The following is a 113712-nucleotide window of genomic DNA, read 5'->3' on the forward strand; positions in this document are numbered from 1 at the left end:
AACGGTTTCGACTACACCAATACCGAATTCAGCGCGCTGTCGATCGTGGGTGGATTGGTCACCGCTATCGTCGGCTACATCATCCAAGCCGCATTCCTTCGTGGAGCGTTGAGCGAATTGGATGGAATCAAGCCGGCTTTCGGCACCTTCTTCCAATTCACCAACATCGGCGCAGTTGTTCTCGGCGGTTTCCTGGTAGCAGTGGCAACTTACGTCGGTTTGGCTCTCTGCATCATTCCCGGCATCATCGCGGCGTTCCTGCTCTACTACACGCTGACCTTCATCGTGGACAAGAATCAGGATGCGATTTCGGGCATCAAATCGAGTTACGCGTTGACCTCGTCGAACGTCGGAACGTTGGTCCTGCTGGCGCTCGCTCTGATCGGTATCAACATCGTCGGTGCGCTGCTGTGTGGAATCGGTCTTCTGGTGACGGCGCCCGTCGCGTTGATCGCCAGCACCTACGCATACCGCGTGCTGACCGGCGGCCATGTAGCTGCCTGATCCGTTCGTTTGCATCACCGAAGGCCCTGCGGTTCCACGTGAAACCGCAGGGCCTTCGGTGTGTTCTGCGCAACTGGACGGTCGCCAACTCGCATCCGAGCGCCTTGTGGTGCTTGGATGACGGACGTGACAGCTCAGGATCAGCAAGACGAATCGACCCACGAAACCAAATTTGCGCACGTCAGCCGGGGTTATTACCCGACGATCGTCGCGCTCTTCACCGCAACGCTGCTGATCTCGAACGTGGCGGCGACCAAGGGGGTCGCCTTCTTTGCGGATTCCGACTTCTCGCTCGGTCCCTTGCAGATTCTGCCCATCATCACCGATGGTGGATTCTTCTTGTTCCCGCTCGCCTACGTCCTCGGTGACGTGCTCAGCGAGGTCTACGGCTTCAAAGCGACCCGACGCGCGATCTACCTGGGCTTCGGCGCACTGATTCTTGCCGCTGCGTGCTTCTGGATTGCAGTGCAACTCCCGTCGGCAGAGTTCTACGAGAACCAGGCCGCCCTCGAAACCGTGGTCGGTGTCATTCCCCGGCTGCTGGTCGCAGGCTTGGCCGCCTACCTCGTCGGACAGCTACTGAACTCACTGGTTCTGGTCATGATGAAAAAGCGCATGCAGGAGAAGCATCTGTGGGCGCGACTGATCGGCTCGACCGTCGTCGGCGAATTCGCCGATACCCTCATCTTCTGTTCCATCGCGGCCGGTGTCATCGGCATCAGCACATGGGAAGACTTCATCAACTACGTGCTGGTCGGCTTCCTGTGGAAGACGCTTGTCGAGGTTCTGGTCATGCCGATCACCTACCGCGTCATCGCATATGTGAAGAAGCGCGAACCGACCTACGCCTGAGGTGCAAGCGTCTTCGCCGCGTAGAACTTTCCGAGCATGTCTGCCTTGAAGTCGTGGAAATACCCACCTTCGATGCTGGCTCGGATATCGTCGACCAACTTCACGGTGAATCGCTCGTTGTGGATGGTGCAAAGCGTCGACGCGAGCATTTCCTTCGCCTTGAAGAGGTGATGGATGTACGCGCGGGTGTAATTGGCGCACGTGTAGCAGTCGCACTCGTCGTCGATAGGCGTGAAGTCACGACGGAATCGGCTGGTGTTGATGTTGAACCTGCCGGAGCGGACGTAAATCGCAGCATTGCGAGCAACACGCGACGGGTTGACGCAGTCGAAAGTGTCCGCGCCGTTCTCGATTGCGACGAAGAAGTCGTCCGGTTCACTGATGCCGAGCATATGACGCGGCTTGTTCTCGGGTAGTTCCTCGTTACACCAACGCACGATCGTTCCGAGGTTCTGCTTCTCGAGGGCGCCGCCGATGCCGTAGCCGTCGAAGCCGTATCCGTTCTCGCCTTCGATCGACTCGAGTCCGCGGCAGGCTTGACGTCGCAGATCTTCGTACTGCGCGCCTTGGATCACGCCGAAGAGAGCCTGATAGGGCTTGTCAACGCGTTCGGCGGTGAGCTTCTCGTGTTCATTGATACAGCGGATCGCCCACGCCTGCGTGCGCTCGACCGATCGCTCCTGGTAGCCGCGGGTGTTGAGCAGCGTTGTGAGCTCGTCGAACGCGAACATGATGTCGGCGCCGAGCTGATGCTGGATCTGCATCGACACCTCGGGGGTGAAGCGATGCTTACTGCCGTCGAGGTGCGATTTGAACGTCACGCCCTCGTCGTCGACTGTCGCGAGACGCTCCTTGCCCTTCGCGATGACGTCGTCGGACTGCACACCGACGGCCTCCATCGCGAGCACCTTCTTGAACCCGACACCAAGCGACATGACTTGGAAGCCACCGCTGTCGGTGAAGGTGGGCCCGTCCCAGTTCATGAACTTGCCCAGCCCGCCGGCCTCGTCGACGATGTCGGGTCCCGGCTGCAAGTACAGGTGGTACGCATTGGCGAGCAACGACTGCGCACCGAGTTCCTTCATGGACTCGGGCAGCACGGCCTTGACCGTGGCCTTGGTTCCGACGGCCACGAACGACGGCGTCGCGATATCGCCGTGCGGTGTGTGGATGGTTCCGGTTCGTCCGAGCCGGTCCTCGAGCCTGGTCCCAATGGTGAAAATCGACTCGGGACGCTTGTCGACGGAGGGCGCGGGCGGTGTCGGTACTGCAGAAGTCACGGGCTCAATCCTGTCACAGGAGCAAATATCGCCGTGATCACAGCGAAGAAAGTTCCTACGCGATCAGCATCCGACATTGGTCTACTGACCGAACCCGAGCGGTACCGCCGCGTGAGGGTCCCCACCATACTTCCCACTACACATCCCCCGGCTCGACCGGTTTACCCCGCCAACCCGCTGACAGGAGCTCACTTGACGAGACAGACCGGCCAGACCTACAACTTCGTCACCGTCGACGTCACAGACTCGATTGCCACCGTGACTATCGACAAACCTCCAGCCAACGCATTCAACCCCAGCATGATCGCCGAGCTTCTGGAGATACTGCCGGTACTCGCGTCGGACCAGACCGTCCGCGTCATTGTCGTGACGGGCACTGGACGGTTCTTCGTCGCCGGTGCGGACATCACCGTGATGCGCGAGCTGACGGAAGAAACTCAGCGCGCGATGCGCCCGTGGGTCGACGTACAGCGGATCCTCGAGTCGGCTCCCAAACCTGTCGTCGCGAAGATCAACGGGCACGCACTCGGCGGCGGAGCAGAACTGACGTTGGCCTGCGACTTCCGCATCATGGCGCAGTCGGCGACCATCGGCTTCCCCGAGATCGGACTTGGGCTTTTTCCGGGTGCCGGTGGCAGCCAGCGACTTCCACGCCTCATCGGGGCTCACCGAGCCAAAGTGCTCATGATCGAAGGCAAGCGCCTCAGCGCCGAGCATGCACTCGATATCGGCCTGGTCGACACCGTCGTTGCGGACGCCGACCTCGATGCGCATTGCGCTGACCTCGCACGCGAACTCGCGACGAAACCCACTGCCACCATCGGAATGATCAAACGCATTGTCGACGAGGGCATGTCGTTGCCGCTCGATCAAGCGCTGGATCTCGAATTCGAGGCAGTGCTCGACCTGATCAAGACGGACGACGCTGCTGAGGGACTTCAGTCATTCCTCGACAAGCGGTCCCCCACCTTCACGGGACGCTGACAGCTCCCATTTACCGAGAGGCCATCATGCTCAACAAATTTCAGAAGAAATGGGTGGGCGCAGTCGCTTCTCTCGCCGCCCTGACGATCGCGGTCAGCGGATGCACCCGGCCCGCTACCGACAACTCCGCGGAAAGTGGTGGCCTGGTACGGATCGCGGTGGGTGTAGACCCGTCGTACGCCCCGATTTTCCTGGCCGACCACGAGGGCATGTTCGAGGCCGCCGGCCTCGACGTCCAGGTCATCCAGACGGAAGGCGGGGCGGCGGGCGCCCAGAACGTCGTAGCCGGAACTTCGGAACTCTCCGGCAATGCCGACTCGACGGCACTGTCCGTCATGGCCGCCAATCCGAGCCTGCGGGCGCTGGGCGTATTTCAGGAATCCGACCGATACTTCCAGGTTGTACTGAGGAATGGCGTCGAGCCGAAGTCGATCAAGACCATGGGCGTCTTCCCCGGCATCGGCCTCTACTTCACGAACCAGTACCTGGCCAGTCTCGGCATCGACCCCACGACGGTCACACTCGTGAGCACAAGCCCGCCCGAACAGCCTGCTTTGCTGGCGCGCGGTGACATCGACGGCTTCCTGTCCTTCGACCCCTGGGTGACGCAGAGTGTCAATACCGGCGGGCGCGTTGTTGCCACGACCGGCGACTTCGGCGCCAAGTACGCCCAATGGATCATCGCTTCGGACAACTGGTTGTCCGCGAACGAAGAAACCGCAGGCAAGGTGTTCAAGGTGATCTCGGAAGCGTCGGCAATCGTGAACTCGGATCCGGATCGGGCTGCAACCGCAATTGCCGCGTCTATACAGATGGACCCGGCCGAGGCCGCAGACCGGGTGACCCAAATCGATTTCGGTGGACGCGGATTCACCGAGGACGACGTGGAGCGCGCAAACGAACTTGTTGCATTCTTCCGCGAGCAGGGCAAGATCTCCGCGGACATCGATCCGTCCGCTGTCCTCCTCTCGGGATGGTTCGAGCAGAACGCCGCCTGAGCGGAGAGTGAGAACGGGTCCGGTGGGCAGACCGAAATCATGTCGCCCACCGGGCCGCAGAACTACGTTCGACACCAGTCGGTTCGGCGATATCTTTCGATTGAAACGGAGTAGTTGTGGTGCATCCCCCGGTACGGGTCGTAGAGATTTCCAGTCCGTTTGCGCGATTCGCCGGGCGCATCCTGGTCGGGCTGGGTTTCGAAGTCATTCTGGTAGAACCACCCACCGGTGACCCCAGTCGCACCGAGTCCCAGGGTGATTCGTACTTGCATTGGCATGCGGGCAAGAAGTCCGTTGTCCTCGATATCGACGACAGCAACGATCGCCTCGCTTTCGAAGCACTGCTGCGCAGTGCCGACGTCCTGCTCGACGGCAGCGCGACCGGCGCTCTACGCGACAACCGAGGATCTCTCGTTCACGTACGAGTGACACCCTTCGGCACAACCGGACCGCGAAGTGACTGGAAGGCAACAAATCTGACCGTCGCGGCACTCGGCGGGATGATGGCCCAGGTCGGCGATCCCGAGCACCCTCCACTGCTGCTCCCCGAACTCCAGGCTGAGCAGCTCGCCGGAATCAATGCCGCAATCGGCGTGCTTCTCGGACTGCGTTCGCGATCCAAGGGCCACAACCCGTTGCTGGAGATCAGCGCTCAGGAATGTGTTGCCGCCGCGCTGGAAGCGGGCACTCTTGCCTACATTCACGAGGACCGCGTACCACCGCGTCCGGGCCGGGTACATCCGCTCGTTCCGCACGGACTGTTCCAGGCCGCCGACGGTTATGTCGGTGGCGGCCTCGGCGGTAGCCCCCGCATGTGGGACGGCATGCTGGCCTGGCTGATCGACAACGATGCTCAGGACGATCTCGATCAACCGGAGTGGTCCGACGCGGTCTACCGAAAGACGCATCAGGAACACATTTTCGACGTTCTGTCCGCCTTCATCGCGAAGTGGCCGAAGGAAGAATTCGCGGTCAGCGCGCAGTCACGCAAGTTGCCGTGGGCAGCGGTCGACCGGCCCGAAGAACTGCTGCGTAACCCGCAACTCAACGACCGGGACTTCTTCACCGACGTGACCGGAGATCACGGTACCTACCGCGATCTCGGGTTCGGCTTCGCTTTCCCCGAAGGCCGGCGCATCGGAACGCTCGAGGCTGCCCGGTTGGGCCAGCATCAGGAACTCTTGAAGGCCACCTCGCCTGTGGCAGTGAACGAAACCCACGAGTTCAGCGGTGGCAGCACGCCCAGCCTCGAAGGTGTCCGCGTCCTGGATCTCACGTGGGTGTTGGCGGGCCCGTACGGCACCAGAATCCTTGCCGACCACGGTGCCGATGTCATCAAGGTCGAATCGATCGGACGCCCGGACCCGACTCGCTTTGCACCGTTCATGCATCTCTCGCGAGGACCGCACGACAATCCGAACACCAGCGGGTACTTCAACGACGTCAACCGAAACAAGCGCAGCATCACACTCGATACCCGATCCGCAGAGGGCCTTTCGGTACTGCGCGACCTGATCAGGAACTCCGACGTCGTGGTCGAGAATTTCAGCTCGTCGGTCATGGACAAGATGGGGCTCGGCTACGAACAACTCCGGGAGCTCAACCCGGACATCATCTACGTGTCGATGTCCGGGATGGGTCACACCGGTCCTCGCAAGGACTGGGTGTCGTATGCCGACATCGTTTCGGCAAGTACCGGTTTGACCGCACTGACCGGCTGGAACGCCGATGACGTTGTCGGAGTCATCTACGGCCATGGCGACATCGTCGCCGGACTGCAAGCCGGCGTCGCGATGCTGGCAGCCCTCGACTACCGCGACCGGACCGGCCGGGGACAGCACGTAGACCTGTCACAACTCGAAGCCATGGCAGCGCACATGGGTACCAGCGTTCTCCGAGCCGCCCGGTCACAGTCCCCCGATCCGATCGGCAACAGCCATCACGAACTGGCACCACACGGCGTGTACCCGTGCCTCGGCAGCGACCGGTGGTGCTCGATTGCCGTTCGCGATACCACGGAATGGAATGCATTGTGCCGCATCATCGAAGCAGAGAAATGGATCGGCAATCCTGACTTCGCGAGTGCAGAAAGCCGCCAAGCCGATCACGAACGTATCGACGACGCCATCGCCGACTGGACCAGGACTCTGTCACCCGAAACCGTCATGGAACGCTTGCAATCGGCGGGTATCGCGGCCGGCACCGTCCAGGACGGACGCGACCTGGTCGAGAGCGATCCACATCTTCGGGCACGCAGTTTCTATTCGGCACAGGAACATCCCCTCGCCGGAACATTCCTCCACGAAGGCATCCCCGTTCGCCGGAACTCCGAACCCGGCTCGATCCGACGCGCTGCGCCGGTGCTGGGCGCGGACACCGACGACGTCCTCGAGTCGGTGCTCGGATACAGCGACGAACTGATCGCCGGACTTCGCGACCAGTCGATCCTGTCCTGACCGCACTCATATTCAGTACATCCATTCACAGATCGCTACTAGGAGAGACAATGCGCGCGGCCCGACTCCATCAGTTCGGCACTTCACCGGTCATCGACGACATCGACATTCCCACACGTGAATCCGGTCAGACGCTCGTGCGCATCGACGCTGCCGCGCTCGGCCATCTCGACATCACCGTCGCGAGCGGAAACTTCGGAGTCAAGCCGAACCTGCCACATATCGGTGGAACAGACGGAGCGGCGACGGTAATCGAATCCGACACCTATGAGCCTGGCACCCGCCTTCTGGTCCGAGGCGGCGGAGTCGGCCTGTTCAAGAACGGTTGCTGGGCTGAGTATCTGGTAGCGGCAGACAAGGCGTTCACACCCTTTGATCCCGCACTGTCGCCGGCCGTCGCCGCAACCTTCTTCCTGCCCAGCACAACCGGCTATGTTGCCGTCAACGACATTGCAGCCGTCGCTCCCGGCGAACGAGTTGTTGTCGCCGGAGCATCCGGCGCTGTCGGATCGATGGCAGCACAGTTCGCTCTGCTTGCCGGAGCGTCCGAGGTAATCGGTGTTGTACCGCGCGAAGATCAGGCTGCCTTGCTTCCGGAGGGTGTGCGTCCCGTCGTCGGGCAAGGCGACGAACTTGCCGGAGTGGTGGGATCCGAGCCTTCCGTCGACGCCGTGATCGACACGCTTGGCGGCGACGGCTTGCCGCACCTTCTGGCGAGTGTTGTCCCCGGTGGCCGGGCTGCCCTGATCGGATATACCTTGGGTAAGAGCCTCACCCTGGACTTGCCGAACTGGTTGCTCAGCGATGTCCGGATCCTGCCCGTCAACATGATTCGCAAGACTGCCCGGCAAGCCGAACTGGCACCTGAAATGATCCGGCTGCTCATCGAAGGCAAGATTTCCGTTGCAGTGCAGGAGTTTCCGCTGGATGACATCGCAACGGCACTGCAGTTGATGGGTGAGGGCAAGGTTGCCGGCCGGGCCGTCGTCGTACCCTGAGGGATACAATTACCCATGCCCCACGACGCACATGCCATTCCGCGCTCGCTTCCGGATTTGATCCGGAGGCGAGCTTTGGAGCGTCCGGAGCACCCGGCGCTCGTCGTCGACGGGATCACGGTCACCTACCGCGAATTGCGGGATCGTGCAGCGTCGATGGGGGCGGATCTCCGTAATCACGGTGTCGGCCGTGGGGAGCGCGTGGCGGCACTGTCCGGCAACAGGATCGAACTGGCAGACCTTGTTCTCGGATGCGCGTGGATCGGTGCGGTTGTCGTCCCACTCAATACGGCCCTCCGAGCCGACAGTGTTGCCGGCGCACTCGAACAGGCTGGTGTACAACGGATCCTGGTTTCACCCGAATACTCAGGCGCTGTAGCCGGATTCGACGGCACCGTGTGGGTCATGGGTGAACAGTGCGTCCCCACTGCCGGTTCGCATCCGGGCTGTGAGCCCGAGACCCTCGATCCGCTCGACCTGGCCGCGATACTCTTCACCTCCGGCACCACCGGTCTGCCCCGAGGCGTTCGATGCCCGCACGCGCAGTTCCTGCAGTGGGGCAAAGGCGTCGGCGCCTCACTCGGGCTCACCGGGGACGATGTGCTGTACAACTGCCTGCCGCTGTTTCACACCAATGCTCTCAATGCCTTTGTTCAGTCCCTTTGGGCCGGGTCTACTTTTTTCCTGGGACAACGCTTTTCGGTCCGCAATCATTGGCGCGAAGTTCGCGAGATCGGCGCAACTGTCGACTACCTGCTGGGTGCGATGGTGGCCATGTTGATGAACGCGGACCCATCGCCGCAAGACCGACAGCACAGCGTCCACGTGGCACTTGCCCCCGCAACGCCGGCTCATCTGATCGAACCGTTTGCCCAGAGATTCGGTGTAGAACTCGTGGACGGATTCGGAAGTACCGAAACCAATCTCGTGATCGGCACACTTCCGGGAGATCGGCGGGCCGGGTACATGGGGCGGGTGATGAGTGGCTACGACGCCGCAGTCGTCAACGACGGTACTGCGGCCGCAGACGGGGAGCCCGGCGAACTGGTGGTCCGCAGCACGATCCCCGGCGCCTGTTCACTGGGCTATCTGGGCGAGGAGATTCCGGCGACGGAGAGTTGGATACAGACCGGTGACAGGGTGATTCGGGAAGCAGACGGCTGGTTCCGATTTGTCGATCGCATCAAAGACGTGATTCGGCGCCGCGGTGAAAATATTTCCGGGGCCGAAGTGGAAACCGTTCTGGCGTTGCATCCGTCGGTCGGTCAGGTTGCCGTCTTCCCGGTACCGTCGGATCTGGCCGAGGACGACGTCATGGCAACTGTAATACTGCGCCCCGGAGTATCTTTCGACCCCATTTCGATTCTGGAGTTCTCCCAGCAACAGCTGCCGTACTTTGCACTTCCCCGGTACATCGACGTCGTGGACACGTTGCCACTCACCGAAACCGGCAAGGTACAGAAAGCAGTGCTACGTGAGAGGGGCGTCGGCCCACACACCTGGGACTGCGAGAAGAGCGTGTTCCGCGCCCGGCGATAGACCGCGCCTCGCTACTTGCCGCAACCGTTGAACGAACACATCACCGGACTGCAGATCGTGCGCAGAGCCAGCGGGTCGCTCGGCGAATGTGTGCACTTCATGGCATGAAGTTTTCGGGTGATTCCGGCGCCGGCAGTGCGCAGGGCCCCGGTGATGCGGCTGACGTTGAGGCGAGCCGTCGGCGCTGTCACAGACAACGCGCCGGCCAGAGTGCGCGGGCCGCTGAACACCGGCACTGCGACGCTCATGTACCCGAGCCGTGTCTCCTCGACCTCCACCGCGAGTTGTTCCTTACGCATCCGCTCGGTTTGCTGGCGCAGCACGCTGACGGACATCGTCGTTCGACTGGTCAAGGCGGTGAAACCCTGCTCGACTACCTCGTCGAAGACCGATTGCGGGGAGAAGGCAAGGATGATCTTGCCGGTGGCGGTGCAGTACAGCGGGAGCCGACCGGCCACCCGCGACTGCTGATTGAGCCCGCGGTGTCCGATGATCTTCTCGATGTAGAGGACGTCGATGCCGTCACGAACCGCAAAGTGAACCGTCTCCTGCGTCGCCAGTAGTAGGTCCTCCATGTACGGCAGCGCCGCGTCGCGCAGAATCCGCTGACGCGGCACCAATTGGCCCAGCTCGAACAATCGCAGGCCGAGCCGGTACTTGGTACCCGCGCGCTCGAGCAATCCCCACTCGACCAGCTCGCCGGCCAACCGGTGAACCGTCGCTTTCGCGACCCCACTGCGCCGGGTGAGCTCCGTCAGAGACAGGTCACTGTGGTCGGTGTCGAAAGCGTCCAAGATCATTCGAGCCTTGCCCAGGACCGAGGACAGTTCACCTGCAGGCTGCGATGCAGCGGTCGTTTCCGACGCGATGGGTAGTACGGATCCGAACCCGACGGATTGTTGTGGAGCGGCCATGAGTGTCCTCCTGAACGATCTGTGACAGCCTGCCGAGACCGAGTGCCACAACGACCGAGATCGGTCGGGGTCCTCGTTAGGTGCAGGTGCTTCGAGACTGACACTATGGTGACGACACGATGAGACGCACGCCACACGGTCCGCTCAGTGAACCCGTCCCGCAGAGTTTACACGGGGCGCCTACCTGCGTAATTCTCCAGAAACATGCGGACGGCGGATGCAATCTGCGGAGCGTGCTCCTCGACGAGTGCGACGGTCCCCGATTCGACGATCTCCGTTTCCACCACTGCCGCACCCGTCAGGTGTGCACGCAACGGCGCAATGTTAGGCATCGAGAAGGGATCCTTCTGCGCGCCGATCAGCAAAACCGGCGCAGTCACCGAACCGACTCTCGCCTCCATGACGTAGCGGGCGCAGGCTTTGTGCCCCTCCGCCGGATCTACCCGGTAGGCAAGCGCGTCTCGGATGAACCTGTCGAGCAGTGCGGTGCCTGGTTCGGGGTAGTAGGGGCGACGCATCTCCCACAGCCTGGTGAGATGGCTACCGTCTGCGGCCCGGTCGACGCAGTCGATCCCACCGGGTCCCGAGTGCCCCTCGCGGTAGTTGCGGTCGGTCCACGGGCACGACGAGAGCACGGCAGCGTGCACCCTCTCGGGGCGTGATGCCGCCATCTCGAGCGCCACTGCCGCACCGGTGTGGTGACCGATGACCGTGACTCGATCGACGCCCAGGGTGTCGAGCAATTCCCACGCGCCTCGCGCATAGGTCTCGATGGTCTGCGGGCCGGGCACCGGAGCACTGTTGCCGTACCCCGGCATGTCCATCGCGACAACGCGGAAGTCGTCGGCAAGGAGTGGAATGAACTCGCGGAACTCGTCCCACGACCGGGGCGCCTGATGAAGCAGGAGAATCGCCTCACCCGAACCTTGCTGCGCGTAATGCAATTGCCCGAAAGACGAATCAACGTATCCGAGTTGCAGGCCGCCAGCCATCAGAACGCCGCAACCATCGGGGTATCGACGCCGACGATGTCGATCTTTGCCGAACCACCCGGATTTCCGACGGGCTCGCTACGGGTAGGCAAGACCTCGAGGAAGAAGCGCTTGTTGTCTTCCTTGAAATCCGGGTCTGCTTTCCGGTCGACGGTGATCGCCTCCACCGGGCAGGCCAATTCGCAAGCGCCGCAATCGATGCATTCGTTCGGGTTGATGTAGAGCTTGCGATCACCCTCGTAGATGCAATCCACGGGGCATTCTTCCATGCACGATCGGTCCGTGTAGTCGATGCATGCTTCACCGATGACAAATGCCATTGCCTAGCTCTCCTGTTCGGTGGAGTGTCCAGGGAAGATTTCTGCTTCCGGATCCAGCACTGCCGCAGCGTTGTTCACCGCAGTCGCGGCCTCGCCGAAACCGACGGCGATCAAGCGGACCTTGCCGGGATAGTCCGTGATGTCCCCGGCGGCATACACACGCGGAACATTCGTCTCCATCCGTGTGTTCACCGCGATGTGGCGATTGTCGATCTCGATTCCCCACTCCATCATCGGACCGAGGTCGGCCGTGAATCCCAATGCAGCGATGACGGATTGAGCGGGCAGCGTGGACGTGCTCTTGTCTTGTTTGTGGGTGATGTCGACCTCGCCGATCCACCCGTTTCCACGTACCGCCGAGACATCGGCGTTGACGAGAACCTGGACACTGCTTTCCTGCACCTTGGCGACTGTGGATTTGTGCGCGCGGAAACGATCTCGCCGGTGAACCAGGGTGACGGACTTGGCAATCGGTTCCAGGTGAACGGCCCAGTCGAACGCGCTGTCGCCGCCACCGACGATGACAACGTCTTTCCCGGTGTGCGCCGACAAATCCGGGACGAAGTAACTCAGCCCCCGATCCATGAACTCCGAACCCTTCGCCAACGGACGCGGGGTGAAGGTTCCGATGCCGCCGGTGATGACAACCGCGCCGGCCACCACGACCTGGCCCGTGCTGGTGGTGACCCGCACCCGGCCGTCGTCGTCATGCGACAGCTCACGAGCCTGCATGCCCAGAAGGTACACCGGATCGAACGGGGCAGCCTGCGCCATCAAACCCTCGATGAGGTTGCGTCCCTTGACCGAAGGGAATCCCGCGATGTCGAGGATCGCCTTCTCCGGGTACATCGCACTGACCTGTCCCCCCGGTTCCGCAAGGGCATCGATCACGGCAACCGAGAGGCCGCGGAAGCCTGCGTAGTACGCGCCGTACAGCCCGGCGGGGCCGGCACCAATGATCAGAATATCGACGCCGATCTCGTTGTCGGTCGCCGTGGAAGACGTTTTGTTCACACTCGATACGGTATTGCGCCGACGGACTCACGCAAATGAAACCGGTCCGCTCAACAGACCTCGGTAACAGTTGCGGGACAACACGAAAAGGGCCCGCCGACCTCTCGGTCGACGGGCCCAATGCTCGCAGGAATTCAGTGCGCGAAGAATTCAGTGCGCGAATACCTCGGGTTCGTCTGCTGCGATCTTCTGGATGATGGTCGAGTACGCAAACCACCCCACCTTCTCGGTGCCGACTGCTTCGTAGGTCTGCGCCGCGATCTTCTCGTGCAGGACAACCGGATCACCGGCGGCTCGCGCCGTCAACTCCGCCTGCATCGACCGCTCCATCGACACATACCACCACACTGCGCTCTCCACGGAAGTTCCGACGGTCAGATGACCGTGGTTGGTGAGGATCACGGCCTTGTTCGATCCGAGGGCATCCGCGATGCGAATCCCCTCCTCTTCGTCCAGCGCCACCCCGTGATACTCCTCGTAGATCGAGTGATCCTCGTGAAAGGCGCACGCGTCCTGAGTGATCGGCGTGAGGCGGGTGTGCAGCGAGGAGAACGCCTTACCGTTCAAACCGTGAGCGTGAACAGCTCCGATGACGTCGGGACGAGCCTCGTGAACCTTGCTGTGGATGACAAACGCTGCTCGGTTGAGCGGTCCGTCTCCGGAAATGACCGCGCCGTCCGACGCCACATGCAGCAATTCCTCCGGCTGAACCTGGGAGAAGTGCCGCCCGAACGGCGCAGTCCAGAAAGTCTCCGGATCTTCTGGGTCTCGGGCGGTGATATGTCCCGAGATTCCCTCGTCCAAACCGAATTTCGACAAAATCCGATACCCGCCGATGACAGCGGTCTTGCGACGACGCCGCTCACTCTCGATATCGGTGAACTCGGGCGGTCCCGGAATTCCGGCCTGCTCGGCAATGCTCAGCGGGTGATTCATGCTGCGCTCCTGACTATTTGACGCCGTAACGGGCGAGGTACCGCGAGGACAGAATGCGGAGAATCCGGTCGAAGATGAAGCCCATGATGCCCAGGACGATGATGCCGACGAACGTCCAGTCGATCCGGCCGTAGTTTCGAGCCTGCCAGATCATCGAACCGATACCCTGGTCGGCGGCGACGATCTCCGCCGACACGATGGTGAGGAAGCTGTTGCCCATCGCCAGGCGAGCGCCCGTGACGATGCCGGGGATCGACGACGGCAAGACCACCGTCTTCATGATCTGAAGTTTGTTGGCACCAAGATTTGCCGCTGCCTGCAGTTTGTTCTCGCTGATCGCTACAGTCGCGGCAATCGTGCTGACCGTGACGATGAATACCGAGGTGTAGAAGATCAGAACAACCTTCGACGTCTCACCGATGCCGAACCAGACGACGGCGAGAGTGACAAACGCAATAGGCGGAATGAACCGGAAGAACTCGATGTACGGATCGAGGAGCTGTCGCACGATGGAAATGCGGCCCATCAGAATTCCGACGGGAGCACCGATCACGACACCCAGGAACCAGCCGATGAGAATTCGCTGACCCGATGCGGTGATCGACGACCACAGAACGCCGCTCTCCCACAGTTCCTGTGCCGCCGACCATACTTCGGCCGGTGATGCAATGGTGGTCGGCCCGTACCACCACGCCAGGAACGACCAGATGCCCAAACCGATTGCCGCTGAGGCTGCATACATCAGCGTCGCTTTGACAATCTTGGATCGCCGCGCCGACGAACGCTTTTTTGTCTCCGCCACCTTCGCTGTTCTCACACCGGCTGAACCACCGGTCACTACAGCCGTCACAGCTCGTCCTCCTCAATGCCTTGGTTCCGCAGCGACGCAACCACTTCTGCCCGAATGTCGTCCCGCAGCTTCTCGTAGAGCTCGATCACCTCGGGATCGTTGCGGTCTCGCGGACGAGCCGCATTGACCTCGTAGACGCTCTTGATCCGGGCCCGCGGGCCGGCCGACATCACGATCACACGGTCAGCCAACGTCAGCGCCTCGTCGATATCGTGAGTCACGAATACCACGGTGCAGCGGGTGTGCCGCCAGATACGGTCGAGTTCGGTCTGCAGAACCTGACGAGTCTGAGCGTCCAACGCACCGAACGGCTCGTCCATGAGAACCAACGACGGCTGGTTGGCAAGAACTCGTGCGATCTGAACACGTTGCCGCATACCGCCGGACAGCTGCGAGGGGAACTTCGCACCCGCGTGGGGCAAGCCGACCATCGCGAGGTACTCGGCCGCGATACTCGCCTGCTCGCTGCGGTTCGCTCCACGCATCCTGGGGCCGTAGGCCACGTTCTGGCTCACGGTCATCCATTCGAACAACGCTTCGGAGCTCTGAAACACCATGCCGGCGTGGCGGTTACTGCCGGCGACGACATCTCCGTCGCACACGATCTCGCCGGCGCTGGGTTCCACGAAGCCGGCCATGGACGACAGCAGCGTCGACTTGCCGCAGCCACTCGGACCGAGCAGACAGACGAATTCACCTGGCTGCACGTGCATGTCGATTCCGGCGACGATCTCCGCCGCGCCGAAGCTGATTCCGAGGTCGACCACGTCGATGGCAACACCGGTGTTCTTCTTGCCGGGGCCGGTTGTCCCCGCGCTATTCGTCGAGCTGGTCGTTGAACCACTTGTTGCGATACTCACTGTGCACCATCCTTGTACCAATCCAGAAGCATTGCCGATTCGAGATCCGGCTGGTCGCTGAGAACACCGATCGACTTGTAGAAATCTACGATCGACTGAGCCGACTCGACATCCGCAGCTTCGAGATTCACCACGGCGAAGTCGATCTCGTCCACCGCGGCAATAGTCTGATCCTCGCTGACGTTCACAGCCGCCTTGGTCGCGGACGCTGCCACGCCCGGATCCGACTCGACCTTGCGCGTTGCCTCGTCGAGCACCTTCGCGACGGTTCGCGCTGTCTCTTCGTTGGCCGACAACCACGGAGCCGTCGTGATCGCCCAATGATGATAGAACCAGCCGTAGTCTCCGGTTACTGCCACCACGTGGCCGGTTCCCTGATCCAGGGCGGTGGCCGGCCACGGCTCCCACAGGACAAACCCGTCGATGTCGCCGCGACTGAGCAGTGCGGGCATGTCCGTCGGGGTCGCCGAGATCATCTCGACCGAACCGGGGGCAATGGAATTGGCAGCGAGGTACTTGTCCGTCGAAATCTGGCTGAGACCCGGGACGATGCCCATCTTCTTGATCGCAGCCGGTGAGTCGACACCGTTACGCAGCACGACCTTGATGTAGTCACCCGACGCCTCGTACGAGTACATCGCGCGCAACGACGGATTCTGACGCAACTGGGCGATCGTTGTCGTATCGGAGCTACCGGCGATCTGGACCTGCCCGGTCGAGAGTGCGTCGACGGCCTCGCCACCACGACCGAACTGGACGAGTTCGACGTCCAAACCGGCAGCGTCGAACATGCCTTCCTGATCCGCTACGAAGAACGGAGCGTAGGAAGCATCGATTCCGACTGCGATACGCAGTGGTCCACTTCCGGCAGAATCAGCTGTGCTTTGCGTCGCCGGGCGGCTGCATGCGCCGGTTGCAACGGTCAGCAGCAGCGCAGCCGAAACAAGAGCAGTCCTTCCAAACTTTGACAGCGAGGCCATCTACTCACACCTTTGTTTGTGATCTGTGCCGCAGTTGCGGGTCGTGGAGAGCAAACCTAGCTGTGTGTACCTACACCCGAGAACCAACCGGGTCCACCGTGCGGACCGGGGACAGGAACTTACCTCGGCGAAACACTGCACCTGGAGGAACGTGCGGACCGAAATACTTCGGTAACACGGCCCTCGATCACAATGTCCACCGAATCACAATGTCCACCGAATTGTCTGCGAGCGCAGCGCACTGGCGACATTCTGCGCCGTCATCGAATAGATCGACGCACGCGCTCCGGCGCTGCCGCCGGCGACGTGCGGGCTCAGGAGGGTCGAATCGAATCCACGGAGCGGGCTCGAAATCGGTAGTGGTTCAACGTCGAACACATCGAGGGCAGCGCCGCCGACATGCCTGGAACGCAAGGCACGCGCCAATGCCGCGTCGTCGACGACAGCGCCGCGCGCCACATTGACCACGATCGCTCCGGTGGGCAACTGCGCAACTCGATGGGAATTGATCAGTCCCCGAGTTGATTCCGTAAGCGGGACGGCCAGCACCAGGACATCCGCGAGAGGCAGTAACTCGTCGAGTGACACAAACGTCGCAGCCACAGTGTCACGCGGTCTCGAACGCGCGGTGACATAGACGTCGCAACCGAAGGCGGCAAACAATTCTGCACACCGGCGGCCGATCGAACCAACACCTACGACGCCGACCCGGCGCTGCGCCAGATCGCGGCAATCGCGCGTCAGGATGGATTCCTGTGGCCATCGACCATCGGTAACCTCGTTGTGCGCCCAGAACATGGAGCGGCACAACACACCTGCCGCGAGCACTGCCCACTCCGCAACCGAGTTCGCGTTTGCACCGGGAGTATTCGCCACCGGAACTCCGGCGGCGCGCCAGGCTTCGGCATCGATGAAATTGGTTCCGGCACCAGGCTGTTGGACGAGGAGCACATTCCGGCCGAGCTCTGCTTCCTCCTTGCCCAGTGGCAGATCACCACTCCAGTCCCCCACCACGACGTCGCATGTCGGCAACTCCGCACGGAGCGCCCCCGTGGTGCGCTCAGGTAATCGAACTACCTCCGCCTCACCCCTGACGGCGTCACGGATTGCGGTACCGAGTCCGTTGTCGGCGTCGGCCGTCAGCAGAAGTACTTTCTTCACGAGAACTCCTTCGCTGTAAGACGATGACTGTACCTTCGAAAACGCGGAAGCCGGCCTCCCAATCGAGAGACCGGCTCCATTACGCAGCAGCGTATTTGGCAGGAACTTCTCAGATAGCTGCCTTCGCGCTGGCTGATGCCTTTGCCAAGAACTCGAGGCTCAGCGGGTTGTACTTCGCTGCCTGCTCGTGCTGCGGCCAGTGACCGCACTCCGAGTAGAGTTCGAGCTGAGCGCCCGGAATATCCTCGGCCATCTTCTTCGCTTCCGGAACATCACCGAACGGATTTTCCTGACCCCAGACCACAAGAGTCGGCGCCTTGATGAGTGCCATTCGATCCGGGCGCAGCAGGTTCCGCTGGCGAACCTCCATCTCCTGCAAGGAAAGGAGGTTGTGGATGTTGGCGACAAAGTCAGGCTGATGGTAGATCCGGTGACGAGCCTGAACCAATTCCTCGGTTGCATCGGCGGGATCATGCATGAGCAACTGCATACGTGCGCGGGTCAATTCGATGTCGTCACTCTGGACGGCCTTCGCGGTCGACGTCTTGATGCGCTCCATGACTACCGGGTTCGCGACTGTTCCGCCTGCTGCCAGCAACTGCAGCGACAGAACACGTTCGGGCTGCTCGCTGGCCAGGTAGGCAGCGACCCAACCACCGAGGCTTTCACCCACCAAGTGCACACGGTCCAGTCCGACCGCGTCGAGGTAGTTCACCAAATGCTCGACGTAGCGCGGAATCTCGTACGGGTAGTCAGGCTTGCCGGTGTAACCATGGCCGAGCATGTCGATCGCGTGAACCCGGTAAGACTCGGCGTGCGGTGCAATATTGCGTGCAAACGCCTCGAGGTGTCCGCTGGTGCCGTGCAGGAAGATCACGGCCTCGTCACCGGATCCTGCCTGCAGAGAGCGCGTGGGCACACCGCCGGCGTCGACGGTCGTCAACTCGAAATCGAGCCCGGCAAGTTCGTTCCAGATTGTCATCAGAGAAACTTCCTTTACTGAAGGTGCAGATTATGTTGTTGCGCTGTCTGTTCCAGCTGGATCGAGAATCGTGACACCCATACCGGTGAGCCACTCGGGAATCGCTTCGTAGGCAAGGCGTTCACCCGGAACGTAGTCGAGCATCGCGGCCATCATGAGCCAGGTCCGCAACTCCTGCGCACCGTTGCCCGCCTCGTCTTCGATCTGCTGCGTCGTGAACTCGGCAAGCTCACTTGCCTTGCCGCTGGCAAACAGATCAAGAATTCGGTCATCGAACTCCGGAGTGATCGCGGCATCGGCTGCGCGGATGATCTGGCGTCGCCGGACGTCGTAGTCGGACCAGTTCTCCCGGCCGTCCAGCCAGGCTTGAACCATGAAATCCTCGTCCTCACCGTGCGGATCCCGCCAGTCCGGCCAGGGCAGACGATGAGACAATCCACCGGACGCGATCACCACGACCCGGGTATCCGCCGGATACGACGCAACGGCATCCCGCAGGGCCTTCGCCACTTCCTCACATCGCTTGAACGTCGGGAGGGGCGGCGCGAATACGTTGACCACCAACGGAACTATCGGAACATCGATTCCGTCGAGAAGGTACTGAATCGCGTGAGACTGACCATGATCGATCTGCAATCGCGCCGAGTAGGCAAGATCGAACCGGCCACCTTCGATCAGCTCGTTTGCAAGGTGCCTGGCGAACTCCACGTCGACCCGTTGCGGCCCCTTGGGTGTTCCTGACTCGCCACTGGAAATGCACTCTCCGACGCCGAGAGTGAACGCCGGAATCAGATCCAGCCAGAAACCGCGAAAGTGGTTGGAGCCGAAAATCAAGACAACATCGGGTTTCGACGCCGCGATCTTCTCCCGGCTCAGATACAGCGCGTCCCGGAAGCGTTCGGCCTCCGCCTTGTGCGTCGTCTCTTCCCAATGGGTGTTCATCAAGGTGCTGTGGGAGGCACCGATACCCAGAACTATCTTCGCCATCAGTCGATTCCTACTTCCTCGAGCGAGCGGGTGACGGTGTCGAGGGCCACTCGGATCAGATACTTCGTAAATCTCTCCGCCGCAGCCAGGTCCACAGTGTTCATCCCCATCGCGAAGTCCACCTCGAACGGTGCGTCGACCACCTTGGGCATACCCACCCGAATCGTCGGGATGCCGCGGCTGCGCAGGATGTTTGCGTCGGTGGCTCCACTCGCGTCGAAGAAGTCCTGATGCGGCTCTCCTTCGGCAGCTTCCCACGCGTGGACTGCGGCGCGGCGCAACCACATTCGAGGGTCGGAACCCTCACCGGGGATGGCAAGAACCTGTTCGACGTCGATCTGCAGATCCAGCGATTGTGCGATCTCCGCAACGACGGCTTTGAGTTCGCGCTTGGCCGCGGTGGGCGTCGTCCGCGGGCTGAGCCGTAGATCAACGGTAAGGCGCACCTGCTCGGGGGTGAACGACGCTGTTCGCTCCCACCCGCCGCGGATGTTGGCAACGATCCCCTGAGGCGCAACCAAACCGTCCTGATGCGCCGCCGAGTACTTCGGGAACCATTCCTCCAACTTGGCGACCACCTCGCCGGCTGCGGTAATCGCGTTGCGGTACGGCAACCGGTGGCGCGAGCCGACGTAGGTGTGCAGACCGTGCACCGTGATCTCGAACCAGGCCAGTCCCACTTCTTCCCAGGAGACCGTCCAGCCGGGCTTGGCGATCAACGCGCAGTCCGCCCACACTCCCTGTTCCAGGAGGAACGAGCAGCCGACGCCCTGACCGGTGTTGCGTCGGGGGTTTCCGACACCGGGGCGGGCATTGGTCGGCATACCACCGGCGCCGAATCCGAGCACCAGGTCACCGCGGAGCGGAATACCGGCTGCGGCAATTGCTTCGGCCGCCGCGACAATGCAGACGGCGTGGCCTTTGGGGTTCGACGCACCCAATCCGATCACGTAGTTCTCGTCGAACTGGGCGTGCGGCGTCAGATCCGCTCGCAGCTCATTTCCCACCCACGGCAGGTCTTCCGCCGGATCGCCGGTCGTGACGGTGTCGATCGGCGCATACAGCAACAGGTCCGGTCCGGACCCGTCACCGCGGAGCCTTCCCCACGAGTTCGCTTGCCGATCATCGAGATCCATTGTGTGGGCCTCGATGCCCGACGCTGCCAGGACCGCCGTGATGTGGCGGGCCAGCGGTGCTTCGTCACCCGTCGGACTGGGAATGTTGACCACCGAAGTGGCGAGATCCCGCAATCGCGCACGATCGACATGGGCGTAGGCTCGCTCGACCCATTCCCGGCGCTCGTCGCCTAGGCCTGCGAGAGCATCGGCCCTCGCAGTGGTCATGGATTGACCTGATGTACCTGAGTATTGCTGCGCTCGCCGGCCAGCTGCCACAGCTTGGGAACTGCCACTGCAACAGCGGCACCGATAGCGACAGCCGTCAGAATCTTGAACATGTATCTCTCCTATTCGCTGGTGCCGGTGGGAATCTGAGCGTCGGCGACAGGGGCCGAGCGGGGCGTTGGCGTCCGGCGCTCTCGGGTGGGCCTGACCGGCGCCTTGGGGGTGTGCTTGGCCGCGTCGGCGATCTTCTCGGCGTACTCTTCCTCTGCCAGATTTCGCCACGTCGTCAGCGACACGTCCGGTCGGTACAGCTTCTCCGGCGGTGCGTCGGTGACCTCGACCATCCACGCATCCTGACCCGAGAACTGACCGTGGAACAGCCAGCGGATCGCGCCGAGGTACTTGGCGTAGAAGCCCAATTTTGCTGCGCCGGAGACGAAGTTGACCATGAGGCCGACGTACTTGTGGTTGTCTTCGTCCACCGGGACGTAGAACTCGTAGTGAATGAACTTGGGGTACGCGATGCGCAGGACACCCGGCATGGACAGTGAAGCAAAACCGGGGAAGTTCTGAGCTGCGATCACAGGATTGACGTCCAGACCGGCGCCGACGTTTCCGATCTGCGAAATCTGGGTCTCGTCCGGCTTCTTCTTCCACCACCGCTTGTTCGTCCAGGTTCCCACGCCCGGGAATTCCGCCTCCCAGTACACCTCTTCCTGCACGCGGTAGATCCAGCGTCCCTCCGGAACGATGCTCGTGATGTTCCACGTCGGCATCGGCTTGAACAGACGCCACAATGCGGTGCGGTGCAGGTACTTCGCATGTCCCTCGTCGAAACCGTTCTCACATGCGAAGCGCCAGTTGCCTTCTCGGGGCTGAATCCGACCACCGACGATACCCTTGTTCTCCACCAGCTCACGCGGCAACTGGTCGTCGATGGACGGCGCCGGCTCGTTGGCGATCGGGATGTACACCCACACCAGACCGAGTCGCTCCTCGATCGCATAGGTCTGGACGTTCAGCTTGCCGCAGATCTTGGAATCCGGACCGTCGGTGATGACCGCGGCCAGCTTGCCGTCAGTGAGCCGGTACGTCCAGCCGTGGTACGGGCAGCTGACAGTTCCCGGGAACTGCTGATCGCCCTCGGACAACGGAACGCCGCGGTGCGGGCACCGATCGTGCAGGGCATATGCCTTGCCTGCGTCGCGGATGATCGCCAGCTTTTCACCACAGATGGTGAAGCTCTTGGGGTCTTTGGTGATGTGGTTCGACCACGTGACCGGGTACCAGTAACCGCGGTATCCGCTGCCGGCTGCGTTGTAACCCGGCCATGCCGTCCAATCCTGCCGACCGGCCGCTCGTGGCCGCTCGGGCAGCGCGAACGTGGCTTCCGACGCCTCGACACCAGTCATGTGAAGTCCTCTCGACACTGAACGTTTGAATGAAACAGATCTTGGGTGAGATTGCGGTCTACGCCAATGGATTCGGTTCGCTCAGCAGACCCGGACCACCACAGCGGTTCCGACGGCACACAGCACGCCATTGTCCGAATGCTCCCGCAATGCCAAAGTTAGTTGGTCACTGTCGATTTGGGACACTTCACCCGACACCTCGAGTGTGGTTCCGACGGGCGCGGGCGCACGATTCTGCCAGGAGACGGACACAACTCCTTCGTATCCACCGGCAAAGTGTGACGCGGCACGAAAGAACAGCGTGCCCTGCAACTGGGCCATGACCACCGGTGCGGACAACCCCTCCGTCTGCGCATATGAGGCGTCGTAGTGAATACGGTGCGAATTGTGCGTCGACGCCCCGAATCGAAGGATCCGAACCGGATCGCAGACCAAGGTCACCGATTCGATCGGCGTGCCCACGACTACTGTTTCGGTCATCGGACGATGAACTTCTCGACGACCTCGGCGAATGCGCCGGACTGCGCACCCCGGTAAGTCTTGGTGACCGAGAGCAGCAGAAACTCGTCCGGAGCCCGGCCCTTGGTCGTCACGGTATCGAGTACTCGCCCTACGACGACAGCCTCACCCAGCGGGGCCGGTCGCAAGAAAGTCACACTCTGCCCGCCGGCCATCAAGCGCACGTCGATACCGTCTGTGCCCGGCACTTCGTCACGGAACATGCCGTCTGCTCGGTACTCTCGATCGGAGCCACCTTGCGGTCCTCGCAAAAGCGAAGGCAGATACATCGGATGGACGGCAAATGCCGGGTGCTCCGGGTCGAGAAACCGGGGGTCCGTCTCGGCGGTGGCAACCGCAAACGCAACCGACTCCGCCGGACGCACCGTTCCCAACTCTCGCGTTTCCCGCGTACCGATCATCGCCTCCGCGCGATCACGCGCGTGCTCGAGTTCTGTTCTCATGCCAGCACGCTAGGCATTCGGAAGTCTCACAGCCACGAACCGGGTTCGCCTGCCGGACCGCGATACTTCCCATACCGCTCACCTCGAGGTCAGGTATAGCCATGGCTGATCAACCGAAGAGCTTGTACGCCAAAGCAGATGGCGTCACATTCCATTACTACGACCTCGGCGAGGGCGACCCCACGATTTTCCTGCACGGAGGCGGCCCCGGCTGCACTGCGTGGTCCGACTTCGGGCCAGTGGCACCGCTCTTCGCCTCGGATCGACGAGCGATTCTCGTTGATCTGCTGCAATACGGTCGGTCCGACAAGTGCACCATCGCCGGCCCAATGTGGGACTTCCACGCCGCCAAGGTGGTTGCCCTGCTCGACGAACTCGGAATCGAACGCGCAGACTTCGTCTGCAACTCGTGGGGCGGCACCATAGCGCTCAATCTTGCGGCAAAGTACCCGGAACGCGTTCGCTCCCTGGTGATCACGGGCAGCATGCCCGTCTTCTACGGTCCACTCGCGCCGCTCCCCGAGGATGGCCGTCGTGGCCGCAACGCCCGCGACGTCTACTACGGCGGCACCGGCCCCACCCTCGAAAAACTCCGCACCTTGATCACCAGTCTCGAATGGTTCGACGGATCGAAGTTGCCCGCCGAAACCCTCCAGATGCGATACGAGCAAAGTCTCGACCCCGAAGAAATGGCCCTGGCTGCCTCGGCGGACTCACCTCGTGGCGATTGGCAGGATCTCACAGCTGAACTCGGCCAGATCCAGGCGCCGACGCTCTTCGCCTGGGGCATGCACGACGCATTCCTCACCCCGGACTACCCGCTCATGCTTGCGCGGATGATTCCCCATGGCCATCTCTACATCATGGACAAGGCGTCGCATCATCTTCAGGAAGAACGACCATACGACTACTACAGTGTAGTTTCGGGTTTCCTTGACCAACAGCACAACTGAACGAACGGTGATCGCCCCGAGGGGCGGTGCACGGATCCGATTGGTACTGCTTCTCGGAATTCTCACCGCCCTCGGGCCGTTCACCGTCGACATGTATCTTCCTGCGCTGCCACAGATCACGCAGGAATTCGGTACGTCGGACACGATGGTTCAGCTGACCCTGACGGGCACACTGCTGGGTCTGGCTTTCGGCCAGTTGCTCATCGGCCCACTGTCCGACATCTACGGACGTCGACGTCCCCTGCTCGTGGGCACAGTAATTCACGTCGGCGCGTCGTTGGCCTGCTTCTTTGCTCCGTCCATCGAAGTCCTCACTGCGCTGCGAACCCTTCAAGGTTTCGGCGCCGCCGCGACAGGCGTGATCGCGATGGCAATCGTTCGTGATCTATTCACCGGACACGATGCGGCAGTTGTACTTTCGCGGCTGATGTTGGTCATGGGCGTAGCGCCCATCCTGGCCCCCTCCATCGGCGGGGCACTGATGTCCGTAACACAGTGGCGCGGAGTCTTTCTCGCTCTCTTCATCCTGGGCATCGCGATGATCGCACTCGCGGCAGTATCGCTGCCGGAAACACTTCCACCCGAGAATCGGTCGGGCAAGGGCATCGGCGCCATCGCGCGAAACTACATTGCGCTCGGCAAGGATGCCCACTTCATGGTGTTGGTGCTCGTGTGCGGTCTCGGCCGCGGCGTTTTGTGGTCGTACATCGCCGCGTCGTCCTACGTGATGCAGGAACAGTTCGGACTGAGCGCCACCGCATACGGATTTGCCTTTGCCGGCGGCGCCGTCGTTCTGATCGGTTCGTCCCAGCTCAACGTCGTGCTTCTCGGCCGGTGGTCGCCGAATTCCATCACGATCTGGGCAATGTGGGGCAGTAGTGCCGTCGGCGCTGCATTTGTTGTTGTTGCCGCCACCGACTCGTGGGGATTCGTCGGGTTTGCCGTCCCCATCCTGCCGATGCTCTGCGCAACGGGTTTTGTCATGCCCAACGCACCGGCGGTTGCACTGTCCCGTCACGGAGAAGCCGCAGGCTCAGCAGCCGCGCTGATCGGATTTGCGCAGTTCGGCGCTGCCGCTGTGGTTGCGCCCGTCGTCGGCCTTCTCGGCAACACCAGTCTTGCCGTGGCCATCTCCATGACCGGGGCTTCGGTTCTCGGCGTGATCGCGCTGCTCTGCGTGCGTCGATAAAACGGTTATGCCGAGCGTTCGAGAACCGATACCTTCCGGCTGATCCCTTCGGCCGCCGCGCGCAACGGTTCGGCAAAACGCTCGGTGTCCATTCGATACCGCGGACTCGACACACCGATCGCGGCAACTGCTTCACCAAGTCCACCGAAGATCGGGGCAGCGATACTCGATGTTCCCAGGCGAACCTCCTCGGTCTCGACCGCCAACTGCTGCGAACGAACAGCGTCGAGTTGCCTACGTAACCCGTCTTCCGAGTTCACCGTCCGATCGGTGAACTCGACAAATCCGTTGCCTGTCACCGCTCGAAAAACGGAATCCGGTGAGTACGCGAGTATCGCTTTGCCGGTTGCCGTGGCATACATCGGCAGCCGGCCAGCCACCCGCGACGGCAGGTCCACCCCGTGATGACCGGAGATCTTGTCGATGTACAGAACATCGAGGCCGTCGCGAATCGCGAGGTGAACCGTCTCCCGGGTCGCCGCGTGAAGATCCTGCACATACGTCAAGGACACCTCGCGCAGAATACGTTGACGAGGAACCAACTGCCCCAGTTCGAAGAGCCGTAACCCCAACCTGTACTTGGTTCCGACCCGTTCCAGTAGACCAAGAGACACCAGTTCACCGGCTATTCGATGCACCGTCGCCTTCGCAACACCACTCCGATTCGCAAGTTCGGTCAGCGACAGCGCACCCGAATCCGCATCGAAGGAATCGAGTATCAGGCGCGCTTTCCCCAGCAACGAATGCATCGCCGAGCGCCTCCAGTACACAGAATGTGGTCCACCCAGCGGACCAAGTCTGCTCCAGTCTACTGAGGCATCAGATCTCCGCGCCCACGAATTGGCTGTTGTACAGACGGAAGTACGCGCCGCGGGATTCGAGCAGAGCCTCATGGCTCCCCTGCTCCACGATCCGGCCTTCCTCCATCACCACGATCAGGTTCGCATCACGAATTGTCGAAAGACGGTGCGCGATGACAAAGCTGGTGCGGTCGTTGCGCAGAACCGCGGTGGCGCTCTGGACCAGCAGTTCGGTGCGTGTGTCCACCGAACTGGTCGCCTCGTCGAGGATCAGGATGGACGGCTGCGAGATGAAGGCGCGGGCGATAGTGATGAGCTGCTTCTCGCCCGCACTGACGTTGCTGCCTTCCTCGTCGATGACCGTGTCGTAACCCTCAGGCAGAGAGTGCACGAACTTGTCGACGTAGCTCATCTCGGCCGCACGACGAATCTCCTCGTCGGTGGCACCAGGCTTGCCGTAGGCGATGTTCTCGCGGATGGTTCCACCGAACAGCCATGCGTCCTGCAGAACCATGCCGATCCGTGAGCGCAGATCGTCTCGCGTCATGTCGGCGATGTCGATGCCGTCCAAAGTGATTCGGCCCGAATTGAGTTCGTAGAACCGCAGGATGAGGTTGACGAGGGTGGTCTTGCCTGCGCCGGTGGGTCCGACGATCGCAACCATCTGGCCCGGCTCGGCAGTCAGGGACAGGTCCTCGATCAGCGGCTGTTCCGGCTTGTAACTGAAGGTGACGTTCTCGAACTTGACGCGACCCTTGTCGACAGTGGGCGACTTCGCGCTCTTCGGGTCCTCCGACTGCTCGTCTTGGTCGAGCAGCGCGAAGACCCGCTCGGCCGAAGCGACGCCGGACTGCAGCAGATTGGTCATCGACGCTATCTGCGTGAGCGGCTGGGTGAACTGCCGCGAGTACTGGATGAACGCTTGCACATCGCCGAGCGTCATCGTTCCGGATGCGACGCGCATGCCACCCACCACTGCGATGGCGACGTAGTTGAGGTTGCCCAGGAACATCACGGCCGGCATGACCAGACCGGAAATGAACTGCGCCTTGAAGCTGGACTCGTACAGATCCTCGTTCTGCTTGCGGAAGCGCTCCTCGACCTCCTGCTGGCGACCGAACACCTTGACCAACTCGTGGCCGCTGAATGCTTCCTCGACCTGCGCGTTGATTCCGCCGGTGCTCTTCCACTGCGCCACGAAGTGCTTCTGTGAACGCTTCGCGATAAACGCCGTCACCATGATCGACAGCGGAACAGTTGCCACCGCGATCAAGGCGAGCAGAGGTGAGATCCACAGCATCATCACCAGAATGCCCAGGACGGTCATCACCGACATGACCAACTGGCTGAGCGTCTGCTGCAAGCTCTGCGCGACGTTGTCGATATCATTGGTCACGCGTGAGAGAACATCACCGCGGGCATGGGTATCGAAGTACCGCAAGGGAAGTCGGTGAATCTTCTGCTCGACGTCCTCACGCAGACGACGAACGGTTCGCTGGACCACGATGTTGAGCAGATACGCCTGCAGCCAACTGAACAGCGACGCGCAGACGAACAGCAGCAGCACGATCATCAAGACCTTGCCGACTGCGTCGAAATCGATTCCGGTTCCAGGCACAACTGCCATGCCGGACACCATGTCGGCGAGCTGACCCTGCCCCGAAGCGCGCAATCCTTCGACAGCCTGTTCCTTTGTCGTCCCCGGCTGGAGTTGCTTGCTGACGATTCCGTCGAAGATCAGGTTGGTGGCGTTTCCCAGGATCTTCGGAGCGATCGATGAAAGTACGACGCTTGCGGTCACCAAAGCGAAGATCAGGACGACGATCGGCTTGTCGGGGCTCAAGCGACCGAGGAGACGTTTGAGCGAAGGGCCGAAGTTCATGGCCTTCTTTGTGGGATCGCCGCCGCCGGGCGGGCCGATGGGAGGCGAGGAAGTCGGTCGATTGCTCATGATGCGTCCTGTACGGCTAGCTGAGAGGCGACGATTTCGCCGTAGGTGGGACAACTGACCACGAGTTCGTCGTGCGTGCCGATCCCCACGATGGCGCCGTCGTCGAGCACGATGATCTGATCGGCTTCCACGATGGTGGAAATGCGCTGCGCGACAACGACGATGCAGGCGTCTTGCGTGACCGGCCGCAGCGCCGCACGCAGCCTCGCATCAGTAGTGAGGTCGAGTGCCGAGAAGGAATCGTCGAACAGATAGATCTGTGGCTTACGCACCAACGCTCTGGCGATGGCGAGTCTCTGACGCTGACCGCCCGATACCGTCGTACCGCCTTGTGCCACCGGTGTGTCCAGGCCTTCGGGCATGGCGCGGACGAAGTCGGCAGCTTGGGCGATCTCGAGGCACTCCCACAGCCATTCGTCGGTAGCTTCGGGGTTTCCGTAGCGGAGATTGGTGGCGACAGTGCCGGAGAACAGATACGGCTTCTGCGGGACCAGACCGATCACCGAACAGAGCAGCTCCGTGTCGATGTCGCGGACGTCGACGCCGCCCACCGATACCGATCCGGAGGTGGAGTCGATCAATCGTGGAATCAGGTTGAGCAGAGTGGTCTTTCCCGATCCGGTGCCGCCGATGATCGCCGTCGTCTTGCCGGGTTCGGCACGGAACGTGATGTCGCGCAATACAGGTTCCTCGGCTCCGGGGAACTGGAACTGAGCGCCACGAAGTTCGACGACTCCCGGGTCCTTCAGTTCTCGGACCGGATTCTCGGGCGGAATCACCGACGAATCCGTGTCGAGCACCTCGGAGATACGTTCGGCGCACACCGACGCACGCGGCAGCATCACCGCCATGAAAGTGGCCATCATGACGGCCATCAGGATCTGCATGATGTAGCTGAGCATCGCGGTGAGCGAGCCGATCTGCATCGAGCCCTCGTTGATCTGATGGCCACCGAACCAGATGACCGCGACGCTGGTGACATTGCTGATCAGCATCACGAGCGGGAACATCAGTGCCATGAGGCGGCCGACGCCGAGTGCAGTCTCCGTCAGCTCACGGTTGGCATCGCCGAAACGCTCTACCTCGTACGGTTCCCGTACGAACGCTCGGACGACACGGATGCCCGTGATCTGTTCGCGAAGAACACGGTTGACGGCGTCGAGGCGGCCCTGCATGACCCTGAATCCGGGGACCATCCGGGCAATCAGGAAACCCATCGAGACTACGAGAAGCGGGACGCTGATCCCCAGGATCCAGGACAGATTCAGGTCCTGACGCAGAGCCATGATGATGCCGCCGACGCACATGATCGGCGCCATGACGAGGATGGTGCAACTCATCACAACCATCATCTGCACTTGCTGGACGTCGTTGGTGTTGCGGGTGATCAGCGAAGGCGCACCGAAGTGCCCGACCTCTCGGGCCGAAAACGTCCCGACCTGATGCAGCACCGAAGCCCGGAGATCGCGTCCGACGCCCATGGCGACTCGCGCACCGAAGAAGACGGCACCCACCGAGCACAGGATCTGCGTGAGCGTGACCATCAGCATCATCCCGCCGGTGGAGAGGATGTAGCCGGTGTCGCCTTTCGTCACGCCGTTGTCGATGATGTCGGCGTTGAGACTCGGAAGGTAAAGGGCCGCCATAGTCGAAATAAACTGCAGGACGACAACGCCCGTGAGTTCACCCCGGTACGGCGTCAGATAAGTGCGCAGCAGCCTGATCAGCATAGTGAGCGAAGGTTACCAATCCTGGCCGACATGTGCCGCTGGATATTTCGATACACAAAAACTGCTGTGCGCCTTTATTAACCGCGGGGGGTTAATAAAGGCGCACAGCAGAGATCAAGCAGATGCGGACTGAAGCTCCGCTTCCTTTTCTTCACGGAGGGCCTTGCTGAGCTTCTCGCCCTCGATGTCGACGTTCGGCAGAATCTTGTCCAGCCACTTCGGCAACCACCACGCCTTGTCGCCGAGCAGTGCCATGACGGACGGGATGATCACCATGCGCACGATGAAGGCGTCGAAGAACACCGCCGCGGCAAGCGCGAAGCCGATCGACTTGATGAACGAGTTCGGTTCCGCGATGAAGGCACCGAACACGGAGATCATGATGACCGCGGCCGCACTGACGACCCGGGCGCCATGGTTGAAGCCGATGGTCACGGCCTCCTTCGCGCTCGCGCCGTGGACGTACTCCTCACGCATACGCGTCACGAGGAACACCTGGTAGTCCATCGCGAGTCCGAACACCACACCGATCAGGAAGATCGGCATGAAACTCACGAGTGGTTGCGGGTTCGAGATGATGCCCAACCAACCGTGCTGGAAGATCGCCACCGTCGCACCGAATGTCGCGAGCACGCTGAGCAGGAAGCCGAGCGTCGCCGTCAGCGGAACCAGGATCGAACGGAACACCAAGAGCAACAAGATGAATGCAAGGCCGACGACGACGGCCAGGTAGGGCACCAATGCATCCTTCAGCGTGTCCGAGACGTCGCCTTCGAGTGCGGTCTGACCGGTGATGCCGTAGCTGACGCCGATCGAATCGTTGAGTCCGCCTTCGGCTCCACGAAGGCTGGACACCAGATCCATCGTGGCGGGGTCGGTCGGACCACTCTTCGGAGTGATCAGTACCTGCGCGGTGTCGCCGGCCTCGTTGACCCCGACGACCTGTGCGTTCTGGACGTCATCGAAGCCCGAGATGGTCGAGACGACCTCCGCAAAGGCCTCCCCGGCGGGAACGCTGGCCCCCTTCGCGTCGACAACGGCGATGAGCGGTCCGTTGCGACCGTCACCGAAGCCCTCGTCGATCAGGTCGTATGCCTGACGCGCACTGGTCGCCGGGTCACCGGTGGCCTCCGACGGCAGTGCCAGGCTCAATCCCGTTGCGGGCAGAGCCAATGCGCCCAGAAGCACTACTCCACCGATCAGCGGCACGAGCGGACGACGGACGACGGCACTGATGAAGCGCAGAGCCAACTTCGGCTTGCCCGAATCTTCGTCTTCGGACTCCTCAGCGCGCTTGCTGAGGAAGGGAATCTTGCCGGCAAAAGCCTTGCGTCCGAACATACCCAGGATCGCAGGCAGCAAGGTCAAGGCGATCAGAACCGCGATCAGCACGGTAAAGGCCGCTGCCGCACCCATATCGGAGAGGAACGGGATGCCGACGACGCGCAATGCAACCAGCGCGATGATGACCGTCAAACCAGCGAATACCACTGCGGAACCGGCGGTTCCGACGGCGCGACCTGCTGCTTCGGCACGGTTGTCGGTAAGGGTGAGCTCATGCCTGAACCTGGACATGATGAACAGCGAGTAGTCGATCGCCACAGCCAGACCGATCATGATCGCCAGCGTCGGAGTCATCGAACTGAGATCCATGAATCCGGTGGCAACCGTGATTCCGAGGCTGCCGATAGCGATACCGATGATCGCGGTGAGGAGCGGAAGCCCCGCGGCCACAAGCGAACCGAACGTGATGGCCAGAACGACTGCGGCAACGGCGATACCGATCAGCTCGGTGACACCACCGGGCATCTCCGCTTCCTGAGCAGCAGAACCACTGACCTGGACGTTGAGTCCCTCGGCCCGACCGACATCGGCGGCGGAGTTGATCGAATCACGCAACGCCTGATCGAGATCGGCGAAGTCACCGCTGAACGGAACCTCGACGTACCCGACTGTGCCGTCGGCACTGAGCGGCGACAACGCACGCGCGTCGTCCACGGCCTGTGTCTCGGAAGTTCCAGCCGCAGCAGCCTTTTCCTTGAACATCGCAACCATGGAGTCGTTGCCGGTAACCGGATTGACCAACGCCTTCGCGGCCTGTTCCGGAGTGGCAGTCGCCGGGTCCACCTTGGCAGAGTCGGCGACCTTGTCGATGCCACGAATACTCGCGAGCATGTCGTCCATGGCCTTGACGTTCGCCGGATCGGCCAGCGTCGTGCCTGCCGGAGCTTGCACTACGTATCGCGCGCTCAACGAATCCATAGGATTGGGCGCGTCGGGAAAACGCTCCGCCATCAGGTCTTGCGCCTGCTGCGCCGGGGTTCCCGGAATGGAGAACGAGTCCTTGGTGGGGCCGGACAGAGTCGCTGCCCCGACGCCCATCAGGACCAGGATTATCAGCCAAACGCTGAGGACCGCGCCTTTTCGCCGGTAGGCGAACTTGCCGATCCGATAAAGATAGGTGGCCACGACGGGCTCCTTGCTGTTTCGGTGCGTGTACGTGGACAGGTATTACGTGTGGGGCTCAGAGACGAGACATCTCAGGGACGCGACATCTCAGGGGCAGGCGGCGGCGCGGGCAACCCGGCACGAATCTGCCGAAAAGCGTCGTGAACCAACTCTTCCGGACTGGAAGCCTCCGACTTTCCGCCAGTCCAGACGTCGATCACCGATTTAGCGGCTCCGCCCACCGCTCCCAGGAGGAGCGTCGGGTACAGGTCCTTCTCGGCGTCGGTACCGGTGCGTTCCGCCAATGCCTGAACGACTGCACGGTTGATCCGCTGATGCATGTCTGCGGCATCCCGGTAGAGCGCGGGACTCGAATCCGACAGCAGCCAGATACTTGCCTTCTCACTCCCACTCGGACCTGAGTCGTTCACGATTTCGACCACAAGTTCTTCGAGGACGTCGAGAATTGGTTCGTCCGCGGGCCGTGACGCAAGCGCCTCGATCCACAGGTTCACCGATTCCTCGAAACTGGCGAGCACTGCCTCCTCCTTGCTGGAGAAGTAGTTGTGGAACGTCCTCGTCGACACTCCGGCCTCGGAGGCGATTGCGTCAGCGGTGACGCATTCGATCCCCAGCGCACGAGCGAGCCGTGCTGCCGCGCCGCTGAGTGCGGCACGGGTTGCTGCCTTCTTGCGGTCACGAAGGCCTTGTTCGATGATCACCCCAACACGGTACCGAACTTGCAGAGCTCTGCAACTTTGCAGAGGTCTGCAATATTGTGCGATCGAACACACGGCACGGAAACTCGAGGCGTACCTCACACTCACGCACGGCAAATGCCTGAACAGCGCGACAGAGAGAGTTGCGAGCAACTCCACCGCCTGACGCCCCCTGCCAAGTTGACGCGTGAATCAACATGGCCTGACATACTTTGCGGTGAATTAACCGTAATTTGCTCGGCGAAGGAATCTGATGGACCCGCTCCTGCACACCTGGCCGGTTTCGTCCACGGTGATGCTGTGGGGATCGAAGTCCGGACGAGGCTCCGTACTACGTCTCGTCCGTCTCACCATCGGGTTCTGCTCACTCAATTTCTCGATCGTGGCGTTCCTGTTTCTCCTCAGCGGAGAGGGCCCGGACGGACCGTTTGCGCGCAGTTGGCTCGTCGGCATTGCGGCCGTCAACCTGATCCCTACGATTCTCTGGTTTGTCGGCCGAATCAGAGGTTCACGCATGCTCAAGCTCTACGGACTGTGGGCGGATCTCGGAACTGCCTCGGTTCTCATCACCTTCACCAGCCATAACGCCGCCCTCTTCGGCGCGGCACTCTTTGTCGCCACCGGCGCCTACTTCACCTATTTTCTCGATTACCGCTGGTTGGCCTTCCATCTCGCCTTTGCCACGACATTTGTCATCGCCCTGACGGTGCTCGGCCTGACGAACGGCGACTACTCGACAACCAGCGTGATCGCACGCACGGACGTCGTCCTGTGTGCCGTGATCTTCATTCCGGCCACGATTCAGTTCACTTGGCGGCAATTACTCGCGCGCGCAACGGGATCCAAAGTGGATGCGCTTACCGGCCTGTTGAACCGACGAGGACTGTGGGACATGTCGGAGCGCATCTGGTCGGTCGCGTCGGCAAATCGTGCCGACATTGCTGTTGCCGTCGTCGACATCGACAAGTTCAAGGCGGTGAACGACACGTTCGGCCACGAAGTCGGTGACGCCGTCATCATCCGGACCGGAACGCGCCTGCAGGCGCATGTGAACGGTTTCGGTTACGCCGCGCGCACCGGCGGCGAGGAGTTCACCGTTGTGATGATCGGTACTCCGTACGGACTTCGCAAACGAATCGCGACGCTCCCCAAAGCCGTGGTGAACGCCTCCGACGACCCCCTGGCCACGGTCAGCGTCGGCGCAGCGACGCTACCTTTCATCCCACATCAGGAAGAGTTCGACTACAACGAGTTCTCCCGAGCAATCGTTGCGGCCGATCATCTGATGTACGACGCAAAATCCGCGGGAGGCAACACCGCGAACACTGCTCCTATGGCAGTTCCGCGTCGACGGGCACACTGAAACCGGGCTGTATCAGCGCCGATTCCACGCCTCGGGATCTGCCGTCAGTTCGTGAATGAACTCGGGCAACTCTCCACCTGCAACATCGGTGAGTGTGACATTTTCGAGCACAGCACGGAGGTTGACTCGCACTGCAATCCACACCTCCTTGAGGGGCGTTGCCGGTCCCCCGTAGTCGACGTCTTCCGGTCGCTGACCCCGAATCGAAGCCAGCGGTCCCTCGACAGCTCGTATGACGTCGGCAATCGTGATCTCGTCCGCGGACCGAGCGAGCCAGTATCCCCCGTCCGGGCCTCGACGGCTGTTGACCAAGCCGCCGCGCCGCAGGTCCGAGAGCACCGCTTCCAGGAACTTGTGGGGTATTACCTGGGATTTGGCGAGAAACTCGGCCTTGGCCGGGTCAGGACCAACTGCCGCGAGCTCGACCAGAGTCCGCACGGCGTAGTCCACCTTCGCGGTGATATGCACCGGCAATTCCTACCATCGTTCTATGAATAGTCGCAACAAACCTGCGAGTTCTTCGCCGCAAAGGGTTCCCTGACGTTACATTTTAATGCATGATGTAACGATCAGAGCTAGAGAACAGGACAAATCGCGTGTGGGAAACCCTTCTCGAATCATGGAAGTCACTGCTCGAACCGCTCCATGATCCCGTTACGCTCGCAATCCCCGCGTTTGTCATCTTCCTCGCAATCGAATGGTTCGCGGCCCGTGCGCTCGAAGATCATCCCGACGACGCCGACGGACGCGCACGGCCGACACAGGGCGGCTACCGAAGCGTCGACGCCAGAACCAGCGTTCTACTCGGACTCGTGTCGATCGCAACGAGCACCTTCTGGAAAGTGCTGGCGCTGATCGGCTATTCCGCAATCTGGGTGTATCTCGCTCCGTGGCACCTCTCGCCGACTGCCTGGTACACCTGGGTGATCCTGCTGCTCGGAATCGACGTCCTCTATTACGCGTATCACCGCATCGCACACCGAGTTCGAGTCATCTGGGCCACACACCAGGCTCACCATTCGAGCGAGTACTTCAATTTCAGCACCGCACTGCGGCAGAAGTGGAACAACAGCGGTGAGATCATCATGTGGTTGCCGTTGCCGTTCCTCGGGATCCCGCCGTGGATGGTGTTCGTCGGCTTCTCCGTCAGCCTCGTCTACCAGTTCTTCGTCCACACCGAACGTGTCGGAAAACTCTGGCGGCCCATCGAATTCATCTTCAACACGCCGTCACACCATCGCGTCCACCACGGCTCCGACGCCGAGTACCTCGACCGCAACTACGCCGGAATCCTCATCATCTGGGACCGGATGTTCGGAACCTTCGCAGCCGAAACCCACCGGCCCACCTACGGACTCACGACGCCGGTCGGAACGTACAACATCTGGAAGCTCCAAACGCGCGAATATGCTGCCATTGCTCGTGATTGGAAGGCGTCGACATCGTGGCGGCAGCGAGCCGGCTACGTGTTCGGCCCGCCCGGCTGGGCGCCGAAAGCCGAGGTCACTTCAGCAGAATCCACAGCCCCGTCGCACTGAGCAGGAGCAGAGCGACCGCGAGAGTTGCTCCCATACCCAAAGCGGGCGTTGCCTTTTCGGCCGAAAACTGGGCCAACCGCCTGGGCCGCGACCGACGTTCGTAGACCGTCACCGCGACGACGAGCACGGCAGCGACGGACGGGCCGATCAGGGCCACCGACCCGAACGGCGGCAACCATCTCAGACAGGCGGCAGACAAGCCGAGGATCGACAGACTCGTACGCACGAACGAGAGCGATGTGCGCTCGGACTGCAAGCCCTTGTCCGGAGGCTTGACACCTTCCGACGGTTCCAGCGCGGTCAATCAGTTCACGACCTCGACCACCAGGACGGTTGCGCAGATCACCAGCACGATGCCGACGACCGGCGCCATGAGCGGCACCGGCAACGAGCGCTCAGTTCGCAGTGCACGCTCGGCGCTGATCCAGTGGACAAAGGAAGTGATGGCGATCAGAGCACCGCCGACGAGCAACAACGCGGCCAAGCCGGATCGAACCGTCGGATTGAGAATGTCGCCGCCGAACGCTTCGAGTCCGACGCCCGACGCGACGAAGGCCGTTGCAGTGCGGATCCAAGCCAGATATGTCCGCTCATTGGCGAGCGTGAACCGTGGATCGGGGTCTTCGCCCGTTCGGAACGGTCTCCACCGGGGCATCACCTGTTCATTCCGTCCGGGCAGAGATCGCACACTGCCTTCGGAACGGACAAGAAGAAAGGAAGGTCATGTCCTTAATCTTCCCTGCCCGCCCCGAAGCAGTGCGAATCGGGTGGACGTAATTCAGCTCGCGGCGAGTGAGACCAGGAAGTCCACCGAGCCGCTGCCGTCGACGGTGACGAAACCGAGGGACGGAGGCTCGACTCCGAAATCGGTCCAGGTGACCGGAATCGAGCCCGATGCGATCAGCGAATCACCCGAATGCAGCACGGTCATGTCGACCGACACCGGCTTGGACTGACCCTTGAGCGTCAGCGTTCCTGACACCGTGACCGTCGCCGTTGTTCCGTCCGTCGGTACAGCAGACAAGTCCACCGGCGAGTCGATCGTGAACGTCGCCGTCGGATACGTGCTGGTATCCATCACATTGCCCGTGAACTGGCCGTCCCGCCGATCCGAGTCGGTCTTGATGCTTGCCACCTGCACCGTTACTTCGCCGGAAGTGAGCTTTTCACCCTCGACAACCGCGTTTCCGCTCACCTCGCCGGTGGTTCCGACGACGGTCACACTCGATCCGTTGAGAATCTCGTGCACGGTGTACCCAGCTGCCGTCTGGTTGTCCCCCTGCCCGGCGACGACGGTCCATTGCCCGTCGATCGATCCGGACGCCGCCTCCGCGCCCTCAGTGGACACCACGGCCGCCGGTGCATCGTCTTCAGCGATGAACTTCCCGTACGCCCACGGCCCCACGAGCAGGGCGAGTACGACCACAACTACTGCTCCGCCGATCCACCAGATCTTTTTCATGGGCTCGACGATAGTTGCAGCTTCAACAGTTGTCAGGACTTACGACCTGGGAGAACCCTGTGAAAGTGCTCCACGAACACCGAAGGGCGAGCCGCATCTACAGCCATTAGTAATCATTTGGTAAAGTCGACAGTGCATTCCGGCCCCCAGCCTGGAATGCCTGGGCCGTGCGCATCGAATCATGCATCGATCCCGATGCGCACGGTCTGCCCGAAACACGAATCACACCGATCGAGGGAGCTCGCGATGGCGGACCTGACGCTCCTGACCGACGACGAGTTACGCGAGCGTCGGATCGCCCTCAGTCGATCCCTCACTACCGCAGCAGATTTGATCCCCACCCCGCCACCCTCGTTCTTCGAGAAGCTGAAGCAGGACATCGATGCCGCCGCTGCAGAGTGGATCGCCCGCCGCTCCTGAACTTCGTCAACCTGGGAATGTCCACCGGAGGACGGCCCCTCCCCCATAAGACTGAGTGCGGCTTCCGGTCTCCTCCGAAGTCCAGCGCTGTCCTCGTCCGAATGACGGATTTCTGCTCAATCCGAACGATTGTTTCTCGATTGCGGAATAGGTTCACGACGACGGATCCGCCCGGCGGCCGATCAGGTCTGTGTGTCGAACCCTCTCAGCCTCGACATGCATGGACGCGGGCTTCGACCTGGCCGGTCGTCCGATGGTCCAGTCGGAGCGTGTCCGTCCCCGACAGTCGGCAGCATCCGGGACCCATCCACAAAAAAGCTCCCCACCTGCGTGAACAGGTGGGGAGCTTTGGCGGTGGCGGAGGGATTTGAACCCTCGGACGGGGGTTACCCGTCACACGCTTTCGAGGCGTGCTCCTTAGGCCGCTCGGACACGCCACCGTTGGTGACTTTACCGGATGGAGTGCCCGTGGCTGAAATCGCCAGGTGGAGCGGTATTACGTGAGCTTGTCCTTGATGCTGGACGCGGCGTCCTTGACCTTCTCGCCTGCATCCTTGACGGCCGATTTCACCTGGTCGCCCTTGCCTTCGTTTTCGAGGTCCCGGTCACCGGTAGCGCTGCCAGCAGCTTCCTTGGCCTTGCCCCCGAGGTCTTCGGCCTTGTTCTGAGCCTTGTCTGCGATTCCCATGAGTACTCCTCTGTGAACGCGAACGAATCGCCTTCCGACGATCCGCCGATGCCCTGACGGCATCTGCCTCCACCATGCCCTCGATTGATGGATCCGGCTACCCGAGTGTGCGACCACTCTCGATGGGGAATACCGAATTCAGGCCCGCTGCTCGCGGAAGAAATCTTCCAAAAGCCCAGCGCATTCGTCCTCGAGGACCCCGCCGCGCACCTGCGGCCGATAGGTCAATCTTTTATCTCGAACTACGTCCCATAATGATCCGACGGCTCCGGTTTTCGGCTCCCACGCCCCGAAAACGACCCGAGAAACCCGGGCGAGGACCAGAGCGCCCGCACACATCGTGCATGGCTCGAGGGTCACGGCAAGCGTCGCACCTTCCAGGCGCCAGCCGTCACCGTAGGTTTTTGCGGCAGCACGCAACGCGAGGATTTCGGCGTGCGCGGTCGGATCGGACGACGCTTCCCTGGCATTGGAGGCCCGAGCAACTTCGACGCCGTCTGCGTCGAACACCACTGCCCCGACCGGGACGTCTGCGTCGGAGGCGGAACGTGCGGCCACGATGGCCGCACGGATCATGCGCTGGTCGTCAGCGAGAGTCATCTAGCGCGGGAGCTTGTCGAGCGCTGCGCCGAACTCGGACGCGAACCCGAGTCGCTGCGCGATCATCCCCAACTGCTCGTCCGGATAGAGATCGGTCTCGGCCGCGATGACGGCGAGCACGGGTTCCGGCAGGCCCAGATCGGCCAGCACGGACAGATCGCCCTCTTCCCAGGGTTCGACATCGTCGAGGTCGTCCGGGTCGATGTCGGGAATCTCGATGTGCAAGGCGTCGAGGACGTCGGCTGCGATGTCGTAGTCGATGGCGGCGGTCGCGTCGGAAATCAGCAACTGCGTGCCCGACGGCGCCGGACGCAACACGATGAAGAACTCGTCGTCGACGTCGAGAAGACCGAAGACGGCACCCGAACTTCGCAGCTCACGCAGCTGCGTTTCGGCGGCCGAGAGCGAGGTCAACGCGTCGGGCGTCAGTGCCTTGACCGTCCAACGCCCCTCTTCACGGACCACCGCGACACCGAAGCCTTCAAGCTCCTCCGACTGGTTCGAAGAGGCGCTCTTGTTACCCGCGCGCTGTGCACCCATGGCGCAACGGTAGCCCGCCTGGTGCCAGTGAGTGAAGTCCGAGCATCGATGTGCCAACCTGAACTCGTGTCTGCGATCGATTCCGCCCCACCAGTCTGCGTTCTCGGCCTCGGATTGATCGGCGGTTCGCTACTTCGCGCCGCCGTCCGATCCGGCCGCCGGGCGTGGGGTTACAACCGTTCCAGCGAGTCCGCCGACGCGGCCCGAGCCGACGGTTTCGACGCCGACACCGATCTGGTTTCAGTGCTGCAGAGAGCGAAAGAAAGCGGCGCGATCATCGTGGTCGCCGTGCCGATGCCTGCCGTCGACGCCACCTTGGAGGCCATCGCCGCGCATGCGCCCGACAATCCGATCACGGACGTCGTCAGCGTCAAGGGTGAAGTGAAGGCCGCGGTCGAACGAGCGGGCTTGAGCGCCAAGTTCGTGGGCGGTCATCCGATGGCGGGGACGTCAGCTTCGGGTTGGGCGGTCGGGGATGCCGATCTGTTCGTCGACGCGGTGTGGGTCGTTGCCACCGACGAGGGCGTCGACGCAGACGTGTGGTCGCAGGTCGCCGACCTTGCACTCGACTGCGGCTCGGTCGTCGTGCCGGCCGAATCTCTGGAACACGATCGAGCAGTCGCGCGAATCTCGCATCTGCCTCACCTGCTCGCGGAAACGCTTGCGATCACCGGAGCTGCCGGAGGCGAACTGGCTCTCGGGCTGGCTGCCGGATCATTTCGCGACGGCACTCGCGTGGCCGGGAGCGCTCCTGGCCTGGTGCGGGCGATGTGCGAGGGCAACCGCGACGCCCTGCTGGTCGCGCTGGACGAGGCGCTCGACCTTTTGCAGGGCGCACGTACCGATCTGCTCGACAACGGCTCGACGGCACGATTGGTGGACGCAGGGTTCGCGGCGCGCGGCGCCTACGAGTCGCACGAGCGGTGGGACATCGAAGACGTTCAGGCCGGAGAACCCGACTGGATCAACCGGATGCGAGACGCCGGTCGACGCGGCGGCGTCATCCGGCGATCCGGAACCTAGAACTACGCAACCTAGAGATACGAAACCTAGATACGAGTTGCCAGACCCGGGTAGTCGAGGACAAAACCTTCGGTGTCGACGGACAGCGTCGAGCTGGACACCGGGGACAACACACTGATTCCGTCGGCGCCGGAGCTGTAGGTGATGGTCGCACCCTCGACGCGCAGGTCGAGGAGATTGACGTAGACGACCGGGACCTCGGCGTCCTCGATGTCGTTCTGCAAGCCGACGCGGCGGATGGGCAGCGTGTTGAAGAACGGGCTGAGGATCACGTCGACATCGAGTGCGCCATCGAACGCAGAGCGCTGGTGACTGGCGCCGTTCTCGACCATCCAGGTGCCTTCTTCGTCCCGGCTGATCGACATCTGACGCTCACCGGCGGCCAGGGCGGTCCGCACGGACAACCGGCGGGTGATGCCGGCCTCGTCGGTGACCAGGTCGTACGACGCGCTGAATGCCGGGTGCTCACTGCAGGCTCCACCGATGATCCGGCCGGAAGCCTTGATGCGATTTCCGTTCAGCTGCACACGAACAGACTCCATACGAGGAGCGTTGTGGGCCTGCCAGGTCAATACCGCGGGCCAGGACGCGTCACCGGAAGGTTGGATGCTCACCCGACCACGGTAATGGACGAACGGGCACGGAGCACCGCTGGTTCGGGTTATTGCTTCGATCAGGGACCTTTTAGGGACTTCGATCGGCCCCGAAGATCTCGATGTAAGGCGTTTCACAACGGTTCTTCCATAAGGAGCACGCCGCGGACCGAATAGTTGGCAAACGGTGTCGGAGTTCTCGAGTACCGTGCTTCTAGGTCGGTTCGTGAGGAAGGGTGCTGTGACGTCGTCGCGGAGCATGGTGGGTTTGTTTGCCGGTATCGGTGGTCTCGAGTTGGGGCTCTCGGAACATGGGTGGAACACCGAACTGCTGTGTGAAATCGATCCGGGCGCGCAGGCAGTTCTCCGTTCGCGTTTCGCCGACGTGCCGTTGCACGGTGACGTCACCAAACTTCGCGCGCTGCCCAGTGACATCGAATTGGTGGCCGCCGGTTTCCCCTGCCAGGACCTCTCTCAGGCCGGCAAAACGGCAGGCATCACCGGCGCACGCTCAGGCCTGGTGGACGAGGTGTTCCGTCTGGTCAAGCGTAAGAAGGGCCCGCGCTGGCTGTTGATCGAGAACGTTCCGTTCATGCTCCAGCTCGGCAAGGGCGCCGCCATGCGGCACATCACCGACGCCCTCGAAGACCTCGGATACACCTGGGCGTACCGGGTGGTCGACGCCCGCGCCTTCGGACTCCCCCAGCGTCGCCAGCGGGTCATCATGCTCGCCTCGCGCACAGACGATCCTCGCGAAATCCTGTTCGGCCAGGACGCCGGCGAGCGCCTGGGCGGCGATCCTGCGGACTACCCGTGCGGCTTCTACTGGACCGAAGGCACCCGCGGACTCGGATGGGCCGTCAACGCCGTGCCGACGCTCAAGGGCGGCTCGTCCGTCGGCATCCCCAGCCAACCGGCAGTCCGGTTGCCGTCCGGTGAGATCGTCACCCCCGGCCTCGTCGACGCCGAACGCTTACAGGGTTTCGATCCCGACTGGACGCTGCCGTCCGTCGAGGTCCCCGGCCTTCGCCACAGCCATCGCTGGAAGCTCGTCGGGAATGCCGTGAGCGTGCGGATGGCGTCGTGGGTCGGTGGCCGGTTGAGCGATCCCATCGAATACGACGCGGCCGGCGAGACGCCGCTCGAGCCCGGCGACGCGTGGCCGAGCGCGGCCTGGGGCCGTAACCGCCAGGCCTTCCGCGTCCATACCTCGACCTGGCCGGTCCAGTACGACTACGAGGATCTGAGCGGCTTCCTCGAAGACACGCGGTTGCTGTCGGCTCGGGCCACCGCCGGCTTCCTCAAGCGCGCACGCATGGGTAATCTTCGGTTCATCCCCGGTTTCATCGAGGACGTCGAAAGCCATCTCGAGCGGATGGGCGGATACCCCGAGGCCGCAGCATGACGGACTCGCTGTTCCCCGAACCTGAAACGCTGTTTTCCGAACCGGAACACGAACCACTGTGGAGTGCACTGCAACTCGCGGGCGACAAGCCCCCGGCCGACGCCGATCGCGGCGAGAAGAAGAACTACGCCCAGCGACTGTCCAATCAACTGGCACAGACGGTGGCCGACGCTCTGCGTCCGCTGTATCCCAACATCACCCCGACGGCGTCCGGTGAAGGCCAGGAGGCAACAGTCGATGTCGCCAAGGGCCGAAAGCGCTTGGACGTCAAGGCACTCGACCCCACTCTCGGCCTGATCCTCTGCGTCTCCATCAAGACGTACAACTTCCAGGACTACAGTCCCCGCAGCGGCAAGCTGGGACGGTGGACCAAGAACATCGTCCGCAACGACCACGAATTGCGTGGCGAGGCAATGGTTCTGCATCAGCGTCAGCCGTACAGCGTGTTGGTCGCCGTCATGTTCGAGCCGTACGCCACGTGCGACGACGGCGACCCGACCAAGACCAGCGACACCGGCAAATCCTCTTTTGCACACCACGTCACGACGCTCTCGAAGCGCTCGGGTCGGGGCAAGCGCGCGGTGGTCGGCGTTCCGGGAAAGGCCTGGGTGGATCTCGGCGCCGAAGACACGCGCTACGACCTCTTCGAGAAGGTCTACATCGGACTCTACGAACCCGATGGTGCAGTCCGGTTCTTCGACGTCGACGAACCACCGCCGCGCAACGGCCGCCCCACCGAGAGCCAGACTCTCTCGTTCACCGACTTCGTGACCGTCGTGCACGGTGAAGTGGAGCGTCGCAACAGGTTTGCGCCTACCTGGTCCGATCCCGAAGACAGCGACGATTCCGACGGCTGAGAGAACCACGGTGCCTGCGACGGATCCTGCCACCAGCGCTCGGATGAGCGCTCAGCGTCGGCGCGACACCAAACCCGAAATCGCACTTCGACGCGAGCTTCATCGGCGCGGACTCCGGTACTTCGTGGATCGGGCGCCGATCAAAGGTGTTCGCCGACGGGCCGATCTGGTATTTCCACGCCGCAAAGTCGCGGTGTTCGTGGACGGATGCTTCTGGCACAGCTGCCCGCAGCATGCGACGTTTCCCAAGAACAACGCGCAGTGGTGGACGGACAAGTTGGCCGCCAACGTGGTTCGAGACCGCGACACCGATGCACGTCTGGCAGAGCAGGGTTGGACCGTCATCCGCATCTGGGAGCACGAAGATCCGCTGGTAGCGGCCGAACGCGTCCAGAAAGCCCTGCTCGGTCCGTAAGCTCGATTCCGTGAAGGAACGCAACGTTGCGCGGTGGGGTTTGGTGGCTGCGCTGGCTCTGGGCGGAATCGTCTACTCGTCGTGGATTCTCGAATTCTTCCTGGACACCGGCCTCGACCCGGTGACATCGTTCCTCAGCGAACTCGATGCCGAGAACCAGAAATACCGCGATGTCTTCGGTAACGCCGATGTCCTGTCCGCAATCTTGATGTTGATCTCCGGAGCGCTGGGTCTGCTGATCACGCCCCGGCGAAGGCTCTACGTCACGGGCTGGATTGCGCTGGCGGTGTTCGGCATCGCGACCATCGCCGACGCGTCGTTCCCCCTCGAATGCTCGGGCGAGGGTTGCCCGTCGAGCGCACCCGACGGTCTACTTCCGCAGCTCCACCATGTTCACGCGTTGACGAGCAGCGTGGCGGTCTTCGCGATCTTCACCGCGATGATCGCATTCACCGTGGGAGCGTTCAGGTATCGCGAGCACCATTCTTTGCGGACGACGGGTCTGACCATTCTGATCCTGACTTCCCTTGCGACGGTGTGGATGTTGACGACCAACAGCATCGAAGTCTCCGGCGGCGGTAATCTCGGACTGGGTATCGCTCAACGTGCGCAGGTGCTGGGAATGTCGTTGTGGTTGTGCACCCTGGCATTTGCGATGTCGAGGCCGCCATCCACCGGGCTCCCGGCGTCGCCGCGCTGACAGGTTTTCCGGCAAGCGATTCGGGCGATCCTGGAACTACAACTGAAAATGGCTGCCCCGAACTAGCGAAGGTGTGCCCATGTCTCTCGCGTCGTCGTTCTTCGCCCATCCGCACCAGGCGTTCACTGCTGGTTTCTATTGCAACGAATCCTTCGACTTCGAGCTACGAGTCGTTCTCGGGCAAGCCACCTTCGGCGCGGCAGACACCGGCGAAGTGCTCTCGGCCATCGCTCACGTCGGCGAGAAGGACCTCGAAGGCTGGTACGAGGCCTGGTTCGACCTCGGCACACGGGTATCCGGGCAGGCCGATGAGGCAGCCGAGGCCGGGCATTCGCGAAGCGCGTCCAACGCGTACCTGCGGGCGGCGTCGTACTTCGGTGTGGCGATCAACGCAGTCGACGGTCTCAGCGACGATTCGGTTCTGGTCCCCACTTTCAAACGTCACCGACAGGCGTGGGACCGCTTCGTCGACACCACCTCCCAGCCCGTCGAACGCGTCCGGATCCCTTACGAGGACACCTACCTGCCCGGGTACTTCTTCCGGCCGCCCGGGGACGTGCGACGGCCGACGTTGATCATGGTGAACGGTAGCGACGGCCCGATCAGCGGGCTGTGGGGCAGCGGCGGTGCCGGGGCGCTCGAGCGGGGCTACAACGTGTTGATGTTCGACGGTCCCGGTCAGCAGTCGATGCTCTTCGAGCGCAACATCCCGTTCCGTCACGACTGGGAAGCCGTCATCACGCCCGTCGTCGACTATCTCGTGGACCGGCCGGACGTCGATGCGTCGAAGCTGGCGATGTACGGGATCAGTCAGGGCGGGTACTGGGTGCCCCAGTCGTTGGCGTTCGAGCATCGGATCGCGGCAGCGATCGCCGATCCGGGGGTCGTGGACGTGGCCGCGTCGTGGCTCGCCCATATCCCCAAGAACATGCAGAAGCTACTCGACGAGGGAAAGTCGGAGGCCTTCGACCGCGACATGGCGATAGGGCTGGGAATGAAATTCTCCAAGGACAGCGCCCGAATCTGGCGTTTCCGAGCGCGTCCGTACCTCGCCGCCGGCTACTACAACACTCTCGCCGAGGTTCGGAAGTACCACCTCGAACACGTCGCCGGCTCGATCTCCACTCCCCTGCTCATCACCGATCCGGAAGGCGAGCAATTCTGGCCCGGTCAATCCAAGCGGCTTGCCGCCCTCGCCGGCGGACCGACGACGGTGGTTCCCTTCACCGCTGCCGAGGGCGCGAACTTCCACTGCCAGCCCATGGCGAGGCGTCTGACGGATCAGCGGATGTTCGACTGGCTCGACGAGCAGTTGGATCTCTGAATCAGGACACTTTCTCTTTCTTCGTCAACAGAGTGGCAATCATCGGCAACAGCAGAACCGTGATCGCCCCGGCCGCGACAAGAATCGACGCGTTGTCCGAGGACATCTGATGCGCGTCGACGGCCGCGCCCGTGACCGCCACGATCATGGGCAGGCCGGTAGCCCCGTACAACGCGACTTGCGCACTTTCGCGCGTGGTGAAGGGCGGCTCCACCTTCTCGAACTTGGTCACGAAGAACACCGGCACGCCCCGGACTACAACGATCAGGATCAAAAACGCAATCAGTATGCCGGGACTGGCGGCGACCGCCGAGACGTCGATCGCCATGCCTGAAGTGATGAAGAAAATCGGGATGAGGAACCCGAAGGCGATCCCGTCGAGCTTGATCTCGAGGCGCTCGTCGCCCTCCGGCATCAGTCGCCGCAGGATGAAGCCGGCGGCAAACGCACCGAGAATGACGTCGAGTGAGAACACAGCCGACAGCACTCCGAGGCTGACCAACAACAGAACGGTGAGGCGGACCGTCGTCTGCGCCGTCGTGTCCGCCCCTGCCCGCACCAGGCGATGTGTCCACGAGCCTTCGTGAATCAGCTTGCCGGGCAGCACCGCAACGATGACAGCGATCAAGGCGAAGACGGCAAGAACGATCAGCGACAGTACGGCACCACGGGCACTCAGCAGCACCGCCATCGCGACGACCGGCCCGAGCTCGCCGACGGCCCCGTGGTTGAGGACGGTCTTACCCAAGCGTGTGTCGAGGAGTTTGTTGTCCTTGAGGATCGGCAGCAGCGTGCCCAGAGCGGTCGACGTCATCGCAATGGCAACAGCGGCTTCGGCGGAGATCACGTTCCTCATTCCCAGCAGCGAGACCACCGTGAACGCCAGCGCGAGGCAGAACAGCCATGTGTAGAGCGCTCGACGTCCGCCGCGCCCACTGAGTTCCTGTCGGTCGATCTCGTAGCCGGCGAGCAGGAACAGCATGCCGAGGCCGAGTTCGCGGAGGATGCCGATCGCTTCGCTGTCAGCTGCGATGTTGAGGGCGAACGGCCCGACTACTGCGCCCGCGACCAGTAGCAACACCACTTCGGGAACCAGTCGACGCGGGATCAGGCCCGCGACTATCGGCGCGATGGCCGCGATCAGCGCAATCCAGAACAGCGAGGAGGCAATTGAAGGCACGGATCATTGTCGGACAAAACCGACCACTCTGCACACATTGCGACTGGTCAGTCTGGTAGAAGTATCGAATGCTCACCTAGTAATGCGTGAGCAATCCCACGTGAAGGAACGGCCATGACACAACCCCCGCAGGACCCTAACCAGCCATATGGCCAGCCGCCTCAGCAGCCGTACGGGCAGCAACCCCAGCAGCCCTACGGACAGCAACCACCGGCTCAGCAACCTTATGGACAGCCTTATCCAGATCAGTCTGGCGCGCCGTTCCCGGGCCAGTACGCTCAGCCGGCCGGTGGATTTCAGCAACCGCCGCCTTCACCGGCGAAAAAGAAGAAGTGGCCATGGGTCGTCGGAGGCATCGTGGCGTTCTTCGTGATTGTCGCGATCGCCACTGGCGGCGGGGACAAAGACAAGGAAGAATCCGCCGCGGCCCCCACAACCACGCAAGCCGCGGACAACGGTGCCTCCGTGGCCGCAGTTGCCCCGGCCGAAGCTCCCAAGGAAACGAAGTCTTCGAATCCCGGAATCGGCGAGGAAGTGCGAGACGGAAAGTTCGGTTTCGCCGTGACGGGTATCGAGACCGGCCTCACGACGATCGGCGACAATCCCTACTTGCAAGAGCAAGCTGAGGGTCAGTTCGTACTCGTTCACGTCGAGATCACGAACACTTCCGACAAGCCCCAGGCTTACTTCGGATCCAATCAGACCTTGATCGACACCGAAGGTCGCGAGTTCACCAACAACACGATGGCAGCGATCAATATCGACGCCGAAACCGCGATCGGCGGCGACATAAACCCCGGCATCACACGGAAGACCACCATTGTCTTCGACATCCCGACCAGTGCCACCCCCAAGGAGATCGAGGTACACGACTCGATGTTCTCCGGTGGCGCCACAATTTCGCTTCAGTAAACCCGGAACAGTAAGAACGACGGTCTCCACCAGTTGACGATCAGCTGGTGGAGTCCGTTCTCCTGCGAAAGGCCAACGGACTGAGGTCAGTACAGGTACTTGCGGTACGCCTCTTGTCTGGCGGGTTCGAGGTCCTCGACGCGCAGGCTGTGTTGCTCCGCCATCATGTCGCGCAGACTCGGCACCTCATCGGATGCGGGCCACGTCGACGGATCCCACAGCTTCGCCCGCAGAATCGCTCTCGCGCAATGCAGATACGCCTCGTCGATCTGCACGATCACCGCAAGCTGTGCAGGCTTGCCGTTCATCGCCATCGAATCCAACAGATCAGGATCGGTGGACAGAGTCGCCGTGCCGTTGACGCGCACGATCTCGTCGTGCCCGGGCGCGAGAAAGAGGATCCCCACGTGAGGATTCTCGATCATGTTCCGGTACGAGTCGGCGCGCCGGTTGCCCGGACGATCCGGGAGCACCAGTGTCTTCTCGTCGGGGAAGAGAACCTGACTGACCAAGTCTCCGCGCGGCGAGCAATCGCAATTTCCGGCCGCATCGGATGTCGCGAGCACAAAAAACCGTGCCTGCTCGATGAATTCACGGATCAACGGAGTCGTGTGAGCGGTCTGCTTCTCCATGATCGTCGGATGGGGCTGTCCGAGAATCGCATTGAGTTGTTCCACGGATTCGATCCGCCCGCCCGGGGCGTTCGACGCCGTCACGTCGACACGTCGTCGAGCACGTGGTGGCGCCCGAGCGGCAACACCAACGGCTTACCCGACATGGGGTCGGGGATGATTCGGCTCTCGAGACCGAACACGGTGCGGACGTTGTCGCTCGTGAGCACCTCGGCAGGATCACCCGCCGCGTAGACCCGGCGATCGGCCATGGCGACGAGGTAGTCGGCGTAGCGGGCGGCGAGATTGAGATCGTGCAGAACCATGACAATCGTTGTACCCCGAGTCCGGTTCAGGTCGGTGAGCAGGTCCAAGACCTCAACCTGGTGGCTCACGTCCAAGAAGGTGGTCGGCTCGTCGAGTAGAAGCAGATCGGTTTGTTGGGCGAGCGCCATCGCAATCCACACACGTTGGCGCTGACCACCGGAAAGCTCGTCCACCGATCGTTCGGCCAATCCGGTTGTGTCCGTGGCCGCAAGCGCCTCGGCGACAGCTGCGTCATCCTCGCGGCTCCACCTCGACAGCACCCGCTGATGTGGATGACGACCACGGCCGACGAGATCGGCGACAACTATCCCTTCCGGTGCGATCGGTGACTGCGGCAGCAGACCGAGCGTGCGAGCGAGCTTCTTCGCAGGCCGGCGATGAACATCCTTGCCGTCCAACAGAACATGACCGCTTCGGGGACTGAGTAGCCGCGACATCGACCGCAGCAGTGTCGATTTGCCGCACGCGTTGGCGCCCACGATGGTCGTGATCTTTCCCGGCGGCACCGCGAGGTCGAGCGATTCGACGACGGTCCGTCCTCCGTAACCGAGTTCGAGGTTTTCGGCAGTCAGAGTATGGGATTCGGTCACAGCGAACCTCCCGTTCGGTTGGAGCGAATGATGAGGTAGACGAGATACGGCGCTCCCAGCGCGCCAGTCACCACGCCAACGGGGTAGCGGGTGCCGAAGGCGTACTGTCCGCAGAAATCGGCAACTAGCACCAGCAGCGCTCCGACCAGCGCCGACGGAATCAAAAGTGATGTTCCCGGACCGACGATGCGGGCGGCGATGGGCCCTGACAGAAATGCGACGAAGGCGATGGGCCCCGCAGCGGCAGTGGCAAAGGCGATGAGTCCGACGGCCGCAATGATCGACAGAATGCGCATTCGTTCCACTCTGACGCCGAGAGCTTGTGCTGCGTCGTCACCGAGCTGGATGGTCGAAAGGTTGCGCGATTGGCTCAGCAGCACCGGTCCGAGGACAACCAGCGCCAGGACCACGGGAACCGTCGAACCCCAGTTGGCACCGTTGAGACTGCCGGTGAGCCAACGCATCGTCTCCTGCAGATCCCACGCGGCGGCGGTACTGAGCAGGTAGGCGGTGACGCTGTCGAGCATCGCGGCGATGCCGATACCGATCAGGATCAGCCGAGTGCCCGCTACACCGTCTCGGAAGGACAGAACGTAGATCAAGACTGCGACGCCCAGACCGACAGCGATGGCGAAGATCGAGACCTGCGAGCCGCCGAGCGAAAGCGAGATGATCGCGAAAGCTGCTGCAGCGCTTGCACCGGAGCTGATTCCGATGATGTCGGGGCTCGCGAGCGGGTTGCGCAGCATCGTCTGGAACGTGATGCCACCCAAGCCGAAACAGATTCCGGCGACCACAGCGAGGACAGCGCGAGGCAGCCGGAGGCGGCCGACTGTGAACGAGGCACCGGGTACGTTCTCCCCCAGCACGACGCGAAGCACATCTGACGGCGGGTAGAAGGTTTTTCCCACCATCAGAGTGACCGCGAAAGAGGCGACGGCGAGGACCGTCAGCACGGCAATCACGATGCGGCGGCGTCTACCTCGTCGGATACGGCTTGCTCCGACTGCGTCGACCTCGACTTCGGGAGTAACGAATGTAGTGGTCACAGCTCACGTATCTTCTGACGGCGGACGATATAGATGAAGAAGGGCGCTCCGATGAGCGCGGTGATGATGCCGACGTCGATTTCGCTCGGCCGGGCGACAATTCGTCCGAGAATGTCGGCGGCGACGAGAAGGCCGGCACCTGTCAGCGCAGAAAACGGTAGTAGCCAACGGTTGTCGACACCGATCAGCAGGCGGCACAGATGCGGGACAACCAAACCGACGAAGCCGATCGGTCCGGCAATGGCAGTGGCTGCACCGCAGAGCAACACTGCACCGAGCGCTGCCACTGCACGAACCACCGCGACGCGTTCGCCGAGACCTGACGCAACCTCGTCGCCGAGCGCAAGAGAGTTGAGACTGCGCGCTGACAGCAGACAGATCACGAAGCCGACAATGAGGAAAGGCAGACCCTGCCGGATCACCTCGAAACTCGCGCCACCGACGCCGCCGATCTGCCACGAACGAATGTTGCCCGCAATATCGTTTCGCGGCAGCATGATCGCAGTGATGAACGAAGCAAACGCAGCCGATGTTGCGGCCCCGGCAAGAGCCAACTTGAGTGGCGTGGCTCCACCTCGCCCGAGTGACCCGACTACGTAGACGAACAATGCCGCCCCGGCTGCACCGAGTACGGCCACCCAGATCATGCTGGTCTGGGTCCACAATCCGAACCACGCCATTCCGATCACCACGGCGAGCGAAGCGCCCATGTTGACGCCGAGGATTCCGGGATCCGCCAAAGGGTTTCGGGTAATCCCCTGCATCACAGCGCCGGCAAGACCGAGCGCAGCTCCCACGATTATCGCGAGCACCGTCCGCGGAATGCGCTTGGCAATCGCACCCTGACCGATGTTGTCCGTTGAACCGCCTAGTGCGGCAACGATATCGGACCAGTCGACCTCACGAGAGCCGATGACGATCGAAGCGCACATGAGCACCGCGAGGACAACGAGAAGGGCGATCAACCACAGCGAATTGCCGAACGTCGGGCGCCGCGTATCGCGAGCGCCCGACGTCGAATCCTGCGAGGTTACAGTCACTCCGACTTTCCAGCGGCCCCGGCGAGCAGATCGACGTAGTCGCCGAGTACCCACGAAATTGCGAGTGGAGTCGGGTTGGCCGCCGTTCCCATCGGCCCGGTTCCATTGAGGAACACGATCGCGTTGTTGGCGACGGCAGGCATCTGCGAGAGCAGCGGGTCAGCCTTGAGTGCGTCGACAAGTGCCTGGTCACCGTAGGTGACGATCAGTTCGACGTCGTCGAAGACGTCCACACGCTCCGCACTGACCTTCTTCGAGAACTCACCACCCGTCGAGGCGTCGGCAACGCTCTTCGGCGTCGAAAGTCCGAGGTCCTCGAAGAACGCGGCGCGCGTGTCGTTCGCCGTGTAGAAGCTGACCTGGCTCAGATCAGCGGTGTCGACGTGCGTCAGGAACATGGTTGCCTTGCCGGCAAGCTGCGGATGCGAGGCAACCTCGTCGGCGATCTCCTTTTCGATGGTGGAGATCAGTTCCTGCCCTTCGGATTCCATGCCGAGGCCCATGCTGTTGAACTTGATGACGTCGCGCCACGACGTCGCCCACGGCCCCTCGGGATACGCCACAACCGGAGCGATCTCACTGAGAGTGTCGTAGTCCTCCTGCGTCAATCCGGAGTACGCGGCAAGAATGACGTCAGGGTTCGTATCGGAGACGGCTTCGAAGTCGATGCCGTCGGTCTCGTCGAAGAGCACCGGCGGCTTCGCGCCAAGGTCATCGAGCTTTTCCTCGACCCACGGCAGCATTCCGTTGCCGTTGTCGTCACCGAAAGTCGCCGCTGCCATTCCGACGGGAACCACGCCGAGAGCAAGGGGCACTTCGTGATTGGCCCAGGCGACGGTGGCAACTCGCTCCGGCTTGGCGTCGATCGTCGTAGTTCCGAAAGCGTGCTCGATCGTGACGGGGAAGGAGCTGGATCCGCTTCCGGCGTTGCCGCCGTCGGCGGTCTCCGAGGAGTCGGAACTGCAAGCTGTCACGCCGAGGGCGACTGCGACCGCTGCTGCGGCCACCGCCAAGAAGCGTTTTGAACGCATGAAAACAGAACTCTCTCGAGAAGGGGTACGGCCCTCAACCCGGCTCAATCAGGCACTTAGGTTAGGTTTGCCTAAACCGCATACGGGAGGGCAATGTGGCGCAATCGCGTGTTTGAGACACCCCGTGTAGCGATCGAGACAAGGTGTGATGGCCGATCAGCTAGCCCGGAACATCCCTGGTGTAGCGCCTGTAGTGCGCCGGAATGCCGCCCCGAATGCGCTGGTCGAGTGGTAGCCCACACGCTCGGCAACCTCTTGTAGATCCAAGCCGTGGGCAAGAAGGGTCACCGCTCGTTGGGCGCGCACAGCCGAGACCCACTGCCCGAAACTCATCCCGGTCTCCGACCGAAATACCCGGGTGATGGTTCGCGGGCTGACACCGAGGAGCCTTGCCCAGTCGGACAGCGTTCGCATGTCACTCGGATCGTCACCGATCGCATCGACGATGGGTTGCAGAAGTGGCGAGTCCGGCACCAGCACCAGCAACTCGTTCGGCGACGGTGCCAGCACGTCGATCACCATCTGCTCCGTGAGCGAGCGCGAAGGAGCTCCGAGTGACTCGTCTGCCAGTCGCTCGAGGAGGTTCCGCAGCAGCGGAGTGACCTCGATCGCCACCGGCACGTCGGACAGAGAAGGAACCGATGCGATGTCGAGCTGAGCGGCCCGATACCAGGTGCCGGCCGGCGCGATCGCCGAGTGCAGGACGCCGGCGGGCATCCACAGACCTACGGTCGGCGTAATGGTCCACGTGCGCGATCCCACCGTGGCGCTCGACGCTCCCCGCTCGTTCCACAACAATTCGTGAGTCGGGTGCGAGTGCGCATCCCACCGGGTCTCGCGGGAGACAAGCTCGTCCATGCCCGCGATGACAAAGGGCACCTCGACCGCCCCGGCCGAGTAGACCGGGAGCGTCCGACTGTCGACGGTCTCCAACGGGTTCTCCTCGGTTTGCGCGGCTGCTCCGGAGAAAGCATAGGTCGCGGGGATCGGTTGTTGGTTCGTACGATCGTTGAATTCACGACGATCGACGGAGCGTCACAAGCCTTCGATCACTCCTCTCTCCGGACTCACGAGACACCCAACCCGACCACCGTCGAGCGGCAATATGGGTGTGGCCCGCATCCCCATCCGCCTCGCGAACTCGAGATTTGTCGGCACTAGGTCGTACGATGACCCCATGCATTCGATGATCGATCTCTTCGCGGGGTGTGGTGGCATGACCAGCGGCTTTGCCAGTGAAGGGTTCGATCCGCAACTGGCGATTGAGTTCGATCTTCACGCGGCAGCCACGTACGCGGCCAATTTCGGCGAAGATCACACTCTGTACGGCGACATAGCGACCGTCAAGGCATCTGCGATTCCGAAAGCAGATGTGGTCATCGGCGGTCCCCCCTGCCAGGGCTTCTCCAATCTCGGTTCCAAGGATCTGAATGACCCACGCAACCAGCTCTGGCGCGAGTACCTGCGAGTTGTGAAGAAGGCGAACCCGAAAGTCTTTGTGATCGAGAACGTCGATCGCTTCATGAAATCGACCGAATTCCAATTGCTACTTGCCGAAGCTGACGGGGGGAGCCTGAAAAACTATCAACTCTCATTCGGCCACTTGAACGCCGCCGACTTCGGCGTCGCCCAGCGCCGAAAGCGAACGATAGTGATCGGGTCCAGGATCGGGAAGATCGAGCTACCGCATGCAACACATGCAAGAAATCCCGAGATAGCCGGACTTAAGAAGTGGGTCGGTACACGGAGTCGTATCGGGCGGATCCCGGAAAAGACCACCTCAACTAGCCTCCCGGAATCAACGGTGGAGGTCTTTGGCCAAGTGGTCCCCGGAACATTCAAGGGGCTAGACATTCATCTCGGTAGAACACCGACTCCCCTCTCTCTTGAGCGATACGACCACATTCCTCCTGGCGGTGGAAGATTCGATCTCCCCGACCACCTTTTGCCGCGATGCTGGCGTGAAAAGCCAACTGGCACCACAGACGTCATGGGTCGCATGAGATGGACTCTCCCTTCCCACACGATTCGGACCGAGTTCTTCAAGCCTGAGAAAGGGTCGTATCTTCACCCGCAGTGGGATGCAGCGGGCAAGCATCGAGTGAACAGGCCGATCACCCATTATGAGGCCGCACGGCTGCAGGACTTCCCCGAGGATTTCCTCTGGTGCGGAACAAAAATTCAAATCGCAAAGCAAATTGGCAACGCCGTCCCAGTAGGGCTCGCCCGAGCGATTGCCCAGCATCTCAAGCAGTACCTATAACGCGACGGCGTCCATGCTTCCACCCGTTGCAACACATTGATGTGGCAATGACATTATATGAACCGTGATGAACGGTGATGGTCTCTTCGAAGTCGGTAGCCACGGTGTTACTTTAGACCCCACGCAGGACTCGCGTGCAGGGGCGCTAAGGCGAACTCGTAACAGCTTTCGGGTGTATCCCACACCAACTACTCCAATGTCCTCGGCTAAAAACAGGCATTGGTTGCCTACTGCCACCCAAAACCAAACTGTTCCCGAAGACCTTCATCCTATAATCAAATGGTTTGAAGGGCATAAGGAAGCACGCAATCGCTTTCGCTGGACCCTCCGTGACTCATTGGATGAACTGCTCGACGGGCAACGAACGGGTCGTTGGTGTTACCAGCACCTGACCAAGACCGAAAAGACCTACCTCGGAACAGCAGTCGAGATCAATCTGACTCGCGAGTTCGATATTTCCGACGGGATTCATCTCGATTGGAAGATCGATGGAGTTGACGTGGATTGCAAGTTCTCGAAGGACATCGGGGGGTGGGAAATTCCGATGGAGATGTACTTATGCCCAGACCACGGCGAGCGCGCTGGCAAAGCGGACCACCCCGCACTTCTGGTGTGGATGAATGACGACAAGAGCGAGTGGGCGGCCGGGCTGATCCGCGCCAGCGACGAACTCCTGCGGTGGAAGCCAGGTGGCGAGGTTCGAGGTTACAACCGAGATAACAAGCGCCGCATCAGCGAAGGAGCATTCTCGTCGATCTACTGGCTGTGGGGCGGACTTCAGAATGATCTCCCGACTAACCTCCTCTTGCAGCTACCCCGGCATATCCGCGAAAGTATTCTTGTTCCCAAGTCCAGCGGCCAGCATCGAGTAAACGAGCTATTTCGCCACGTAACGCAACGTCTTGTCAATCGCCAGGTCGTGCTGGCCGTTGGTCAGCAAGATGATGCACCCAAACGAGTTCGCGATGCGCGCAAGGATTTACGCCCGGAGGGCTTCATCATTCTTGGCCACCTGCGTACGCATATCAAGATTGCACGAGAACTCGGGTTTGACCCACCTCCCAAAGGAGCTTGGCTCTCCGTCCGCGTATGCGAAGTACCCGAAACGGACGACCGCCCTAAGTTTTTCCTTCACGACAAGCATTGGGCAATCGCTCGCAGCGACGAATGTGGTTCCGCTCCAGAACTACCCATCAAAGAGTGACGCTAGCCGCCAAATAGGGAATGGTAATCGAGTTTTCAGCGGCCGATCATCCACAGAACACATCCAGCTATCAGGAATCCACGAATCAATGACTGCACCGTTCGCCTCTTCGCTCTGCGGCTACCGTTTGAAGACAGGACATCCATCGACGTCCGACGCCAATGATTCCCTGTCCATTGAGTTGGGCCACGCGTTGTTCGACGCTCTCGGCGTAACTCCCGGGGCGCCAGAGATCCCAGCGGTCGGAAGTGCTATGGAGGCCGCGGTAGCCGAGCATCTATCAATGTTGCGGCCAGATCTCGTTTCAGGACAGTCGAGGCGGGCGCTGGACTTCGACCAATACCAACACCTCGACACATTCACGCAATTCGCTAGAAAATACAAAGGAGCTGGAGGTCACCTCAATGACGTAATCGCGGGGCTGGAGGCAGCGGACAGCACGCCACGTATCAAGGCGTCACTTCAGAAACTCAGAAGGATTGCCGCAGCATCCCAGCACGACGCAGAACTGGTCGCCGATCTGGTGACGGCGATGCCCTCGGAATCGCTCTTGCGTATCGATATAACGGTCTCGGACCCCGAGCAGGATTCACGACTGCTCGTGGGCCTCAGTTCCAAGTGGTCCTTGCGGACTGATCGAGCGCAGGACTGCGTATCCCAGGGGTCGAAGCTCGTTGCGCAGCGGCGCGGCCACATGCCGCACTACGCGGTAGTCACAATGGAGCCACGGCCTTCGATGCTACGAATCATCGCGGACGGGTCCGGTTCGGTCGACTGTATCTACCACCTAGCGCTGCCCGAGCTAAGGTCTGCGGCAAAGCTCTTGGAACAAAAGCGAAACAACGGTGCATGGTCGCCGAGAACTCAACTCGAACGTATGGTTTCCCAGCGTCGAATACGTGCGTATCAGGAACTTGTCGACGAGGTTTCACACCTACCCAGTCGTTGATTTGATCCGCCGCCGTCGTAGTTGACGCTGCCTAGACGAGACTAGAACTTTCACCTTCTCAACGCTGCGCGGTTACTCGTACCTGTGACCGGTCAAATATATCCACTGTAGCCAACCCGTACCACACACCTCTGTACCGATTCCGTACCAGCCAGAGCGCATGACCGAAGCCGCCGCAAGAGTCGCTTGCACACGAGAAAGCCCTCACCACCATCTCTTCCGGTAGGGAGCTTTCTGCTGTGTGCCCGAAGGGACTCGAACCCCCAACCTCTTGTGAGCGCGCCGGCAGATTACGACCGATTCGATGCCATTCGACTTCACTCGCTGAGGTGCATCAAGCCTGAGACACCGACTCAAGGTCATGCCGTCGTGTTCGGTTAGATGATCTTGAATTCGTGTCGAAAGCGTGTCGTAAGTCAGGAACTTGTGCGCATTGATTCAACAGAACCGCCGGCCGAGTAATGACAGACCGGCGAGCGCCGAGAAGCCACCAACTAAGACGCAGCAAGCCAGCTCATCCACTCAGCAACTACATCGAAAAAGCCGCAACCGCCCCTGACATGATCAATGTGTTAGATCAGGTGGAGTCGGGTTCCTGACCCGAACCCTCCTGATCTCCATCGACTGCCAGAACCCCCTCCAGAGTTCGCGTTAGCTTCGTCATCCCCCTGTTCATTGCCTTCAGTTCGCCGACGATGTGACTGATGCGCTTCGGATTGGGCGCGACCTGGTGCCAGATCAGCGCCCAGTCCAAGCGCGAAGAACTCGGATCCATGTCTTTTCGCTTGCTGTTCTTGAAGTCAATCGTGACGTCGTATATCTCGTGAAGGCTGGCCGCATTTCTAGTCGGCCCGAAATCCCAAGCGGCACGCCACTCCTGACCCGGCGCTAGAAACGGCATTTCAGCCGGATATGGGAAGTCCACCGTCTCTCCATTCGAAACCCGCACCGGCAACGGAAGGAACTTCACTTTGATGTCGTAGGCCGCGGTTGTTCCGAGGTTCTTGATCACGAAGTCGATGACCGCGAAGCTACGGTTCGATACCTCCATGTACGCAACTACGTACGGGGCCGCCTGCTCCTCCCTCAGTGCCCGCGCCTCGCGAACCTGCCGTGAAGCGAAGATGAGTGCAGCCACCCCTATGATCAACGTCACCCATGCTGCGATGGCCGCCCAAGCGGTTGCTGTCACTTGCCCACCCCGTCCAATTCATGTCGATTCCGTGTCGTCGCGACCCTATGCCGAAATGCAAGAAAGCCCCTCACCGGCATCTCTGCTGGTGAGGGGCTTTCTTTTGTGCGCCCGAAGGGATTCGAACCCCTAACCTCTTGATCCGTAGTCAAGTGCTCTATCCGTTGAGCTACGGGCGCATGTTCTGTTGTCTTGCTGGTCTTGCGTGTCTTACCGTCGTACTTTCTATCATTTCTAACCCGCCGGTCAAAATCACCGGCTTGGCGGAGGCGAGAGGATTTGAACCTCCGGTCCCTCGTAAAAGGGACAACTCATTAGCAGTGAGTCCCATTCGGCCGCTCTGGCACGCCTCCCTGGGGGTTCCGATCCTTTCGGACCGCCGGATCGAAAGATTACACACCCTTCGCCACCAAAGGCAAAACGTGTGGTCAGCGGACTGTTTTGTGGACTTACCGCAGGTGGCTGTCGAACCAGTCGAAGATCCGGGTCTGAGCTTCGATGATCGAGGCCGAATCAGGGTCGTCGAGGTCAGCGTCCTCGGACAGCTGTGGCGGCTCGTCCGCCCGGTGAGCCAGTCCGGCGTAGCTGACCACCAGTGTCGCGACGTCGGCCTTCGCGGTCGCTTCCCGGAGCAGAGTCACGTGTTCGCGAGGCGTGCTGGGATCGTCCTCGCCGTACAGCGCCAGCCACGGCGCCTGCAGGGAAGTGGCCGCGTCGACAAGCGCCTGAGCATCCACCGACAAGGCTTCGACGATTCCCCGGGCGGCGACGCTCACCGCGGCGCCGACCGGACGGCTGGTGGCCACGAGCATCGCGGCGGTACCGGCGTCGTCGAATCCGAGCACCCCGATAGTGTCTGCGAGAACTTCGCGTCCGACGAGCCAATCGAGGGTCGCGTCGAAGTCGGCGAAGAGGTTGTCACCGAACACCTCACCCTGCATGTGTTCGGGTTCGCGGTGAAACAGGTGAGGTGCGACGCTCACCCACCCTTCGCCGGCAAGCGCGCACATCAGATTCAGCAGAGCCGGGCTGAACTTCCGGGCTTCATGCAGGACGACGATCCCGCCCCGCGTCGGGCCGTCCGGCTCCACCACGGTCAGCGGAACAGCCGTGGCGACCTCCCCTTCGGCTCCGCGCAGATACGCGGTGGCTCGGAAGATTTCCGACATCTTCTAACTCTGACACGCAGACGGCCGCTACGCACCAAATCAGTGCGCGCATAATCGACTCGTGACCGCACACATTCGCCCTGACCTCGCCTCCATCCCCGCCTACGTTCCCGGACGCAATTTTCCGGGTGCGATCAAGCTGGCGAGCAACGAAACGACAGTAGGGCCGTTGCCCGGTGTGCGTGACGCCGTCGCCGACGCGGTCGCCAATGCCAACCGCTACCCGGACAATGCCGCGGTTGCACTCATCGAGGCGCTGGCCAGCTTCTTGAAAGTCGAGCCGGCCAACGTCGCCGCTGGTTGCGGCTCCGTGACACTGTGCCAGGAACTCGTGCAGATCACGTGCGATCAGGGTGACGAGGTCATCTACGCGTGGCGTTCGTTCGAGGCGTACCCCGTGGTCACCCAGGTCGGCCATGCCGTCTCGGTCAAGGTTCCGCTGACCGAGGACTTCGGCCACGACCTCGACGCGATGCTGGCCGCGATCACGGATCGCACGCGGTTGATCTTCGTATGCAACCCCAACAACCCGACCGGCAATGCACTGTCGAAGGCAGAGCTCGAGAGCTTCCTCGACGCGGTCCCGGCGCACGTCGTCGTCGCACTCGACGAGGCGTACTTCGAATACTCACGCTCGGACGCCGACGGCATCGAGCTGTTCCGCAGCCGCCCCAACGTGGTTGTTCTGCGCACCTTCTCGAAGGCGTACGGCCTCGCGGGAATCCGCGTGGGTTACGCGGTCGCGGATCCGGAGATCATCGTGGCCCTCGGCAAGGTGCACACCCCGTTCACCGTGAGCGCTGTCGCGCAGGCCGCCGCAATCGCTTCCCTGGCTGCAGCAGACGAACTGCTTGCCCGCACCGAAGGTGTCATCACCGAGCGGACGCGAGTTCGAACCGCTCTGATCGAAGCCGGGTACACCGTCCCCGAGTCGTCGGCGAACTTCGTCTATCTCCCCCTCGGAGAACTCTCTCCCGCTTTTGCCGAGGCGAGTACCGAAGCGGGCATTCTGATCCGCCAGTACGGCGTCGAGGGCGTCCGGATGACCATCGGCGATCCACACGAGAACGACGCATTCCTCGCTTTCGCTGACACCGACGTCGCGAAGCAGGCCGCGGGCATCGGCGTCACCGCGTGACACTCGATACATAACTGTTACGCCGGGGACTGGAATTCGTTTCGGCAGACGGGCACACTCAGGGAGGTTCGAAGCCGGTCCGAGCGAGGGAGCACGACGCATGACGCGACGCATGACACGAACGTGTGCCGTGCTCGCAACGACCCTTCTCGCCACCACCGCGACCTCCCTGAGTGGCGTCGCCAACGCAGAGTCCCAGGACACGGTGTCGGTACGTCTGTTGGCGTTCAACGATCTGCACGGCAGTCTCCGCCCGCCGGAAGGTGTTCGCAGCGAGATCAGGCAGGCCGACGGCTCGCTCACTCCCGCAGGTGGCGCGGCGTATCTCGCGGCCTACGTGACGCAACTTCGCAGCCAAGCCACCAACTCGCTGCTGTATTCGGTCGGTGACAACTGGGGATCGTCGGCGCTCGAGTCGGCGATGTTCAACGACGAACCGACGGTCGAACTCCTGAACCGGATGAAGATCGACGCTTCCGCGATCGGCAACCACGAACTGGACAAAGGGCTCGCCGAGTTCCGACGCATGCAGTCCGGCGGTTGCTCCGCCGTCGATGCGTGCACGTTCAGTCCGTCCTTCGGCGGCGCCAACTTCCCGCTGATGGCCGCGAACATGACGTACACCAACGGCACCCCGGCCACGCTGCCCTTCACCGTGAACATGGTCGACGGCATTCCGCTCGGAGTCATCGCGATATCCCCCGCCAACACGTCGCAGATCGTGACACCGGGTGGGATCGCCGATCTGCAGTTCGGCGACGAGGTCGAAGCGATCAACCGCACCGCCGACGTCCTCGACTTCTTCGGCGTCAAAGCCATCACCGTCCTCCTGCACCGTGGGGACGAACCGGCCGTCGAAGGTGGGCCCAACGACTGCAACGTCGAGTCCGGGCCGGCCCGCGACATCGCCCTTCGTGCGTCACCGAAGGTGGACGTCATCTTCACCGCCGACAGCCACCAGCAGTACAACTGCGAATTCCCTGATCCCGCAGGCAATCCCAGAGTCGTGATGCAGGGCGCTTCGCACGGCCGGATCGTGTCCGTCGCAGACGTCACCATCGATCGCAACACCCGCGAGGTCGTTCGCGATCAGACGTCCGCGTTCAATCAGATAGTGACACACGATATTTCGCCGGATCCCGATATTCAGGCGCTCGCCGACCGAGCCTGGTCGGAGGCATCGGAAAGCGCTCAGCGACCGGTGGGGACCATCACCGCCGATCTGACACGGGACCGGGTACCCAGCGGCGAATCGACACTCGGCAACCTGGTCGCCGACGCTCAACTCGCCGCCGGATCGACACGAGGCGCCCAACTAGCGTTGACGAACCCCGGCGGCATGCGCGAGGACTTGGACTTCGGCACTTCCGGCCAGGTCACCTACCGCCAGGCCTACGGTGTTCAACCCTTCGGTAACAGCCTCGAGGTGCTCTCCGTCACAGGAGCGGTGTTGAAGGACGCTCTCGAACAGCAATTCCAGATCGACCTCGACGGCACCGCTACCGAGCGCATCCTCTCCCCGTCCGCGGGCTTCACCTACGCCATGGACCGGCGAGCAGCGCCGGGCTCGCGAATCTCGGAAATGCGCTTGAACGGGCAGGACATCGCCCCCGACGGCGTCTACAGCGTCGTGGTGAACAAGTTCCTCGCCGAGGGCGGGGACGGTTTCACCGCACTGAAGAACTCCACCCAGATGACCGGCGCGGGCAACGACCTCGACGCCTTGACTGCCCTGTTCGCAGCCGGGTCACCGGTCTCGCCACCTGCCACCGACCGCATCCGCACCATCGGCTGACTAGGCATCCCCGCGCTCGATTGCCTAGTCTCGACGGGTGATCATCGCGACCCATAACGGCAAGTTCCATGCAGACGACGTCTTCGGCGTATCGCTGCTCAAGCAGCTGTACCCCGACGCCACCGTCGTTCGCAGCCGTGACGAGTCCGTCCTAGGCAGCGCGGACATCGTGCTCGACGTCGGCGGTCGCTACAACCCGGCCGAGGGGCGCTTCGACCATCACCAGCGTGATGCCGGCGAGCGCAGCAACGGCATCCTGTACTCCGCCTTCGGTCTGCTCTGGCAGGAATACGGCCTGCAGTTCTGTGAAGGCGACGCCTCCGTGTTCCGCCGTATCGACAGCCGACTGGTCGAGGGCATCGACGCCGTCGACAACGGCCAAGAGATCTACACCCTCAACGACTACGGCACCAAGCCTTTTGATCTGTCGTCCGTGCTGGACCTTTTCAATCCGATCTCGTCCACCGACGAGGAGTTCGACACCCAGTTCGAGCTGGCCGTCGTTCTCGCAACCCAGGTCTTGATTCGCCTGCGCGCCAAGTATGCCGGCGACGCGGCGGCCGAGCGCGAGTTCACCGAGACCTACGAAAAAGCAACGGATCCGCGCTTCGTCGTGCTGGAACGCTTCGTTCCCCACGGCCGCGCCGCGTCGGCCCAGCCAGAGCTGCTGTTCACCATCTTCCCGAACACCAACGGCGGCTGGTCGATTCAGACGGTCAAGCCTGCTGACTCCAAGTTCGGTTCACGAAAGCTGTTGCCGGAGCCGTGGCGCGGCCTGAACGGCTCGGATCTTGCCGCCCAGACGGGCGTCGACAGTTCGGTCTTCTGCCACAAGGCCGGGTTCATCGCGGCTGCGCAGACCCGTGACGGCGCCCTCCAATTGCTCGAACTGGCACTGGCCGAGTAGTTCTCAGCTCACATTCCCAGCGCCGTCTTCACCGTCGGCCAGGAATCGTGAAGCGCGTCTTGCCAGTACGGCCACGAATGGGTGCCGTCGTTCCGATACGCGAATACTGCGGGAATCGACAACTCGCCCAACCTCGCTTCGAACAGTTGTGTGCACGTATTAGCGAGCGCCTCGAGCGGTCCGCCTTCGATGGCGGTCTGCAGTCCACTCGGGGTGAAGACGTTGTCGTATTCTCCGGGCGCACCTGTACCGGAGGACACGTAGATCGTCTTCCCTCGCAGCGTTTCCGCGTTGGTGGACGGGTCGTGCTTTTGCCAGTCGGGGTCCGACGCCGGGCCCCACATGTTGGTGGCGTCGCCCGCCTTGCTGGCCACGGTGAGCCGCACGGAATCCTGCGAGGACGATTCGGAGTTGTCGAGACAGCCACTGTACGAGGCCAATCCGGTATAGAGCTTCGGGTGATGTGTGATGAGGTTGGCCGCGCCGAGCGCACCCATGGACACCCCGCCGACCACATTCGTCCCATTTCCGGAAAACGCAGAATCGATCAACGCCGGAAGCTCTTCAGCGAGAAACGATTCCCACTTGTTCACACCGAGGTTCGGATCGTCGTTCTTCCAGTTGGTGTAGAAACTGCCGGTACCGCCAACAGGGAGAACGACGTTGACGTTCTTGTCGGCGAAAAACGCTTCGATGTCGGTCTTTTGAGTCCAGGTGCTTTCGGAGTATCCGGATTCCGAACCGGCACTGACGCCGTCGAGTAGGTAGAAGGACGGACGTGAACCGGCGCTCGACGCTGGATGCAGAACCTGCACTTGTACCTCGCGTCGCATGGCCGGCGACTCGACGAACACGGCACTGCGTGTGGGCGACAACTGCTCTATGCGATTGATGTGAGCCCCGGCCTGACCGGCCGAATCTCCTGGTGGGTTTTCAGGTGCCGGTTCGGCATACGCCACTCCGCCCACGACAAGCGCGAGCACGACCAACACAATCCCGACAAACCCAAATCTCCGCATCCGTCAAGCGCCCCCTGAGCATCGCACGACTACCGCTGACCCTCGATTGGACAGGACGAACGTCCCGGGGTCAACCCACTGGTTGGGATTTATTACTCGCGGGTATCCAATGGAGTTGGACAGTTCTCCACCGATGCACACACAGGTGTGGATAACTTCATTCACATCCACTTCCCAGTTGTGCATAACCTGTGGACAAAAGGATGAATTACAACAGAGTTATTCCTCCTACCTGCAACGATTCGTTTCCCCACAGTGTGCATAACTTTGTCGAACAGGGCTCGCGAGACGCCGGTTTCCGGGCGTGTCCATGCAGTTCACACCGCCGCGCCACTCTTTGTTCACAGGCCCGACACCACCGGCCGACAATGCTCCCCACCCCGACTTCATACTTGTTGCATGCTGACCGCTCTGCTCGCCGCCACAGCTGTGCTCGCCCTACTGACTCTGGTCCCCGGGCCCGACATGGCCGTCGTGACGCAGGCTGCTCTCGGCGCGGGCAGATCCGCCGGTTTCCGGGTAGCGGCCGGCATCGTCTCGGGCCTTCTGGTGTGGGGTCTGTTGACCGTCCTCGGGCTTTCGGCGATCCTCGCCGCGTCGGCCGAGGCGTACACGGTGGTCAAGCTCGCCGGCGCGGCTTACCTGATCTATCTCGGTGTGCGAGCACTGTGGGAGAGCCGGACGTCGCGGATGCAACACAATGCCGACGCTCCACGATCGCAGAAGGCCGGGACATGGAAGACGGGCTTCACCACCAACCTGCTCAACCCCAAGATCGCCGTCTTCTACACCGGACTGTTGCCGCAGTTGGTTCCGGCCGGGTGGCCGACGGGACCGTCGCTTGCATTGCTGGTGCTCATCCACGCAGCCATCACCATCGTGTGGCTCAGTGGCTACGTGGTCCTTCTCTCGCGAGCGCGTAGCACCTTCGAGAAGCCCCGAGTGCGACAGGCACTCGAGCGCATAACCGGAACAGTTCTTCTAGGATTCGGAGCGAAGATCGCGCTCGAAGCGCGCTGAGACGGCAATCGGAAAAGAGTAGACAGTGGGCGCGTGGGGATCGGGACCGTTCGAGAACGACGGTGCAGGGGATTTGATCGCGTCCATCGGGCACGGTGACTTCACCTTCGAATCGGTGGAGTGGGCATTCGAGGACGACTACCTCGAGGTGGACGGCGGCCAAATCGCCATCGCCTTGCTCGAATTGGTGCTGATCGTGCGCGCCGATCACAAGCGCGACCCCGCCACCGAAGACCTCGATCTCGATTCCTTCACCGCGGCCCTGACCAGCGAACGGCTCACCTGGTTGATCGAAATGGTGGAGCGCACCATCGCATCGACCGATTCGGAACTGTTCGAATTGTGGGACGAGCAGGGACCGGAAGAGCTTGCGTCGTGGCGAGTTCCCGTCGTGGACGGTCTCGAGGATCTGCGCGTTCTGTCGGTCTGATTCCGTCGCCGCTCCATCACGTTTGCTTATCGGGCCACAACGGTTCGGTCTTGGTCAGATGCCCTGGTAGGACCCTATGGTCGAACGGATCACCGAGTGAGAACTGTGGCTCGTCGACGACGGGAATCCACGCTCACCCCGGACCCAGGAGCAGACCATCATGGCGACTTTCGTTCCGGCTGCGCGCGTCGACAGAATCAGGGAGTCGCCGAGTGTGGCTGCCGCACAACGAGTGCGCGAGCTGAAGGCCCAGGGCCGTGAAATACTCGACCTGACCGTCGGGGAGCCCGATTTCGACACACCCGACAACATCAAGTCTGCGGCGATCACTGCGATCAACACGGGTCAGACCAAGTACACCGCAGTCAACGGCATCCCGGCTCTACGCGAGGCAATCGCAGCACGCGCGGCTTCGCGAACCGGAATCCAGTACGCGGACAACCAGATCACCGTCGGCGGCGGCGCGAAACAGGTCATCTTCCTCGCTCTCATGGCGACGGTCGAAGCCGGCGTCGAGGTTATCGTTCCCGCCCCTTACTGGGTTTCGTACCCGGATATGGTCCTCGCTCACGACGGAACTCCGGTGATCGTTCAGTGCGAGGAGTCCGACAACTTTCTTCTCACAGCCGAAGCACTATCCGCTGCAATCACTTCGAACACCAAGTGGGTCATCCTCAATGCCCCGGGCAACCCCACCGGATCTGTGTACACCCGCGAGCAGCTGCAGGCCCTCGCCGAAGTGATCGAGGCCAATCCCCATGTCAGTGTGTTGGTCGACGAGATCTACGACGAGATCAACTTCGGCGACGCTCCGATCCCGAGTCTGCTGCAGGTCGCTCCGCACCTCCGTGATCAGGTACTGGTCACCAACGGAGTCTCCAAGTCTCATGCCATGACCGGGTGGCGACTCGGATACGGACTCGGAAATTCCGGATTGATCGGCGCCGTCAACAAACTGCAGGGTCAGAGTTCTTCCTGCCCGTCCTCGATCAGCCAGGCCGCAGCCGTGGAAGCCCTCACCGGCGACCAGAGTTTCCTCACCGAATCCGTACGAAGTTACCGACGACGACGCGACCTCTCGGCTCACCTCCTCAGTGTTGTCCCCGGGCTCGAGCCCGTCGTGCCGCAGGGTGCGTTCTACCTGTTCGTCAACTGTGCCGGCTTGATCGGCAAGCAGACCCCGGATGGCACCGTGATCGAGTCCGACCAGGATCTCGTCCTCTATCTCCTCGACGAGGCGTCGGTTGCCACCATTCAGGGTTCGGCTTACGGCGCATCGCCGTACTTCCGCATCTCCTTCGCCACATCCGAGGCTGTCCTCGAAAAGGCCGCGGCACAGATCGCCGCGGCAGTCGAACGCCTTTCCTGATCTTTCATACTTTCTGGAGTACAAGATGATTCACGTCAAGACGAAAATTGATCGCGCGGACAAGGACCTGATTGCCGAACTGGGGACGTTCTCCGCGGCCACGATTCACGAGGCACAGGGACGTAAGGGGTCGCTGCATCCGGCGATCAAACCGATCGACCGCGACATGAAGTTCTGCGGCTCCGCCTTCACAGTCAAGTGCCATCCCCGTGACAACCTCATGCTGCAGGTTGCGATCAGCTACGCACAGCCGGGTGACGTCCTGATCGTCTCTTCAGGTGATCAAGCCGCCGGCCAGTTCGGCGATGTCCTCGCCAATGCCTGTGTTGCGCGCGGCATTACCGCACTGGTCACCGACGGCGGAGTGCGCGATACCCGGGAGATCCGCGAACTCGGATTCCCCGTCTTCTCCAAGCACGTGTACATCGAGGGAACCGTCAAGGAATCTCTCGGCCCGATCAACCATCCCCTGGTCTTCGGAGAACAGGTCATTTATCCCGGTGACGTCGTCAAGGGTGACTGCGACGGCGTTGTCGTGGTCCGCCGCGAGGAGGTTGCCGAGGCAATCGAACTCTCGCGTGCCCGTGACGAAGCCGAAGCCGGGTACATCGAGCGTTACAAGCGGGGCGAGACCCCACTCGAGGTGAGCAATCTGACTGCCCTGCTGGAAGCCAAGGGCCTGGTGGTCGAATAACCTGCTGTGCGCCTTTATTAACCGCCCGCGGTTAATAAAGGCGCACAGGGTCGAAGGACTCAGAACCGCAACAGCACCTTCCCCGACACCGAAGCATCCTTGGCGACTGCGAAAGCTTCCAGAGCTTCCTCGACCGGATATTCGTGTGTGAGAACAGCATCGACAGCAAGCGAACCGTCGGCGAGGGCGAGCAGCACCTCGTCGATTTCGTCGTTGAAGCGGAATGAGCCCACCAACTCCAACTCTCGCGTGATCGCCAGCGAAATGTGTACCGGTTGAGGTCCGGACGGAAGAAGCCCGAGCATGACCACCCGTCCACCGCGCGTCGCCCCGCGAATAGCGGATTCGAGCCCGCGATGATTGCCGGTGCACTCGACGACCACGTCGGCATCGGATGCGGCGACTGCCTCGGCGTCGGTGGCCTCGAGAACCCGATCCGCACCGAGCGTCGACGCGATCTGCAGCGGAACGTCGTGCACGTCGACCGCGGTGATCGACTGCGCGCCTGCTCGTCTGAGCACAGCCACGACCAGTGCGCCGATGGGTCCGCAGCCGACGACCAGCGCCTTCTTCCCGCGTACGTCTCCCGCTCGCGAAACAGCGTGCCAGGCAACGCTTGCCGGTTCGGCTACCGACGCAGTCCGCAGGTCCAACCCCTCGGGCAGTTCCCGGAGCATGCGTGTCGGGAGCACTGCGTATTTCACGAAGGCGCCCTCGGTGTGTGGGTACTGCGCTGCACTTCCCAGGTATGTGCAGCAGGGCGAGAGGTTGGGCCGATCGCTCGGGAACCGAGGCGCGGTCCCACCGGGCGTTGCGGGGTGTACGGCCACGGAAGTTCCAACTGCCGGCCCCGTTCCGTCCGCCGCGGCCGTCACGACCGTGCCGACCACCTCGTGACCGAGCAGCATCGGTGCCTTCAGAATCGACTCCCCCGCCGCGCCGTGCGTCCAGTAGTGCAGATCTGATCCACACACACCGCCGTAAGCGATCTCGATCACTGCCTGCTCGGCGGTCGGCGCAGTCAACGCAACATGCTCGACCCGCAGGTCACCTGCCGCATGGGCCACCACTCCGAGCGTCGTTTCCGGTAGTACAAAACTCATGATGCGCTCTCTCAGTCGTTGCGACGGATGAAGTCGAGGCCACCGGGCACCTGGAAGGTGGGGAGCACCTCGATGAGACCAAGATTGACGTGACCAGGAGCGTCGATCGCGAACTCGATGGTATCCGCGATGTCCTTGGTAGTGATGGATTCGTAGCCTTCGTAGAAGGTCTCCCACGCTTCCTTCATGGCTTCGGGCGTGCCGCCGAGGTTGCGACCGAAGATCTCGGTCTCGACCCGGCCGGGGCAGATCTCGGTCACTCGAATCCGCTTGCCGATGCAGTCGTTTCGCAGCTGGCGCGAAATCTGGTGCACCGCAGCCTTGGTCGCGTGGTAGGCAGTGTGGCCGTAGAAGTTGTACAGGCCGGCGATGGAGCTGATGTTGACGACATGACCTAGATCGCGCTCCACCATTCCCGGCAGCAGAATGCGGCACAGGTGCAGCACTGCACGAAGATTCACGTCCACCATCGCGTCGACCGATGCTTCTTCGGCGTCGAGAATGTTTCCGGTTGCGGACACCCCCGCGTTGTTGACGAGGATGTCGATCTCCAGTCCGCCGACAGCTTCGGCGAGCGCGGCGGTGTCGGTGATGTCCACGGGCAGAGGGATCATTCCGGTGCGATCGGCAACCTCACCGAGCTTGTCGGCATTGCGGGCGACGCCGTAGACCGTCAGTCCGCGCTTGGTGAACATCTCGGTGACGGCGGCACCCATTCCGGTGTTGGCGCCGGTGACGAGAGCTGTGCGGTAATCGGAGAAAGGCATTGTGTGCTCCTACAGGAAGAAATTGGTATGACCCGGCGGCCGCCGCGGACTGCAGGCGGCCACCGGGCCGGATCAGGAGTGACTCACGCGAGAAGTCACAGAGTGTCGCGTAGCGGAACGTGGGCGCGATCGGTGATGGTGCTGACCGCGATCAGCGTGCCGATTGCAGTGATGACCGCGTAGAAGGCGGGAACGTAGATACCGAATTCGGGGATCAACCAGGTCATCAACAACGGTGCGGTACCACCGAAGAGTGCGGACGAGATGTTGTAACCCAAACCGTAGGCGGAGTAGCGAACCCGCGTGGGGAACAGTTCGACGATCAGGATGTGGATGACGGCTGTGTGCCCGGCGAAGATCACTGCCATGAGGCAGGCACCGAGAACGGCGAGGCCGACGTTGCCGGTCACGATCATGGCATAGCAGGGGATCGCTCCGATCGCCATTGCCGCAGCTGCACCGGCGATGACCTTCTTGCGACCGATCCGGTCGGAGAGAGCACCCATGAACGGAATCGCGAAGCAGATCGCGACCAGGCTGGATGCGGTGACGAGAAGCGCTGTCCCGGTCGAGAATCCGATCTGATCGCCTTTGAGGAACGTGGGCATGTACGAGAACAGAACGTAGTAGCCGGAACCATTCATCAAGGGGATGAACAGGGCGAGGATCATGGCGCGACGGTGTTCGGGAGTGGAGAATGCTTCCTTGAGCGGATTGCGCGACAAACCGCCGGATTCCTTGAGCCGCTCGAAGTTCGGGGTATCGGAGATCGCGCGGCGGATGTACCAGCCGATGATTCCCATCGGAATGGCCATGAGGAACGGGATGCGCCACGCCCACGATGCGAGTCCGCCGCCGTTGATCGCGTCGGCGTTGAGCCACGGCGACATGGCAAACGCGATCATCGTTCCGGTCAGCAGTGCGAGGAACGACGCGATCTGCGCGTAGCTCGTGATCAAGCCGCGCTTGCCTTCCGGGGCGTGTTCGGCGAGGAACGTCATGGCGCCGGCAGCTTCACCACCGACGGAGAATCCCTGCACGATCCGCAGAAAGATCAGCAGTGCCGGTGCCGCGATACCGATGGCCGCGTAGGTGGGCAGCAAGCCGATACCGGCGGTCGCCACGCTGATCAGCATGATGACGAACACCAACATCTTCTGTCGACCGATCCGGTCGCCGAGGATGCCGCAGACCACCGCGCCGAGGGGCCGAACGAAGAACGAGACCGCGTAGCCGGCGAACACCAGCATCAGCGCGTCGCTCGACTTCGATACGTCGAAGAACACGATGGCCAGTGCCGTCGCCATGAACGCGAAGACACCGTTGTCGTAGAGCTCGACGAAGATGCCGACGCAGCCCGCTGCGACGACTTTCCGGACCTTGCGCGGGTCGGCTACCTGGCCGTCTACCGCTTCGATGGTGTTGGTCATGCTGTCTCCAAAATAGACGCGCGGCGCGGAGCGCTCGCGGGGCGTGTGGTGCCGACGTGGCTCGGTACTCGGGCTTCCGAGGTGTGAAGAGGTATCCGGAGGGTGGTGAATACGTTCTCCACACGCCGCCTCAGCAAGGCGATGCGGTGCTGCTGTTCGCGGTGCTCTGCAACCGCCGTTGCGACGCTGCAGTTCCGGAATCGGACGCGGTGCCCGGGTCGGGCCTGTCCCAGCTGTGAGAGTGAAACGGTGGTGACGACTGCCAGCACCGGATAACCGGCGGTGACGCCTCTACCTCGATGCAGGACCAGAAGTTCGTTGCCAGCGGGTACTTCGACGGCACCGATGGGGACGCCGCGCGAGAGGACCTCGCCGGTGCCGGTGCGCTGTGGGAGCGGCTGCTCATCGGTAGATGCCAGCCGAAGCCCGATGTGATTGCTCTGATCGCCCACCACGAATTCGGTGCCGAACAGCGCGGCTGCACTCTCCCCGAAGTCGTCGATGTCGGGGCCGTCGGTCACCTCGAGCGTCCACACGTTGCCGAAGGACGGTCGGTCGGGCAACAACCGGAACAGCGGTAGCCGGAAGACCGGGTGGTCGATCGGCGGGCAGTCGGTGTCGACGACCAGCGTCTCCCCCGCGGTCAAGTGACGGCCGAATCCGAGGACCTGGTCGGGAGCGCAGCTGCCCAGGAGGTAGTCGGCCGTCAGCTCTCCGTGGACGGCGACGTAGACGCGCAATCCGTCGTGGATTCCGGTGACGGCAAGCCGCTGACCGGCTCGCCAGACGATCGGTTCCCACTGCGGTTGCCGATGTCCGTCCACCGTCACCGTTGCGGGTGCACCCGTGACGGCGATCAGCAGATCCGTGGACGCCGACGCTGAAAAGTCGAGGGCCGTCAACTCCAGTAGCGGGGCCTCGCGCCTACTACCCACCAACGCGTTGGCGATCTCCGCGCTGATCTGGTCGGCTGCGCCGCCCGTCGCCTGACCGAACTGTGACGCCGATCCACGCCCCAAATCCTGGACGGAGCTGATTCCGGGAGTCAGGACGGTGACGGTCTCAGCCATGAGGATCACCCCCTACGGGCAGGAGCGAGCGTCCGTCGAAGTCGTCCCAGCGATCGGCGTCGATCGCACGGAAGACGAACAGATCGCCCGGGCGGTAGGCAGAAATCTGCTCCGACGCCGGATCGACCAAGATGAGCGGGGTCCGGCCGATCACTGCCCAACCGCCGGGCGCAGGCCTGGCCGAAACGACTGCCTGACGTCCGGCCACCGCAACGGAACCGGCCGCGACGTGCGGTCGCGGGCTCGATCGGCGCGGGATGGGAAGGCCGAACGCCGGGCCGTCGAGCATCGGGGCGCCGCCGGGTGAGCCGTAGCAACGCATGACCAACGGGGCTGCGGAGTGAAGGCGCACCACTTCGGCTTCGGTGACGCCGAGAAACCGCGCTGTATCACCCAGGTCCGGGCCGTGTTCGCCCCCGTAGACGACGGGGATCTCGAACGTCCTAGGTTCACCTTCCAGTGGTCGGGGGATAGTCGTTGCTTCGCGAACCAGGCCGCGGACGGCGTCGTGGTCGGTGAGGAGGTTGTCGAACTCGACCAGCAGGGCGTCGTATGTCGGGATGACGCTGACGATGCCGTCGGCACCGCGATCGAAACGTGCAGCGATCGATCGAACGGTGTTCCAGTTCTGCTCGGCGGTCCCGCCGCTGACACTGACGCGAACGGCGGCGTCACCGCAGTCGGCGACGTAGGTCTTCACGCGGAACACCCGACATCACGGGCCCGCCGTGACGCCACGACCCGGGTCAGCGGCGCAATGGTGACACCGGCGGCCTCGAGCGCGGCGCGAATCGCCTTCGCGTTCGCGACGGCACCGGGGTTGTCACCGTGCACGAGGACCGTATCGGCGACAACCGGGATCAACGTGCCGTCCACAGCTTCGACGACTTCCTCGACCACCATCCGAACGGTCCGCTCGACCAGAACGTCGACGTCGTGAATCACCGCTCCCGGCTCGCTGCGGGGCACGAGAGTTCCGTCGGAGTTGTATGCGCGATCCGCGATTCCGACGATGCCGACGCTCAATCCGCGGGCAGTCGCCTCGTCGGCCAACGCCCCGTCCTGGGCGAGCACGATCAACGACGGATCGAAGGCCGCGACCGCATCGACGACGGCGCGCGCGTAATCCTGGCGTACAGCAACAAGATTCCCGAGTTTGCCGTGGGGAGCGATGTGCGACAACGACGTTCCGTTCGCGACCGCAAAGGCGTGAAGGGCGCCGAGTTGGAACAGCACGTCGGTTCGGACCTCGTTCTCACTGAGATCCATCGCGCGACGTCCGAATCCGGCGAGGTCCGGAAAACTCGGATGCGCGCCGATGCCGATACCGCGCGATACGCACCCCCGCACGGTCGCATCCATGGTTCGTGGATCGCCTGCATGGAATCCGCAAGCGATGTTGGCCGAAGTCAGCGTGTCGAGCAGAGCATCGTCGGCGCCCATGGTCCACGTGCCGAAACCTTCGCCGAGATCGGCGACAAGATCGATGCTGGTTGCCATTTCGGTCCTTCCGGTTCGTTTACTTGTTCGTACGGGCGCCGTTGCCCGTGGTTGGTCCGACTGTCGAAGTTCTGTGTGTCGACTTCGGTGTTTCTGGGACGCTACTCAGGAACGCCAAAGGGTTGTTAATACCGTTTCGCGTTGGGGTGATCGGAATTCGATATGTCCGTTGAGCTGGTAGTTTGCACAGCATGGACACGAGAAGGCTCTACTCGTTCGTACGAATTGTCGATGCCGGCAGCATCACCCGAGCCGCCGACATCCTGCACATCGCACAACCCGCCCTGAGCCAACAGATGACGTCGCTGGAAACGCAGTTCGGTCAGCAACTTCTGATCCGCAGCAAACAGGGTGTCGAGCCGACCGATGCGGGGCACGCACTCTATCGGCATGCTCAGGTGATTCTGCGTCAGGTGGAGAGTGCTCAGGCCGAGGTGTCCGTGGTCGGACGGGCGCTGGCGGGTGGCGTCTCGGTCGGCCTCGCCCCATACAGCACCGCGACGGCAATCGCCTTGCCGCTCTTGGCCCGTGTGCGCGAGCAGCACCCGAATATCTTGTTGCACATCAACGAGAACTTCGGTGGCGTGCTCAGCGAAGCGATGATGACCGGTCGCATGGATCTGGCGTTGTTGTACGACGCCGGCCCGATCAAGGGTGTGACGTTCGAACGCTTGCTCACCGAGGAGCTGGTGGTGGTTGCGCCGTTCGGTACCGGACTGGCAGGCGAATCGGGATCCGACATCTCCCTGCCCGAGATCGCCGAACTACCACTATTGCTTCCGGGTCGGATGCACACCATCCGCAAGGTGGTGGAGCAGGCTTTCGACCGTGCAGAGCAGCAACCGAACGTCGTGGCCGAAGTGGAATCGGTGATGACGCTGTCCGAAGCCGTACGCACCGGATTGGGCGCGACGGTTCTGCCGTGGTCGGTGGCCCGCAGGGTCATGGACGTCGAAGCGCTCGAGCTACGACGCATCGAGCCGGGCATCGAAGTGCATGTCTCCCTTGGCACCCCGGCCAATCAGCCCCTCTCCAAACCGGCCGAGGCGGTGCGCGATGTTCTGCGCACCGTCGTTGCCGATTACGTGAAGGGAACCAACGCGAGCGGTCAGTAGCCCGCCGACGGATCGATCACGGCGGCGAGGTCCTCACCTGCGGCGAATCGGGCGACGTTGGCTGCAACGTGATCTGCCAGGACGCGGGTGAGCGTCGTAGCCGGGTTGGCGACGTGTGGAGTGATGATCGCGTTGGGCAGCTTCCACAACCGATGCCCGTCCGGCAACGGCTCGGGATCGGTGACGTCCAGTGCCGCCCCGCCGATCGAACCGGCTTCCAGTGCGTCGACCAATGCGTCCGTGTCGACGAGGGTGCCACGCGCGATGTTCACGATCCAGCTCGACTCCGACATCTGGTTCAGTTCGGCCTTGCCGACCAGATGCCGCGTCGCGGATGTCGACGGTGCTGCGATCACGAAGTGATCTGCCTTGGACCAGATTTCGCCGGTGCGGTCGGCCGAGAGCGTTTCGGAAGCACCCTCGACAGGGGTCCCGGAGCGGGTGATCGCGATGACCTTGACTTTGGACGCGGCGAGGTACGGGATCAACGCACGGCCGATTCCGCCGCAACCGATGATCGCCACTGTCGAGCCCTGCAAAGTGCCCACCCGCGGGTCGAACTCTTCCTTGCGCCACGACTGCGCCGCCAATTGTTCGGGGAGAGAACGAACTCCGGCGAGGAGAAGCATCATCGTATGTTCGGCAACATTGCCCGCGTACGCTCCGGCAGCAGACGTCCAGACCCGCTTGTCGTCGATCACCTTGGCGTCGAACCAGGGCTCGATGCCGGCGAACGGCAACTGCACCCAGCGAACCGAATCGGGTAGCGACGACGGGAACGTCTCCGGCCCGTGTACCCACACGACGCCCTCGGCGTCTGCCAGTGGAACGAGAACTCCACCGGCTCGGCGTATTCCGTCGGCGACGTGAGGATCCTCGACGGGACCGAGGTGGATGCGAGGGGCGCTGGCGTCTGTCATGTGGGTGCTTTCTGTTCGAGTAGCGGACGATCTAACAGCGGACAATCAGACGACGGCCGTCATTCCGCCGTCGACGTAGAGGATCTGACCGTTGACGAAATCCGAAGCCGGGGAGGCCAAGAACAGTAGCGACCCGATCAGCTCCTCCGTACGGCCCCAACGTCCGGCGGGTGTCCGCTTGGCGAGCCACGCGGTGAACTCCGGATCGTTGACCAGCGCAGAGGTCAGTTCGGTGTCGAAGTATCCCGGTGCGATCGCGTTGATCTGCAAACCGAAGGGTGCCCAGTCGGCGCACATCCCGCGGGTGAGCATCTTGAGCCCGCCCTTGCTGGCTGCGTACGGTGCGATTCCCGCTCGGCCGAGTTCGCTCTGCACCGAGCAGATGTTGACGATCTTCCCGTGTCCGCGCTCGACCATGCCGCGGGCGAATTCACGTCCGACGTAGAACGCACTGGTCAGGTTGGTGTCCATGACACGCCGGAAGTCGTCGTCGCCGAACTCGAGAAGCGGGGCGCGGTGCTGCACGCCGGTGTTGTTGACAACGATCTCGACCGGGCCGACCTCCGCCTCGATGCGTGTCGCCGCATCCCGGACGGCGGCCGAATCGGTGACGTCGAACGCGTATGCGTGCACCGTTGCGCCGGTCGCGTCGGCGATGCGTCGACGCTCGGCTTCGAGCACGTCGGAATTTCGGCTGTTGAGCACCACCACCGCACCCGCCTCGGCGAGACCAGTCGCGAGGGCCGAGCCGATGCCTCGGCTCGAACCCGTCACCAGCGCGACCTTCCCGGAAATGTCGAACGGGCCGGGGCTTGCGGTGCTACTCACGCTGTGACGCTCCTCTGAGATGTATGGATGTAGTCGACTGCCTCGCCCACCAGTGTGCTCGGTTCGGAGACGACATTCAGCGTGATGCCGCGCTCGTCGTCTGTAAGCGGTTCGAGAGCCTCGAACTGGGAGATGAGCAGACTCTCCGGCATGAAGTGCCCGGCGCGGAAACGCATACGTGCGGAGATAGTCTCGAAATCACCGGCCAGGTGGACGAACTGCACGTCGAGACCGTCCGGGCGCAACCGGCCCCGATAGTCCTTTCGCAGAGCCGAACAGGCAACGACGCCTGTTCGTCCCGCATCGGCACGCTCGGAAAGCCAGGCCGCGATCGCGTCGAGCCACGGCACACGGTCTTCGTCGGTCAACGGTGTCCCCGAACGCATTTTGGCGACATTGGACTCGGGGTGCAGATCGTCACCGTCGACGAAGTCTGCCCCGAGAGACGTGGCGAGACCCACTGCCACGGTGCTTTTTCCAGCACCGGCCACACCCATCACAACTACCTGCACGGTCATGCTTCGACCATGCCCGACTACCGAAGGCCAGACAATACTCGAGTGATACCGGTTCGCGAGGGTGCCATAGCGGAACGATCTAGGAACTTCTGCCCGTTCGAGCCCTATCCGTTCGCCTTTGCGATCGAATCCTTGCCCTCGGCCGCTCCACCCTCGATGGTGTCGTGCTGGATGGGAACGAACTTCTTCTTCGGCAGCAGGAACAGCCACGTCGCGAAGACGAACGGGCCCGTTCCGGCCGGCAGGCTGATCGGAGCAAAGGCAGACACCAGCGTGCCGTGGATGACAACAGTCACCAGTACTCCGAAGACGGTGTAGACGAACACACGCCACGACGGGTTGTAGAACACCGATCCGAGAGCAATTGCCGTCAGCACCGAACTGAGCCCGTAGAGACCATTGCCGATGTCGACGGTGTTTGCGCCCAGCGCCAGTACCGAACCCATCGCTATCGCGGAACCGATGAGCGCGAACAACGCCGCCCAACGCGACGCGACCAGCAGCGCGATCACGAAGATAATGCCGGTGACGGTGTTGTTGATCAGAAAGATCTGGGAGACGTTGCGGAACAGCGTGTCCCACAGGAAGCTGAAAGTGACGTCGGCATGAACTGACGCGTCCCCGATGTGCTGGGGAAACTGGCCCGCGCTGAGGTCTGACGTTTCGATCCGCAGGAACTGGAACGCCGCAAGAAGGAAGAACCAGTTGACGAAGTTGAACGGAAAGGTCAGCGCCGGTACGCCCCACGTCTTGAAGACATTGGCAACGGCCAGGAACGCGATCGTCGACGCGGCAGCTCCCACCACGAGGTAGATCCACAGCATCACGCCCCCGGCAAGGAACGTCGGAAAGGCAACTCCCACAAGAATTCCGTTGTATCCGTACAGGCCGATACGCATCGAATCGTCGTCGGAGTGCAGCATCATGCCGGTGACGGTGGATACCACCAGACCCACCTCGGCACCAATTGCGACGGTGATCGTGTCCGCGGCTATCGCTCCCCAGAAGATACCGACCAGAAACAGCAGGCCCGTCAGCGCATTGCCCTGGAACATCACCTGCCCGGACCCTTTGAGATTGGTGTCGATGAATCTGAGCACGACGTTCTTGTCCGCGACGTCGTCCCAGGGTTTGGTGATGGTGGTCATCGCACGTCCCTCGATCCCTATCAGGCGATCCGCGTCATCCCCAGAGCGGGACGGGCGGAATGGTGGTGTCCAGAACTGCCTTTCGCACCAGAGCCCAGAAATCACGAACCTTCGCCTTGACGGGTTCGCTCTCCGGACCGAGGACTTTGAAGATGAGACCGGCGTCGTTCGGTAGCCGACTCGCTCCGGAAACGACCTTGCCGTCACGGCCCGGAACTACCTCTTCGAGAATCCCGTCGGCGTGCTCCTTCGGTGTCAGCAGGATGACATTGCCGAACACGTCGTGGTCGCCCATGATTCCGCCGTATCGCACGGGGAAGCGTGCCGGTTCGATCACCAATTTCTCGGTGAAGAGGTTCTTCCCGTCCGGACGCTCCGCCTTGATCATTGTGGAGTACAGGTCGTAGACGAACATCTCTCCGCCGTCGTGGTACTTGCGACCCGACATCACGATCTCCGAGAACAACAGCGTTGCAGTCGGATCCACCGTGATGTCGGTGCGCGCGTAGTACCTCGCGTTGCGGTGTGGGATCGTCACCCCGGGCATCAGTTCGAGATACGAATTCTCCGCGAGCACCACTTTCTGGAGTTGCGACGCGTGATTGGCATCCATCCGGTGAACCTTGGTGGCCGACTGAGTGGTCACGTGCGCGAGGGAACCCGGTTCCATCTCGATGGTCAGGAACAGTCGATCGCCTTGCAACACACTGCCGGACGTCGAGATCATGTAGACGCACGGCATGGTCGGCAACGCTTCGTCCCAGTACAGCGCCTGCTGAACGAGCAGCGGTGTCTTGCGGTACATGTCCCGCAGAATCGTCTTGTCGCCACGGTCGACAAATCGCATCTCGAGAACGCCGGTCTTCCCGACCTTGCCGGCCGGGGCCTGCTTCGGCTGGTCCTGGTACTGGTCGAGTTCCGGGATGGTCGGGATCGGCCCCGGGAGCGACCGCGATGCTCCCGGGACGGACGTTGCGCTCACGGTGCGCTCGCTCCCACTTCCTCTTCGTCGAAGAGGACTCCGTGCACGATGAGGTCCACCACTTCCTTGATGCCTTCCCCGGTCATGCAATTGGTGAAGACGAACGGCTTGTCGCCGCGCATCCCCTTGGAGTCGCGATCCATGACTCCGAGATCGGCGTTGACGTACGGTGCGAGATCGGTCTTGTTGATGACCAGGATGTCGGACTGCGAGATTCCCGGACCGTTCTTGCGCGGAATCTTGTCGCCTGCGGCTACGTCGATGACGTAGATGAAGAAGTCGACCAGAGCTGGACTGAACGTCAGTGTGAGGTTGTCGCCACCACTTTCGATGAACACCACGTCGGTGTCCGGGAACGTTTTCTCCATGTCCTCGACCGCCGCGAGATTCATACTCGGGTCTTCGCGGACGGCGGTGTGTGGGCAGGCTCCCGTCTCCACGCCGACGATACGTTCCTCCACGAGAACACCTTTGAGAGCCTTGCGCACATGCTTGGCATCTTCGGTGGTGACCACGTCATTGGTGATGATCAGAACGCTGGTGCCCCGCTTGATGAACTCCGGCGTGATCGCCTCGATGAGTGCGGTCTTACCCGAACCCACGGGTCCGCCGATTCCGATGCGCGTTGTCTTCTTCATCGTTCTCCTTCTAGTTCATGAACATTCGGACGTGCGCCTTGACGTGAACCGCAGCCAGAATGTCGATCATCGGGGCGAAATTGGACATGTCGTCGAGTCCGTAGTCACGCACTGCGGCGTACTCACGGCCGGCGCTCTGATTGACCTCGAACAGAATCTCTTGCGTCGTGAGGTGATCGACTCGGACGATACGAAGGGCAGCGCCGAGCAACGTCATCGCGACACCGTACTGATTGACCGTGAAAGCGTCCTCTTCCGGAGAACCCATCTCCGCGAAAGCAATTCCGAGGCCGACGGGGTAGGTACCCGGCGTCTCTCCCGATGCGACCGCGGCCAACCACTTGTTGAACAGGGTCTCACCGGCCAAGCGCCCGCCGAGTTCGGCCAACTTCTTACCCATGCGGGTACTCATCGTGCGTGCTTCTTCGTTGAGTTTGCGTTCGATCACTGCATGATCAGCGGCGAGGATCGCCGAGAAATCACCGGCTGCCGCACCCCGGTGCGCCGCGAGTACGGCGATACCGTCGCACGTCGCGCCCTGATGGGCGGCCGAGAGCACAAACTCCCGCAGCGACGGACCACCCGTGACAATTCCCTGCGCCACGGCCGATTCCAAACCGTTGGAGAACGAGAAGGAACCGACCGGGAACATGGAATCGGAAAACTGCATCATCCGCATCGCGCGGTTGATGCTGAGCCCGGATCCCTCAGACGAGAGGGTCATGGGTATGCCCCTCGCCCTCACGCGCGGCCGCACCGAACAAACGGCGTGCCTCGTGTGGAGCGATGTAGGGAATTACCTCGGCGCCCGGGATGAAGGTGTACTCGATGCCCTCGAAAGCATGTGTCCGCATCACCGAGCCCATGACCGCCTTGTCGACCGTCAACGGAACGTAGACCTTCATTCCCTTCACCACCGCAGGCCAGTGCTGGTTACCCACGGCATGTCCCAACTCCAGGCACGTCTGAATCATCTTCTCGGGCGTGACGTCGACCAGCGCGCTCAGGTCGATCTCCAACACGTCCTTGAGGTTGATCCTGGCCACGACCACGGTGTTCGCCGGCTCGTCCCACAGCAGAATGTCGCCGTCCTGCAACTGAATACCACGATCAAGCGAGACGGCCAATTCACGGCCACCGATCGTGGTGCGTCGTAACCGACTCTTCTGCGCTTCCCACTGATCGAGCGACAAGACGTCGACTACCGCATTGTCGAGTCGACCGGCCCACTCCTCGTCGGTCTCCTTCCCGAGCAGCGCGTCGACTCGCGTCGGCTTTCCGCTCGGCGCGGTCATCTCGCCGTGCGTGTGTGGCGTCGCATCGGCACCGTGCGTGTGTGTGATTGTTCCCGACACTGGAGACCCCTAACTGAAGAAGTAAAGTTGGTTCAAGCGAATGGATTCGGCGGGTTCGACGTACGCATGGACACCGTCCGCAGTCACCGCGAAGGTCTCCGGGTCCACCTTGATTTCCGGAGTAGCCGAGTTACGAACCAGATCACGCTTGGTGACCGTCCTCGTGCCCTCGACGGCGACAACCTGACGTTCGAGACCGAGTCGATCCTTGATGCCGTCGTCGAGCGCCGCTCGCGAGACGAACGAGACCGAACTCTGCGGCAACGCCTTGCCGAATCCACCGAACATCGGCCGGTAGATCACCGGTTGTGGTGTCGGGAGCGACGCATTCGGATCTCCCATGGCGTGCCAGCTGATCAACCCGTTCTTGATGATCGTCTTCGGCTTCGCGCCGAAGAATGCGGGCTCCCAGAGAACAAGATCCGCCATCTTCCCGACACCGATCGACCCGACCACATGCGAAAGACCGAACGTCAACGCTGGATTGATCGTGACCTTCGCGACGTAGCGCAACACGCGAAAGTTGTCGTGCGTCGGTGAATCCTCGGGCAGCTTTCCGCGGGACCGCTTCATGCAGTCCGCTGTTTGGATCGCGCGTAGCCAGTTTTCTCCAACCCGGCCCATCGCCTGTGAGTCACTCGAGAACATCGAGATGACGCCCATGTCCTGCAGTACGTTCTCGGCACCGATCGTCTCGGCGCGAACGCGGGACTCGGCAAACGAAACATCCGAGGGCACTTTGGGATTGAGGTTGTGACAGACCATGATCATGTCGAAGAGTTCGGCCTGAGTGTTGATGCCGTATGGCAACGTCGGATTGGTCGACGCCGGAAGTACGTTGTCCTCGCCCGTCACCCGCAGAATGTCGGGTGCGTGACCGCCACCCGCGCCCTCGCTGTGATAGGTGTGAATGGTACGGCCTTCGAAGGCCGCGATGGTGTCCTCGACGTATCCGGCCTCGTTGAGTGTGTCCGTGTGAATGGCGACCTGAACGTCCATTTCGTCTGCCACCCGCAGAGACTCACGAATTGTGGCCGGTGTCGCGCCCCAGTCCTCGTGGACCTTCAGACCGGCCGCACCGGCCTTGATCTGTTCGACCAGCGACTGATGCCCGGACGAGTTCCCCTTGCCCAACATGCAGACGTTGACCGGCAAACCCTCGTTGGCCTTGAGCATCATCTCCATGTTCCAGATACCGGAAGTGATGGTGGTGCCGTTCGTTCCGTCGGTCGGGCCGATGCCACCACCGATCAGCGTCGTCACTCCCCCACTGAGTGCGTGGTACGCCTGCTGTGGTGACACGAGGTGCACGTGCGGATCGATGCCGGCGGCAGTGAGGATCATCTGCTCACCGGAAATCGCGTCGGTCGCCGGACCGGTGGTCAGCCCCGGGGTGACGCCTTCCATCGTGCTGGAATTTCCCGCCTTACCCCAGCCGACGATCTTGCCGTCCTTGATTCCCACGTCTGCCTTGACGACGCCGATGGTTGCATCGACGATGACCACGTTGGTGATCACGAGGTCGAGGGCACCGTCGATGCTGCACGACTCCGGATCCTGGCCCATGCCGTCGCGCAGCGTCTTGCCGCCGCCGTAGATCGACTCGTCGCCGATCGTTCGAAGATCTTCCTCGACCTCGATGTACAGGTCGGTATTACCCAGCCTGATCTGGTCACCCGTGGTGACCCCGAACAGACCCGAATACTCTTGTCTCGAAATGCTTGTCATGGGTGTTGCTCTCCTTCGTCCGCCGTGAACGAGAATCAGTCGGTTTGAGGTTCGGACAGGAAGCCGAGTTCTTCGGCACGCTGGACGGCTCCGGGGAGCCTCGGCCGGTAGGCGGCGTGGGTCGGCGCCCAACCGTCGACAAGTCCGTTGAAGCCTTGCACTCGTTGCTTGCCGCCGAACGGCACCAACGTCACTTCCTTCTCGTCGCCCGGCTCGAACCTGACCGCCGTGCCCGCGGGAATGTCGAGGCGCCAGCCGAAGGACTGTTCACGATCGAAGGACAACGCGCGATTGACTTCCATGAAGTGGTAGTGCGAACCCACCTGGATGGGACGGTCACCGGTGTTTCGGACTCGCAACTTCAAACGTGGACGGCCCTCGTTGAGTTCGATCGGCTCGTCCCGCAACACGTATCCGCCGACCGGTACTTTCTTCTCGCCGCCGGAATCCTTCTTCGTCGATTTGCTTGCCATCTTGGAGTGCTCCTGACATCTCGGTCGGGCTACTGGATCGGAGAGTGCACGGTGACGAGCCGGCTACCGTCGAGGAACACCGCCTCGACCTGCACACGTGGAATCATCTCCGCCACACCGTCCATCACGTCGTCGACCGTCAAGGCGTGCGATGCGTCGGCCATGACCTCCTCGAGAGTCTTGCCCTCCCGAGCTCCCTCCAGGGCGGCTGCAGTGATAACTGCGACGGACTCCGGGTGATTGAGTTTGAGCCCCTTTGCCTTTCGCCTCAGTGCGACATCCGCCAACATGAGGATTGTCAGCTTGTCGAGTTCTCGCGGTGTCAGATGCATTCTGAACGCTCCTTGTCGATCATGCGGTAACTCCCTGTCGTCGAATACATGTCAGCTCCCCTGTTCCGTCGCTTCGGTGAGAGGTTCGGCCGCTTGCTGGACGAAACCGCTCCTCCTGCCGCCCGAGTACTCGTTGATCGCGTCCAGAACTGCCTGGGCATGTTCCGAGGCGACCAGCACCTCGACACGCAACCGCTCGGTGAACACGACGTCGTTGCGTTGTCCGCGGAACTTGAGCGAGGCCGAGTCACTCGCGGAGACATGCGCTTCCGATACGACTATCGACTCCGCTCCGGCAGCCAGCAGCGCCTCCCGTAGCTTCTCGGACTCGATGGTCTGCAATACCGCGGTGATGAGTTCGTGCTTCGGGGCGCCGAGGTTCGGAACAAGTTTTGCCCCCTCGACCAGGACCCCCGAGTCGAACCCGCTGGTCTGCGGCGCACCACCCGCGTCCACGAATGCGGCGTTGTAGCGGTATGCGTCCATGCCTTGCTGACGACGGTCGATGTCCACCTGGTCTTTCGGGGCCAGCTTGAGACCGATGGTCTTCTCGATGCCCGTGGCGATCAGCCAGGTCACCACGAACGAGAAAGCGATGACGACGATCAACGCCAGCGCCTGCTCGCCGAGTAGTCCTGCCCCGCCGCCGAAGAAGAGTCCGTCGCGGCCGATCGAATTGATGGCTTTTTCGCCGAACAAACCGAGAAGGAGTGAACCGAGGATGCCGCCGATGAAGTGGACCGCGATGACGTCGAGCGCGTCGTCGAACTTGAAGATCGACTTGAGCGCGAGCGCGAAGTGGCAGACCAGTCCGGCAAGCGCGCCGATCGCCAACGCGGAGAAGGTGCTGACGAAGCCGGCGCAAGGGGTGACGGTCGCGAGACCGGCTACCGCGCCGGTGATTCCGCCGATCGCCGTGGCCTTGCCCTCGGTGTACCTTTCGATGACGAGCCAGACGACCATACCGCCCGCTGCGGCGATGTGAGTGTTCATCAAGGCTTGTGCCGCAACACCATCGGCGGCCAATCCGTCGCCTGCGTTGAATCCGAACCAGCCGAACCACAGGATGCCTGCGCCGATCAACGCCAGAGGCACCGAGTGCGGGACTGCCTCGGCGTTGGGCCATCCCGGACGTTTACCGACCACCAGCAAGATTGCCAGGGCGGCGGCGCCGGCGGATGCGTGGACGACAATTCCGCCGGCCCAGTCCTGAGCTCCGCGGAGCGCCAACCAGCCTTCGGGATTGAAGAGCCAGTGCGCAATCGGGGGGTAGACGATGATCGACCACAGCACGAGCAGAACGGCCCAGCCCAAGGGCTTGAGCCGGTTTGCGGTCGCACCGGTGATCAGCGCGGGCGTGATGATCGCGAACATCATCTGATAGACCACGAACGCCAGAGTCGGTACCGCGACTGCACCTTCGATCAGGTGGAAGCCCGGGGCGGCGGCTGTGTGTATGTCCTGCAAGCCGAACAATTTGAGGTCACCGAGGAAGCCGGAACCCCAGTCTCCACTGAACGCGAAGCTGTATCCGAACACGACCCAGGTAATCGAGACGAGTCCGAGTGGGACGAGGTTCTGCTGCAACATGACGAGCGCACTGCTACCACGCACCAGACCGGCGTAGAAGAAGGCGAGTCCGGGAACCATGAAGAGAACCAGACCCGCGGAGATCAGCACCCACGCCGTGTCCCCACTATCTATCACTGCTTCGGCTAACACCATTTCCATCGACATCGACGACCTCCGAGCATTATTCGGACCTGAACAAAGTCATTGGTTAGAGCAGCAATTCGCGATGTTCCGGTTCGCTGCGACAGTTACGCTACGCCCCATAGTTGCACCTTCTCAGCAAAATCGGGGGAACATCCGGTTTTCACGTTTAGTAGAGCATTGTTCTGGGAAAAGATGGGACTTTGCCTAAACATTGCGGACGCTCCACAACCTACAATTGCGAGACTAAATCTCGCCGAAAGTGGTTTAAGTCCTGCAAAATGGGGAACGTAGCCGCAGGTGAGCGCCACTTTCGGAGCAGAAATGCCGTTTCCAGCTCGGGACTTAGCTCCCTAACCGAGACAGCTGCGAGAGCCTTAGTTGATTACCAACGTCGGTGACCCGCCTATCCAATCGGGTAGGTAATTTCACCGAACATCTTCTCACCTGTTCAGATGATTAACCTTCATCGCACTGAGGGCAATCCTGTCGTTAATATGTTCTTCATCTGTACTGGATATTTCGACTGGAAGGTCGAAGATCACCTTTCGATAACCTTTAAGGTTGAATGAATTTCGCTGTGACTCTTTTGTTATGCAGAACCTAGAGGGGAGGATTGATCCCACCAGGCGAGCACTCGGATGCCGGATAAAGTCAGCCACCTCGACGGCTCCCCCGCCTTTGTGTCGACCTCGAACCACACCCGCCCCGGTTGGCGACCGGCCTGGAGCCACGTCCCATCCGAGGCTCGAGCGGCCCGGATCATCTCGATCGCGTCCGCCATTCGCGGATCAGGCTCATTTCCATCCGACAACGACGCTTCGCGGAAGTAGTCGGCTGCGTTGAGCACGTTGTAACGCCACCGGAACGGGTACGCGAACCGGCCGATCCAGTCCCCCACCGGTTCCCCGGTCGAGAGTCTCCGGAACAGACCGCGCTGCAGCAAGAATTCCTCACCGGATCGTCGAGCCGCGCGCGTCTCAATTGTTCCCCCGGTCGCGATCTCGTACGCGAGAAGCCCTTTGAGTGAATTGAGCGTCGAATGGAACGACGATCGGGTCGAACCTTCGATCCACTCACAGTTCCACCCACCATCCGGAAGTTGATGCCGCACAAACCAATCAGCCAGTTCATCAACGGGCATGCCGAGCCACACACCGTTTGCCACCGTCCAGGCGTTGATGCAGCAATCGACCTCACCGTCCCAGTACGGCCGGCCCTCGTACTCCCAGCGACAGTTCTCCGCGAGCAGTTCTGCAGTACGACGCTCCCGCAGAACACTGGCGTCGAGGCCCCACTCACGCAAGGAGTTGAGCGTCCAAGTAGTTGCCGTCCAGGGTTGCGAACCTTCTTCTGCTGCTTCGGGTCCCACGAAGTCGAATTCTGCCGGGAAGAACGCCCCACCCGCCCATTTGCCGTCTCGATCCTGCAATGAAGGCACGCGTGCACCAAATCCTTTGGTAGCGATCGACGCGCGCGTCGCCGCCCACACAGTGGGCGCTTCGTTCAGCAGGTCGCGCTCCACCTGCCACCGAATCGCCGGATCCGAATCGAGGAGCCACGCGAGCAAGTCGGCTCGGGGTGCCATCTGGCAATACTATCGAAAGGCGAAGCAGGTCATCCGGTTAACACATTTCTCGACGTCTGATGCAATGGTGAACTCCGGACCCGTTGCGTGGCCTACACCGGATAACCCAACGCCGCCCGCACCGCCACGATGTCGGCGGCAGCGACCTGCATAGGCTTGTCCCCCAACCGAATCAACGTGCCAGTGGGCAGTTCCTCTACCACCGCAGATTGGGGCAGCGCGCTGCGATCGAACGTAACTCCGGAATGGAAGTATGTTTCCCATCCCACCTCGACCTCACCTTTCGACCGATTCTGAAGGTGCCGGTAGTCTCCGATGCTCCACCGAGCTCGCTCCGGTTCCCAATGCTTGACGATCACTCTCATGATCGCGTCTCCGATATCCGGGTCGAGCAACCGCCGGGTACTGTCGGTGAGCTGCGTCTCCGTCGGCAACGACACCAGGACACTGTTGGGAGCACTGGTTTCCAGCCCGCCGACCCAGGCACCGACCCGGCGCGCGGTCCCGTCCTCGGGCGACAAGTCGATGTCGTAGCCCGGTCCCGGGGTGTCCGAATACCCCATCTCCTTCGAGCGGGAATACTCGAAGATTCGCACCAACCCGTCCACACTGAGATCTGCTGGCGCCTTGTCGAACTCGGCAGTCGAGACCCACGACAACGCCAGCCCCGGGTCGATCGCTTCCAGATCATCGAGGAAGGCCCGCATCGTCTGCGCCACTTCCTGACTCGACTGCACCCGTGTCCCCCAATATCCGGCTAAAGTCGGCCGCCGCCCGAACATGCTCATCGCCCCGTCCTTTCCAATCCGACCTGATCTCCATAGCCCGACACTGCGCGCACTGCCACGATGTCGGCGGCACCGACGTGCATAGGCTTGTCTCCCAACCGGATCAACGTGTCAGTGGGTAGTTCCTCGATCACGGCGACTTGGGGGAGCGCGCTGCGCTCAAGGCATGCCATCACATAGTTTCACCACGGCAAAGCATATGTTGGGCAAGTTGGTTCAGCCGAGCCATTCGGAGATGGTGGCGTTGTCGACACCGCCACCGAAAGAGTGGAACACCAGCAACGCTTGCCCCGACATCACCAGGCGACCGTCCTCGGTGAGGCCGATATCGAGCATCCCCGCTTGCCCATGCACCTGGCACCACACGAAGTCGGGAACCCGCAACAACCCCGACGCCGGGTCCGTATCGAGGTCCGCCGGATGAAGGGACACTTCGCCGAAGACGTTGTCCTCGAGCGCTTCCGCGGTCTCACGGTCCACCAACACCAGCGGGCCGGCGCCGATCAGTCCGTCGGTAGGTTGCCGGGTGAACACGAAGTGAGCCCTCTCCACCGTCGGCGGCAAGGTTGCGGTATCGACAACTGTACGATCCCCGACAAACCCTGGCTCTTCCGGGACGACGACCCAGTAGTCCATTAATTTCTCCCCTTGAAGTGTTGTGGTCGAAGCAAATCCGAGATTCTTGCACTCACATGGCTAGCCGTCGCCCAGGTCTTCGAGAACGTCGGCGAACACCGAATCCGGTAACGGGTAGTGCTCACGCACCGCGGCACGGCGATGCTCGTCGAGCCACCGCAGTGTCCTCTCACGATCATCGGCAGCAGCGACTTCACGAAACTGTGTCCAGAACATCACAAGTGGAGCTTTCGGGTCGGCAACCCAGCCGCGGAAGTATTCAATTGCGTTGTCGATAACCTCGAGCGGTGAACCGGTGTCAGTGATCACACGCAGCCCCGCCAAGATTGTCCAGCGTGCTGGACCCGACTGATTGCGCTCAAGGTACTGCTTCTCACGGAGTGGGGTGAGTGCCGCCTCCGATCGTGCGTCGAACAGCTCGGATGCTGGCCCCTCAGCCCACCAGATCACTAGCTCGGCAGCGGAGACGGTATCAAAGATATCAATCTGGCGGCCATGGTAGTCGTGTCCGCAATGCCTGCTGTCGTAGTGGTCCTGCCACTCAGTGAGTGTTCCGGGATCGAGGGGTTCGATGAGTGGTAGGTGAGTAATCGTCAGTTTCTCACGGTTGGGAATCGGATCGATCCCGACGGTGTCGAAAAACCATCGCACCGGAGTGTGCAGCAGCTTGGCTCGCAACCCGCTCCCGATGATCGTCCAGTTCGGGCCGAGCGTCTCCACTGCCGCTCCCAACACCTTCTCCCACGCAGCGCCTCTCCCCTTTTTCGGAGTGAGGTCCGCGATCGCATCTATCGCCATCTCCCGCAACTGATCCCGGTCCATTCCCAGGGACTCCAGGACCTCAGTGACCGATTTCGGCGACTTAGGCTTGTCATCGCTCATGTGCATGCTTGCCATAAAGGACCATTCGTATTATTTGGTAGACGAAAAGGAGCGACTGTGCGCACCGCCAGCGGTTCTCCGACGCGGCGCGCGATCCATCCGATTCCACTCCCTCACGCCTACTTCCCTCGGCTACGAGTCCTCAGTACGGAAAATCACATCGGCAAACGCAGAATCCCGAAGCCCGTATGCATCCTTTACAGAACGACGTCGTTCTTCGTCCAGCCACTGCAATGTCGCTAGTCGGTCTCTGTTTTCCGCGACCGCGCGAAATTCTCGCCAGAAACTTTGGACGTGGCCACCGACATCACGGCGAGCCAACTCCCAGAGGACGCTGTCGATGACCTCGATTGGCGAACCGGTGTCAGCTATCACCCGCAGTCCAGCCGAAATCATCCAATCCCGGCAAGGCTCTTCCTTGCGGTCGGCATAAGCCTGCTCGGCTGCAGCTACCGAGTCGGGAAGCGGCGCTGCAGCAAAGAACTTGGTGGACGGACCGAGCGCCCACCAGCGCACGATCTCCGCAGCACCGCGGGTATCGAAGATGTCCATCTGAATATTCGGTGGTTCAGAATCTGTGGGACCAGGTTGATATGAACTCTGTCGAAAGGTGATAGTGCCCGGCGTGAATTCTCTCATCAGGGGCGCATGACTGAAGGTCAGCTCTTCCCGATTCGGTTTGGGATCCAACCCAATGGAATTGAACCACCATCGCACTGGTAGATGGATCAACTCCGCCTGAGTGCCAGATCGTGCCACAACCCACTCTGGGCCAAGGTTGCTCGCCGCAGACTTCAACACCCGCTCCCATGCAGAACCGCGCCCCTTCCTCGGGGTCGACATGGCCAAGCCATCGATTCCCTCGAGGATGGAAGCCAACTTCGCTCTCCGGTGTATCAAACGATCGAGCGCTGCCAGTGGCTTTCTCCAGGTAAATCACGATAACGCAGCAAGAAGTCGGAAATATTCCGCCCCACGATAGGCCAGTCCTCACGTCCGTCGAGAGTTGAAGCTAACAGAACATTGAAGTCGTTTTTTCTTGTGTCGAATACAATGAAATCTGGCTCGACCACCATTGTGCCGATTATTATGTCACTCTTCAAGAAGCGCCCATCCTCGTCATCCCAGAATTCCAGCTCGCGTTCCGTAACTTCTCGAGCTTTAGGCGGAGAAAGGAGTGTTATTCCGTCCTTTCCTAAGCCCCTATCGTGGTGAAGTCTGCATTCTCTCGCACTTCTCCATAAATCGAAGAGATCTCTCGGCAGGGTATCTAGGTTCCAATACTGAGACACCTCTTCAGCCTCTGCCGGCGGGTCGTATGTGTTGTAGACGTCAAATGATCGGCCTGGATGCGTCGGGACTAGGACCCGCTGGATGTCGGGATAGGACTCCAGCGCATCAGTTATAGATATCGGCATAAAATTCCCACCATCGAGTGAAGAGTGCATGTATAGAAGTGGGCAGGGGAACTAGATTCCAGAATTCATTCGTACCTCCGTACTTTCGGGGAAGTATGTGATGCACCTCCCAGCGCCTTCGACCGCGCCGGAATCTCCCACATCGACTGGATCGCCGAAGGGTTCGACGCCATAGACAAAGGCCGCAGCCGGCCGCCCGCCTTCGAAAACGGTATGGTCTCCGCTGACCGCCTCACTACCGACCCACGAATCATCCGCACAATTAGCCCCGGCCTACCTGGCAGTCCGGACATCATCCCTCAGTATCAAGCACTATCTGCGAGGGTTCCGGAATCGCGGGATCCGGGCGTGCAGGTTCATTCACGGACGGAACAGAGGGTTCATCATGCTCGGCAGGTGGAACGGTACCGTCGATGGCGGGTATGCCGCGCGGTGGCACTCCACCCGGAGCGTCGATCAGCTGGTGCGTAGCCGGATCGGGATCGCGGCGCGGTAATTGCGGGCAGGCTGGTCGGTCCGCGCCATCCCTACCTGCAGGCAGCCCCGAGTGCGCCCAACGTAGGGCTCACAGCCGTCTGAAACCTTTGGGTAGAGGAATCTCCGGTCGTTCGGTCGGCAGTCCTGCTGCTGCGCGGATGCTTCGGATGTCCTCGACGGTTACCGGCGTGGACAGATTCTTCTGGATGACGATTGTGCCGTCATGGTAGGGAAATGCCTCCACGCTGGGCGGGAGCTGCGTTTCCTTGATCGGCAACTCAGGACCGAAGTAGGTGCAACTGCCCACGATTGCGTCACCCGGTACGTTGCGCTGAGGCGATGATTCGGTTCGGCGGTAGAGCACGGTGACACGCGAGTCCCAGATGTCGGCTAGTCCCTGTACGAGCTTCGATGCCAGCGAAATCAGTGATTCGTCGGCAAAGGCACATGCGAATGCGCCGGACCCTGAGGTGCCCCCGAAACTAACAACGACTTTGACGTCTCCAGCGGGTGAATACAGGGTCATATGTCGTCCCAATGAGAGGGGATACATACCGCCGGTGGCATCAGGGGATCGTCTGCGCTCGATCAATGCGGCTTCGATCGATTTTTCCGTCGGAGGCACAAGGATCTGACGGATATTCGACGCCAAGGCTTGCTCGACTCCGGCACCGTCGGGGAGGGCATCGCCTACTGTTTGGTACAAGTCGACGTCGAAGACAGGATCGATGTCGCGAAGCAATCGTAGCGAACGTGCAACGAGCGCGGCCGTGACGGCCTCGCTTTCAGGCGCACCCTTTCGTGGAATGACCTTCACTGTCAAGCCCGCCGTAGGATTGCGGCGCAGTGATGATGTAGGCACTCTTCACTCCCCTCCAAATACGATGATGTTGATGTTCTCCAGCCCGATTACCTCGTCGAACGCATCCTCCATTATCTGCGCAGCTTGTTCTTGCAGAAACACCCATTGGAGGTGTGCATCGCTGCCCGCAAGAGCTATGGCTCGGACCTGTCGCTCAGCTTGCTCAAGCATGCCATCGACAATATTGTCGCGCATGAAGTCTGGTACATGCGGTCTGAACAGCATGTCGTAATTACCTTTGACCTCTTGAAGAATATTGAGTTCTCGGATCCAGTTGTCGATACTGATGCGCCCGGTTGGTCTGAAAGGCGCCGGAAGGTAGTAAGTGAACGCTGGGTCAACTCCGGTAACCAACTGCTGAAAAGCTGCGTTGGGTGTCAAATTGCCGTTCTGGTCGAACATCGACGCGATCTCTGATGGATAGGCGTTGTCCCAAATACCGTGACCGCCCTCAGGATCTCCGAGTATCGGAATACGACCTGCAGGAACGTCTGCGGGTTCACCGGTTTCGATTCCGCCAGGATCCGTCTGCGTGTTTGTAATCGGAAGCGATACGCCTGGTTCGCCAGAATCGGGCTGTAGCGGCGGGGTAGCGACAGTCGGCCGGTCTGTCGGACCTGGAATAACACCTGGCTGCTCGATCGTGCTCGGATCGGTGGCGAAGGGGTCGAATTCCGGTGGTCCGGGTTGCTGCGGAGCGCCGGGAGCATCCGGATTCACCGGCACATGACCGACATCGGGCAAAGTCGGCACACTCGGTTCCTCGACGTGACCTGGCGAGGGAGCCTTCGGTTCTGGGTTCGACCCCGGATCAGCAACCTCACCGGGCGAGGGTGATTCCCACTCGCCACGATCGGGATCGCCGGGCGAAGTGGGTTGCGAGGGTTCCGGAATCGTGGGATCCGGGCGTGCAGGTTCATTTACAGACGGAACAGAGGGCTGGTCATGCTCGGCAGGTGGAACGGTGCCGTCGATGACGGGTATGCCGCGCGGTGGCACTCCACCCGGCCGGGGAACACTCTGCGCCGGAACAGACGGTGCGCTGGTCGGGGGCCGGGTCGGTGTTGTCCGGTTCGAGACGATCAGGTCTTCGGCCCGGACTGCGCCAGCAATCAGACGCCCCCCACGCAATGGTGGGAGAACGAAGCTCATGATCTCGCCGGTGTAAGGCTGATCGAAAGCAACGCCCGGGTCCAGATAATGCGGGTCGCCGATCAGAACGGGTTCGCCGGTGCTCCAGTCGTACAGGTACAGAGTGGAGGTGTAGTTGTCGAAAACCCGATGCGGGCGACCCTGCTCGTCGTAGGTGACCTGCAGGTCGTGCTCTTCTCCCTGGGCGTCGGTGTACGTCCAACTCCACACGTTCGGCACTTTCGAGGCTGTGCCAGACCAGCTGGTTCCGTTTTCGTCCGTGAAGGAGGTGTCAGTGACGACAGGTTCGGTGGTGTAGTCCTGCCCGCCGATGTTCGAAGTGATCGGCTCCTGGGTTTGATTGGCGAGTATTGCGTCGCCGACAGGGTTTCCGGTTCCTGTTTCAGTGATCGGTGGTTCGGAGACCTCGGAGTTAGGGTCACCGAGCATGAGCTGCTCGAGGCCTGAATCTGCCGGCTCCGGGGGGGTGGCGGCGAGGACGTTTTGTGCGTCCCTGCGTGCTTGTTCGCCCTCCGGGGTCATCGGGCCGATGAAGTTCGCCTGCGCTTCGAGCGCAGCACGTTCTTCCGGTGTCAGCTCCGGGTCGGCGAGGATCGGGTACAGCAGGTTCTCTATGCCCGCGGTGTCGACGACCTGGACGAGTTGCCCGTCCCGGATCTCGTAGTGCGTCGGAACAGGAGTGCCGTTGGCGTCGTACGCCCACGGGGCATCGATTGTCGAGACCGGATTCCCGTCGGCGTCGAAGACGGTGACCGTGCCATCGGGGTTGACACTCATGTGACCGCCGGGCGGCACCGTCACCGGAATCACGGATTCGTGCGACGACGTTTCGTCGTGGATCAGGAAGAAGAACCGGCTTCCGCCGGTGATCGGATCGAACACCCGCAACGAGGACTGCCCGCCAGGTGCGTACGCAGTCAACGGCGACACGACAGTCCCGACCGCCTGGGAGAGTACTGATTCGGGCGTGCGGGGGCTGAAAGGTCCCGGCCGCCCGCGCACTCCGATACCCGCAGCGGTGAACGCCGCAGCGCCGATCAGGGCGAGTTCGAGATACCGGTCACGGCCCGAGTCCTCCCCGGCGGTGGAAACATCTGCTGCCGGGTCCGGAACCGTTTGGGCCGGTGCGATATTCGAATCCGAATCCGCGGGGATCGGTCCGGGACCACGATCGGTGGTGGTTCCCTCACCCGGGGTGGGTGTGGGTGAGGGAACCGCTGATGCCGATGCATTGGGGAATGCACCGACACCAGTTTCCGAGGCCGGGGACTCGGAAGTAATGGGCGGAACCTCGATCGTCGGCACAGGGACGATGGGGGTGCCGTTGTAGGTGGGAAAGTTCGTCGGAGCATTGGCCCCGACATTCGGGCCACCGCCTGGAGCCTGCACACCGGGGAGCCCGACAGTGGTCGTCGGCGCAGCTGTCGACGTCGTGGACGGCGCGCTCAGGCACGGGTTGATGATCTCTGGCGGGATGGGCGCGCCAGGTGGCAGCGACGCAATGAGATTCAGGTAGATCTGATGATCACGTGCCCGCACCGCCGCGCAGTCTTCTTCCGGCGTCGCGTTCGCCGGAGCGGCGGAGAGTGCAATTCCCGCACCGATCGCTCCGGCCGCTCCGGTCAACAGCGCCCCAGCGGCAAGCACTCCCGCGAGAGTCCGGCGAAGTCGTCTACCGGACTTCACCGGCGCGCACCACGATTGTCACTCTTCTTCGTTCGGAATTGCGCGATGAGTTTGTCTGCGCCCCAGAAGAACAACCGTCCGGAGATCGACATCCACAAGAAGAACGCCAGGTAAACCAGGATCGTCCCGTAGTCGTTCGCCCAGCCGGCGAGCTTCCCGATCACCGCGAATGCCGCGATCAGCAACCCCAGTCCAACTGCCGTAGCGATCACAGCCTTGGAGAGTGGACTGAGTTCACTGTCCGGATCCCAGTCATCAACGTCTGCAACGTCTTTCCTATCGACGGCAGCGGGTTCCGGTTGGACACTGCGGCGTTCGGCGTTGTTGACGGTCATGACTGGAACTCCAAATGGGAAGGGAGAGCGGGAAAACGGGTCGCCGGTGCTGGGCGCGGTATCAGTTCCAGTACTGGTAGGTCAGGGTGACGTACCCGGCGTTGGCCGGGTTGTTCGGATCAGCCAGATAGACATCGACGTAGCCGCCAGCATGGGTAGCGGCCTCGCCGATCACTACGCGGTCGGGGGCGCTGAGCTTGCCATCGGGGCCGACGGTGAGCGCCGAGCCCGGTGCGAGCTCAATCCACCGCTGCGAGCCTGGAACGATGTCGGAGATGGCGTCCGGGATCGGGCTCGCCGCCAACGCCGCGGTTTCCGCATTCGAGAGCGACAGACCGATCCGACCCTGCTCAGGTTCGACGATCGGAGTTGCGGCAGATGCCACGCCGGCGCCGAGAACACCGAACAGGGGATACCCGCGGTGAGGGTTCCGGCAGTGGCCAAGGTACGAATCTTCATGATTTCTCCTTTGTGGGCGTGATGAGTAACCACCCCTGGACTGGGCGGATCGGGAATAGTCGCCAGCAGCGCTGACGACGGCTGCGCGGGTCAGAGCCAGGTCGGATCGGAGTACACGAACAACGTGTTGTCGGACGTCGCCGTCGACACCGAGAGTTGTGCGTACGAACGGATCGTCACCGGCCCCATGCACGCATCAACCTTCACGTGCACGTTCTCCGCGGTGATCGACGCCTTCGACGACCCGAGATCCTTCTTCCCCAACGGAATCGTCGTGATCGTGCCCGGCGCAATCGTCGACTGAATACTCGGATTCACCGACGCATTCACACCCACGTTCGCCGACGGGACACCCGAAATACTCACACCGACAGACGGGCCGAGCGAAAAGCCAAGCCCCAAGCCAAGTCCGGAGGAAACATCGATCTGGCAGCCGATCTGCAATCCCTGCTCGACATAACCGGTCTTCACCGCCGAATCGCCCGCACCACCGATCGTGCCGGTCACCTTCGCCGACACGAACCCCTCACGAGTGAACGCCGTCGTCGCCAGATTCGGCACCGGATTCGCCGACAGTTTCGTGGCGGCAAGATCCAACGACCAGCCGTCATCGGTGACCGTACTCGCGAATTTGTCCGCCAACGCCGTCGGCGTTGCCGATGCGCTCCCTGCGAAGACCACACCCGACGACAGCGCGGCAACCGCACACGCCGCGAGCCCTACCGCGGCCCTCGATCGACGGTGGGATACGCCGTTTTGCGATTCGATCGACATGAACTGCTCCTCCACGTGACACAGCAACCAGAGCGGTAGCCGACAACTAACTGAATTAGTTACCGGACGGTACCAATCGTCCTGTTTGCCCGCCAGCGCGCCATCTCCCCCATCTTGGATTTAGGGTGAACTTTCGGTAACAGATATATATCGACAGGCTTATCAGCAGCGAAAAGGACCTAGGTCCTACTATGAGCAAGGTCACCGTTTACGGACGAGAAGATCCCTCAGAAACAGTGCGGCAAATCGAATTGAATCCGCATTTCGCGGGCCTCAGAGCAGTTGGAGACCTAAAGTGCGGGCATCAAGCCAGTGCGCGTACTTGAATATGAAACCAACAGGCATTACTTGGCAATCAATCGTGAAGTACGGCGCCCGAGCGGGGCCTGGGAGCGCAACTCTGCACAGCTCACGCGGAGATACTCACTTCGTGGTCGGCGCGAACTCGTCGGACCCACTGGCATCGCATCGTTAGCTTGTCAATCACTGATTAGCGCAGGCGACGCACACAAGTAGTACGCAAGTACGAGAAAAGGCTCTGACCAAGACCGGAGTCCTTGATCAGAGCCTTACCAACTCGGGGTCGAACGTTATGCCGGTTCTCTCATGATGCCGAGATGCCGTGCAGTCCCGGACACCCCAGGAACCTCTTGCACAGGAGACCAGGTGTTCAGCCCGTCCGTGCTGTCGGAGTAGAGATACTTACCTTCGGTATAGGCGTCAAGATAGATCCGCCAGTCGCCGCTCGGCAACTGAACCACAGCCGGACCTTCGACAAGCGAACCCCAATTCCCTGGCGGGACAAACGAATAAGGTCCCGTCACCGAAGGAGCGACCGCATGCTCGACGACCTTCTTCGTCTCGTTCTTGGTGAACGCATGATAGGTCGATCCAACTTTGACCACGGTGGTGTCGATGTGGTCCGCACCGATCCCGGCGAGCGGAACAGGCGGGCTCCACAACCGGAGCGACGGTTCCAACGCCGTCATCAGATACGGCACAAATCCTCCACCGGTCGACATCGACAGGATGACGTTGACGCGATCGCCGTCCACAAACCATTCAGGCGCCCAGGCCTTGGTGACGAATGGTGACAGCGACGGTCCGTCGCTGAAACCAGCCGAACCCGAGAAGCCCGGGGGGCTCGCAGAACCGGTGCCATCTCCCGTACCAGGCATCAAGGCGCAGCAAAACGGAACCGGATAGTTCCCCAGCGGCGTCCAGTTGATGCGGTCGCTGCTGCGTGCAAACCCGATGTTCGCCCCACCACCCGTCGTGTAGGTGAGGTAGTACAACCCGTCCGTGTTCCGGAAGATGCTCGGATCACGCACGAGCCCAGATGGCGGCCTGTACGCCGACTGCTGGACGAGTTGAAAGCCGGTGCCGTCAGCCGACTCGTAGACATCCATGTCACGGTCGCTGGCATTGCTGAACGCCACCATTGTGTATTTCCAGTCAGGCGGCGGCGCGGCGCTGCTGGCAGGGGCTGCGACCAGCAACCCCGCGACGACGAGGATCACCAGCGATACAACCGAAAGGCCGGTCCGTTTTGTCGGAATCACCGATGAAGTATGTACGACAGCCGGCCCACCATGGGTAACTTCGGTCGGAGGCAGAGCAGGATCGTTACCTAAGTCGATTCGTCTTGTAGTGACGGCGGGACGGTGGCAGGTCGGCCGTTAGCATCACGCCATGGAACTTGGGGTGCATTTCGCGCTGTCAGACAGCGTGGCAGCGGAACTTCTGGACGCGCGCGGCGACGACGACAAACTCGGCGCTGTGGTCGAGGACATCGAGGAGACGGGCCGATCCGAGTTCTCGTGCGACACGGACAAGGCGTGGGATCCGATCCTGTGCGCCCTCTCCAGCACGGGGTACGAGCGCGTGTCCGAGAACTGGCCGGCCTACGGCGTGATCCTGGGGGACGAAGACCTCAACACCGACACCGACGACCAACTCGTCACCTACCTGGCACCCGATCGGGTCGCCGAAGTCTCCTCGTACCTGGCGGAAGTCACCGAATCCGAGTTCGGCGTGCGCTACGACGCAATGCCACTCGACGACCGCAACCCGGAGTACGGCTCCGACGAGCGCGGGTACGCCTGGGGCTGGCTTCAGGAAGTGGCGGACTTTTTCCAGCGCGCGGCCCGAGAGCGTCGCCACGTGGTATTCACCGTGCGGTTCTGACAGTCGAGAGCCCACTGCCGAAGCAGCGCGCCCTCGAAGAATGAAAGACCGCTTGACAGTGGCGCTCAACTGCGGAGGACCCTCTGCGCGGGTTCTTGCTCTGACAATTCCTGTGCCGCAGCGTTTCTGGGTGACCGAGTGCGTGTCCTTCTCGCAGCCAGACCGATCAGTAACGGAAACGTAACGACGGCCCGGGCGCTTCTCTGGCATTCACGATCTTGACCAGCAGTTTCACTGAAACAGTTTATTCTTCAACGGATTTCCAGTAGTGAGCTGCATCTCAAACCAATCCAATGGATTGCTCATTGTTTGCGACATGTCGTTGACTGTTACCGGAAGAATCAGACAAAGTGGCCCGTGGAGGCGCCAACTCGAGTGGGCCACCGACGAGGGAGAAGCCGAATGACGCACCTACGCAGGATGATTACCGCGGCCGCATTGATACCTGCCGGTATCGCAGCCATCGCACTCAGCGGCGCGGGCGCAGCATCAGCTGTTACTCCGATCGCCGACAACGGGCGCATCGGCGTGCAGCTGAACCAGGGTGAGACGGCATTGTTCGGCCAGCTCAATGCCGGCGCTGCGATCGAAAGCATCACTAACTCCACCCAGATCGGCGTGCGCCTCGCACCAGGATCGCGCTTCGAGAGCGGCCCCAACGTCGTCTGGGGACGTCTCGACCAGTTCGCCAACGAAGCAGCCTCCCGTGGTGGAGAAATTTCTCTCGGCGTACTCAACCCGGCGAGGGGTTCACAGCAGTTCTTCTTCATTCAGAACTGGTAATACCCTCCGCCGTCGAATTGATGCTTCGCTCTTCCTGTGGCGGGGCGGAGTATTTTTCGTTTCCCGTGGCCACGTTCGTCGCCGAGTGTTGAACAGGCGACGTTATCCCGGACGACTTTTGCGAGGACTGCAATCGGGCACCGATGCGTGCGGGAATTCCCTGTGCCGCTGCGTAATAACGCATCCACAACCGACCCCTGAGGCGAACGAATGAGGTGGACTCGGCGCACCTCTTTTATTGAAAATGAAAATCATTTTGACGGAGGCAAGTGGATGGCATTCAAACTTAACTGTCCAGACGAGACGGATCCTCGAAAAGTGGGATGAGCTGCAGACTTAGGCGGCGTTGCCGTGCCGGTCGCTCTGCTCCATTACGTCCAGTTCGTCTGAGACGACGTCACGAGCGCTTTCGAATACTGAAAGTAACTTCTTCTGTTCCGAAGACAAGGTGACACGCCAGGCAGGCATACGGACGCCTGCGCTGCTGTACAGGTAGTCGGTTTTACCTGGAATCATCAGGATGTGGTCGTGTTCCACTGGGATGCGGTAGGCGAGGTAGTCGTGATCGGTGATCAGGGCAAATGGATGGCCGCCCTCGAAGGCGAAGACGTCTGAACCGTCAGCCTGCGAATCCTAATCTGCTCCCGCATCACAATAAGCAACTGCTGGCCAGTGTCACTTGACATGACACTGGTCGCGCAAGTGAGTCAAAGCCTGCCTTGATTAGTCGCCCCTGGACCGAGAAAAGAGACTACGGAAGCAAGTCCAAGAATTCTTGAATAACTTCTCGCACCTCCGACTCATTTTTGCTCGAATTCGAAGGATCATCCTGGTTAATTGCATTCACTATTTCAATTTGACCCCAGGCCCCCCTCAGAGTTTCGGAATCTGATGCACGCTCCGATTCGCGTTCTCTGACGTACCTCTCGAATATTTCAACTAGCGCATGCAAGGATATTTTTCCGTCACAATAATCACGATTAACCTGCTCAGCTTCCAGGCGGTAAATTGATTGATCCGTCATGTTTTTCACTTTCCCGACAAATTGCCAAATGAGGTGGTCACAACTCTGCCCGTTTCATTGATGATAACTGATAGGTTGTTTATCGAATCATAGATCACGGTCGTGTTTCCTCTGCTCGGGGTCGCCAACCCTTCACGAATGGCCTGTTCAACCAGGGATGGAAGTATGCCGCGCTCTTGCATTCGGTCGAACGCATGCCCCGTATATTCACGACCGTTGACTATTCCAGGACGATTGGTTCCGGGCTTTACATTTATTTCGCGATCTCCGCGCCCACCCACAGGCGTCGAGGCCGGTCTGTCTCCGACGGGAATAGTCGGATCGCTAGGGGCTCTATTCCCGGCCTCACCGGCGGTGGCGGCTGCCCTGCGACCTGCGGCTTCGGCGTCTGCGGCGGTTCCGCCGCGCCGCAGAACAGCCTCCACCGCTTCTTGCACGGCAGCTCCGCCGACTCTGCCTCCTGTGCCTACGATCGGAATGAGGGAGACGATGTTTGCTGCTGCGGCAGCGATCTCAGCCGGAGAATGCTCGGGTGAAGGCTGTGCTCGTTGGCCGCGATTGAAGCCGAACGGATCGACGGCGGCATCGTGCACGGGGACTACGAGGAAGTTTCGCCACGCGTCTCCGAGCGTTCCGACGCTATCGACTGTTGTGTCGACGGCACTTTCCCCGACACCCCACGCGGTGTCCCATACTTTTTGCGGGAACGATCGGTCGTCGGGCTCGTTCGGATCTGGCGGGATCGGCACATTGCCGGTGAAACCGGCAGGCACGTCCCCGTGCGCTTCGGCAAGCTGGTTCGCAGCTTGTTGACGTGGACTGACAGTGGGTTTGGGGCCCCGACTGGTCACCAAACTTGGACCATCCGCCCATTGGTGACAGTCGAGCAAACGTGCAAACAAGGCACGATCCGGAGCATTTCAGCAGATTGAATGCAACGTGGTCTCTGGCGATATGGCCACGCAAACTTATTGAACGGTCAACAGTTAATTGGTGGCGCGCAGCTCATTCGGACACCAAGCGCAAGGAGGCCGCGTAAACCACGAGCCCATCTAGCCAAGGAGGGAATCGAATTGACCACCAGCCGCACGATGCGATCACCTGGAACTCTCGTCGCCGAGCGCCGCAATGGCTGATCGTTCACCACAGCACAACGAGAACCGGCAGATTGCCGCAACATCGGACGTAGCACCGAAGTGGCGAAGCCATTGCTTCACCCGGCGACCCCAGGGCGGCAAAGATTGCTACACATCCGACTCCTCGACGCTCCTGCGCTTCGTAGGGCACGAAAAAACCCAGCCCACGCTTTCGCGCGGGCTGGGTTTGAACAACGAACATTTGGCGGAAGCGGAGGGATTTGAACCCCCGGTGGGTTTAACGCCACGCTCGCTTTCAAGGCGAGTGCATTCGGCCGCTCTGCCACGCTTCCGTGGGCGATCCTATCGGGTGTTCCCACGGACCGCGAAAACGGCTCCAGAAGTCAGCGCTCGCCGATGGCTTTGTCGACCTTCTCGAAGACGTCTGCCAGCACGTCCAGTTCCTGGGGAGTCAGCAGATCGACCAGATTGTTCCGCACTCCGGCCACGTGAGTAGGCGCTGCCTCGGCGAGGCGACGCCTACCCTCTTCCGTGATCCGCGCGAGCACGCCGCGACCATCTTCGACGCAAGTGTCTCGCACGACGATGCCCTGGGATTCCATCCGCCTGATCTGGTGCGTGAGGCGGCTCCGCGAAGACAGCACGCCGTCTGCCAGGTCACTCATCCGCAACGACCCGTCAGCTGACTCCGAGAGCATGACCAAAATGCGGTAATCGGCCAACGACAGGTCGTGTGAATCCTGCAGTTCGCGGTTGAGAACCTCCATGAGGCGCTGATTACCGTCCATGTAGCCGCGCCATGCACGCATCTCGCATGGCGTCAGCCACGGTGTCTCACCGTGCGCCGCCTGCGATGTCTCCTCGGTTGTCGCTTCAGCTGTCACAGGTTCCAAGTTTAGACCTGTGTCCGCCCGTCACAGTAAGACTCACCCTAAAGTCACGAATTGGACATGAGGATCGAGCGATCGATTTCCGCGACCGATGCCAGCCCCGCCAGCCCCATGGTGAGATCCAGGTCGGCCAGGAGACTCCGGAGCGCATGACGCACTCCGTCCGCTCCGGCCAATCCCAACCCGTACACCCACGGCCGCCCGTACAGCACTGCGTCGGCACCCAAGGCCAGAGCCTTGATTACGTCTGCGCCACAACGAATTCCGGAGTCCATCAGGATGTCCACCTCATGCCCCACCGCATCAGCGACGGGACCGAGAGCATCGAGTGCCGAAATCGACCCGTCAACTTGACGCCCACCATGGTTGCTCACGACAATGCCGTTGGCGCCGGCTGCGACGGCCTCACGTGCGTCGTCGGGATGGACAATTCCCTTCACCGCGATCGGAAGTGTCGTCCACTGGCGAAGTTTCGCGATATCCGCGATCCGCACCGCATGATTGCCGAACAACGACACCCACGTGAGAACCGCGATCTGCAGCGCTTCTGCGCTCTCCTCGGGCGGCGTCGCCAGTTTGGCGCGGAACACCGGATCCGACAGGTAGTTGGCAATACCCTTCGCCTGCAGGAACGGAAGGTGACCGAGTTCGAGATCCCTTGGACGCCAACCCATACCGGGAGTATCGGCAGTCAGGACGATAGCCTTCGCGCCCGCCGTCTCCGCCCGACGGACAAACGACTCGGCAAGCTCGTCGTCGGCCGGCCAGTACAGCTGGTACCACCAGTTCTCGCCCGAGGCCGCCGCTACGTCTTCGATGGTCGAGGACGCCGCCGTCGAGAGAATCGATCCGATCCCCAACTCGGCAGTGACCGAACCGACCGCAACCTCGGCGTCGTCGTGGACCAAGCCGAGCACGCCCACCGGAGCCGTCAGGATCGGTGCAGCCAACCGCGTCCCCAACACCTCGACGCTCAGATCACGCGCGTCGGGCGCCGCAGTCCCCCGCAACATCCGCGGCACGATCGCATGCTTGTCGAACGTCCGCAGATTCGACACCGCGGTTCGTTCGGTCGACGCGCTACCGGCGATGTACCCGAAGGCCTCCGGTGAGAGTTGCTCGCGCGCGGCATCTTCCAAGCCTGCCGCAGTCATCGGCAAAGCCGGCTTCGCGCCGCTCAGTCCCGTCAGATAAATCTCGTTCTGCATGTTCCCGAAGTAAGTCACGTCCGCGACGGTAGCGGCAAAACACCCGTCAGCGGGGAGATTCGCTAGCGTCGTATCCATGTACGCCATAACGATCGATCAGCCCGGCGGTCCCGAGGTCATGAAATGGGCGCAGCAGCCCGATCCTGAACTACCTCGCGGGCACGTACTCGTCGAGGTCGCCGCAACCGCGGTCAACCGCGCCGACCTGCTCCAACGTCAAGGCTTCTACCCGCCGCCGCCCGGCGCGAGTGACATCCTCGGCCTCGAATGCTCGGGTGTGATCACCGAACTCGGCGAAGACGTCACCGGTTGGTCCGTCGGCGACGAAGTCTGCGCATTGCTGGCCGGCGGCGGCTACGCCGAGAAGGTTGCGGTCCCGGCAACACAACTTCTCCCGGTTCCCGCGGGCGTCGATCTCCGGGTCGCAGCGTCCCTGCCGGAAGTTGCGTGCACGGTGTGGTCCAACGTCGTGATGCGCGGAGGTCTACGACGCGGACAGGTCCTCCTCGTCCATGGCGGTGGCGGCGGAATCGGCACCCACGCCATCCAGGTCGGCAAAGCCCTCGGCGCCCGCGTCGCAGTTACCGCGGGTTCGGAGGACAAATTGAACCGCTGCCGCGAATTGGGCGCGGATATTCTCATCAACTATCGCGACAGCGACTTCGTAGCATCACTCGCCGAAGCCACCGACAACCACGGCGCCGACGTGGTTCTGGACAACATGGGAGCGTCGTACCTCGGACGCAACGTCGACGCACTCGCCATGGACGGCCACGTCGTGATCATCGGAATGCAGGGTGGCCGCAAGGGCGAAGTCGACATCGCCAAGCTGATGGGAAAGCGCGGAAACATCACGTCGACGGGCCTGCGCGGGCGTCCGCTCACCGGCCCAGGCGGTAAAGCGGACATCGTCGCCGACGTCCGTGCGAAGTTGTGGCCGTTGATCGCAGACGGATCGGTTCAACCGATCGTGTCGACCGAACTTCCGATCACTGAGGCGCCATTAGCCCATCAGTTGCTGGATTCGCCGGAAACCGTAGGCAAGGTCATCCTCACCGTGAAGTGAGCCGAGCGGGATCGATCAGCCCAGGGCGCCGAGTTCGGCGACCAGCTGATTGATCTCGTACCGCGTCGTGTACGGCGCAAGGCCGACGGTGACCGCGCCGCCCTCGTCGTTGACACCGAGGGCGTCGAGCAGCCTGGAACCACCATGCGTACCGCTGACCGTCGCGATGCGCTTGTCGGCCAGGTGCGCCGCGACCTTGTCTGCCGCCATCCCCTCGAGTGTGAAACTGAGCGTCGGCACCCGCGTGGGTGCGCCGCCGATCACCATCACGTTGGGCAGGGCTGCGAGAGAACGCATGAGGTGATCGAACAGACCGTCCTGGTAGTCCTGCAGCGAGCTGATCGAGGTTTCGAGGCGCTCACGCCTGGTTCCCGTTGCCGATTCGTCCAAGCCCGCCAGGAAATCGATCGACGACGTGAGACCGGACAGCAGCGCGAACTGATGACCGCCCACCTCGAGTCGCTCGGCGCCACGCGCGTACGGGTTGAGCGACACGGCCGGAATTCGGTCGAGCAGTCCGGGATCGCGGAAGACGAGTGCGCCCACCTGCGGACCGCCCCACGACGGCGCGCTGACGGCAACGATGTCCGCCCCGAGATCAGCCATGTCCACATGCGCATATGGCGCTGCACCGACGGCGTCGACCACCATCAGTCCGCCGAATTCGTGCAGACGATCAGCTGCGGCGCGGACGTTCGGAGCCGAACCGACGACCGGCGATGCGGCCGTCAAGGCCACCAAGCGAGTGGTCGAGGTGATGAGATCGTTGAACTGCCAACTCGGGAGCTCACACGTTTCGATTTCGACCTCTGCCCATCGCACCTGAGCGCCGTAGCGACTGGCCACACGAAGCCAGGGCGCGACGTTCGCCTCTTCGTCGAGGCGCGAGAGTACGAGACCGGTTCCGAGGCCCAACCGCGAACTGAGCGACTCGGCGAGCCAAGCCAACAACACCGCTCGGTCTGATCCGAGAACGACTCCCGCAGGATCTCCGCCGACCAGATCGGCGACCGCGGTGCGCGCACTCTCGAGAATGGCAGCACTACGACGGTTCGAGACGTGGCGACCGGAGGAAGAAGATGCAGAGGCACGGAACGCGGTGGAGACCGTCCGCGAGACGGCGTCCGGGATCTGCATTCCGGCCTGCGGATCGAGGTGGATCCAGCCGTCACCGAGTGAGGGAATCAACCCCCGTACGCGGGCAACGTCGTAAGCCATGCTCGACACTCTAGGTGCAGACGCCCGCTTAGTCGAAGGCAGTCACCCAATTACCCGTCAGTACAGTTATTCGGTAGCTAACTTTTTGGGGGTTACGCGGCGTTTGTCGCCCACACACGACAAGATGGAAGCATGACGAACCCCGACAAAGAGCAGGTACTCGTTATCGGACCCGACGGTCGACCCGTCGCGATGCCGGCGGCCGAGGCAGAGGCCTCCACATCCGGCACCACCGAAGGCGCGGAATCCGAAGCCGAGTCCGTCGCCGAGATGGTCGAGCAGCCGGCGAAGGTCATGCGAATCGGCACGATGATCAAACAACTCTTGGAAGAAGTGCGCGCCGCGCCGCTCGACGACGCCAGCCGCAAGCGCCTCAAGGACATCCACACCTCGTCCATCCGAGAACTGGAACAGGGCCTGGCACCCGAACTCCGTGAAGAACTCGAGCGACTGAGCCTCCCGTTCACCGACGACTCCATTCCCTCGGACGCCGAACTGCGCATCGCACAGGCCCAACTCGTCGGCTGGCTCGAAGGACTGTTCCACGGAATTCAAACCGCACTGTTCGCGCAGCAGATGGCAGCGCGCGCTCAGCTCGAACAAATGCGTCAGGGCGCACTGCCTCCCGGCATGAGCATCGGGGCTCCGCATTCGCCTGCACATCCAGACCAACAGAGCCCAGGAACCGGCCAGTATCTGTAACTCGGACCACCGCTAGGTCCGAGGGAAATCCGGCGCCGACGCCAGGCCGGTAGGCTCGACCTCCGTGTCAGCATCCGCAATCGAATCCGAGACGCCGGACGCACCTGCGCCCGTGTCCGACTCCCAGACGTTCCGTCGTGCGTTCAAAGACCTTCGCGACGGTCTGAATCAGCGTGAGTTGTGGCTCAGCCTCGGCTGGCAGGACATCAAACAGCGCTACCGCCGGTCGGTGATCGGTCCGTTCTGGATCACGATCGCCACCGGCGTTCAGGCCGCCGCGATGGGTCTTCTGTACTCCGCGTTGCTGAACATTCCGCTCAAGGAGTTCCTGCCGTACGTCACGGTCGGGCTGATCGTGTGGAACCTGATCAGTGCAAGCATCCTCGAAGGCTCCGAGGTCTTCATCGCCAACGAGGGCCTGATCAAGCAGTTGCCGTCGGCATTGAGCGTGCATGTGTATCGCCTGGTGTGGCGTCAGGTGCTGTTCTTCGCGCACAACTTCGCGATCTACATAGTTCTGCTGTTCGCGTTCAGTATCTGGCAGAACATGAGCTGGACAGCACTCGCGGCAATACCGGCATTCGTGCTGATCGTCGCGAACACGCTGTGGGTCTCGATCGTCTTCGGTATCTTCTCCACCCGGTACCGCGACATCGCCCCCATCCTCGGCAGCCTCACCCTGCTGCTGTTCGTGCTGACGCCGATCATGTGGACGACGCAGGCTCTCAAGGATCAAAGTCCAGAAGCCGCAGGGCGCGTGCGACTCGCCGAGCTCAACCCGCTGTACCACTACCTCGAGATCATCCGAGCACCACTCATCGGGGCCGACCAGCAGGCATACCACTGGTACATCGTCATCGCCTTCACCGTCGTCGGCTGGGCCGTCGCGATTCTGGCACTCCGCAAGTACCGGGCACGCGTGCCCTACTGGGTCTAGAGGAAACACATGAGTCAGCCAGTCAGCATCCACACGCAGAACGCGTGCGTCGACTTCCCGATCTTCGACGCGAAATCCCGCTCGCTCAAGAAGGCCTTCCTCGGCAAGGCCGGAGGATCCATCGGCCGCAACGACTCCGATGTCGTCGTCGTCGAAGCGCTCCGCGACATCACGATGACGCTCAAGGAAGGCGACCGCATCGGGCTCGTCGGCCACAACGGCGCCGGCAAATCCACCCTGCTGCGCCTGCTCTCCGGAATCTACGAACCGACCCGGGGATCCGCCAGCATTCGCGGACGCGTCGCACCCGTCTTCGACCTCGGTGTCGGCATGGATCCGGAAATCTCCGGGTACGAGAACATCATCATCCGCGGCCTGTTCCTTGGTCAGACCCGCAAGCAGATGCTCGCGAAGATGGACGAGATCGCCGAATTCACCGAACTCGGTGAATACCTCTCCATGCCGCTGCGTACCTACTCCACCGGTATGCGCGTTCGCGTTGCCATGGGCGTCGTGACCAGTATCGATCCTGAGATCTTGCTTCTCGACGAGGGCATCGGTGCCGTCGACGCGGAATTCATGAAGAAGGCCCGCATCCGGCTGCAGAAGCTGGTGGAACGCTCCGGCATCCTGGTATTCGCCAGCCACTCCAACGAATTCCTCGCTCAGCTGTGCAACAGTGCGATGTGGATCGACCACGGCCAGATCCGCATGCAAGGCGACATCGAAGACGTCGTGCGCGCCTACGAAGGTGACGACGCCGCCGAACATGTGCGCCACGTGATCAAGGAAATGGAACGGGAGAACACCCCGTGAGCGCACCCGAGAAAATCATCGGGGTCGTCGTCACTCACAAGCGTCGTGAACTGCTGGCTGAATCCTTGAAGGTTCTCAGCACCCAGTCGCGTCCGCTCGATCATCTGGTTGTCGTCGACAATGCCGACGAAGCCGATGTGAAAGAGCTCGTCGACAACGCTCCACTGCCGACCAGTTACATCGGTTCTCAGCACAACCTCGGCGGTGCCGGAGGATTTGCTCTTGGCATTCTCTACGCGCTTTCACTCGGCGCCGACCGCGTCTGGCTCGCCGACGACGACGGCCGCCCGGAGGGGCCTGAGGTCCTGGAAACACTGCTCGACTGTGCAATTCGGAACGACCTGGCCGAGGTCTCCCCCGTCGTCTGCGACATCGACGACCCCGACCGACTCGCTTTCCCACTTCGCCGCGGCACGTCGTGGCGCCGGTTGCGTTCCGAGCTCGGCGACGAGGATCTCCTGCCCGGTATCGCGTCCCTCTTCAACGGCGCACTGTTCACCGCCGACGCGATCGATGCCGTCGGAGTTCCGGATCTACGCCTGTTCGTCCGCGGCGACGAGGTCGAGGTACACCGTCGCCTCGTGCGCTCCGGCCTGAAGTTCGGTACCTGCCTGCAAACTGCCTACGTCCACCCCAACGGCGCGGACGAGTTCAAGCCGATCCTCGGCGGACGCATGCACACGCAGTACCCCGACAACGACGCGAAGCGCTACTTCACGTACCGCAACCGTGGATACATCCTCTCCCAACCGGGAATGCGGAAACTGCTTCCGCAGGAATGGGTTCGGTTCGGCTGGTACTTCCTGATCACCCGCCGCGATCCGGCCGGACTGCGCGAGTGGATGCGACTGCGCAAGCTCGGCCGGGAAGAGAAGTTCGCACGCCCGAGTTGAGTCAGTCGGCCTGAGTTGAATCAGTTAGCCGATCTCTTTTAAATCAGTTGCACAGTCGCGACCGCGGCTGAGACGATTCTGATCCGACGCATGGTGCGTCCTGAGATTTTCGAGGAGTGAGTATTGATGACTGTCGTGTTCCGCAGTTTCAGCGCCGTCAACATTCACACTTCTTCGCACTCGAGGACACACTCACCATGTCGGAAAACAGCACGCCCCTGACCGAATACGGTTGGAACGCAACACTCTCGAACACATTCACTGACCTGGCCCCACCGGACTCCGCACCCGGGCGCATTCTTCGCGTCGACCGCGGCCGATGCGACGTGGCCGTCGCCGAAGGCACAGTTCGCGCACTCAGCGGCAGCGATCCACTCTGTACGGGTGACTGGGTCGCCGTGGCCGAGTTACGGGACTCACGCGAACCCGAGATGCACACGGTCACTTCGATACTCCCTCGATCAAGCAGCATCGTTCGATCCTCGGCATCCGGAAAATCGGAAGGCCAGATTCTGGCGGCCAATGTCGACACCGTCGTCATCGCCACGGCTTCGGACGGCGACGTCGATCTCGGGCGCATCGAGCGACTACTCGCACTCGCCTGGGAAAGTGGTGCAACCCCTGTCGTCGCACTCACCAAATCGGATGCAGCTCACTATATCTCCGACACTCTCGCCGAGGTCACTGCCATTGCGCCCGGCGCAACAGTGCTGGCCGTCAGTGCCGAGACCAACGAAGGAATGGATGTACTCGATGCAGTTCTGGACGGCACCGTGGCGATACTCGGTCCATCAGGCGCCGGTAAGTCGACGCTCGCGAACGCCCTCCTCGCGGACACCACAGACGCCGATCGACTCGAGACCGGTCGCGTTCGGACCGGTGACGGAAAGGGACGCCACACCACCGTCACCAGAGAGTTGATCTCATTCTCCGGCGGCCGGACACTGATCGACACACCCGGCCTGCGAGGGGTCGGCATGTGGAACGCGGCGGAGGGGATCGAGAAGACGTTCCCCGAGATCGAGGAGCTGATTGCAGAGTGCCGGTTCTCCGATTGCGCACACAACTCCGAGCCGGGATGCGCAGTCCTGAGCGCACTCGGGCGTGGCGATATCGATGAGCGGAGGCTCGCGAGCTACCGGAAACTACAGCGAGAGAATGCATGGAACGCCGCGCGAAGCGATGCTCGTCTGCAGGCAGAGAGGACGCGGGAGATCAAGGTGATCTCCCGACAACTCAAGAGTCACTACCGCGGTCGGGACCGGTAGCGAACAAAGCCTGGCAGCATGGGGGTGATCCCGACGAGAGGTTGCCATGTTCGAGCAGTTCCGTTCCAGCGCCAGAACCAAGCTTCAGCGTGCGGTATCCGAGGTGGTCGAGGCCGCCGACCGGCGCAACGCAGATCGCACGCAACAGATCCTCGACGCGCTGGCACTCTCACGTGACGAACTGGCCGAGGCCCGCGGTGACATCGCGGGCCTCCGGTCCAGGATCGACGAGCTGGAATTTCGCCAGCGTCGGGATCTGGCCTACGCCGTGGATCTGGAAGCGACAGCGTCGACTGCCGAGTTCATCCTCGAACACCTTCGCGTCGCGGAGACATTCGGCCACCCGCACGACACGCTGCGCCACGCATTGGGCTTGATCGAAATACCCGGCATGGCACTCGAATTCGGCGTCGCCAGCGGAACCACACTCAGGATCGTCGCGGAGGCTTTCACCGAACGCGAGGGGACCGTCGCAGGTTTCGACGTGTTCTCCGGCCTTCCGGAGACCTGGCGCACCGGGTTCCCGGTCGGCGAGTTCGCTCAGGAATCCATCCCCGAAGTGCCTGGAGCGCAACTTGTTCCGGGCCTCTTCGAGGACACCTTGCCCTCGTTCCTGAACGACGAATCCGGCCCCGTTGCGTTCCTGCACCTCGACGCCGACCTTTACTCGTCCACCAAGACCGTGCTCGATCTGCTCGGCGACCGACTGGTACCCGGGTCGATCGTCGTCTTCGACGAGTTCTTCAACTATCCCGGGTGGCAGCTGCACGAGTACCGGGCGTGGACGGAGTTCGTCACACGCACCGGCATCTCGTTCGAATATCTCGGGTACACCGTCGACAACGAGCAGGTCATCGCCAAGATAGTGCGTTGAGGCTCACTTTTCGTACAGACGGGCCCAGTTCTCGCGGCTGGTGAGCTGCGGGAACTCACGAGCGAATGCTTCAGCCACACTTGGCGCTTCGGCGAGGAACCGCTTCATGACGCCGGCGAGGCGACCGCTCATCTCGGCGGCCTTCTCGCTGTCGAAGCGGCGTTCACGCACGCCTCCCTGCGAAGCATCGGTGACGAAGACGTGATCGAAACGTCCGACGTGCCACCACTGCGCATCTTCGTACGAGATCGCCACCGGACCCCGCTCCAGATGATTGCGCGCCTGCAGCACAGCGCGTTTCGCCAAAACGAGGTCTGTCCACAAACCGGGTTTCGGGCTGGGCGCAACGCGACGGATCGGCAGCCTCCCCGGCAACTCCGACGCCGGGCGAGTTACCGTCTCGGGGAAGCGCTTACGTTCCTGGTTGATCGCGGCAAGCGCCTCCTGCCCACCGTCCGCCAAACCTTCCGGCCCCTCGAGGAATCCCTCGATCGCCCGGAGTTGCGTGTGTGCAAGGCCGTACTGCAACCCGACGATCGAATGCGAAATGTCGCGAGAGAGTTGCTTCGCGAGCGTTTTGGGCGCGAACCCCGGGTCGAGCGCAGCGGTGATCAGTCCGTTGCGCGTACTGAAGTAGTGCGCAAAACCGTCGACGTCCTTCCAATAGAAGTCCGCATGCCAGACAGCAGCCGACGGCAACGTGATGGTGGGAATCCCGGCCCGCCCAGCCCGCAAGCTGTACTCGACGTCGTCCCACTGGAAGAAGACCGGCAGTGGCAAGCCGATCCGCTCGATGGCTTCGGCAGGGATCAGGCAAGACCACCAGCCGTTGTATTCGGCATCCACGCGGCGTTCCGGCAGCTTCTCGAGCACACTCCGGTTGCGAACACCGTGCTCATCGGTCGGTACACCACGCTGCAGGGTGCCCAGATCGACGCGTTCACCCGAAGCCAACAGGAAGTCGGGGTTGAACAGAAAGAGCATCTGGGCGCCGATCAAAGCCGGCTCCGTCGTCATGTTCGCGAACGCACTCAGTCGAAGAACCGATTCGGGCTCGCACAGAATGTCATCGTCCATCAAGATCACGTCGGCGTGCGGTCCGGCCGCCGAAGCTTCGTACAAGCCCCGCGTGAACCCGCCCGCACCACCTAGGTTCGCCTGCCGCAGATACTGCAACCGCGAACCGAACTTCTTCGAAACTTCCTGGAACAGCTCACGGCTCTCTACCGGATCCGTTCCCTGATCGACGACGTACAGAGCGTCGAGCAACGCGAGTACACGCTCGTCGGACGCGAGGGCCTCGACCGTGCGCGCACAGTCGTCCGCACGATTGAACGTGCAGATCGCCACGGCTACCGGGCGAATCGACTCCGGCGAGACGACGGTCCATTCCACATCGTCGACCACTGCGCCGCCACCCTGCGCTTCGAACTGCAGCCACAGTGCCCCGCCGTCGACGAAAGTATCGAGCGGGGCGGTCATGGACACTCGCTCGTCGCCGGTCACGACGACGTTCGTCACGATCCGGCGGTGACCACCGATGTCCGAGGCCTGGATCTGGATGCGGCAAGCGGTATCGGCCACGACATGCGCGGTGACAGTGACCTCGGTGACGTTGGTCCAGCGCTGCCAGTAGCTGGCCGGAAAACGACCGAAGAAGGTGTTGGTGTGTGCGACGGCCCCGGGCTGAAGCCGCAACTCGAATCGCGATCGCGTCGACATTCCGACCTTGGTCACCGCATACAGTTCGTCACTGGCGACGGGCGAAGTTCCGGTGAACAACGTCCGCTGCGCCAGCAGTCGATCCGACGTCGCGCTGCGTTCGATCAACTCGACTCCGGAATCGGACTGGTCATCGGTCGTGTTCACGGTATCCACGCCCCGCAGGGTATCGCGAATCCGCACCTCGGCGCCCCGGGCACCGAGTCACACCAGGTCTACCCGTGATTACTCACTGCAGCGGCGGAGCGCAGCTCGGTCTTTCGCCGACGAAGCGACAACAGACCCTTCGCCATCTGGACCACGTCCTTGGGCGAGATACGGCTCGCGTGCGCCAGATGATCGTCGCTGAGTCGGATCGGGACCTCGACCGGGCGCACCCCAGCCAATTCGAGCGCGTAGTCCAATTCGGTGGTGAAAAG

115 protein-coding genes, 4 tRNA genes and 1 pseudogene (2 of these 120 cut by a window edge) are annotated in these 113712 nt (G+C 61.8%); 39 read left to right on the top strand and 81 right to left on the bottom strand.

Annotated features, from left to right (window positions below; genetic code table 11):
• Nucleotides 1-504, top strand: the 3' portion of a protein-coding gene (locus RhoBH5_RS21040) for a hypothetical protein (RefSeq protein WP_238592518.1). It extends 462 nt beyond the left edge of the window; the window shows 504 of its 966 coding nt (coding positions 463-966); its start codon lies off the left edge, out of view; the stop codon is at nt 502-504.
• Nucleotides 505-621: 117 nt separating this feature from the next.
• Entirely contained in the window at nt 622-1356 is a 735-nt protein-coding gene (locus tag RhoBH5_RS21045; protein ID WP_030535741.1) for a queuosine precursor transporter, read from the top strand.
• Here the strand turns inward: RhoBH5_RS21045 and tgt are convergent.
• The gene (tgt, locus tag RhoBH5_RS21050) at nt 1347-2636 is read right to left on the bottom strand and encodes a tRNA guanosine(34) transglycosylase Tgt (protein WP_270008747.1); all 1290 of its coding nucleotides are present in this window, start codon (nt 2634-2636) and stop codon (nt 1347-1349) included. The genes RhoBH5_RS21045 and tgt overlap by 10 nt on opposite strands.
• 192 nt (nt 2637-2828) lie before the next feature.
• Here tgt and RhoBH5_RS21055 point away from each other — a divergent pair, with 192 nt between their 5' ends.
• The 5 genes from RhoBH5_RS21055 to RhoBH5_RS21075 all read left to right on the top strand — a co-directional run bounded on the left by RhoBH5_RS21055 (nt 2829) and on the right by RhoBH5_RS21075 (nt 9611).
• Nucleotides 2829-3620: an enoyl-CoA hydratase/isomerase family protein gene (locus RhoBH5_RS21055; protein WP_020723626.1), complete on the top strand. Its 792-nt coding sequence runs from the start codon at nt 2829-2831 to the stop codon at nt 3618-3620.
• Nucleotides 3621-3646: 26 nt separating this feature from the next.
• The gene (locus RhoBH5_RS21060) at nt 3647-4618 is read left to right on the top strand and encodes an ABC transporter substrate-binding protein (protein WP_007731596.1); all 972 of its coding nucleotides are present in this window, start codon (nt 3647-3649) and stop codon (nt 4616-4618) included.
• Between the two features lie 119 nt (nt 4619-4737).
• The gene (locus RhoBH5_RS21065) at nt 4738-7074 is read left to right on the top strand and encodes a CaiB/BaiF CoA-transferase family protein (RefSeq protein ID WP_230359430.1); all 2337 of its coding nucleotides are present in this window, start codon (nt 4738-4740) and stop codon (nt 7072-7074) included.
• Between the two features lie 50 nt (nt 7075-7124).
• Nucleotides 7125-8072: a quinone oxidoreductase family protein gene (locus RhoBH5_RS21070; protein WP_007731598.1), complete on the top strand. Its 948-nt coding sequence runs from the start codon at nt 7125-7127 to the stop codon at nt 8070-8072.
• Nucleotides 8073-8087: 15 nt separating this feature from the next.
• Nucleotides 8088-9611, top strand: coding sequence for an AMP-binding protein (locus RhoBH5_RS21075; RefSeq protein WP_064073555.1), 1524 nt, complete (start codon nt 8088-8090; stop codon nt 9609-9611).
• Between the two features lie 11 nt (nt 9612-9622).
• Here the strand turns inward: RhoBH5_RS21075 and RhoBH5_RS21080 are convergent, their stop codons facing one another.
• The 15 genes from RhoBH5_RS21080 to RhoBH5_RS21150 all read right to left on the bottom strand — a co-directional run bounded on the left by RhoBH5_RS21080 (nt 9623) and on the right by RhoBH5_RS21150 (nt 23324).
• Nucleotides 9623-10525 (bottom strand): IclR family transcriptional regulator, encoded by a 903-nt coding sequence (locus RhoBH5_RS21080; RefSeq protein ID WP_007731601.1) that lies wholly within the window; start codon nt 10523-10525, stop codon nt 9623-9625.
• A 167-nt stretch (nt 10526-10692) separates the two neighbouring features.
• On the bottom strand, nt 10693-11517 hold the full coding sequence (locus RhoBH5_RS21085; RefSeq protein ID WP_007731603.1) for an alpha/beta fold hydrolase: 825 nt from the start codon (nt 11515-11517) through the stop codon (nt 10693-10695).
• The gene (locus RhoBH5_RS21090) at nt 11517-11837 is read right to left on the bottom strand and encodes a DUF362 domain-containing protein (RefSeq protein WP_007731605.1); all 321 of its coding nucleotides are present in this window, start codon (nt 11835-11837) and stop codon (nt 11517-11519) included. Before RhoBH5_RS21090 ends, RhoBH5_RS21085 begins: the two co-directional genes overlap by 1 nt.
• A 3-nt stretch (nt 11838-11840) precedes the next feature.
• A complete protein-coding gene (locus tag RhoBH5_RS21095) occupies nt 11841-12851 on the bottom strand; it encodes an NAD(P)/FAD-dependent oxidoreductase (RefSeq protein ID WP_054827401.1) in 1011 nt (336 codons plus the stop codon).
• A gap of 150 nt (nt 12852-13001) precedes the next feature.
• Nucleotides 13002-13787 (bottom strand): class II aldolase/adducin family protein, encoded by a 786-nt coding sequence (locus RhoBH5_RS21100; protein WP_054188628.1) that lies wholly within the window; start codon nt 13785-13787, stop codon nt 13002-13004.
• 13 nt (nt 13788-13800) lie between these two features.
• The gene (locus RhoBH5_RS21105) at nt 13801-14637 is read right to left on the bottom strand and encodes an ABC transporter permease (RefSeq protein ID WP_019746502.1); all 837 of its coding nucleotides are present in this window, start codon (nt 14635-14637) and stop codon (nt 13801-13803) included.
• Nucleotides 14634-15497 (bottom strand): ABC transporter ATP-binding protein, encoded by an 864-nt coding sequence (locus tag RhoBH5_RS21110; protein WP_270008748.1) that lies wholly within the window; start codon nt 15495-15497, stop codon nt 14634-14636. Before RhoBH5_RS21110 ends, RhoBH5_RS21105 begins: the two co-directional genes overlap by 4 nt.
• Nucleotides 15494-16477: an ABC transporter substrate-binding protein gene (locus RhoBH5_RS21115; protein ID WP_007731624.1), complete on the bottom strand. Its 984-nt coding sequence runs from the start codon at nt 16475-16477 to the stop codon at nt 15494-15496. The genes RhoBH5_RS21110 and RhoBH5_RS21115 overlap by 4 nt, the downstream gene beginning before the upstream one ends.
• Nucleotides 16478-16681: 204 nt before the next feature.
• Complete coding sequence (locus RhoBH5_RS21120; protein ID WP_019746501.1) at nt 16682-17638, bottom strand: NAD(P)-dependent oxidoreductase; 957 nt, start codon at nt 17636-17638, stop codon at nt 16682-16684.
• Between the two features lie 109 nt (nt 17639-17747).
• Nucleotides 17748-18620, bottom strand: a complete 873-nt coding sequence (locus RhoBH5_RS21125) for an alpha/beta fold hydrolase (RefSeq protein WP_019746500.1) — start codon at nt 18618-18620, stop codon at nt 17748-17750.
• Between the two features lie 30 nt (nt 18621-18650).
• On the bottom strand, nt 18651-19607 hold the full coding sequence (locus RhoBH5_RS21130; RefSeq protein WP_054188629.1) for a catechol 1,2-dioxygenase: 957 nt from the start codon (nt 19605-19607) through the stop codon (nt 18651-18653).
• Complete coding sequence (locus RhoBH5_RS21135; RefSeq protein ID WP_007731632.1) at nt 19607-20950, bottom strand: M20 family metallopeptidase; 1344 nt, start codon at nt 20948-20950, stop codon at nt 19607-19609. Before RhoBH5_RS21135 ends, RhoBH5_RS21130 begins: the two co-directional genes overlap by 1 nt.
• 122 nt (nt 20951-21072) lie before the next feature.
• On the bottom strand, nt 21073-22362 hold the full coding sequence (locus tag RhoBH5_RS21140) for an aromatic ring-hydroxylating oxygenase subunit alpha (protein WP_007731634.1): 1290 nt from the start codon (nt 22360-22362) through the stop codon (nt 21073-21075).
• A gap of 81 nt (nt 22363-22443) precedes the next feature.
• A complete protein-coding gene (locus RhoBH5_RS21145; protein ID WP_021332874.1) occupies nt 22444-22842 on the bottom strand; it encodes a hypothetical protein in 399 nt (132 codons plus the stop codon).
• Nucleotides 22839-23324 (bottom strand): FAS1-like dehydratase domain-containing protein, encoded by a 486-nt coding sequence (locus RhoBH5_RS21150; RefSeq protein ID WP_007731639.1) that lies wholly within the window; start codon nt 23322-23324, stop codon nt 22839-22841. Before RhoBH5_RS21150 ends, RhoBH5_RS21145 begins: the two co-directional genes overlap by 4 nt.
• Before the next feature lie 101 nt (nt 23325-23425).
• Here RhoBH5_RS21150 and RhoBH5_RS21155 point away from each other — a divergent pair, with 101 nt between their 5' ends.
• Together RhoBH5_RS21155 and RhoBH5_RS21160 are read left to right on the top strand one after the other, a co-directional pair.
• Nucleotides 23426-24277 (top strand): alpha/beta fold hydrolase, encoded by an 852-nt coding sequence (locus RhoBH5_RS21155; protein ID WP_007731641.1) that lies wholly within the window; start codon nt 23426-23428, stop codon nt 24275-24277.
• Between the two features lie 7 nt (nt 24278-24284).
• A complete protein-coding gene (locus tag RhoBH5_RS21160; protein WP_270008749.1) occupies nt 24285-25466 on the top strand; it encodes a multidrug effflux MFS transporter in 1182 nt (393 codons plus the stop codon).
• 5 nt (nt 25467-25471) lie between these two features.
• Here the strand turns inward: RhoBH5_RS21160 and RhoBH5_RS21165 are convergent, their stop codons facing one another.
• From RhoBH5_RS21165 to RhoBH5_RS21185, 5 genes are all read right to left on the bottom strand, one after another.
• On the bottom strand, nt 25472-26215 hold the full coding sequence (locus RhoBH5_RS21165; RefSeq protein ID WP_007731643.1) for an IclR family transcriptional regulator: 744 nt from the start codon (nt 26213-26215) through the stop codon (nt 25472-25474).
• A gap of 70 nt (nt 26216-26285) precedes the next feature.
• Nucleotides 26286-28217 carry an ABC transporter ATP-binding protein gene (locus RhoBH5_RS21170; protein ID WP_007731644.1) on the bottom strand — a complete coding sequence of 644 codons (1932 nt, stop codon included), beginning with the start codon at nt 28215-28217 and terminating at the stop codon, nt 26286-26288.
• On the bottom strand, nt 28214-29947 hold the full coding sequence (locus RhoBH5_RS21175) for an ABC transporter ATP-binding protein (RefSeq protein ID WP_003943950.1): 1734 nt from the start codon (nt 29945-29947) through the stop codon (nt 28214-28216). The genes RhoBH5_RS21170 and RhoBH5_RS21175 overlap by 4 nt, the downstream gene beginning before the upstream one ends.
• A gap of 114 nt (nt 29948-30061) precedes the next feature.
• The gene (locus tag RhoBH5_RS21180; protein WP_003943813.1) at nt 30062-32416 is read right to left on the bottom strand and encodes an MMPL family transporter; all 2355 of its coding nucleotides are present in this window, start codon (nt 32414-32416) and stop codon (nt 30062-30064) included.
• 71 nt (nt 32417-32487) lie between these two features.
• Nucleotides 32488-33117 (bottom strand): TetR/AcrR family transcriptional regulator, encoded by a 630-nt coding sequence (locus RhoBH5_RS21185; RefSeq protein ID WP_007731646.1) that lies wholly within the window; start codon nt 33115-33117, stop codon nt 32488-32490.
• Nucleotides 33118-33367: 250 nt separating this feature from the next.
• Here RhoBH5_RS21185 and RhoBH5_RS21190 point away from each other — a divergent pair, with 250 nt between their 5' ends.
• On the top strand, nt 33368-34477 hold the full coding sequence (locus RhoBH5_RS21190; RefSeq protein ID WP_020968182.1) for a GGDEF domain-containing protein: 1110 nt from the start codon (nt 33368-33370) through the stop codon (nt 34475-34477).
• Between the two features lie 12 nt (nt 34478-34489).
• On the opposite strand, the gene RhoBH5_RS21195 is transcribed toward RhoBH5_RS21190, so the two are convergent.
• Nucleotides 34490-34945: an RrF2 family transcriptional regulator gene (locus tag RhoBH5_RS21195; RefSeq protein ID WP_003943908.1), complete on the bottom strand. Its 456-nt coding sequence runs from the start codon at nt 34943-34945 to the stop codon at nt 34490-34492.
• Between the two features lie 128 nt (nt 34946-35073).
• Between RhoBH5_RS21195 and RhoBH5_RS21200 the strand changes: the two genes are divergently transcribed.
• Nucleotides 35074-36015, top strand: coding sequence for a sterol desaturase family protein (locus RhoBH5_RS21200; RefSeq protein ID WP_007731649.1), 942 nt, complete (start codon nt 35074-35076; stop codon nt 36013-36015).
• Here the strand turns inward: RhoBH5_RS21200 and RhoBH5_RS21205 are convergent.
• From RhoBH5_RS21205 to RhoBH5_RS21215, 3 genes are all read right to left on the bottom strand, one after another.
• Nucleotides 35981-36319 (bottom strand): DUF202 domain-containing protein, encoded by a 339-nt coding sequence (locus RhoBH5_RS21205; protein ID WP_003943794.1) that lies wholly within the window; start codon nt 36317-36319, stop codon nt 35981-35983. The genes RhoBH5_RS21200 and RhoBH5_RS21205 overlap by 35 nt on opposite strands.
• Nucleotides 36320-36670, bottom strand: a complete 351-nt coding sequence (locus tag RhoBH5_RS21210; RefSeq protein ID WP_003943804.1) for a YidH family protein — start codon at nt 36668-36670, stop codon at nt 36320-36322.
• A gap of 123 nt (nt 36671-36793) precedes the next feature.
• Nucleotides 36794-37477, bottom strand: coding sequence for a YceI family protein (locus RhoBH5_RS21215; RefSeq protein WP_003943876.1), 684 nt, complete (start codon nt 37475-37477; stop codon nt 36794-36796).
• A 246-nt stretch (nt 37478-37723) separates the two neighbouring features.
• Here RhoBH5_RS21215 and RhoBH5_RS21220 point away from each other — a divergent pair, with 246 nt between their 5' ends.
• The gene (locus RhoBH5_RS21220; protein WP_003943953.1) at nt 37724-37897 is read left to right on the top strand and encodes a hypothetical protein; all 174 of its coding nucleotides are present in this window, start codon (nt 37724-37726) and stop codon (nt 37895-37897) included.
• A 349-nt stretch (nt 37898-38246) separates the two neighbouring features.
• On the opposite strand, the gene RhoBH5_RS21225 is transcribed toward RhoBH5_RS21220, so the two are convergent.
• The 4 genes from RhoBH5_RS21225 to RhoBH5_RS21240 all read right to left on the bottom strand — a co-directional run bounded on the left by RhoBH5_RS21225 (nt 38247) and on the right by RhoBH5_RS21240 (nt 39725).
• Nucleotides 38247-38337: transfer RNA gene (locus tag RhoBH5_RS21225), tRNA-Ser, on the bottom strand.
• Between the two features lie 56 nt (nt 38338-38393).
• A complete protein-coding gene (locus tag RhoBH5_RS21230) occupies nt 38394-38585 on the bottom strand; it encodes a CsbD family protein (RefSeq protein WP_003943869.1) in 192 nt (63 codons plus the stop codon).
• 138 nt (nt 38586-38723) lie between these two features.
• Nucleotides 38724-39185 carry a nucleoside deaminase gene (locus RhoBH5_RS21235; protein ID WP_003943976.1) on the bottom strand — a complete coding sequence of 154 codons (462 nt, stop codon included), beginning with the start codon at nt 39183-39185 and terminating at the stop codon, nt 38724-38726.
• A complete protein-coding gene (locus tag RhoBH5_RS21240; RefSeq protein ID WP_003943823.1) occupies nt 39186-39725 on the bottom strand; it encodes a tRNA adenosine deaminase-associated protein in 540 nt (179 codons plus the stop codon).
• Nucleotides 39726-39773: 48 nt separating this feature from the next.
• Here RhoBH5_RS21240 and RhoBH5_RS21245 point away from each other — a divergent pair, with 48 nt between their 5' ends.
• Nucleotides 39774-40748 carry a prephenate dehydrogenase gene (locus tag RhoBH5_RS21245; protein WP_116057426.1) on the top strand — a complete coding sequence of 325 codons (975 nt, stop codon included), beginning with the start codon at nt 39774-39776 and terminating at the stop codon, nt 40746-40748.
• Nucleotides 40749-40774: 26 nt separating this feature from the next.
• On the opposite strand, the gene RhoBH5_RS21250 is transcribed toward RhoBH5_RS21245, so the two are convergent.
• Nucleotides 40775-41362 (bottom strand): putative glycolipid-binding domain-containing protein, encoded by a 588-nt coding sequence (locus RhoBH5_RS21250; RefSeq protein ID WP_073512852.1) that lies wholly within the window; start codon nt 41360-41362, stop codon nt 40775-40777.
• 238 nt (nt 41363-41600) lie between these two features.
• Here RhoBH5_RS21250 and RhoBH5_RS21255 point away from each other — a divergent pair, with 238 nt between their 5' ends.
• The 5 genes from RhoBH5_RS21255 (at nt 41601) to RhoBH5_RS21275 (ending at nt 46042) form a co-directional block, all read left to right on the top strand.
• Nucleotides 41601-42746 (top strand): DNA cytosine methyltransferase, encoded by a 1146-nt coding sequence (locus RhoBH5_RS21255; RefSeq protein ID WP_030535749.1) that lies wholly within the window; start codon nt 41601-41603, stop codon nt 42744-42746.
• Nucleotides 42743-43603 (top strand): hypothetical protein, encoded by an 861-nt coding sequence (locus RhoBH5_RS21260; protein ID WP_116057427.1) that lies wholly within the window; start codon nt 42743-42745, stop codon nt 43601-43603. Before RhoBH5_RS21255 ends, RhoBH5_RS21260 begins: the two co-directional genes overlap by 4 nt.
• A 10-nt stretch (nt 43604-43613) precedes the next feature.
• Complete coding sequence (locus RhoBH5_RS21265; protein WP_030535751.1) at nt 43614-44018, top strand: very short patch repair endonuclease; 405 nt, start codon at nt 43614-43616, stop codon at nt 44016-44018.
• A 10-nt stretch (nt 44019-44028) separates the two neighbouring features.
• Nucleotides 44029-44718, top strand: a complete 690-nt coding sequence (locus RhoBH5_RS21270) for a DUF998 domain-containing protein (protein WP_116057428.1) — start codon at nt 44029-44031, stop codon at nt 44716-44718.
• Nucleotides 44719-44797: 79 nt separating this feature from the next.
• Nucleotides 44798-46042, top strand: a complete 1245-nt coding sequence (locus tag RhoBH5_RS21275; protein WP_270008750.1) for an alpha/beta hydrolase family protein — start codon at nt 44798-44800, stop codon at nt 46040-46042.
• Between the two features lies 1 nt (nt 46043).
• Here the strand turns inward: RhoBH5_RS21275 and RhoBH5_RS21280 are convergent, their stop codons facing one another.
• Nucleotides 46044-47222 (bottom strand): cation:proton antiporter, encoded by a 1179-nt coding sequence (locus RhoBH5_RS21280; protein ID WP_165638731.1) that lies wholly within the window; start codon nt 47220-47222, stop codon nt 46044-46046.
• Nucleotides 47223-47336: 114 nt separating this feature from the next.
• On the opposite strand from RhoBH5_RS21280, the gene RhoBH5_RS21285 reads away from it, so the two are divergent.
• Nucleotides 47337-48134 (top strand): DUF4352 domain-containing protein, encoded by a 798-nt coding sequence (locus tag RhoBH5_RS21285; RefSeq protein ID WP_270008752.1) that lies wholly within the window; start codon nt 47337-47339, stop codon nt 48132-48134.
• Between the two features lie 86 nt (nt 48135-48220).
• Here RhoBH5_RS21285 and RhoBH5_RS21290 read toward each other — a convergent pair whose 3' ends face one another.
• The 6 genes from RhoBH5_RS21290 to RhoBH5_RS21315 form a co-directional block, all read right to left on the bottom strand.
• Nucleotides 48221-48850, bottom strand: coding sequence for a pyridoxamine 5'-phosphate oxidase family protein (locus tag RhoBH5_RS21290; protein WP_007731668.1), 630 nt, complete (start codon nt 48848-48850; stop codon nt 48221-48223).
• A complete protein-coding gene (locus tag RhoBH5_RS21295; RefSeq protein ID WP_270008753.1) occupies nt 48847-49662 on the bottom strand; it encodes an ABC transporter ATP-binding protein in 816 nt (271 codons plus the stop codon). Before RhoBH5_RS21295 ends, RhoBH5_RS21290 begins: the two co-directional genes overlap by 4 nt.
• On the bottom strand, nt 49659-50711 hold the full coding sequence (locus RhoBH5_RS21300; protein ID WP_083057867.1) for a FecCD family ABC transporter permease: 1053 nt from the start codon (nt 50709-50711) through the stop codon (nt 49659-49661). Before RhoBH5_RS21300 ends, RhoBH5_RS21295 begins: the two co-directional genes overlap by 4 nt.
• Complete coding sequence (locus tag RhoBH5_RS21305) at nt 50708-51751, bottom strand: FecCD family ABC transporter permease (RefSeq protein ID WP_118604832.1); 1044 nt, start codon at nt 51749-51751, stop codon at nt 50708-50710. Before RhoBH5_RS21305 ends, RhoBH5_RS21300 begins: the two co-directional genes overlap by 4 nt.
• Nucleotides 51748-52782: an iron-siderophore ABC transporter substrate-binding protein gene (locus RhoBH5_RS21310; RefSeq protein WP_081557225.1), complete on the bottom strand. Its 1035-nt coding sequence runs from the start codon at nt 52780-52782 to the stop codon at nt 51748-51750. Before RhoBH5_RS21310 ends, RhoBH5_RS21305 begins: the two co-directional genes overlap by 4 nt.
• A gap of 156 nt (nt 52783-52938) precedes the next feature.
• Nucleotides 52939-53715 carry a helix-turn-helix domain-containing protein gene (locus RhoBH5_RS21315; protein ID WP_039973248.1) on the bottom strand — a complete coding sequence of 259 codons (777 nt, stop codon included), beginning with the start codon at nt 53713-53715 and terminating at the stop codon, nt 52939-52941.
• A gap of 244 nt (nt 53716-53959) precedes the next feature.
• Between RhoBH5_RS21315 and RhoBH5_RS21320 the strand changes: the two genes are divergently transcribed.
• The 3 genes from RhoBH5_RS21320 to RhoBH5_RS21330 all read left to right on the top strand — a co-directional run bounded on the left by RhoBH5_RS21320 (nt 53960) and on the right by RhoBH5_RS21330 (nt 57198).
• On the top strand, nt 53960-55045 hold the full coding sequence (locus tag RhoBH5_RS21320) for a DNA cytosine methyltransferase (protein WP_270008754.1): 1086 nt from the start codon (nt 53960-53962) through the stop codon (nt 55043-55045).
• Nucleotides 55046-55241: 196 nt separating this feature from the next.
• The gene (locus RhoBH5_RS21325) at nt 55242-56249 is read left to right on the top strand and encodes a NaeI family type II restriction endonuclease (protein WP_270008755.1); all 1008 of its coding nucleotides are present in this window, start codon (nt 55242-55244) and stop codon (nt 56247-56249) included.
• An 88-nt stretch (nt 56250-56337) separates the two neighbouring features.
• Nucleotides 56338-57198 carry an NgoMIV family type II restriction endonuclease gene (locus tag RhoBH5_RS21330; RefSeq protein ID WP_270008756.1) on the top strand — a complete coding sequence of 287 codons (861 nt, stop codon included), beginning with the start codon at nt 56338-56340 and terminating at the stop codon, nt 57196-57198.
• Nucleotides 57199-57775: 577 nt separating this feature from the next.
• On the opposite strand, the gene RhoBH5_RS21335 is transcribed toward RhoBH5_RS21330, so the two are convergent.
• The 4 genes from RhoBH5_RS21335 to RhoBH5_RS21350 all read right to left on the bottom strand — a co-directional run bounded on the left by RhoBH5_RS21335 (nt 57776) and on the right by RhoBH5_RS21350 (nt 59559).
• The gene (locus tag RhoBH5_RS21335) at nt 57776-58390 is read right to left on the bottom strand and encodes a hypothetical protein (RefSeq protein WP_270008757.1); all 615 of its coding nucleotides are present in this window, start codon (nt 58388-58390) and stop codon (nt 57776-57778) included.
• 106 nt (nt 58391-58496) lie between these two features.
• Nucleotides 58497-58569 (bottom strand) — tRNA-Arg (locus RhoBH5_RS21340).
• Between the two features lie 82 nt (nt 58570-58651).
• Nucleotides 58652-58743 (bottom strand) — tRNA-Ser (locus RhoBH5_RS21345).
• 96 nt (nt 58744-58839) lie between these two features.
• Nucleotides 58840-59559 carry a dienelactone hydrolase family protein gene (locus tag RhoBH5_RS21350; RefSeq protein ID WP_003943860.1) on the bottom strand — a complete coding sequence of 240 codons (720 nt, stop codon included), beginning with the start codon at nt 59557-59559 and terminating at the stop codon, nt 58840-58842.
• Between the two features lie 61 nt (nt 59560-59620).
• Here RhoBH5_RS21350 and hisC point away from each other — a divergent pair, with 61 nt between their 5' ends.
• The 3 genes from hisC (at nt 59621) to RhoBH5_RS21365 (ending at nt 63399) form a co-directional block, all read left to right on the top strand.
• Nucleotides 59621-60697: a histidinol-phosphate transaminase gene (gene hisC / locus RhoBH5_RS21355; RefSeq protein ID WP_047271525.1), complete on the top strand. Its 1077-nt coding sequence runs from the start codon at nt 59621-59623 to the stop codon at nt 60695-60697.
• Between the two features lie 100 nt (nt 60698-60797).
• Nucleotides 60798-62492 (top strand): bifunctional metallophosphatase/5'-nucleotidase, encoded by a 1695-nt coding sequence (locus RhoBH5_RS21360; RefSeq protein ID WP_270008758.1) that lies wholly within the window; start codon nt 60798-60800, stop codon nt 62490-62492.
• Nucleotides 62493-62529: 37 nt separating this feature from the next.
• The gene (locus RhoBH5_RS21365) at nt 62530-63399 is read left to right on the top strand and encodes an MYG1 family protein (protein ID WP_047271521.1); all 870 of its coding nucleotides are present in this window, start codon (nt 62530-62532) and stop codon (nt 63397-63399) included.
• Nucleotides 63400-63407: 8 nt separating this feature from the next.
• Here the strand turns inward: RhoBH5_RS21365 and RhoBH5_RS21370 are convergent, their stop codons facing one another.
• A complete protein-coding gene (locus tag RhoBH5_RS21370; protein ID WP_030535774.1) occupies nt 63408-64418 on the bottom strand; it encodes an alpha/beta hydrolase in 1011 nt (336 codons plus the stop codon).
• Nucleotides 64419-64817: 399 nt separating this feature from the next.
• On the opposite strand from RhoBH5_RS21370, the gene RhoBH5_RS21375 reads away from it, so the two are divergent.
• The 4 genes from RhoBH5_RS21375 (at nt 64818) to RhoBH5_RS21390 (ending at nt 67931) form a co-directional block, all read left to right on the top strand.
• A complete protein-coding gene (locus RhoBH5_RS21375) occupies nt 64818-65438 on the top strand; it encodes a LysE family translocator (RefSeq protein ID WP_007731691.1) in 621 nt (206 codons plus the stop codon).
• Nucleotides 65439-65463: 25 nt separating this feature from the next.
• Nucleotides 65464-65868 (top strand): DUF4259 domain-containing protein, encoded by a 405-nt coding sequence (locus RhoBH5_RS21380; protein ID WP_007731693.1) that lies wholly within the window; start codon nt 65464-65466, stop codon nt 65866-65868.
• Between the two features lie 160 nt (nt 65869-66028).
• Nucleotides 66029-67237, top strand: a complete 1209-nt coding sequence (locus tag RhoBH5_RS21385; protein ID WP_007731694.1) for an aspartate transaminase — start codon at nt 66029-66031, stop codon at nt 67235-67237.
• Nucleotides 67238-67262: 25 nt separating this feature from the next.
• On the top strand, nt 67263-67931 hold the full coding sequence (locus tag RhoBH5_RS21390) for a 4-carboxy-4-hydroxy-2-oxoadipate aldolase/oxaloacetate decarboxylase (RefSeq protein WP_007731695.1): 669 nt from the start codon (nt 67263-67265) through the stop codon (nt 67929-67931).
• 59 nt (nt 67932-67990) lie between these two features.
• Here the strand turns inward: RhoBH5_RS21390 and RhoBH5_RS21395 are convergent, their stop codons facing one another.
• The 6 genes from RhoBH5_RS21395 to RhoBH5_RS21420 all read right to left on the bottom strand — a co-directional run bounded on the left by RhoBH5_RS21395 (nt 67991) and on the right by RhoBH5_RS21420 (nt 73801).
• Nucleotides 67991-69034, bottom strand: coding sequence for an L-idonate 5-dehydrogenase (locus RhoBH5_RS21395; protein ID WP_030535776.1), 1044 nt, complete (start codon nt 69032-69034; stop codon nt 67991-67993).
• 11 nt (nt 69035-69045) lie between these two features.
• Complete coding sequence (locus RhoBH5_RS21400; RefSeq protein ID WP_007731698.1) at nt 69046-69801, bottom strand: SDR family oxidoreductase; 756 nt, start codon at nt 69799-69801, stop codon at nt 69046-69048.
• 95 nt (nt 69802-69896) lie between these two features.
• Nucleotides 69897-71231, bottom strand: coding sequence for an MFS transporter (locus RhoBH5_RS21405; RefSeq protein ID WP_047271513.1), 1335 nt, complete (start codon nt 71229-71231; stop codon nt 69897-69899).
• Complete coding sequence (locus RhoBH5_RS21410; RefSeq protein ID WP_042447693.1) at nt 71228-72301, bottom strand: biotin-dependent carboxyltransferase family protein; 1074 nt, start codon at nt 72299-72301, stop codon at nt 71228-71230. The genes RhoBH5_RS21405 and RhoBH5_RS21410 overlap by 4 nt, the downstream gene beginning before the upstream one ends.
• Nucleotides 72294-73001, bottom strand: a complete 708-nt coding sequence (locus RhoBH5_RS21415; RefSeq protein WP_230793304.1) for a 5-oxoprolinase subunit B family protein — start codon at nt 72999-73001, stop codon at nt 72294-72296. The genes RhoBH5_RS21410 and RhoBH5_RS21415 overlap by 8 nt, the downstream gene beginning before the upstream one ends.
• The gene (locus RhoBH5_RS21420; RefSeq protein ID WP_030535779.1) at nt 72998-73801 is read right to left on the bottom strand and encodes a LamB/YcsF family protein; all 804 of its coding nucleotides are present in this window, start codon (nt 73799-73801) and stop codon (nt 72998-73000) included. Before RhoBH5_RS21420 ends, RhoBH5_RS21415 begins: the two co-directional genes overlap by 4 nt.
• A gap of 191 nt (nt 73802-73992) precedes the next feature.
• On the opposite strand from RhoBH5_RS21420, the gene nac reads away from it, so the two are divergent.
• The gene (gene nac / locus RhoBH5_RS21425; protein ID WP_030535780.1) at nt 73993-74916 is read left to right on the top strand and encodes a nitrogen assimilation transcriptional regulator NAC; all 924 of its coding nucleotides are present in this window, start codon (nt 73993-73995) and stop codon (nt 74914-74916) included.
• Here the strand turns inward: nac and RhoBH5_RS21430 are convergent.
• The 26 genes and pseudogenes from RhoBH5_RS21430 to RhoBH5_RS21550 all read right to left on the bottom strand — a co-directional run bounded on the left by RhoBH5_RS21430 (nt 74910) and on the right by RhoBH5_RS21550 (nt 98050).
• Nucleotides 74910-75836 (bottom strand): D-isomer specific 2-hydroxyacid dehydrogenase family protein, encoded by a 927-nt coding sequence (locus RhoBH5_RS21430; RefSeq protein WP_270008760.1) that lies wholly within the window; start codon nt 75834-75836, stop codon nt 74910-74912. The genes nac and RhoBH5_RS21430 overlap by 7 nt on opposite strands.
• 45 nt (nt 75837-75881) lie before the next feature.
• A complete protein-coding gene (locus tag RhoBH5_RS21435; RefSeq protein ID WP_007731708.1) occupies nt 75882-76664 on the bottom strand; it encodes an SDR family oxidoreductase in 783 nt (260 codons plus the stop codon).
• Nucleotides 76661-77182, bottom strand: a complete 522-nt coding sequence (locus RhoBH5_RS21440) for a gluconokinase (protein WP_030535782.1) — start codon at nt 77180-77182, stop codon at nt 76661-76663. The genes RhoBH5_RS21435 and RhoBH5_RS21440 overlap by 4 nt, the downstream gene beginning before the upstream one ends.
• A 104-nt stretch (nt 77183-77286) precedes the next feature.
• A complete protein-coding gene (gene yut, locus RhoBH5_RS21445) occupies nt 77287-78330 on the bottom strand; it encodes an urea transporter (protein ID WP_270008761.1) in 1044 nt (347 codons plus the stop codon).
• 34 nt (nt 78331-78364) lie between these two features.
• Nucleotides 78365-79312, bottom strand: coding sequence for an urease accessory protein UreD (locus RhoBH5_RS21450; RefSeq protein ID WP_125050197.1), 948 nt, complete (start codon nt 79310-79312; stop codon nt 78365-78367).
• A complete protein-coding gene (ureG, locus tag RhoBH5_RS21455; protein ID WP_007731713.1) occupies nt 79309-79950 on the bottom strand; it encodes an urease accessory protein UreG in 642 nt (213 codons plus the stop codon). The genes RhoBH5_RS21450 and ureG overlap by 4 nt, the downstream gene beginning before the upstream one ends.
• A 10-nt stretch (nt 79951-79960) precedes the next feature.
• The gene (locus RhoBH5_RS21460; RefSeq protein ID WP_125050196.1) at nt 79961-80674 is read right to left on the bottom strand and encodes an urease accessory protein UreF; all 714 of its coding nucleotides are present in this window, start codon (nt 80672-80674) and stop codon (nt 79961-79963) included.
• Nucleotides 80658-81305 (bottom strand): urease accessory protein UreE, encoded by a 648-nt coding sequence (gene ureE, locus RhoBH5_RS21465; RefSeq protein WP_007731715.1) that lies wholly within the window; start codon nt 81303-81305, stop codon nt 80658-80660. The genes RhoBH5_RS21460 and ureE overlap by 17 nt, the downstream gene beginning before the upstream one ends.
• 9 nt (nt 81306-81314) lie before the next feature.
• Complete coding sequence (locus RhoBH5_RS21470; protein ID WP_003943847.1) at nt 81315-83033, bottom strand: urease subunit alpha; 1719 nt, start codon at nt 83031-83033, stop codon at nt 81315-81317.
• A 35-nt stretch (nt 83034-83068) separates the two neighbouring features.
• On the bottom strand, nt 83069-83506 hold the full coding sequence (locus tag RhoBH5_RS21475) for an urease subunit beta (RefSeq protein WP_003943812.1): 438 nt from the start codon (nt 83504-83506) through the stop codon (nt 83069-83071).
• A gap of 29 nt (nt 83507-83535) precedes the next feature.
• Nucleotides 83536-83838 carry an urease subunit gamma gene (locus RhoBH5_RS21480; protein ID WP_007731718.1) on the bottom strand — a complete coding sequence of 101 codons (303 nt, stop codon included), beginning with the start codon at nt 83836-83838 and terminating at the stop codon, nt 83536-83538.
• A 51-nt stretch (nt 83839-83889) separates the two neighbouring features.
• Nucleotides 83890-85569, bottom strand: coding sequence for an ammonium transporter (gene amt, locus RhoBH5_RS21485; RefSeq protein WP_228117877.1), 1680 nt, complete (start codon nt 85567-85569; stop codon nt 83890-83892).
• Between the two features lie 574 nt (nt 85570-86143).
• Nucleotides 86144-87139: a squalene cyclase gene (locus RhoBH5_RS21490; protein ID WP_270008762.1), complete on the bottom strand. Its 996-nt coding sequence runs from the start codon at nt 87137-87139 to the stop codon at nt 86144-86146.
• 92 nt (nt 87140-87231) lie between these two features.
• On the bottom strand, nt 87232-87927 hold the full coding sequence (locus tag RhoBH5_RS21495) for an Imm52 family immunity protein (protein WP_256932082.1): 696 nt from the start codon (nt 87925-87927) through the stop codon (nt 87232-87234).
• Entirely contained in the window at nt 87924-88100 is a 177-nt protein-coding gene (locus RhoBH5_RS21500; protein ID WP_166655149.1) for a hypothetical protein, read from the bottom strand. Before RhoBH5_RS21500 ends, RhoBH5_RS21495 begins: the two co-directional genes overlap by 4 nt.
• 43 nt (nt 88101-88143) lie before the next feature.
• Complete coding sequence (locus RhoBH5_RS21505; RefSeq protein ID WP_050655601.1) at nt 88144-88563, bottom strand: hypothetical protein; 420 nt, start codon at nt 88561-88563, stop codon at nt 88144-88146.
• A 60-nt stretch (nt 88564-88623) separates the two neighbouring features.
• Nucleotides 88624-89445 carry a hypothetical protein gene (locus RhoBH5_RS21510; protein ID WP_143541217.1) on the bottom strand — a complete coding sequence of 274 codons (822 nt, stop codon included), beginning with the start codon at nt 89443-89445 and terminating at the stop codon, nt 88624-88626.
• 132 nt (nt 89446-89577) lie between these two features.
• A complete protein-coding gene (locus RhoBH5_RS21515) occupies nt 89578-90324 on the bottom strand; it encodes a hypothetical protein (protein ID WP_143541216.1) in 747 nt (248 codons plus the stop codon).
• Between the two features lie 17 nt (nt 90325-90341).
• A complete protein-coding gene (locus tag RhoBH5_RS21520; protein WP_128637879.1) occupies nt 90342-90893 on the bottom strand; it encodes a hypothetical protein in 552 nt (183 codons plus the stop codon).
• A pseudogene (locus tag RhoBH5_RS32720) lies at nt 90844-90996 on the bottom strand (HNH endonuclease signature motif containing protein); the annotation flags it as partial. The pseudogene RhoBH5_RS32720 and the gene RhoBH5_RS21520, both read right to left, overlap by 50 nt.
• Nucleotides 90997-91428: 432 nt before the next feature.
• Complete coding sequence (locus RhoBH5_RS21525) at nt 91429-92202, bottom strand: hypothetical protein (protein WP_228232371.1); 774 nt, start codon at nt 92200-92202, stop codon at nt 91429-91431.
• 3 nt (nt 92203-92205) lie between these two features.
• Complete coding sequence (locus tag RhoBH5_RS21530) at nt 92206-95040, bottom strand: Tox-REase-5 domain-containing protein (RefSeq protein WP_270008764.1); 2835 nt, start codon at nt 95038-95040, stop codon at nt 92206-92208.
• Nucleotides 95037-95375 (bottom strand): hypothetical protein, encoded by a 339-nt coding sequence (locus RhoBH5_RS21535; RefSeq protein WP_270008765.1) that lies wholly within the window; start codon nt 95373-95375, stop codon nt 95037-95039. Before RhoBH5_RS21535 ends, RhoBH5_RS21530 begins: the two co-directional genes overlap by 4 nt.
• A 61-nt stretch (nt 95376-95436) precedes the next feature.
• Nucleotides 95437-95760: a hypothetical protein gene (locus tag RhoBH5_RS21540; RefSeq protein WP_270008766.1), complete on the bottom strand. Its 324-nt coding sequence runs from the start codon at nt 95758-95760 to the stop codon at nt 95437-95439.
• 164 nt (nt 95761-95924) lie between these two features.
• Nucleotides 95925-96608, bottom strand: a complete 684-nt coding sequence (locus RhoBH5_RS21545; protein ID WP_210377938.1) for an MspA family porin — start codon at nt 96606-96608, stop codon at nt 95925-95927.
• Nucleotides 96609-97198: 590 nt separating this feature from the next.
• Nucleotides 97199-98050 carry a glycoside hydrolase family 43 protein gene (locus RhoBH5_RS21550; RefSeq protein WP_223257880.1) on the bottom strand — a complete coding sequence of 284 codons (852 nt, stop codon included), beginning with the start codon at nt 98048-98050 and terminating at the stop codon, nt 97199-97201.
• Between the two features lie 250 nt (nt 98051-98300).
• Here RhoBH5_RS21550 and RhoBH5_RS21555 point away from each other — a divergent pair, with 250 nt between their 5' ends.
• Both RhoBH5_RS21555 and RhoBH5_RS21560 read left to right on the top strand, forming a co-directional pair.
• Nucleotides 98301-98795, top strand: coding sequence for a DUF1877 family protein (locus RhoBH5_RS21555; protein WP_030535796.1), 495 nt, complete (start codon nt 98301-98303; stop codon nt 98793-98795).
• 402 nt (nt 98796-99197) lie between these two features.
• Nucleotides 99198-99578, top strand: coding sequence for a hypothetical protein (locus RhoBH5_RS21560; protein WP_020968146.1), 381 nt, complete (start codon nt 99198-99200; stop codon nt 99576-99578).
• A gap of 1029 nt (nt 99579-100607) precedes the next feature.
• Here RhoBH5_RS21560 and RhoBH5_RS21565 read toward each other — a convergent pair.
• The 4 genes from RhoBH5_RS21565 to RhoBH5_RS21580 all read right to left on the bottom strand — a co-directional run bounded on the left by RhoBH5_RS21565 (nt 100608) and on the right by RhoBH5_RS21580 (nt 103875).
• Nucleotides 100608-101375 carry a DUF4258 domain-containing protein gene (locus RhoBH5_RS21565; protein ID WP_042447651.1) on the bottom strand — a complete coding sequence of 256 codons (768 nt, stop codon included), beginning with the start codon at nt 101373-101375 and terminating at the stop codon, nt 100608-100610.
• 566 nt (nt 101376-101941) lie between these two features.
• Nucleotides 101942-102031: transfer RNA gene (locus RhoBH5_RS21570), tRNA-Ser, on the bottom strand.
• A gap of 51 nt (nt 102032-102082) precedes the next feature.
• Nucleotides 102083-102508 carry a MarR family winged helix-turn-helix transcriptional regulator gene (locus RhoBH5_RS21575; protein ID WP_020968140.1) on the bottom strand — a complete coding sequence of 142 codons (426 nt, stop codon included), beginning with the start codon at nt 102506-102508 and terminating at the stop codon, nt 102083-102085.
• A gap of 128 nt (nt 102509-102636) precedes the next feature.
• A complete protein-coding gene (locus RhoBH5_RS21580; RefSeq protein ID WP_270008767.1) occupies nt 102637-103875 on the bottom strand; it encodes a lactate 2-monooxygenase in 1239 nt (412 codons plus the stop codon).
• Here RhoBH5_RS21580 and RhoBH5_RS21585 point away from each other — a divergent pair.
• Nucleotides 103874-104863, top strand: a complete 990-nt coding sequence (locus RhoBH5_RS21585) for an NAD(P)H-quinone oxidoreductase (RefSeq protein WP_007731765.1) — start codon at nt 103874-103876, stop codon at nt 104861-104863. The genes RhoBH5_RS21580 and RhoBH5_RS21585 overlap by 2 nt on opposite strands.
• A 15-nt stretch (nt 104864-104878) precedes the next feature.
• On the opposite strand, the gene RhoBH5_RS21590 is transcribed toward RhoBH5_RS21585, so the two are convergent.
• Nucleotides 104879-106081 (bottom strand): cysteine desulfurase-like protein, encoded by a 1203-nt coding sequence (locus RhoBH5_RS21590; RefSeq protein ID WP_007731767.1) that lies wholly within the window; start codon nt 106079-106081, stop codon nt 104879-104881.
• Nucleotides 106082-106213: 132 nt separating this feature from the next.
• Here RhoBH5_RS21590 and RhoBH5_RS21595 point away from each other — a divergent pair, with 132 nt between their 5' ends.
• The 6 genes from RhoBH5_RS21595 to RhoBH5_RS21620 all read left to right on the top strand — a co-directional run bounded on the left by RhoBH5_RS21595 (nt 106214) and on the right by RhoBH5_RS21620 (nt 111571).
• Nucleotides 106214-106783 carry a bacterial proteasome activator family protein gene (locus RhoBH5_RS21595; RefSeq protein WP_003943894.1) on the top strand — a complete coding sequence of 190 codons (570 nt, stop codon included), beginning with the start codon at nt 106214-106216 and terminating at the stop codon, nt 106781-106783.
• Between the two features lie 64 nt (nt 106784-106847).
• On the top strand, nt 106848-107720 hold the full coding sequence (gene wzm, locus RhoBH5_RS21600; RefSeq protein WP_019746445.1) for a galactan export ABC transporter permease subunit Wzm/RfbD: 873 nt from the start codon (nt 106848-106850) through the stop codon (nt 107718-107720).
• Between the two features lie 9 nt (nt 107721-107729).
• The gene (wzt, locus tag RhoBH5_RS21605) at nt 107730-108536 is read left to right on the top strand and encodes a galactan export ABC transporter ATP-binding subunit Wzt/RfbE (RefSeq protein WP_007731776.1); all 807 of its coding nucleotides are present in this window, start codon (nt 107730-107732) and stop codon (nt 108534-108536) included.
• Nucleotides 108533-109429: a galactofuranosyltransferase GlfT1 gene (gene glfT1, locus RhoBH5_RS21610; RefSeq protein WP_058038036.1), complete on the top strand. Its 897-nt coding sequence runs from the start codon at nt 108533-108535 to the stop codon at nt 109427-109429. Before wzt ends, glfT1 begins: the two co-directional genes overlap by 4 nt.
• Before the next feature lie 197 nt (nt 109430-109626).
• Nucleotides 109627-110697, top strand: coding sequence for a ribosome small subunit-dependent GTPase A (gene rsgA / locus RhoBH5_RS21615; RefSeq protein ID WP_050655629.1), 1071 nt, complete (start codon nt 109627-109629; stop codon nt 110695-110697).
• Nucleotides 110698-110743: 46 nt separating this feature from the next.
• The gene (locus RhoBH5_RS21620; RefSeq protein ID WP_054827091.1) at nt 110744-111571 is read left to right on the top strand and encodes a TylF/MycF/NovP-related O-methyltransferase; all 828 of its coding nucleotides are present in this window, start codon (nt 110744-110746) and stop codon (nt 111569-111571) included.
• 3 nt (nt 111572-111574) lie between these two features.
• Here RhoBH5_RS21620 and RhoBH5_RS21625 read toward each other — a convergent pair whose 3' ends face one another.
• Nucleotides 111575-113440, bottom strand: a complete 1866-nt coding sequence (locus tag RhoBH5_RS21625) for a glycosyltransferase (RefSeq protein WP_442972469.1) — start codon at nt 113438-113440, stop codon at nt 111575-111577.
• A gap of 68 nt (nt 113441-113508) precedes the next feature.
• Nucleotides 113509-113712, bottom strand: the 3' portion of a protein-coding gene (locus tag RhoBH5_RS21630; RefSeq protein WP_054827093.1) for a glycosyltransferase. Its footprint extends 606 nt past the window's final position; 204 of the gene's 810 nt are visible here — the last part of the coding sequence; its start codon lies beyond the right edge, outside the window; its stop codon occupies nt 113509-113511.

It is taken from the genome of Rhodococcus sp. BH5 (assembly GCF_027583855.1).
In the GTDB taxonomy this organism is placed as follows: Bacteria; Actinomycetota; Actinomycetes; order Mycobacteriales; family Mycobacteriaceae; genus Rhodococcus_F; species Rhodococcus_F qingshengii.

What these genes read in the sequence shown, in the direction of transcription:
- RhoBH5_RS21045 (WP_030535741.1), top strand. Translation starts at nt 622, where the DNA reads ATGACGGACGTGACAGCTCAGGATCAGCAAGACGAATCGACCCACGAA.
- RhoBH5_RS21060 (WP_007731596.1), top strand. Translation starts at nt 3,647, where the DNA reads ATGCTCAACAAATTTCAGAAGAAATGGGTGGGCGCAGTCGCTTCTCTC.
- RhoBH5_RS21070 (WP_007731598.1), top strand. Translation starts at nt 7,125, where the DNA reads ATGCGCGCGGCCCGACTCCATCAGTTCGGCACTTCACCGGTCATCGAC.
- RhoBH5_RS21075 (WP_064073555.1), top strand. Translation starts at nt 8,088, where the DNA reads ATGCCCCACGACGCACATGCCATTCCGCGCTCGCTTCCGGATTTGATC.
- RhoBH5_RS21080 (WP_007731601.1), bottom strand. Translation starts at nt 10,525, where the DNA reads ATGGCCGCTCCACAACAATCCGTCGGGTTCGGATCCGTACTACCCATC.
- RhoBH5_RS21085 (WP_007731603.1), bottom strand. Translation starts at nt 11,517, where the DNA reads ATGGCTGGCGGCCTGCAACTCGGATACGTTGATTCGTCTTTCGGGCAA.
- RhoBH5_RS21090 (WP_007731605.1), bottom strand. Translation starts at nt 11,837, where the DNA reads ATGGCATTTGTCATCGGTGAAGCATGCATCGACTACACGGACCGATCG.
- RhoBH5_RS21100 (WP_054188628.1), bottom strand. Translation starts at nt 13,787, where the DNA reads ATGAATCACCCGCTGAGCATTGCCGAGCAGGCCGGAATTCCGGGACCG.
- RhoBH5_RS21115 (WP_007731624.1), bottom strand. Translation starts at nt 16,477, where the DNA reads ATGGCCTCGCTGTCAAAGTTTGGAAGGACTGCTCTTGTTTCGGCTGCG.
- RhoBH5_RS21125 (WP_019746500.1), bottom strand. Translation starts at nt 18,620, where the DNA reads ATGACAATCTGGAACGAACTTGCCGGGCTCGATTTCGAGTTGACGACC.
- RhoBH5_RS21130 (WP_054188629.1), bottom strand. Translation starts at nt 19,607, where the DNA reads ATGGCGAAGATAGTTCTGGGTATCGGTGCCTCCCACAGCACCTTGATG.
- RhoBH5_RS21135 (WP_007731632.1), bottom strand. Translation starts at nt 20,950, where the DNA reads ATGACCACTGCGAGGGCCGATGCTCTCGCAGGCCTAGGCGACGAGCGC.
- RhoBH5_RS21140 (WP_007731634.1), bottom strand. Translation starts at nt 22,362, where the DNA reads ATGACTGGTGTCGAGGCGTCGGAAGCCACGTTCGCGCTGCCCGAGCGG.
- RhoBH5_RS21145 (WP_021332874.1), bottom strand. Translation starts at nt 22,842, where the DNA reads ATGACCGAAACAGTAGTCGTGGGCACGCCGATCGAATCGGTGACCTTG.
- RhoBH5_RS21150 (WP_007731639.1), bottom strand. Translation starts at nt 23,324, where the DNA reads ATGAGAACAGAACTCGAGCACGCGCGTGATCGCGCGGAGGCGATGATC.
- RhoBH5_RS21155 (WP_007731641.1), top strand. Translation starts at nt 23,426, where the DNA reads ATGGCTGATCAACCGAAGAGCTTGTACGCCAAAGCAGATGGCGTCACA.
- RhoBH5_RS21165 (WP_007731643.1), bottom strand. Translation starts at nt 26,215, where the DNA reads ATGCATTCGTTGCTGGGGAAAGCGCGCCTGATACTCGATTCCTTCGAT.
- RhoBH5_RS21170 (WP_007731644.1), bottom strand. Translation starts at nt 28,217, where the DNA reads ATGAGCAATCGACCGACTTCCTCGCCTCCCATCGGCCCGCCCGGCGGC.
- RhoBH5_RS21175 (WP_003943950.1), bottom strand. Translation starts at nt 29,947, where the DNA reads ATGCTGATCAGGCTGCTGCGCACTTATCTGACGCCGTACCGGGGTGAA.
- RhoBH5_RS21190 (WP_020968182.1), top strand. Translation starts at nt 33,368, where the DNA reads ATGGACCCGCTCCTGCACACCTGGCCGGTTTCGTCCACGGTGATGCTG.
- RhoBH5_RS21210 (WP_003943804.1), bottom strand. Translation starts at nt 36,670, where the DNA reads ATGCCCCGGTGGAGACCGTTCCGAACGGGCGAAGACCCCGATCCACGG.
- RhoBH5_RS21215 (WP_003943876.1), bottom strand. Translation starts at nt 37,477, where the DNA reads ATGAAAAAGATCTGGTGGATCGGCGGAGCAGTAGTTGTGGTCGTACTC.
- RhoBH5_RS21220 (WP_003943953.1), top strand. Translation starts at nt 37,724, where the DNA reads ATGGCGGACCTGACGCTCCTGACCGACGACGAGTTACGCGAGCGTCGG.
- RhoBH5_RS21230 (WP_003943869.1), bottom strand. Translation starts at nt 38,585, where the DNA reads ATGGGAATCGCAGACAAGGCTCAGAACAAGGCCGAAGACCTCGGGGGC.
- RhoBH5_RS21235 (WP_003943976.1), bottom strand. Translation starts at nt 39,185, where the DNA reads ATGACTCTCGCTGACGACCAGCGCATGATCCGTGCGGCCATCGTGGCC.
- RhoBH5_RS21240 (WP_003943823.1), bottom strand. Translation starts at nt 39,725, where the DNA reads ATGGGTGCACAGCGCGCGGGTAACAAGAGCGCCTCTTCGAACCAGTCG.
- RhoBH5_RS21245 (WP_116057426.1), top strand. Translation starts at nt 39,774, where the DNA reads ATGTGCCAACCTGAACTCGTGTCTGCGATCGATTCCGCCCCACCAGTC.
- RhoBH5_RS21255 (WP_030535749.1), top strand. Translation starts at nt 41,601, where the DNA reads ATGGTGGGTTTGTTTGCCGGTATCGGTGGTCTCGAGTTGGGGCTCTCG.
- RhoBH5_RS21260 (WP_116057427.1), top strand. Translation starts at nt 42,743, where the DNA reads ATGACGGACTCGCTGTTCCCCGAACCTGAAACGCTGTTTTCCGAACCG.
- RhoBH5_RS21275 (WP_270008750.1), top strand. Translation starts at nt 44,798, where the DNA reads ATGTCTCTCGCGTCGTCGTTCTTCGCCCATCCGCACCAGGCGTTCACT.
- RhoBH5_RS21285 (WP_270008752.1), top strand. Translation starts at nt 47,337, where the DNA reads ATGACACAACCCCCGCAGGACCCTAACCAGCCATATGGCCAGCCGCCT.
- RhoBH5_RS21310 (WP_081557225.1), bottom strand. Translation starts at nt 52,782, where the DNA reads ATGCGTTCAAAACGCTTCTTGGCGGTGGCCGCAGCAGCGGTCGCAGTC.
- RhoBH5_RS21320 (WP_270008754.1), top strand. Translation starts at nt 53,960, where the DNA reads ATGCATTCGATGATCGATCTCTTCGCGGGGTGTGGTGGCATGACCAGC.
- RhoBH5_RS21325 (WP_270008755.1), top strand. Translation starts at nt 55,242, where the DNA reads ATGTCCTCGGCTAAAAACAGGCATTGGTTGCCTACTGCCACCCAAAAC.
- RhoBH5_RS21330 (WP_270008756.1), top strand. Translation starts at nt 56,338, where the DNA reads ATGACTGCACCGTTCGCCTCTTCGCTCTGCGGCTACCGTTTGAAGACA.
- RhoBH5_RS21350 (WP_003943860.1), bottom strand. Translation starts at nt 59,559, where the DNA reads ATGTCGGAAATCTTCCGAGCCACCGCGTATCTGCGCGGAGCCGAAGGG.
- RhoBH5_RS21360 (WP_270008758.1), top strand. Translation starts at nt 60,798, where the DNA reads ATGACGCGACGCATGACACGAACGTGTGCCGTGCTCGCAACGACCCTT.
- RhoBH5_RS21370 (WP_030535774.1), bottom strand. Translation starts at nt 64,418, where the DNA reads ATGCGGAGATTTGGGTTTGTCGGGATTGTGTTGGTCGTGCTCGCGCTT.
- RhoBH5_RS21375 (WP_007731691.1), top strand. Translation starts at nt 64,818, where the DNA reads ATGCTGACCGCTCTGCTCGCCGCCACAGCTGTGCTCGCCCTACTGACT.
- RhoBH5_RS21385 (WP_007731694.1), top strand. Translation starts at nt 66,029, where the DNA reads ATGGCGACTTTCGTTCCGGCTGCGCGCGTCGACAGAATCAGGGAGTCG.
- RhoBH5_RS21390 (WP_007731695.1), top strand. Translation starts at nt 67,263, where the DNA reads ATGATTCACGTCAAGACGAAAATTGATCGCGCGGACAAGGACCTGATT.
- RhoBH5_RS21395 (WP_030535776.1), bottom strand. Translation starts at nt 69,034, where the DNA reads ATGAGTTTTGTACTACCGGAAACGACGCTCGGAGTGGTGGCCCATGCG.
- RhoBH5_RS21400 (WP_007731698.1), bottom strand. Translation starts at nt 69,801, where the DNA reads ATGCCTTTCTCCGATTACCGCACAGCTCTCGTCACCGGCGCCAACACC.
- RhoBH5_RS21405 (WP_047271513.1), bottom strand. Translation starts at nt 71,231, where the DNA reads ATGACCAACACCATCGAAGCGGTAGACGGCCAGGTAGCCGACCCGCGC.
- RhoBH5_RS21410 (WP_042447693.1), bottom strand. Translation starts at nt 72,301, where the DNA reads ATGGCTGAGACCGTCACCGTCCTGACTCCCGGAATCAGCTCCGTCCAG.
- RhoBH5_RS21420 (WP_030535779.1), bottom strand. Translation starts at nt 73,801, where the DNA reads ATGGCAACCAGCATCGATCTTGTCGCCGATCTCGGCGAAGGTTTCGGC.
- nac (WP_030535780.1), top strand. Translation starts at nt 73,993, where the DNA reads ATGGACACGAGAAGGCTCTACTCGTTCGTACGAATTGTCGATGCCGGC.
- RhoBH5_RS21430 (WP_270008760.1), bottom strand. Translation starts at nt 75,836, where the DNA reads ATGACAGACGCCAGCGCCCCTCGCATCCACCTCGGTCCCGTCGAGGAT.
- RhoBH5_RS21440 (WP_030535782.1), bottom strand. Translation starts at nt 77,182, where the DNA reads ATGACCGTGCAGGTAGTTGTGATGGGTGTGGCCGGTGCTGGAAAAAGC.
- yut (WP_270008761.1), bottom strand. Translation starts at nt 78,330, where the DNA reads ATGACCACCATCACCAAACCCTGGGACGACGTCGCGGACAAGAACGTC.
- ureG (WP_007731713.1), bottom strand. Translation starts at nt 79,950, where the DNA reads ATGAAGAAGACAACGCGCATCGGAATCGGCGGACCCGTGGGTTCGGGT.
- RhoBH5_RS21460 (WP_125050196.1), bottom strand. Translation starts at nt 80,674, where the DNA reads ATGACCCTCTCGTCTGAGGGATCCGGGCTCAGCATCAACCGCGCGATG.
- RhoBH5_RS21470 (WP_003943847.1), bottom strand. Translation starts at nt 83,033, where the DNA reads ATGACAAGCATTTCGAGACAAGAGTATTCGGGTCTGTTCGGGGTCACC.
- RhoBH5_RS21475 (WP_003943812.1), bottom strand. Translation starts at nt 83,506, where the DNA reads ATGGCAAGCAAATCGACGAAGAAGGATTCCGGCGGCGAGAAGAAAGTA.
- RhoBH5_RS21480 (WP_007731718.1), bottom strand. Translation starts at nt 83,838, where the DNA reads ATGCATCTGACACCGCGAGAACTCGACAAGCTGACAATCCTCATGTTG.
- amt (WP_228117877.1), bottom strand. Translation starts at nt 85,569, where the DNA reads ATGGAAATGGTGTTAGCCGAAGCAGTGATAGATAGTGGGGACACGGCG.
- RhoBH5_RS21490 (WP_270008762.1), bottom strand. Translation starts at nt 87,139, where the DNA reads ATGGCACCCCGAGCCGACTTGCTCGCGTGGCTCCTCGATTCGGATCCG.
- RhoBH5_RS21495 (WP_256932082.1), bottom strand. Translation starts at nt 87,927, where the DNA reads ATGAGCATGTTCGGGCGGCGGCCGACTTTAGCCGGATATTGGGGGACA.
- RhoBH5_RS21500 (WP_166655149.1), bottom strand. Translation starts at nt 88,100, where the DNA reads ATGGCATGCCTTGAGCGCAGCGCGCTCCCCCAAGTCGCCGTGATCGAG.
- RhoBH5_RS21505 (WP_050655601.1), bottom strand. Translation starts at nt 88,563, where the DNA reads ATGGACTACTGGGTCGTCGTCCCGGAAGAGCCAGGGTTTGTCGGGGAT.
- RhoBH5_RS21510 (WP_143541217.1), bottom strand. Translation starts at nt 89,445, where the DNA reads ATGAGCGATGACAAGCCTAAGTCGCCGAAATCGGTCACTGAGGTCCTG.
- RhoBH5_RS21520 (WP_128637879.1), bottom strand. Translation starts at nt 90,893, where the DNA reads ATGCACTCTTCACTCGATGGTGGGAATTTTATGCCGATATCTATAACT.
- RhoBH5_RS21535 (WP_270008765.1), bottom strand. Translation starts at nt 95,375, where the DNA reads ATGACCGTCAACAACGCCGAACGCCGCAGTGTCCAACCGGAACCCGCT.
- RhoBH5_RS21545 (WP_210377938.1), bottom strand. Translation starts at nt 96,608, where the DNA reads ATGTCGATCGAATCGCAAAACGGCGTATCCCACCGTCGATCGAGGGCC.
- RhoBH5_RS21550 (WP_223257880.1), bottom strand. Translation starts at nt 98,050, where the DNA reads ATGGTGGCGTTCAGCAATGCCAGCGACCGTGACATGGATGTCTACGAG.
- RhoBH5_RS21555 (WP_030535796.1), top strand. Translation starts at nt 98,301, where the DNA reads ATGGAACTTGGGGTGCATTTCGCGCTGTCAGACAGCGTGGCAGCGGAA.
- RhoBH5_RS21560 (WP_020968146.1), top strand. Translation starts at nt 99,198, where the DNA reads ATGACGCACCTACGCAGGATGATTACCGCGGCCGCATTGATACCTGCC.
- RhoBH5_RS21575 (WP_020968140.1), bottom strand. Translation starts at nt 102,508, where the DNA reads ATGCGTGCATGGCGCGGCTACATGGACGGTAATCAGCGCCTCATGGAG.
- RhoBH5_RS21585 (WP_007731765.1), top strand. Translation starts at nt 103,874, where the DNA reads ATGTACGCCATAACGATCGATCAGCCCGGCGGTCCCGAGGTCATGAAA.
- RhoBH5_RS21580 (WP_270008767.1), bottom strand. Translation starts at nt 103,875, where the DNA reads ATGGATACGACGCTAGCGAATCTCCCCGCTGACGGGTGTTTTGCCGCT.
- RhoBH5_RS21590 (WP_007731767.1), bottom strand. Translation starts at nt 106,081, where the DNA reads ATGGCTTACGACGTTGCCCGCGTACGGGGGTTGATTCCCTCACTCGGT.
- RhoBH5_RS21595 (WP_003943894.1), top strand. Translation starts at nt 106,214, where the DNA reads ATGACGAACCCCGACAAAGAGCAGGTACTCGTTATCGGACCCGACGGT.
- wzt (WP_007731776.1), top strand. Translation starts at nt 107,730, where the DNA reads ATGAGTCAGCCAGTCAGCATCCACACGCAGAACGCGTGCGTCGACTTC.
- rsgA (WP_050655629.1), top strand. Translation starts at nt 109,627, where the DNA reads ATGTCGGAAAACAGCACGCCCCTGACCGAATACGGTTGGAACGCAACA.
- RhoBH5_RS21620 (WP_054827091.1), top strand. Translation starts at nt 110,744, where the DNA reads ATGTTCGAGCAGTTCCGTTCCAGCGCCAGAACCAAGCTTCAGCGTGCG.